The sequence below is a fragment of the Flavobacterium sp. NKUCC04_CG genome (genome assembly GCF_019345525.1).
Lineage (GTDB): Bacteria > Bacteroidota > Bacteroidia > Flavobacteriales > Flavobacteriaceae > Flavobacterium.
On sequence record NZ_JAHKRA010000003.1, the window covers coordinates 1 to 115,343 of the forward strand.

General features: G+C 36.2%; 101 protein-coding genes and 5 tRNA genes (1 of these 106 running past the window's edge). 55 read left to right on the top strand and 51 right to left on the bottom strand.

Features of this window, described 5'->3' with window-relative positions:
* Positions 1–935: 935 nt before the first annotated feature.
* A complete protein-coding gene (locus KO524_RS02860; RefSeq protein WP_219290543.1) occupies positions 936–2,171 on the bottom strand; it encodes an FtsX-like permease family protein in 1,236 nt (411 codons plus the stop codon).
* Between the two features lie 22 nt (positions 2,172–2,193).
* Here KO524_RS02860 and KO524_RS02865 point away from each other — a divergent pair, with 22 nt between their 5' ends.
* The 7 genes from KO524_RS02865 to KO524_RS02895 all read left to right on the top strand — a co-directional run bounded on the left by KO524_RS02865 (position 2,194) and on the right by KO524_RS02895 (position 13,542).
* The gene (locus tag KO524_RS02865; RefSeq protein ID WP_370629713.1) at positions 2,194–3,408 is read left to right on the top strand and encodes an exo-beta-N-acetylmuramidase NamZ domain-containing protein; all 1,215 of its coding nucleotides are present in this window, start codon (positions 2,194–2,196) and stop codon (positions 3,406–3,408) included.
* Between the two features lie 29 nt (positions 3,409–3,437).
* Positions 3,438–4,991 (top strand): histidine kinase, encoded by a 1,554-nt coding sequence (locus tag KO524_RS02870; protein ID WP_219289661.1) that lies wholly within the window; start codon positions 3,438–3,440, stop codon positions 4,989–4,991.
* 105 nt (positions 4,992–5,096) lie between these two features.
* Positions 5,097–7,679, top strand: a complete 2,583-nt coding sequence (locus KO524_RS02875; protein WP_219289664.1) for a zinc-dependent metalloprotease — start codon at positions 5,097–5,099, stop codon at positions 7,677–7,679.
* A gap of 11 nt (positions 7,680–7,690) precedes the next feature.
* Entirely contained in the window at positions 7,691–11,026 is a 3,336-nt protein-coding gene (locus tag KO524_RS02880) for a SusC/RagA family TonB-linked outer membrane protein (protein WP_219289703.1), read from the top strand.
* 18 nt (positions 11,027–11,044) lie between these two features.
* Positions 11,045–12,364, top strand: coding sequence for a RagB/SusD family nutrient uptake outer membrane protein (locus tag KO524_RS02885; RefSeq protein WP_219289706.1), 1,320 nt, complete (start codon positions 11,045–11,047; stop codon positions 12,362–12,364).
* A 65-nt stretch (positions 12,365–12,429) separates the two neighbouring features.
* Positions 12,430–13,194: a LytTR family DNA-binding domain-containing protein gene (locus KO524_RS02890; RefSeq protein WP_219289709.1), complete on the top strand. Its 765-nt coding sequence runs from the start codon at positions 12,430–12,432 to the stop codon at positions 13,192–13,194.
* A gap of 114 nt (positions 13,195–13,308) precedes the next feature.
* Entirely contained in the window at positions 13,309–13,542 is a 234-nt protein-coding gene (locus KO524_RS02895) for a hypothetical protein (RefSeq protein WP_219289712.1), read from the top strand.
* 22 nt (positions 13,543–13,564) lie between these two features.
* Here KO524_RS02895 and KO524_RS02900 read toward each other — a convergent pair whose 3' ends face one another.
* The gene (locus KO524_RS02900; protein WP_219289715.1) at positions 13,565–14,059 is read right to left on the bottom strand and encodes a YkgJ family cysteine cluster protein; all 495 of its coding nucleotides are present in this window, start codon (positions 14,057–14,059) and stop codon (positions 13,565–13,567) included.
* A gap of 66 nt (positions 14,060–14,125) precedes the next feature.
* Between KO524_RS02900 and KO524_RS02905 the strand changes: the two genes are divergently transcribed.
* Positions 14,126–14,830, top strand: a complete 705-nt coding sequence (locus KO524_RS02905) for a bifunctional 2-polyprenyl-6-hydroxyphenol methylase/3-demethylubiquinol 3-O-methyltransferase UbiG (protein WP_219289716.1) — start codon at positions 14,126–14,128, stop codon at positions 14,828–14,830.
* A 70-nt stretch (positions 14,831–14,900) separates the two neighbouring features.
* Here KO524_RS02905 and KO524_RS02910 read toward each other — a convergent pair whose 3' ends face one another.
* The 9 genes from KO524_RS02910 to KO524_RS02950 all read right to left on the bottom strand — a co-directional run bounded on the left by KO524_RS02910 (position 14,901) and on the right by KO524_RS02950 (position 23,397).
* Positions 14,901–15,305, bottom strand: a complete 405-nt coding sequence (locus KO524_RS02910) for a DUF2059 domain-containing protein (protein WP_219289719.1) — start codon at positions 15,303–15,305, stop codon at positions 14,901–14,903.
* A gap of 40 nt (positions 15,306–15,345) precedes the next feature.
* Positions 15,346–15,978 carry a 7-carboxy-7-deazaguanine synthase QueE gene (locus tag KO524_RS02915; protein WP_219289722.1) on the bottom strand — a complete coding sequence of 211 codons (633 nt, stop codon included), beginning with the start codon at positions 15,976–15,978 and terminating at the stop codon, positions 15,346–15,348.
* Positions 15,979–16,094: 116 nt separating this feature from the next.
* On the bottom strand, positions 16,095–17,762 hold the full coding sequence (locus KO524_RS02920; RefSeq protein ID WP_219289725.1) for a tetratricopeptide repeat protein: 1,668 nt from the start codon (positions 17,760–17,762) through the stop codon (positions 16,095–16,097).
* Between the two features lie 22 nt (positions 17,763–17,784).
* Positions 17,785–18,717, bottom strand: coding sequence for a PstS family phosphate ABC transporter substrate-binding protein (locus KO524_RS02925; RefSeq protein WP_219289728.1), 933 nt, complete (start codon positions 18,715–18,717; stop codon positions 17,785–17,787).
* A 200-nt stretch (positions 18,718–18,917) separates the two neighbouring features.
* Positions 18,918–19,772, bottom strand: a complete 855-nt coding sequence (locus KO524_RS02930; RefSeq protein ID WP_219289732.1) for an energy transducer TonB — start codon at positions 19,770–19,772, stop codon at positions 18,918–18,920.
* A 672-nt stretch (positions 19,773–20,444) separates the two neighbouring features.
* Entirely contained in the window at positions 20,445–21,287 is an 843-nt protein-coding gene (locus tag KO524_RS02935; protein ID WP_219289734.1) for an energy transducer TonB, read from the bottom strand.
* Positions 21,288–21,317: 30 nt separating this feature from the next.
* The gene (locus tag KO524_RS02940) at positions 21,318–21,860 is read right to left on the bottom strand and encodes a biopolymer transporter ExbD (protein WP_219289737.1); all 543 of its coding nucleotides are present in this window, start codon (positions 21,858–21,860) and stop codon (positions 21,318–21,320) included.
* Positions 21,861–21,882: 22 nt separating this feature from the next.
* Positions 21,883–22,494 (bottom strand): biopolymer transporter ExbD, encoded by a 612-nt coding sequence (locus KO524_RS02945; RefSeq protein WP_219289740.1) that lies wholly within the window; start codon positions 22,492–22,494, stop codon positions 21,883–21,885.
* Between the two features lie 63 nt (positions 22,495–22,557).
* On the bottom strand, positions 22,558–23,397 hold the full coding sequence (locus KO524_RS02950) for a MotA/TolQ/ExbB proton channel family protein (protein WP_219289742.1): 840 nt from the start codon (positions 23,395–23,397) through the stop codon (positions 22,558–22,560).
* A gap of 331 nt (positions 23,398–23,728) precedes the next feature.
* Here KO524_RS02950 and KO524_RS02955 point away from each other — a divergent pair, with 331 nt between their 5' ends.
* Positions 23,729–25,252: a helicase HerA-like domain-containing protein gene (locus tag KO524_RS02955; protein WP_219289745.1), complete on the top strand. Its 1,524-nt coding sequence runs from the start codon at positions 23,729–23,731 to the stop codon at positions 25,250–25,252.
* Between the two features lie 96 nt (positions 25,253–25,348).
* On the opposite strand, the gene KO524_RS02960 is transcribed toward KO524_RS02955, so the two are convergent.
* Complete coding sequence (locus KO524_RS02960; RefSeq protein WP_219289748.1) at positions 25,349–26,689, bottom strand: NAD(P)/FAD-dependent oxidoreductase; 1,341 nt, start codon at positions 26,687–26,689, stop codon at positions 25,349–25,351.
* A gap of 165 nt (positions 26,690–26,854) precedes the next feature.
* Here KO524_RS02960 and KO524_RS02965 point away from each other — a divergent pair, with 165 nt between their 5' ends.
* Positions 26,855–27,013, top strand: coding sequence for a lmo0937 family membrane protein (locus KO524_RS02965; protein WP_219289751.1), 159 nt, complete (start codon positions 26,855–26,857; stop codon positions 27,011–27,013).
* Between the two features lie 27 nt (positions 27,014–27,040).
* Here the strand turns inward: KO524_RS02965 and KO524_RS02970 are convergent, their stop codons facing one another.
* The 9 genes from KO524_RS02970 to KO524_RS03010 form a co-directional block, all read right to left on the bottom strand.
* Complete coding sequence (locus KO524_RS02970) at positions 27,041–28,126, bottom strand: agmatinase family protein (protein ID WP_219289754.1); 1,086 nt, start codon at positions 28,124–28,126, stop codon at positions 27,041–27,043.
* A 106-nt stretch (positions 28,127–28,232) separates the two neighbouring features.
* Complete coding sequence (gene kynU, locus KO524_RS02975) at positions 28,233–29,513, bottom strand: kynureninase (RefSeq protein WP_219289769.1); 1,281 nt, start codon at positions 29,511–29,513, stop codon at positions 28,233–28,235.
* A gap of 244 nt (positions 29,514–29,757) precedes the next feature.
* Positions 29,758–30,807: a tRNA preQ1(34) S-adenosylmethionine ribosyltransferase-isomerase QueA gene (queA, locus tag KO524_RS02980; RefSeq protein WP_219289773.1), complete on the bottom strand. Its 1,050-nt coding sequence runs from the start codon at positions 30,805–30,807 to the stop codon at positions 29,758–29,760.
* 98 nt (positions 30,808–30,905) lie between these two features.
* Positions 30,906–32,153: a 3-phosphoshikimate 1-carboxyvinyltransferase gene (locus KO524_RS02985; protein WP_219289776.1), complete on the bottom strand. Its 1,248-nt coding sequence runs from the start codon at positions 32,151–32,153 to the stop codon at positions 30,906–30,908.
* Between the two features lie 47 nt (positions 32,154–32,200).
* Positions 32,201–32,527 (bottom strand): nucleotide pyrophosphohydrolase, encoded by a 327-nt coding sequence (locus KO524_RS02990; protein WP_219289779.1) that lies wholly within the window; start codon positions 32,525–32,527, stop codon positions 32,201–32,203.
* A 9-nt stretch (positions 32,528–32,536) separates the two neighbouring features.
* A complete protein-coding gene (locus KO524_RS02995; protein WP_219289782.1) occupies positions 32,537–32,743 on the bottom strand; it encodes a hypothetical protein in 207 nt (68 codons plus the stop codon).
* Position 32,744: 1 nt separating this feature from the next.
* The gene (dtd, locus tag KO524_RS03000; protein WP_219289785.1) at positions 32,745–33,197 is read right to left on the bottom strand and encodes a D-aminoacyl-tRNA deacylase; all 453 of its coding nucleotides are present in this window, start codon (positions 33,195–33,197) and stop codon (positions 32,745–32,747) included.
* A 22-nt stretch (positions 33,198–33,219) separates the two neighbouring features.
* Positions 33,220–34,182, bottom strand: coding sequence for a ribosome small subunit-dependent GTPase A (gene rsgA / locus KO524_RS03005; protein ID WP_219289789.1), 963 nt, complete (start codon positions 34,180–34,182; stop codon positions 33,220–33,222).
* A 19-nt stretch (positions 34,183–34,201) separates the two neighbouring features.
* A complete protein-coding gene (locus tag KO524_RS03010) occupies positions 34,202–35,290 on the bottom strand; it encodes a chorismate mutase (RefSeq protein WP_219289792.1) in 1,089 nt (362 codons plus the stop codon).
* A gap of 186 nt (positions 35,291–35,476) precedes the next feature.
* Between KO524_RS03010 and KO524_RS03015 the strand changes: the two genes are divergently transcribed.
* From KO524_RS03015 to KO524_RS03030, 4 genes are all read left to right on the top strand, one after another.
* Positions 35,477–36,313 (top strand): sulfite exporter TauE/SafE family protein, encoded by an 837-nt coding sequence (locus KO524_RS03015; protein WP_219289811.1) that lies wholly within the window; start codon positions 35,477–35,479, stop codon positions 36,311–36,313.
* A 4-nt stretch (positions 36,314–36,317) separates the two neighbouring features.
* Positions 36,318–36,707, top strand: coding sequence for a DUF1634 domain-containing protein (locus KO524_RS03020; RefSeq protein WP_219289814.1), 390 nt, complete (start codon positions 36,318–36,320; stop codon positions 36,705–36,707).
* Between the two features lie 65 nt (positions 36,708–36,772).
* Positions 36,773–37,669: a gliding motility-associated ABC transporter ATP-binding subunit GldA gene (gene gldA / locus KO524_RS03025; RefSeq protein ID WP_219289817.1), complete on the top strand. Its 897-nt coding sequence runs from the start codon at positions 36,773–36,775 to the stop codon at positions 37,667–37,669.
* Positions 37,670–38,162: 493 nt separating this feature from the next.
* Positions 38,163–38,627, top strand: coding sequence for an Lrp/AsnC family transcriptional regulator (locus tag KO524_RS03030; protein WP_219289820.1), 465 nt, complete (start codon positions 38,163–38,165; stop codon positions 38,625–38,627).
* Positions 38,628–38,694: 67 nt separating this feature from the next.
* Here the strand turns inward: KO524_RS03030 and KO524_RS03035 are convergent, their stop codons facing one another.
* From KO524_RS03035 to KO524_RS03070, 8 genes are all read right to left on the bottom strand, one after another.
* On the bottom strand, positions 38,695–39,309 hold the full coding sequence (locus tag KO524_RS03035; protein WP_219289822.1) for a deoxynucleoside kinase: 615 nt from the start codon (positions 39,307–39,309) through the stop codon (positions 38,695–38,697).
* On the bottom strand, positions 39,310–40,098 hold the full coding sequence (locus tag KO524_RS03040; protein WP_219289825.1) for a hypothetical protein: 789 nt from the start codon (positions 40,096–40,098) through the stop codon (positions 39,310–39,312).
* 10 nt (positions 40,099–40,108) lie between these two features.
* Complete coding sequence (locus tag KO524_RS03045; protein WP_219289829.1) at positions 40,109–40,594, bottom strand: dihydrofolate reductase; 486 nt, start codon at positions 40,592–40,594, stop codon at positions 40,109–40,111.
* Positions 40,595–40,605: 11 nt separating this feature from the next.
* Entirely contained in the window at positions 40,606–40,971 is a 366-nt protein-coding gene (locus tag KO524_RS03050) for a 2TM domain-containing protein (protein ID WP_255555112.1), read from the bottom strand.
* Between the two features lie 25 nt (positions 40,972–40,996).
* The gene (locus tag KO524_RS03055) at positions 40,997–41,821 is read right to left on the bottom strand and encodes a thymidylate synthase (RefSeq protein WP_219289832.1); all 825 of its coding nucleotides are present in this window, start codon (positions 41,819–41,821) and stop codon (positions 40,997–40,999) included.
* Positions 41,822–41,905: 84 nt separating this feature from the next.
* Positions 41,906–42,529 carry a bifunctional nuclease family protein gene (locus tag KO524_RS03060; RefSeq protein ID WP_219289834.1) on the bottom strand — a complete coding sequence of 208 codons (624 nt, stop codon included), beginning with the start codon at positions 42,527–42,529 and terminating at the stop codon, positions 41,906–41,908.
* 91 nt (positions 42,530–42,620) lie between these two features.
* On the bottom strand, positions 42,621–43,589 hold the full coding sequence (locus tag KO524_RS03065; protein WP_219289837.1) for an electron transfer flavoprotein subunit alpha/FixB family protein: 969 nt from the start codon (positions 43,587–43,589) through the stop codon (positions 42,621–42,623).
* A 46-nt stretch (positions 43,590–43,635) separates the two neighbouring features.
* Entirely contained in the window at positions 43,636–44,382 is a 747-nt protein-coding gene (locus tag KO524_RS03070) for an electron transfer flavoprotein subunit beta/FixA family protein (RefSeq protein ID WP_219289841.1), read from the bottom strand.
* Between the two features lie 437 nt (positions 44,383–44,819).
* Here KO524_RS03070 and KO524_RS03075 point away from each other — a divergent pair, with 437 nt between their 5' ends.
* The 6 genes from KO524_RS03075 (at position 44,820) to KO524_RS03100 (ending at position 51,355) form a co-directional block, all read left to right on the top strand.
* Complete coding sequence (locus KO524_RS03075; protein ID WP_219289844.1) at positions 44,820–45,797, top strand: pyruvate dehydrogenase complex E1 component subunit beta; 978 nt, start codon at positions 44,820–44,822, stop codon at positions 45,795–45,797.
* Positions 45,798–45,856: 59 nt separating this feature from the next.
* Complete coding sequence (locus tag KO524_RS03080; protein WP_219289847.1) at positions 45,857–48,340, top strand: DUF5686 and carboxypeptidase-like regulatory domain-containing protein; 2,484 nt, start codon at positions 45,857–45,859, stop codon at positions 48,338–48,340.
* Between the two features lie 95 nt (positions 48,341–48,435).
* Entirely contained in the window at positions 48,436–48,966 is a 531-nt protein-coding gene (locus KO524_RS03085) for an inorganic diphosphatase (RefSeq protein WP_219289850.1), read from the top strand.
* A gap of 112 nt (positions 48,967–49,078) precedes the next feature.
* Positions 49,079–49,642, top strand: a complete 564-nt coding sequence (locus KO524_RS03090) for a GNAT family N-acetyltransferase (RefSeq protein ID WP_219289853.1) — start codon at positions 49,079–49,081, stop codon at positions 49,640–49,642.
* Between the two features lie 216 nt (positions 49,643–49,858).
* A complete protein-coding gene (ubiE, locus tag KO524_RS03095) occupies positions 49,859–50,590 on the top strand; it encodes a bifunctional demethylmenaquinone methyltransferase/2-methoxy-6-polyprenyl-1,4-benzoquinol methylase UbiE (RefSeq protein ID WP_219289856.1) in 732 nt (243 codons plus the stop codon).
* Positions 50,591–50,641: 51 nt separating this feature from the next.
* Positions 50,642–51,355: a porin family protein gene (locus KO524_RS03100; protein ID WP_219289859.1), complete on the top strand. Its 714-nt coding sequence runs from the start codon at positions 50,642–50,644 to the stop codon at positions 51,353–51,355.
* Positions 51,356–51,375: 20 nt separating this feature from the next.
* Here KO524_RS03100 and KO524_RS03105 read toward each other — a convergent pair whose 3' ends face one another.
* Positions 51,376–52,107, bottom strand: coding sequence for an RNA methyltransferase (locus KO524_RS03105; RefSeq protein ID WP_219289862.1), 732 nt, complete (start codon positions 52,105–52,107; stop codon positions 51,376–51,378).
* A 74-nt stretch (positions 52,108–52,181) separates the two neighbouring features.
* Between KO524_RS03105 and KO524_RS03110 the strand changes: the two genes are divergently transcribed.
* Genes KO524_RS03110 through accD form a run of 3 tightly spaced genes read left to right on the top strand, consistent with a single transcriptional unit; the run spans position 52,182 to position 56,713 of the window.
* Entirely contained in the window at positions 52,182–54,698 is a 2,517-nt protein-coding gene (locus KO524_RS03110; protein ID WP_219290549.1) for a BamA/TamA family outer membrane protein, read from the top strand.
* Positions 54,699–54,745: 47 nt separating this feature from the next.
* On the top strand, positions 54,746–55,813 hold the full coding sequence (fbaA, locus tag KO524_RS03115) for a class II fructose-bisphosphate aldolase (protein WP_219289865.1): 1,068 nt from the start codon (positions 54,746–54,748) through the stop codon (positions 55,811–55,813).
* Between the two features lie 42 nt (positions 55,814–55,855).
* Positions 55,856–56,713: an acetyl-CoA carboxylase, carboxyltransferase subunit beta gene (gene accD, locus KO524_RS03120; RefSeq protein ID WP_219289868.1), complete on the top strand. Its 858-nt coding sequence runs from the start codon at positions 55,856–55,858 to the stop codon at positions 56,711–56,713.
* An 83-nt stretch (positions 56,714–56,796) separates the two neighbouring features.
* Here the strand turns inward: accD and KO524_RS03125 are convergent, their stop codons facing one another.
* A complete protein-coding gene (locus KO524_RS03125) occupies positions 56,797–58,047 on the bottom strand; it encodes an ABC transporter permease (protein ID WP_219289871.1) in 1,251 nt (416 codons plus the stop codon).
* A gap of 232 nt (positions 58,048–58,279) precedes the next feature.
* Here KO524_RS03125 and purH point away from each other — a divergent pair, with 232 nt between their 5' ends.
* The 7 genes from purH to KO524_RS03160 all read left to right on the top strand — a co-directional run bounded on the left by purH (position 58,280) and on the right by KO524_RS03160 (position 66,029).
* A complete protein-coding gene (gene purH / locus KO524_RS03130; RefSeq protein WP_219289886.1) occupies positions 58,280–59,806 on the top strand; it encodes a bifunctional phosphoribosylaminoimidazolecarboxamide formyltransferase/IMP cyclohydrolase in 1,527 nt (508 codons plus the stop codon).
* 54 nt (positions 59,807–59,860) lie between these two features.
* Complete coding sequence (locus KO524_RS03135) at positions 59,861–60,889, top strand: rod shape-determining protein (RefSeq protein WP_219289889.1); 1,029 nt, start codon at positions 59,861–59,863, stop codon at positions 60,887–60,889.
* A 9-nt stretch (positions 60,890–60,898) separates the two neighbouring features.
* Positions 60,899–61,729 (top strand): rod shape-determining protein MreC, encoded by an 831-nt coding sequence (gene mreC, locus KO524_RS03140; RefSeq protein WP_219289892.1) that lies wholly within the window; start codon positions 60,899–60,901, stop codon positions 61,727–61,729.
* The gene (gene mreD, locus KO524_RS03145; RefSeq protein ID WP_219289895.1) at positions 61,722–62,228 is read left to right on the top strand and encodes a rod shape-determining protein MreD; all 507 of its coding nucleotides are present in this window, start codon (positions 61,722–61,724) and stop codon (positions 62,226–62,228) included. The genes mreC and mreD overlap by 8 nt, the downstream gene beginning before the upstream one ends.
* Positions 62,225–64,087, top strand: coding sequence for a penicillin-binding protein 2 (mrdA, locus tag KO524_RS03150; protein WP_219289898.1), 1,863 nt, complete (start codon positions 62,225–62,227; stop codon positions 64,085–64,087). Before mreD ends, mrdA begins: the two co-directional genes overlap by 4 nt.
* A 1-nt stretch (position 64,088) precedes the next feature.
* The gene (rodA, locus tag KO524_RS03155) at positions 64,089–65,342 is read left to right on the top strand and encodes a rod shape-determining protein RodA (protein WP_219289901.1); all 1,254 of its coding nucleotides are present in this window, start codon (positions 64,089–64,091) and stop codon (positions 65,340–65,342) included.
* A 66-nt stretch (positions 65,343–65,408) separates the two neighbouring features.
* Positions 65,409–66,029 (top strand): hypothetical protein, encoded by a 621-nt coding sequence (locus tag KO524_RS03160; protein ID WP_219289904.1) that lies wholly within the window; start codon positions 65,409–65,411, stop codon positions 66,027–66,029.
* Positions 66,030–66,188: 159 nt separating this feature from the next.
* Here the strand turns inward: KO524_RS03160 and KO524_RS03165 are convergent.
* Both KO524_RS03165 and KO524_RS03170 read right to left on the bottom strand, forming a co-directional pair.
* Positions 66,189–66,261, bottom strand: a tRNA-Phe gene (locus KO524_RS03165).
* A gap of 45 nt (positions 66,262–66,306) precedes the next feature.
* Positions 66,307–66,379, bottom strand: a tRNA-Phe gene (locus KO524_RS03170).
* A 128-nt stretch (positions 66,380–66,507) separates the two neighbouring features.
* Between KO524_RS03170 and KO524_RS03175 the strand changes: the two genes are divergently transcribed.
* The 6 genes from KO524_RS03175 (at position 66,508) to fabD (ending at position 72,848) form a co-directional block, all read left to right on the top strand.
* Positions 66,508–67,263 (top strand): type III pantothenate kinase, encoded by a 756-nt coding sequence (locus KO524_RS03175; protein ID WP_219289907.1) that lies wholly within the window; start codon positions 66,508–66,510, stop codon positions 67,261–67,263.
* The gene (locus KO524_RS03180; protein WP_219289910.1) at positions 67,235–68,503 is read left to right on the top strand and encodes an outer membrane protein transport protein; all 1,269 of its coding nucleotides are present in this window, start codon (positions 67,235–67,237) and stop codon (positions 68,501–68,503) included. The genes KO524_RS03175 and KO524_RS03180 overlap by 29 nt, the downstream gene beginning before the upstream one ends.
* A gap of 10 nt (positions 68,504–68,513) precedes the next feature.
* Positions 68,514–69,068: an LPS export ABC transporter periplasmic protein LptC gene (lptC, locus tag KO524_RS03185; RefSeq protein ID WP_219289913.1), complete on the top strand. Its 555-nt coding sequence runs from the start codon at positions 68,514–68,516 to the stop codon at positions 69,066–69,068.
* A 22-nt stretch (positions 69,069–69,090) separates the two neighbouring features.
* Positions 69,091–69,288 carry a hypothetical protein gene (locus KO524_RS03190; protein ID WP_219289916.1) on the top strand — a complete coding sequence of 66 codons (198 nt, stop codon included), beginning with the start codon at positions 69,091–69,093 and terminating at the stop codon, positions 69,286–69,288.
* 311 nt (positions 69,289–69,599) lie between these two features.
* Positions 69,600–71,705, top strand: coding sequence for a peptidylprolyl isomerase (locus KO524_RS03195; RefSeq protein ID WP_219289919.1), 2,106 nt, complete (start codon positions 69,600–69,602; stop codon positions 71,703–71,705).
* 270 nt (positions 71,706–71,975) lie between these two features.
* A complete protein-coding gene (fabD, locus tag KO524_RS03200) occupies positions 71,976–72,848 on the top strand; it encodes an ACP S-malonyltransferase (protein ID WP_219289922.1) in 873 nt (290 codons plus the stop codon).
* A 71-nt stretch (positions 72,849–72,919) separates the two neighbouring features.
* Here the strand turns inward: fabD and galE are convergent, their stop codons facing one another.
* Positions 72,920–73,936 carry a UDP-glucose 4-epimerase GalE gene (galE, locus tag KO524_RS03205; RefSeq protein ID WP_219289937.1) on the bottom strand — a complete coding sequence of 339 codons (1,017 nt, stop codon included), beginning with the start codon at positions 73,934–73,936 and terminating at the stop codon, positions 72,920–72,922.
* A 156-nt stretch (positions 73,937–74,092) separates the two neighbouring features.
* Complete coding sequence (locus KO524_RS03210) at positions 74,093–75,226, bottom strand: DegT/DnrJ/EryC1/StrS aminotransferase family protein (RefSeq protein WP_219289940.1); 1,134 nt, start codon at positions 75,224–75,226, stop codon at positions 74,093–74,095.
* 168 nt (positions 75,227–75,394) lie between these two features.
* Here KO524_RS03210 and KO524_RS03215 point away from each other — a divergent pair, with 168 nt between their 5' ends.
* Positions 75,395–76,627 (top strand): 3-deoxy-D-manno-octulosonic acid transferase, encoded by a 1,233-nt coding sequence (locus KO524_RS03215; RefSeq protein ID WP_219289943.1) that lies wholly within the window; start codon positions 75,395–75,397, stop codon positions 76,625–76,627.
* A 97-nt stretch (positions 76,628–76,724) separates the two neighbouring features.
* Here KO524_RS03215 and KO524_RS03220 read toward each other — a convergent pair whose 3' ends face one another.
* From KO524_RS03220 to KO524_RS03230, 3 genes are all read right to left on the bottom strand, one after another.
* Positions 76,725–77,126 carry a hypothetical protein gene (locus tag KO524_RS03220; RefSeq protein WP_219289946.1) on the bottom strand — a complete coding sequence of 134 codons (402 nt, stop codon included), beginning with the start codon at positions 77,124–77,126 and terminating at the stop codon, positions 76,725–76,727.
* 77 nt (positions 77,127–77,203) lie between these two features.
* Positions 77,204–79,051 carry a M1 family metallopeptidase gene (locus KO524_RS03225; RefSeq protein WP_219289949.1) on the bottom strand — a complete coding sequence of 616 codons (1,848 nt, stop codon included), beginning with the start codon at positions 79,049–79,051 and terminating at the stop codon, positions 77,204–77,206.
* A 155-nt stretch (positions 79,052–79,206) separates the two neighbouring features.
* Positions 79,207–80,169 carry a tyrosine-protein phosphatase gene (locus tag KO524_RS03230; protein WP_219289951.1) on the bottom strand — a complete coding sequence of 321 codons (963 nt, stop codon included), beginning with the start codon at positions 80,167–80,169 and terminating at the stop codon, positions 79,207–79,209.
* 277 nt (positions 80,170–80,446) lie between these two features.
* Between KO524_RS03230 and KO524_RS03235 the strand changes: the two genes are divergently transcribed.
* Complete coding sequence (locus tag KO524_RS03235) at positions 80,447–82,606, top strand: S46 family peptidase (RefSeq protein ID WP_219289954.1); 2,160 nt, start codon at positions 80,447–80,449, stop codon at positions 82,604–82,606.
* Positions 82,607–82,774: 168 nt separating this feature from the next.
* On the top strand, positions 82,775–82,960 hold the full coding sequence (locus KO524_RS03240) for a hypothetical protein (RefSeq protein ID WP_255555115.1): 186 nt from the start codon (positions 82,775–82,777) through the stop codon (positions 82,958–82,960).
* A 29-nt stretch (positions 82,961–82,989) separates the two neighbouring features.
* Here KO524_RS03240 and KO524_RS03245 read toward each other — a convergent pair whose 3' ends face one another.
* Positions 82,990–84,534: a GH3 auxin-responsive promoter family protein gene (locus KO524_RS03245; protein ID WP_219289960.1), complete on the bottom strand. Its 1,545-nt coding sequence runs from the start codon at positions 84,532–84,534 to the stop codon at positions 82,990–82,992.
* 110 nt (positions 84,535–84,644) lie between these two features.
* Here KO524_RS03245 and KO524_RS03250 point away from each other — a divergent pair, with 110 nt between their 5' ends.
* Positions 84,645–85,445 (top strand): DUF2797 domain-containing protein, encoded by an 801-nt coding sequence (locus KO524_RS03250; RefSeq protein ID WP_219289964.1) that lies wholly within the window; start codon positions 84,645–84,647, stop codon positions 85,443–85,445.
* A 148-nt stretch (positions 85,446–85,593) separates the two neighbouring features.
* Here KO524_RS03250 and KO524_RS03255 read toward each other — a convergent pair whose 3' ends face one another.
* On the bottom strand, positions 85,594–88,224 hold the full coding sequence (locus tag KO524_RS03255; RefSeq protein ID WP_219289967.1) for an AsmA-like C-terminal region-containing protein: 2,631 nt from the start codon (positions 88,222–88,224) through the stop codon (positions 85,594–85,596).
* A gap of 347 nt (positions 88,225–88,571) precedes the next feature.
* Positions 88,572–90,338: a signal peptide peptidase SppA gene (gene sppA / locus KO524_RS03260; RefSeq protein ID WP_219289972.1), complete on the bottom strand. Its 1,767-nt coding sequence runs from the start codon at positions 90,336–90,338 to the stop codon at positions 88,572–88,574.
* 123 nt (positions 90,339–90,461) lie between these two features.
* Between sppA and folK the strand changes: the two genes are divergently transcribed.
* Entirely contained in the window at positions 90,462–91,601 is a 1,140-nt protein-coding gene (folK, locus tag KO524_RS03265; protein WP_219289974.1) for a 2-amino-4-hydroxy-6-hydroxymethyldihydropteridine diphosphokinase, read from the top strand.
* Here folK and KO524_RS03270 read toward each other — a convergent pair.
* Positions 91,573–92,121, bottom strand: a complete 549-nt coding sequence (locus KO524_RS03270; protein WP_219290553.1) for an RNA methyltransferase — start codon at positions 92,119–92,121, stop codon at positions 91,573–91,575. The two genes, folK and KO524_RS03270, sit on opposite strands and share 29 nt — an antisense overlap.
* Before the next feature lie 350 nt (positions 92,122–92,471).
* Here KO524_RS03270 and KO524_RS03275 point away from each other — a divergent pair, with 350 nt between their 5' ends.
* The 6 genes from KO524_RS03275 to KO524_RS03300 all read left to right on the top strand — a co-directional run bounded on the left by KO524_RS03275 (position 92,472) and on the right by KO524_RS03300 (position 96,794).
* On the top strand, positions 92,472–92,981 hold the full coding sequence (locus KO524_RS03275) for an aromatic acid exporter family protein (protein ID WP_219289977.1): 510 nt from the start codon (positions 92,472–92,474) through the stop codon (positions 92,979–92,981).
* A 72-nt stretch (positions 92,982–93,053) separates the two neighbouring features.
* Positions 93,054–95,651 (top strand): DNA mismatch repair protein MutS, encoded by a 2,598-nt coding sequence (gene mutS / locus KO524_RS03280; RefSeq protein ID WP_219289980.1) that lies wholly within the window; start codon positions 93,054–93,056, stop codon positions 95,649–95,651.
* 270 nt (positions 95,652–95,921) lie between these two features.
* Positions 95,922–95,997 (top strand) — tRNA-Gly (locus KO524_RS03285).
* Positions 95,998–96,008: 11 nt separating this feature from the next.
* Positions 96,009–96,094, top strand: a tRNA-Leu gene (locus KO524_RS03290).
* A 161-nt stretch (positions 96,095–96,255) separates the two neighbouring features.
* The gene (locus KO524_RS03295) at positions 96,256–96,624 is read left to right on the top strand and encodes a hypothetical protein (protein WP_219289983.1); all 369 of its coding nucleotides are present in this window, start codon (positions 96,256–96,258) and stop codon (positions 96,622–96,624) included.
* An 84-nt stretch (positions 96,625–96,708) separates the two neighbouring features.
* Positions 96,709–96,794 (top strand) — tRNA-Leu (locus KO524_RS03300).
* A 77-nt stretch (positions 96,795–96,871) separates the two neighbouring features.
* Here the strand turns inward: KO524_RS03300 and KO524_RS03305 are convergent.
* Complete coding sequence (locus KO524_RS03305; RefSeq protein ID WP_219289986.1) at positions 96,872–97,708, bottom strand: hypothetical protein; 837 nt, start codon at positions 97,706–97,708, stop codon at positions 96,872–96,874.
* 360 nt (positions 97,709–98,068) lie between these two features.
* Here KO524_RS03305 and KO524_RS03310 point away from each other — a divergent pair, with 360 nt between their 5' ends.
* The 3 genes from KO524_RS03310 (at position 98,069) to KO524_RS03320 (ending at position 100,802) form a co-directional block, all read left to right on the top strand.
* A complete protein-coding gene (locus KO524_RS03310) occupies positions 98,069–98,233 on the top strand; it encodes a hypothetical protein (RefSeq protein WP_219289989.1) in 165 nt (54 codons plus the stop codon).
* Positions 98,234–98,409: 176 nt separating this feature from the next.
* Positions 98,410–100,131: a hypothetical protein gene (locus KO524_RS03315; protein WP_219289992.1), complete on the top strand. Its 1,722-nt coding sequence runs from the start codon at positions 98,410–98,412 to the stop codon at positions 100,129–100,131.
* Between the two features lie 2 nt (positions 100,132–100,133).
* Positions 100,134–100,802, top strand: a complete 669-nt coding sequence (locus tag KO524_RS03320) for a DNA-binding response regulator (protein ID WP_219290010.1) — start codon at positions 100,134–100,136, stop codon at positions 100,800–100,802.
* A 315-nt stretch (positions 100,803–101,117) separates the two neighbouring features.
* On the opposite strand, the gene clpX is transcribed toward KO524_RS03320, so the two are convergent.
* The 8 genes from clpX to KO524_RS03360 all read right to left on the bottom strand — a co-directional run bounded on the left by clpX (position 101,118) and on the right by KO524_RS03360 (position 109,554).
* Positions 101,118–102,350 (bottom strand): ATP-dependent Clp protease ATP-binding subunit ClpX, encoded by a 1,233-nt coding sequence (gene clpX / locus KO524_RS03325; protein WP_219290013.1) that lies wholly within the window; start codon positions 102,348–102,350, stop codon positions 101,118–101,120.
* 26 nt (positions 102,351–102,376) lie between these two features.
* Positions 102,377–103,042: an ATP-dependent Clp endopeptidase proteolytic subunit ClpP gene (gene clpP / locus KO524_RS03330; RefSeq protein WP_219290016.1), complete on the bottom strand. Its 666-nt coding sequence runs from the start codon at positions 103,040–103,042 to the stop codon at positions 102,377–102,379.
* A 308-nt stretch (positions 103,043–103,350) separates the two neighbouring features.
* Positions 103,351–104,676 carry a trigger factor gene (gene tig / locus KO524_RS03335; protein WP_219290019.1) on the bottom strand — a complete coding sequence of 442 codons (1,326 nt, stop codon included), beginning with the start codon at positions 104,674–104,676 and terminating at the stop codon, positions 103,351–103,353.
* Positions 104,677–104,780: 104 nt separating this feature from the next.
* Positions 104,781–105,131, bottom strand: a complete 351-nt coding sequence (locus KO524_RS03340) for a phage holin family protein (protein WP_219290022.1) — start codon at positions 105,129–105,131, stop codon at positions 104,781–104,783.
* Positions 105,132–105,157: 26 nt separating this feature from the next.
* Complete coding sequence (locus KO524_RS03345) at positions 105,158–106,642, bottom strand: G-D-S-L family lipolytic protein (protein ID WP_219290025.1); 1,485 nt, start codon at positions 106,640–106,642, stop codon at positions 105,158–105,160.
* Positions 106,643–106,659: 17 nt separating this feature from the next.
* Positions 106,660–107,904, bottom strand: a complete 1,245-nt coding sequence (locus KO524_RS03350) for an OmpP1/FadL family transporter (protein ID WP_219290028.1) — start codon at positions 107,902–107,904, stop codon at positions 106,660–106,662.
* A gap of 168 nt (positions 107,905–108,072) precedes the next feature.
* The gene (locus KO524_RS03355) at positions 108,073–108,831 is read right to left on the bottom strand and encodes an alpha/beta fold hydrolase (RefSeq protein WP_219290031.1); all 759 of its coding nucleotides are present in this window, start codon (positions 108,829–108,831) and stop codon (positions 108,073–108,075) included.
* A gap of 9 nt (positions 108,832–108,840) precedes the next feature.
* The gene (locus KO524_RS03360) at positions 108,841–109,554 is read right to left on the bottom strand and encodes a pyridoxine 5'-phosphate synthase (protein WP_219290034.1); all 714 of its coding nucleotides are present in this window, start codon (positions 109,552–109,554) and stop codon (positions 108,841–108,843) included.
* Positions 109,555–109,646: 92 nt separating this feature from the next.
* On the opposite strand from KO524_RS03360, the gene KO524_RS03365 reads away from it, so the two are divergent.
* The 5 genes from KO524_RS03365 to KO524_RS03385 form a co-directional block, all read left to right on the top strand.
* Positions 109,647–110,306, top strand: coding sequence for an acetoin utilization protein acuB (locus tag KO524_RS03365; protein ID WP_219290038.1), 660 nt, complete (start codon positions 109,647–109,649; stop codon positions 110,304–110,306).
* Positions 110,307–110,465: 159 nt separating this feature from the next.
* Positions 110,466–111,350, top strand: coding sequence for an NAD kinase (locus KO524_RS03370; RefSeq protein WP_219290041.1), 885 nt, complete (start codon positions 110,466–110,468; stop codon positions 111,348–111,350).
* A gap of 132 nt (positions 111,351–111,482) precedes the next feature.
* Complete coding sequence (locus KO524_RS03375) at positions 111,483–112,166, top strand: DUF6089 family protein (protein WP_219290045.1); 684 nt, start codon at positions 111,483–111,485, stop codon at positions 112,164–112,166.
* Positions 112,166–112,906, top strand: a complete 741-nt coding sequence (locus KO524_RS03380) for an isoprenyl transferase (RefSeq protein ID WP_219290048.1) — start codon at positions 112,166–112,168, stop codon at positions 112,904–112,906. Before KO524_RS03375 ends, KO524_RS03380 begins: the two co-directional genes overlap by 1 nt.
* Positions 112,907–112,913: 7 nt before the next feature.
* Positions 112,914–115,343, top strand: partial view of an outer membrane protein assembly factor gene (locus KO524_RS03385; RefSeq protein WP_219290050.1) — the 5' portion only. Its footprint extends 225 nt past the window's final position; the window shows 2,430 of its 2,655 coding nt (coding positions 1–2,430); its start codon is at positions 112,914–112,916; its stop codon lies beyond the right edge, outside the window.

Sequence of the window (115,343 nt, forward strand, 5' to 3'; positions counted from 1 at the left end):
AAGAGTAAAACTCCTTTTATATGTTTCTTTTTTTTAACTCCGTTTCTCAAAGAACTTCTGCGGTAATGCGGGTGCAAAAGTAGCCCTTTTTTCTAGCTTTCCTAATCTTTTGGAAGTTTATTTTTGGTATTTATCGCGCTCTTTTCTTAACAGACTAATACCCCTTACTTTAGCTTTAGTGCAGATACTTAAAAAAGCGGATACGCGGATGGGCGGATAGGCGAATTCGCCTTTAAAGTGCTGTGGGTTTAAAATTGCTGTGCTCTGTTAACTATTCTTGAAGGCGGATACGCGGATGGGCAGATAGGCAAATTCGCTTGGAAGCTTGTGAATGCGGATACGCGGATGGGCAGATGGGCGAATTCGCTTTAAAGTGCTGTAGGTTTAAAATTGAGGTATGTAAATTAAAGGCACTCGCGAATCAGCGAATGGACGAATCAGCGAATAGGCTCATAAAAACCATACCTATATAATGAATGCGGATACGCGAATGGGCAGATAGGCGAATTTGCCTTAAAATGCTGTGGGTTTAAAATTGCAGTGTTTGGTTAACTATTCTTGAATCCGGATACGCGAATGGACGAATGGGCAAATGGGCTCCTCAAAACCACACCTATATATAAGGAATGCGAATACGCGGATGGGCGGATAGGCGAATTCGCTTTAAAGAGCTGTGAGTTTAAAATTGCTGTGTTTGGTTAACGATTCTTGCGGATACGCTAATAGGCAGATGGGCGAATTCGCTTTAAAATGCTGTGAGTTTAAAAATGCTTTATTTGGTTATTTATTCATGAATGCAGATACGCGAATGGGCAGATGGGCGAATTCGCTTTAAAGAGCTGTAGGTGTAAAATGGCCCTACCTGATTTACTATTCACAAATAGGCAAATAGACAAAATTCAAGAACATACCTTCACAAGCAATCTTAAAACACCTTAATCAAAACGCATGGCTTTAACTGGTGAAATTTTGGTAATTAAATAAGAAGGAATCAATAAAACCAAAAGGCAAATTAATACAACACCAGCGTTAAGCCAAAGCACATCGGTTAGTCGAAGTAATACTGGTGCCTCTTTAACATAATACAAATTGGGATCTAATTTGATTAGCCCAAAGTATTGTTGCGTCAATAGAAGTCCTATACCCAGTAGGTTTCCCCAAAACAAACCTATAAAAATTAAATAAGCTGCATTGTATAAAAAGATCTTCCGAATCGACCAATTCGTCGCTCCAAGTGCCTTTAAAACACCAATCATCTGTGTACGCTCTAAAATCAACACCAACAAAGCTACAATCATATTGATAGCAGCCACAACTACCATAATCACAAGAATTACAGCAATATTGAAATCAAACATTGCAATCCAGTTAAATATATTTCCGTACTTTTCAACGATAGTCTGACTATTTAACGTTGGAGGAAGCTCTAAATAAATGGCATCCCCTTTTTCTACAATACTATCAAAATCATTCAAAACAACTTCAAATCCACCCACTTCATCAGCATTCCAACGATTTAATCGTTGCACTTGTCTTAAATCACCTATAACAACATTAGAATCAAACTCCTGAAGACCAGAACTATATATACCTACAATTTCAAATTTACGGACATTAGGCAACTTATTCCCGGTTTCCTTTAAAAAATGGGTGGTTATTTTATCACCTAATTTCAATTCTAATCGATCGGCAACCAATTGAGAAACCAAAACTTCTTGACTCATTTCATTTCCGAATTGGGGTAATTTTCCCGATACCAAAAACTCTTCAATAGCCTGCCAGTTATAATTAGAGTCCACGCCTTTAAGCAAAACCCCTTCAAAGGCATTTTCCGTTCGAATAATACCCGCTTTAATCGCAAAAGGTTCAACCTTTTTAATCCCTGAAATATTTTTAAATTCGGGATAAAAGTCCTGATTTAATGAAATGGGTTGTAAACTTAAATCCGTTTCATTGGCATCATAATTGGTAATCACTATATGACCTGCGAAAGCAGAGATTTTATCTCTAATTTTGTGCTTTAATCCCAAACCAGTTGCCACAGAAATGAGCATCATAATAAGCCCCAATGCAATTGCTGTAATCGCAATTTTAATTATTGGAGCAGATATACTACTTTTATAGTTTTTAGTGGTAATTAACCTTTTGGCAATAAAATATTCTAATTTCAAGATCTTTATGGTATCAAATTCAATGTTCAAAAATACAGTTTTATTCCTATTAGTACTATTTGTTTCTTGTGGAAATTCAACAAATCAAGCAAATGCTTCAACAAGAATAACAGCATTATTATCAGAGCCGACCTTACGTATTGAAGTAGGAGCCGAAAGGATTGCAGATTACGTGCATTTACTAAAAGGAAAAAAAGTTGGAATATTAACCAATCAGACCGGAACCGTATCAACGTCTGACAGCAAAAAATTAGAATCTACTGTCGATTTCCTATTAAAAAACAAGGTCAATATTATTAAAGTTTACGCGCCTGAACACGGCTTTAGAGGTACGGCAAATGCCGGTGAACTCGTAAAAGACAGCAAAGATCCAAAAACCAACCTACCTATTATATCTTTATATGGTTCGAGCAAAAAACCTACTAAAGAACAACTGAAAGACGTCGAGGTTATGTTATTTGACCTGCAAGATGTAGGCGCTCGATTCTATACCTATATTTCTTCCTTACACTATCTGATGGAAGCCTGTGCAGAAAATGACATACCCGTAATTATTTTAGACCGTCCAAATCCCAACGGCTCTACCATTGATGGTCCCATTTTGGAAATGAAAAACAAAAGCTTTATTGGTATGCACCCCATTCCGGTTTTGCACGGTATGACAATAGGAGAATACGGTAACATGATTAACGGTGAAAAATGGCTTGCAAACGGCATCAAATGTCAACTAACAGTTATCTCATGTAATAACTATAATAGAAATACTCCATACGAATTACCCATTGCCCCATCGCCAAATCTTCCCAATATGCAAGCGATTAAACTCTATGTGAGTTTATGCTTTTTTGAAGGAACAAATGTCAGCTCAGGCAGAGGTACCGATTTACAATTTCAAATTTACGGTTCGCCCTATTTAAAAAACATGCCTTACTCCTTTACACCACAACCCAACGCCGCTTCAAAAGACCCAATGAACAAGGGGAAATTGTGTTTTGGCGAAAACCTAAGCCAATATGCAGTGAAACGCCCCTTAGATTTGCAATGGTTGTTAAAGGCTTATAAAAACAGTGAAAAACAAGACTCTTTTTTTATACCCTTTTTTACAAAACTTGCAGGAACCACTGCTTTACAAAAGCAGATAGAAATGGGATGGAGCGAGAGTGAAATCCGAGAAAGTTGGACTAATGGAATTCAAATATTTGAAGGAATGCGAAAACCGTATTTAATCTATAATTAATAAGTGTAATTTTACTTTTATTATTAGATATGTTTAAGATTAAACCCCAAAAGCCATTACAACGCCGGACCTTATTATTAATCAGCATTCCTGTTCTATTAATAACCGTAGGCGCGTTGTTTGTATTAGGTCATCTGATTACAAAAAACAGCGAAGACTTTAATAAAGACATCGCCAAGAAAGCCTTTTATAAAAAACAGAAAGCATTACACAATGAATTTATCCGATTAGACCAACAATTAAACATCTTACATGATTTAGTACAAACAGGAACTTCAGACGAAATCAAACAGAAATTGGACGTATTAAACGATATAGATAAAAACGCTCAATTAGTTGAAAGTAACTGGTTTTTGGATTACGACACCGAAGCACAGCCCGCCTATTCTTACGGGCATCCCAAAGAAATGGAGCATGCCGATATTTTAGACCAGTTGAACAGGCAAATTCAGAGACCTAAAAAGCTCGAACGCATCATTAGCTTTAACGACAGTTTACTTTGGGTAGTTATGGGGCAAATCCAATTGGAATCAGGTAGAAAAAGACAATATGGTTTTACTGTAAATTTACAAAAGCTTCACCAGTATCTTGCAAATATAGACGAAAGTAATACGAATTATGCTTATATTTTCACTCCAGACGGAACCTGTATTTTTCATCCAGAAATTGAAAAAATCGGTAAAAATGTATTCGATTTTGCTGGAATAAAACCCACAGACACCTTAATGGATCGATCTTTCAACAATCCTCCAGTAATCTTGTCTCAATATTTAAAAATGGAAGTAATCCACTTTGTAAGCCCATTCAAAACACGAAACTTCGAAGGCTACATCTGTGTCAACTACCCAAAAATTAACAGCGACGAATTAAATAATGAGGTAAAAAAATACACCTCCTTAATCTTTATCACCTCGGTCTCCTTAATCCTGTTTGTTTTTTACCTCTTTAACCAAGCCAATAAAAAAGCATACCGAGAACGAGAACTACTCGCAGTAGAAAACGAAAAATTCAACAAGGAAAAAGCCTTAACTCAACTACAACAGCTCAAAAACCAAATCAACCCACATTTCTTATTCAATTCATTGAATTCGTTGTATATGTTGATTGATTTAAACAAAGAAGACGCGAAGAATTTCACCTTAAATCTATCAAAAATCTATAGGTATTTAATTACTCCACCAGAAACAAACATGGTTCCCCTGCAAGATGAGCTCAACTTTGTTCATGAATACATCAGTTTACAAAAAAGTCGTTTTTCAGAAGAACTAAGGTTTGAACTAATTAGTGAATTTCAAGATATTACACCGTTATGCATCCCCTATTTAGCCCTACAAATTACCATCGAAAATGCCTTAAAACACAATATTGCAACTTTGGAACAACCCTTACTCATACAACTGTTAGTTCAACAAGATAAGGTCATTGTGACCAACAACTTACAAAAAAAACAAACCTCTTCTGACAGTGAAAGTTTTGGACTTAAGTACCTACAAACGATTTATCAATTTTACGAATGTGAATCCTTTAAAATAGAAATTAAAAACAATCATTTTGTCTGTACTTTACCCTTGATTAAATGTTAAAAAAAACCAGTCACTCCCTTATAAATCCCATTCACTCCTAAATATTTTCAGGATTTAAAAAATGACAATAGTTTTAAGGCGTATTAACTTTAACTTAACATGGGAATGAGTAAAAACACGGTGAGACTAAAAATCAAAACATTACTACTTTTAATGTTGGTTATGAATGTTACTGTAACCTTTGCACAGAAAAAAGATAAAAAAGCAAAAGAGGATAAAACAGAAAAAGATTCTACGTCAACAAAAGCAAAAAACTACAACGACCTCATTAAAAAAGGTAGTTATAAAAAAGGTATGTTCAATACTATCCAAGTCAAGACAGAAGTGTATTTTGAAATTCCAGATAGCTTGTTTGACCGTCAATTTCTGATTGTAAACAAACTATCTCAAGTTCCTCTACAAGTCAATGAAGCAGGAATTAATAAGGGAATGAACTATGAAAACAAATTAATTACCTTTCACAAAGACACTTTAGCCAATAAAATTTGGGTAAAAACCTTAGTTCCAAGAGTGTCTTCACCTGCGGAAGATGCTATCACACAGTCGGTAAAGAACAACTTTGCCGAATCGATTATTGAGGTATTTGACATTGAAGCCAAAAACAACGATTCCACCTCAGTAGTGATTAAGGTTAATAAAGTTTTTGACGGTAACCAAAAAAGCTTTAACGATGTATTGAGCAATTTGGGTTTAGGAGGTTCAGTAAAATCGAACTTATCCTATATTGAAGCCGTAAAAACCTTTCCTGAAAACATGGTCATAAAATCTCAGCTAACCACTTCAGTAAATGAGGGCGGTTCTGATTTAGCCGTAACTTTGGGAATAACAACGAATATCGTTCTACTTTCAAAAACGCCAATGCAACCGCGATTTTCCGACAAACGCATTGGGTATTTCACTGAAAAGCATTGGTATTTTAACGACCAGCAGCATGCGATGGAAGAAAAGGAAATCATTACGCGATGGCGTTTAGAGCCCAAATCTGAGGATATAGAGAAATACCTTAAGGGTGACTTGGTGGAGCCCAAAAAACCAATAGTATATTATATCGATCCTGCAACACCAAAACAATGGCGTCAAAAAATCATCGATGGTGTTCACGATTGGCAGGCTGCTTTTGAGGAAGCCGGATTTAAAAATGCTATTATAGCCAAAGAACCTACCGAAGCCGATTTAGATTTTGACATAGACGATGTTCGCTATTCTGTTATAACTTACGCTGCATCACCGAAAGCAAATGCAATGGGGCCATCCGTTGTGGACCCTAGAAGTGGCGAAATCATCGAAGCCGATATTATCTGGTGGCATAATGTAATGACTTCATTACAAAGCTGGATGCGCATACAGACCGGTCCTATTGACCCTAAAGCAAGAGGAAATAAATTTAGCGACGAACATATGGGGGAAGCCATTCGTTTTGTATCCTCTCATGAAGTTGGTCATACTTTTGGATTAAAACACAATATGGGGGCTTCATTTGCCTTTACAGTAGCTTCTTTAAGATCCAAAGAATTTACAGAAAGAATGGGTGGCACTGCTCCTTCCATAATGGACTATGCTCGTTATAACTACGTTGCACAACCCGAAGACAACATTACGGCAATTACCCCGAAAATCGGAATTTATGACAAATACGCTATAGATTGGGGATACCGTTGGTACCCAACAATGGAACAAGAGAAAACCGCTTTACGACAATTGCTTGTTCAGCATCAAGACGATCCTTTGTACTTTTATGGCGAACAACAAGGTTTATCCAATACAATCGATCCCCGATCACAGTCGGAAGACTTGGGAAATGATGCTGTTTTAGCAAGTGAATACGGCGTAAAAAACTTACAACGCGTAATTGAAAATCTGACCAATTGGACTGCAGAAGATGGTGAATCGTATTACGAAACCGGTAAACTCTATATTGGAACTATCGGACAATGGCAAATGTATAACAAGCATGTTTTGGCCAATATTGGTGGAATTTATTTAAATAACACGGTATTTGGAGATGGTAAAAAAGCTTATGAAGCCGTGCCGGTTGCCATGCAAAAAAAAGCGACTCAATACTTAATTAATCAAGTAATTCACTTACCAAAATGGTTGTTTTTTAATGAAGTATTAGAAAAAACATATCCGCTTAAAGACTCCCCAGTAGGTCCATTTGAATACTCTCCTTATACCTTGGCTCGAGAATTACAATATTCCGTAATCTACGAAATGTTTATGGACGATCGTCTTTTGCGTATGACAGAAAATGAATTAATACAGACAGAACTAAGCAAGGAAGACTTTTATAGTGTATCTGATCTATTTAAAGCTATAAATGGTGCCATTTTTGGTACAACTAATAAAGGTAAGTCTTTAAGTATTCTAGAAAGGATGACACAAAAGAATTATGTAGATGCTTTAATTATATCTACAAACAAATTATTTGAAAAAACATCAAAAAGCACCGTTCAACTTGATCAAACCTTGAGAATACCCGCTCTATGTAATCATATTGACAGTGACAAAATGTTGAGAAACATCAATTATTCATCGATGAAGCGCGTTTCTGAAATCACTACTTATAAAAAAGCAGAGCTTGCGAAAATTCTCAAACTGGTAACTAAAAAGAAAAACTCTGGAGATACTGCTACACGTGCACACTACCGCGATTTAGTAAGCAGAATTGAAGAAGCATTAAACATATAATAAAAAACGACATGAAAAAAACACTTCTAATATTCACCCTTCTCTTATTCTCCATGAGTTATGCTCAAGAGAAAAGAACCATTACCGGCTTCGTGCAAGATGCTGCCGACAAACTTAGTTTGCCGGGTGCTTCTGTTGTCGTAGAAACACAATCGGTTTCCAATTCAACCGATCAAAAAGGAGTCATTCAAAGTACTAGTATTGGTACGGTTACCGATATTGACGGTAATTTTAGTTTGGAAATTCCCAAAAGCGTTAAAGCAATCCGTATCAGTTATATGGGATATGACTCTAGGCTAATTAACTTAACACCGAAATCCCACTATATTGTAGGACTTTCTACCGATAGCAACATGATGACAGAAGTAGTCGTAACGGGCTACCAAACCATTGAAAAAAGAAAACTTACCTCGGCCGTTGGTCAAGTTAGTATGGAAGACATCAAGCAAGTTGGTGTTGCCAGTGTCGATCAATTATTATCGGGTCAAATTGCCGGAGTTGCTGTATCTACCCCTACTGGAGCACCAGGAGCACCCGCAAAGATTAGAATTCGTGGAACGGCTTCTTTATCAGGTCCACAAGACCCTCTTTGGGTTGTTGATGGTATGCCTTTAGAAGGTAACGACATTCCCAATTTTAACGACAAAGAAAATCTCGATCAATTGCAAAACTTCTCTATCGCAGGATTAAATCCAGACGATATTTTAGATATTACCATCTTAAAAGATGCTGCCGCAACGGCTATTTACGGAGCTAGAGCCGCAAATGGGGTTATTTCGATTACAACTAAAAGAGGTAAAAAAGGTGATATGAAAGTCAATTTCACCGCAAACACCTTTATCACTCAGAAACCGGATTTCTCCAAATTAAATTTGATGAATGCCAATGAAAAAGTAGATTTTGAATTGATGTTAGCAGGTCGTTCCGACTTAAACTATAGAACTGATAAAGGAGAAATCTCTAGAATATTAAATGCTAGTGGCGAATTGGAACTATTTAGACAAAATGGTTTTGGATCATTAAGTCCTACAACACAACAAAACATCAATAACCTTAGAAGAAATCAAACCGATTGGGGAGATGCAATATATCAAACTGCCATTAATAAACAATACGGTTTGAGTTTATCTGGTGGTGGTGATCGTTCCGATTACTACTTTTCTTTAGGTTACTACGACGAAGAAGGAGCAACTATAGGAACGGGTTTTGAAAGGTATAACTTAACCTTAAAAAACAATTTTCAGGTTAGCGATAAATTAAAAGTAGGTGTTGGATTATTTGGGACACAGGTCAATAAAAAATCTTATGTATCCGATACTGATGCAGCAATAAACCCTTCTAATTACTCTAGAAATGTCAACCCCTATCTAACGCCTTACAACGCCGATGGTAGTTTTAATTACGACAAAGATATCGATGGATATAGCGATCGTTATATTCCTTTCAATCTATTTGAAGAAAGAGAAAACACTTCATACGATTTAAAAAACAACGCTTTGAAAGCTATCATCGACGTTAATTACGACATTACAGACGATTTAAAATTCACCTCGCAATTGGGGCTACAGCTCGACAATAACGATACGGAAAAATACACCGGAAAAGAGAGCTATTTCACTAGAAAAGAACGCGAAAAAACCCGTCGTTATAAAGACGGTGGTTACTATTATTTCTTACCTGAAGGAGGTATAATCCAGAACTGGAAACAAGATTTTTTTCAATATAATTGGAAAACGCAACTTACCTACAACACCATCATCAAAGATTTACATGAAATTGATGTTATGGCGGGTACCGAGATTAGAAAAACGGATAGCAAATTACTCATGACCAAAGGTTTTGGATACGACCCAAAGACCTTGACTACGAAGCCGATTATGTTTCCAAATGAAGAAATCTCTAGAGAAAAAGAATACGAAAGCTATAAAAAGACGCACTTAGAGAACTCATTTGCTTCATTTTTTGCCACAGCAGCCTATACGTATGACCGTAAATACACTTTCTTTGGTAGTGTACGTTACGACGGTTCCAACCTATTTGGCGTTGATCCTAAGTATAAATATTTACCGTTGTGGTCTGCATCGGCTTCTTGGTTGGTTTCCAACGAAAAGTTTATGGAAGACTTGACTTTTGTATCTAACTTACGCCTAAGAGCTTCTTACGGCTTACAAGGAAACATCGATAAAAACACCTCCCCTTTTGTAGTTGGAGAATACAAACAAGTTTCGATATTACCAGGACATTCTGAAACAAATATTCAAGTATTAAATCCGCCAAACAACAAATTAAGGTGGGAGAAAACGACCAACAGCAATTTTGGTTTTGATTTAGGAATGTTCCAAAACAGAGTAAGTGTTGCTGTGGATGTTTATGATAGAAACAGTACCGATTTGATTGGGCTACGCGAATTGCCATTGGAAAATGGTTTTGAATTTACCAATATGAACTGGGCACAAATATCTAATAAAGGATATGAAATTTCAATTTCAACTAGAAATATTGACCGCCCTAATTTCAAATGGAGTACCAACTTTAACTTTGCGCATAACAAAAGTAAAATTGATCGTGTAGAAACGAGAAATTCTAGCTTCCTTCCATCAGGCCAAGGAAATGCTATTAATGCCGTTTATGGGTTAAAAACCGCAGGATTAGATGAGCATGGAAATATCTTATTTTGGAAAGATGGTGAAAAAGTTGGTGCTAAAGACTTTTTTCAATTATACGATGCATTTGAAGAAATTATGCCTGGTGAATTCTCCAAATCGAATTTGACCAATGAAGAGTTTAGAAATCTATTTACGGTTATCGGTGATAAAGATCCCAAATTCACAGGAGGAATTATCAATAATTTTGTGATTAACAATTTCGATATTAATATTTCTGCTGCCTTTAATATTAAGCAAACAGTAGTTAGAAATCCACCTTACAACAGTGCTTTAATTGACCGTGGTCAAAACTATACTACAGACGTATTAAATGCTTGGTCACCTAGTAACCCACAAGGTAATTTGCCGGCTATAAGTAGTCCAACTTCTGGTAATGAAGACGATTGGATGGCTCATCAATGGTTTGCAATTTCCGATGTATCTAATAGCTACAAGTATTTAGACATTTGGGCAAAAGAAATGAGCTATATCAGAATTAGTAGTATTCGATTGGGCTATACTTTTCCAAAAGCCTTAACCGATGCTCTAAAAATTCAAAATGCAAGAATAAGCTTGGAAGGTAGAAACCTATTGGTTTTTGGAACGGATTATTCTGGATATTTTGATCCAGAAACTTACGGTAGCATTTATGCACAACCGATTTCTAAATCATTTACAATAGGCCTAAACTTCACATTTTAATCAACAAGAACCACTACCATGAAAAAAATATTCATATTCATTAGTTGTCTAACTCTCAGCCTTGGTGCTGCGAGTTGTGACCGTTTTTTAGACATAGAGCCAGAGGGAATGGTAATTCCTAAAACTCCAGAAGACTTTAGAGGGTTGATGACTTCCGCTTATTCTACGTATCCCAGACACAAAGCCTTGACAGCCTTGCGTACAGATGAGTTAAACCTCGATGTGGAAGCTTATGATTTTAAAACGTACAGAGAGATTTTTATGTGGCAAGATTTGTCTCTGGACAACAATACCACAGCTTTCCCTTGGCAACAATTTTACACTTCTATTTTTTATGTAAATCACGTAATTAATGAAGGTGCTAAGATACTTCCGAGCTCAACGGAAAAGGACCAAATGTTAGGCGAAGCATATGCCTTGAGAGCGTATGCCTTTTTTGATTTAGTCAACTTATACGCTAAACCTTATAATATTACAACCTCTCAAACAGACAAAGCCATTCCCTTAGCTCTAGAATTAGACCTGGAACTGGTATTACAACCCGAAACTACGCAAAAGGTTTATGATCAAATACACAACGACCTCGATAAGGCAAAAGGTTTATTACAACTAAACAGTCAAGAAAAAGGTTTAAACTACCGTTTTTCAAAAGCGGCTTTATATGCCTTTGAAGCACGAGTTTATTTATATGAAGAAAAATGGGATCAAGCCCTTCAAAGTACGGAACAAGCTTTGGTTTATAAAAGCGCCTTACAAGATTTGAATACTGTCAACACACTTCCCAATTTATTTACTTCTACCGAATCTATCTTAGCCTTAGAAGACACCTATTACAGCCAAGTAAAAAACGCCACTTTTGCTTCTGTAGAATTACTCGCTGCCTTTGACGTCGAAAACGACTTAAGGTACCCGCTGTACTTCGAGAAGTCCGATGATAAAATGATGGTAATTAAAGCGGGACAACAAGAGCTAAAAGTAAGTTTACGAACTGCTGAACTCTATTTTATCAAAGCCGAAGCTTCGGTAAAACTAAACCGTATGGAAGAAGCAAAAAACAGTATAAAACTGCTGATTAAAAACCGATATAAAACCATAGTTGTTGCAGAACTAGGTGATCAAATCGATGCGATGAGCCCAGAAGCACTTTTAGCATTTATAGAAAAGGAGCGCTTTAAAGAATTTGCTTTAGAAGGACAACGTTGGTTTGATTTAAGAAGAATGAATCAAAAACGAATAGTACATAAAGTAGAAGGCAAAGAATACATTTTATTGGATAAGGATCCTAGATATACCTTACCTTATCCGAGAAATGCTCGACTCAACAACCCCAATTTATAAGTAGCCCCCCGAACCGTTTAAGATTTATTCTTAGACGGTTCTTTTTTTTGTACTTTTACATAAAAATGAAAGTTGCTATTGTAGAAGATGAACTTTTGGCGGCTACTTATCTAAAATCACTTTTAGAAAAGCAGTCTTTTATTTCCATTAAGGAAATCGTCGTTTTACGATCCGTACAACAATCCTTGAATTTTTTTAAAGATCAAAGCGTCGATTTAATCTTTATGGATATTCATTTAGGAGATGGTAAGAGTTTTGAAATCTTTGAGCAATTGACCATTACTGCTCCCATAATTTTTATAACGGCCTACGACACCTATGCCTTAAAGGTATTCAAACAATTTACTATAGATTATATATTAAAACCGTTTGAGGAAGCCGCCTTGCACCAAGCCTTACGGAAATTCACTTCTTTAGCTCTAAAATTAGAAAACACCCATACCTTAGACTCTATAGTCGCCATAAATAACGCTAGTGAAACCGGCATTAAGAATCGGTTTCTGGTTACCCATGGATATAAATTAAAATCGATTATCAGCAGCGACATAGCCTATTTTGAAGGTTCGGGAAAACACCTCTTTCTATATACCCGCGATGGGAATAGCTATATTTACAACGACACTATTAAAGACATTATAGCAAAACTCGATGAAACCAAATTTTTTAAGGTTAATCGCAAGTTTATTGTGCACATTGACTCCATAGGAGAAATCATCAAACACAGCAGTCAGCGAATAGAACTTATATTAACGCCAACTCCGGTATCCAATTCACCTATTTTGGTAAGTAAAAGTCAAATTAACGAATTAAAAATCTGGTTAAATCAGTAAGTTGACAGTAGTTTAAAAGCTCTATTTTTAAAATGTTAGTTTTGTCTTAAATCAAATTATAAGTCATTATATTTATTATATTTGAAAAAAGAATATAACCAAAATTGCCAAATTATGAAATACGTGGATAGAATAGCCGCCTTTATTGAAAGAATGCTTGATCTTTTTGATCTGGTTAAAGGCTATATAGAAGATGCGCTAAGCTTTTTTGAAAAACTCAAAGAGTTGGTACTCGAATTGTTAGAATATATCAAAGTTCAATTTGACCAGCTGACCAACGATGAAAACGAAGAATTGCGTGACGAAGAAATAGAACAGCTTTTAGAACAGGAACACTTTTTTATCTAAACCTATATATAAAATGCCTTTACTACAAAGGCATTTTCTTTTTTAGTTCTTCGACCACCTTATAAGCTGCGGGACAAATCGCAACATTTTGCAAAGTGAGGTTTGCTATTTGCTGGAATTTCTTTCGATCGGTATGTGGAAATTCTCTACAAGCCTTCGGTCTCACTTCATAAATCATACAATAGTTTTCGTGATCTAAAAACGTACAAGGCACGGTTTGCAACACATAATCCTGATCCTCGTCTATGCGCAAATACTGATTGATAAAAACTTGAGGTTTGAGTTTTAAATGTTTTGAAATACGTTCAATATCTGCCGACGTAAATAGCGGTCCGGTTGTTTTACAACAATTTCCACAAGACAAACAATCCGTTTTTTTAAAAACAGCGGTATGAATCTCTTCCATTTGATAATCTAAATTCTTAGGAGTCTTCTTTTTTAGCTTATCAAAATACTTTTTATTCTCTATATGTTTATCTTTGGCAAGCTTAGGAAGCTCTTTTAAAAATTGTTCCATTTACTGTAATTAGGGTACAAATTTACACATTCTTAAAAGCAACAAACACTTTTATATTTAAAATAGATGAAAGATTTATTTGGACAAGCCATTTTGGATTATCAAGTTAACAATAGCCCGGAAAACCTCTTTACTGAAACCGATATCACCGAAACTGATGAAATGGAAGTGAGCTATCTGTTTAGAACTTATCAAGACATGCCTAAATTGGAACAGAAGGCCCTAGACATGAGTTCTGGTAAAGTTCTTGATATTGGTTGTGGCGCCGGAAGTCATAGCTTAGAGTTGCTTAAAAAAGGTTTAGACGTTACCGCTATCGACTGGTCGCCTGCAGCAATTGAAGCCTGTAAATTAAGGGGAATCACTAAAGCGGTCTGTATCGACCTATTGGATTATAAAGAAGGGCCCTTCGACACCTTATTACTACTTATGAATGGAACGGGTATTTTTGGAAAATTGAACCGTATAACTACCTATCTTTCCAAACTAAAATCACTTCTCGCCCCAGGAGGACAAATCCTTATAGACAGCAGCGATTTAATCTATATGTTTGACGAAGATGAAGATGGAGGTAAATGGATTCCTCAAAACAAAGATTATTACGGCGAACTGGAATTTACGGTGACCTACAAAGGACAGACAGAAGATGTATTTGACTGGCTCTACCTTGATTATAATACACTTCAAAATGCAGCACATGCCAACGGTTTACAATGCGAATTAATTCACGAAGGCAAGCATTATGATTATTTGGCCAAATTATATATATAGTAATCCATGCCTAAGAAATAAAAAAAGAGCTACCAATGGTAGCTCTTTTTTTATTTCACCTATGGGGTGCTTACTCCATATATTTCATCATAATTCCTTGAAGTCCCATACCCCACTCTTGACCAATAGCTTGTCCTTTTTCAAACAATACGTTGGTTTTTGAGCTTAACTTTTTTCCAGCTGGAGTTTCATAGAACTTTATAAATTCTTTTACATCTGCGTGAGTAAATTCAGTCATATACATGTCTGCCATTTTATCCATTAATCCATTTAAACTCGTTTTCAATTCCTTTTGAAAATCCGCTTTTTTAGCATCAGGGATATTGTCAACAATATCTTTAGTCAATAATTCAAATGTAGACATTTGACCACTTAACTCCATAAATTTTTTCATATCTCCTTTAAATGCAGCGTCTTGAGCAAAAGAAAATTGCGCTACACATATAAAGACCACAGAGAATAATAACTTTTTCATAAAAATCCTTTTATCGATTAAGCTGTAAATTTAACGCAATTTACGGAATATCCAAATATTTATGTGTTTGAAGTGATATTCTCCACTTCGGATTTTCTTTTACATATTCCACAATCAACGGCATCACTTCTTCGTGTTTACTCCATTCGGGTTGTAAAAACAAAATCGCACGATCATTCGTTAAAGCTGCTTGTTCTTCTGCAAATATAAAGTCGTGTTTATTATAAATAACAACCTTTAATTCGTGTGCATTTTGATAAACACTTTCTACGGGTAACTTTGTTTTTTTTGGAGACAAACAAATCCAATCCCAGGTTCCGGACAATGGATAAGCCCCTGAAGTTTCCATATTAACAATCATGCCTGCTTGTTTTAAAGCCAAAGTCAATGCATCCATATTCCAAGTCAAAGGTTCTCCACCAGTTACCACAGCTAATTTAGCCTGTTTAGAAGCACGTGCAACAATCTCTTCAATGGCTGTAGGCGGATGAAGTTCCGCGTCCCAACTCTCCTTTACATCACACCAATGACATCCTACATCACAACCGCCCACTCTTATAAAATAGGCTGCTGTTCCCGTATGAAACCCTTCCCCTTGAATGGTATAAAACTCTTCCATCAAAGGCAAAACAGTGCCATTTGCTACTTCTTTTTGTAAATCAACCTTTTGCATTCCTATAAAATTAATGTGCAAAGATAGTGCATTCGAATTTGATAGTTTCTTATAAAAAACAAAAAACTTGCTTCATATAAATGAAGCAAGTTTTTATGATTCTATGGTAAGATATTTTATTTTAAAGCCTTAATCGTTGATTTAGCAAAATCATTACTAGGATCTAACTGAAGAACCTTATTTAGATATTCAATCGCCTTATCATTTACATCCGTATTTGCATAATGAGCACCAATATGTGTATAAGCTTCGATTAAACCATCTTTATTTTCAGGTTTCGCCAATTCATTTTTATCTTGAATTGCTTTGATATAACCCAAATAATCTACCGTCATGATTTCACGTGACTCTGGAGTATCGATATATCTGTTTGAACGTGCTTTATAAAGGTAAGCTTCTTTTGTAATTGGTGATTTCGCAATCATTTTTGCAAAAGCATCATTAGCTTTATTTAATAGCGGTGCATCTGGAGCATCTTTACCCAAGATATAGTACGAATAACCTAAATAATAGTTGTCGTATATATAATTATCTTGACTTTCAACTTTAGCTGAAACACCAAAAATATCAGCTGCTTGAGCATATTGTTTTAACTCAAATAATTTAAAAGCCGGTTCTTTGAATTCAAAAGCGATGGCCGGTTCTACTACAACAGCTTTTTCCAAATCTGCTACTCCTTCACGATATAGATTTTCATCTTTTATACTGTGATCAGCATTTTTAGCCTTAGCCATCTTAGATAATCCTAAATAAAAATAATCACGACCAATGATATGCTTTGGGTTGGCCTTAGCTAAAAATGAATTTAAAGCTTCGATACTTTCGGCATAGTGACCGTTTTCATAAGAAGAGTACCCCAAATATCTCAAAATTCTAGGATTGATATTTTCCTTAGCTTTTAATTCTTTGGCTACTTTTTCAAGTTCTGTATAATTTTTGGTCAATACCAAGAAATCTGCATAACGCAACTGAGACTCCATAGAACCTTCCGAAAGTTCCATATACTTTTTATAGTTGGCTAAAGCAAGTCCTAAATATTCATCCGATTTAGAGCTGTTGTTTGCCCATAATTTGTAAGTCTCTGCCATTTCTCTATAAGCAGGTGCATATTTTGGGTCAATTTTGATTATTTCTTGAAACCCATCTATCGCATCTTTATAAGCACGAGCTCTTTTTGTAATTACAGCCAATTGTAATTTGGCTTTTAACATTGTTGGGTCATAACTATAAGCTTCTCTATATGCGCTAAACGCATCACTGAAATTCTTATTTAACATATAAGCATCTCCCAACACCAAATAAGCTTCCGCATTTTTTACATCATTTGCAATCGCTTTATTGGCATAAACGATAGCATCCGCAGCATTTGGATGTGAAGAATTTAAGTTGGCTTTCGCAATCAACAACAACTCATCATTGTCTTTCTTTTTAATTTCCTTTTCTGCTTTTTGAAAATTGGTTTTGGCTTCTTTAGCATTGTTATTATCCAATGCAATTTGCCCTAATCCAATAAAATTTAAGCTTCCTTTGTTTTTAGCCTCAGTACCTTTCGTAAAATAGTATTTTGAGGAATCCACTTGTTGTTCCATCAAGAATAAATCACCTAAGTAGTAAAAGTTTTTACCGTCGTTAGGTTTTGATTTAACCAATGTTTTCAAAATTGATTTGGCTTTATCAAATTGCTCATCATTGATGGCTTTTTTTGCCTGTTCTAAATCCTGAGCAGATACACCAGCAGCGGTTAACCCAGTTAATAACAGACTAAAAATAGTGTACTTATTCATTTTTTTTGGTTTTAGTTGTACTTTATTTCAATTCTTTGTCAGAAACAATAATTTCTCTTGGAGGGACTTTAAAAGGCACTAAGCCCGATTTCAAAATAATTCTTTGCCCTTTATAGCCTGCAATATACGAAGCAAATCCCGTTCCTAAACCAGATTTTCCTTGAAAATCCAAAACGTATAATTTTCTTATAATCGGATAGGTTCCCTCTGCGATATTGTTTTGGCTTGGTTTGTAGTATTTTCCATCCTTAGGGTTTTTAACCGAAAGCACTTTTACTTGATCTAAATGTTGTTTTAATTCCGGAGTTGGTTGTAATAACCAATCTAATCCAATTACTCCCACCGCATTATTATTTTTCTCTACATACTCAATAACTTCTTGAGTTGTCGGTAAAAAATAAACATTTTCCTTTGGAAAATCAGTAATCCCAGCTTCGGCCTTAAACTGACGAACTACACTAGAGTTGGCATTATCAAAAACCAACATCAACTTTTTGTCCGTTTTTTTATCTTGTAACGTCTTTAGGGCTTCTTGATAATCAATCAGGGAATCATTGTGACTTTTGTTTGTAACAAAAACAACGGCATCCGAAGCAAAATGAGTTATTCTAGGTTTAACTTTTCCGTCAAAACGAGCCAATTCTTCCGCATCTAAAGTCCGAGGTAAAACTGCTATTTGCGAAGTTCCATCAAAAATAGCATTCAAGATTTCGGCTTCCGATTTTTTCACTAAGCTTACTGTTGCTTTTTCGTATTCACTTTCAAAAACGCGATTAACATCTTCAACAATAGGAAAAACAGACTCTTCGACCAACATTGAAATACTTCCAGAAACTGGTGTTTCCGCAACGTCCACTACTGTATCTATTTGATTCTTTTTACATTGACTTAAAGACAATCCCAGAACCAACAGGAATACAGATTTTTTTGCTAAGGAATAAAAATTAGTCATCATGGCTTATTTTAAATTAATTAAACAATAGAAAAAACTCAAAAATGTTCCTTTTTTCACAGGTTTCATCTTGACTTAATTCTGTCCTTAAAGATATAGATTTCCACTGAAAAAACAGTATATCCCCATAAAAATATCCATATCTAAAAAACAAAAAAAAAGACAGAAACTACTTTGAGTAATTTCTGTCTTTATCAATGTACCTAATGAACTTGTATAGTGATCGGCAAGGTAAATTGAGAACGCACTTTGCGATTATTTTGTACGGCTGCTTTCCATTTCGGCATTGCACTAAGCACCCTTAAAGCTTCTTTACCTGCTCCATAACCCGGATCTCTTAATACAACAATGTCTGATAGAGAACCATCTTTTTCCACAATGAACTTGACTATTACTTGTATTTTTTTAATATCCGAACTCATATCCGGTGTTCTAAAACGAGAAATAAACAGTTTCGTAAAACTATCGAAACCTCCTACCGGCTCTGCCTTATACTGAACAGCAATAAAGACCTCACTAGTTGTGCCTTCATCAGACCCACCGATTCCCTTTTTGGCACCTTGACCATTCAAGCCATCAGTATCAATCACTCCTCCTGTTACTCCATCTATATTAGCGGAACCGGGATTAGCATCAATCAAATCAGCATTTTTAGTGACCTCTTCCGTAATTTTCGATGGATCATCGGTTACGGTAAACACCACATGACGCTTGGTCTTTACAGAAGACGCTGCACCTTCAGACTTTTTGGTTACGGGCTCATCTGCTATTGGCTGCACTTCTTCCAATTTCTTCAAGGCTGCAGCAGGCGGCAATGCATCCCAGACGACCACATCAGGTACCACCACGGGAACTATATTATCACCTAACGAACCGTCCAAACTTTTTAAAATTAACGGAGAGGAAATGCCTAAAGCTAACAAAGCAGTTCCTATAAACAAGGCAAAAGTTGTGGTTCTTGGGTTTTCAGAACGCAATTGGTAAGCCCCATATTTTTTATTACGGTTTTCAAATACCACATCCAACCATTCTTTTCTAAAGATATTTAATTTTGACATTGGCTACATTTTTAAAATCAACTGTTACTACTATTCGTTTATATGGAGTATTCGCAAAGGCTAATCATACTAAAATTTTACCTCTACGACAGCTAAACAAAATGCTAAAAAATTAATTCTCGAGCAATTACACATCCCAATCCTTTTCAGATTTCTACCTAGAAGCGATTTAAAACCATCTATAAGATTTAAAAAAACATCCTATATCTAAATATAAGCAAAGCAATTGATATAAAAAAATAAAAACTGGATATTGTCTAAAAAAAACACCCAAAAAACCATAATTATGAAACAAAAACAACTAATTGATGTGATTTTCAAATACAAACAACCATAAAGACAAACATAACTCAATTTAAAATCATTCTAACATAAGAAGATGTATTTAAATCGCTACTTAATAAAAATAAAAAAGGCATCCCTAATAAAGGACGCCTTTTATATAAGTACGCTACTGCATTTAACTTAACAATCTAATGAATCGAAATCCTGCATATACTATCAAAACGATTCCAAACAACAACCGGCTGGTATATTCGATATCCAATGGAATTGATTTCCATACAATAAACATCACACCCAAACACAGGTATAGAAAAAAGAAAAATAGTCCAAAAACAAACAGAAATCGCTGTAAAGGCGATTTCTGTTTAAACTTATCATACAAATTCATTATTGAACTTGAATTGTAATAGGTAAAGTAAATTGCGATCGAACGTTTTTCCCGTTTTGAACAGCTGGTTTCCACTTTGGCATATTTTGCAATACACGTACGGCTTCTTTTCCTGCTCCGTAACCTGGGTCACGTAAAACGGTAATATCTGTTAATGATCCGTCTTTCTCTACGATGAATTTTACAATTACTTGGATTTTCTTCACACTAGAATCGATATCTGGTGTTCTGAAACGACTGATAAAGGTTTTTGTAAAACCAGCCATCCCCCCTGGAGGTGAAGCTGTAACCTGAACAGCGATAAATACTTTGTTTCCATCTTCTTCACCATCGGTGGTAGTACCTTTATCGGCATTTCCTGTAGCACCTCCAGTTTTGATTTCTCCTTTTTCTTTATCTCCTTTAGCATCTTTAGTACCAGGATCTTTATCCTTGAACTCTTCCACTTTAGCAATCTCCTCAACTACTTTTTCTTTTTCAACCACTTTAGGTGGTGTGAATTTTTTGGTATCTACAACCGACTTCGTAGCCTCTGGCGGCGGTGGCGGAATATCTACCGGTGGTGGAGGTGGAAGCTCAATTGGTGGAGGTGGTGGCAAATCTACCAGAGTAATTTCGGTATCCAAAGGAGCATCTTTTTTATTATTTCCCAGACTACCTTCAATCGCTTTGATTATAAGAGGGGAAGCCAGTCCCACTCCAAACAAAGCAATACCTGCAAATAATGCAAAAGTAGTTACTTTAGGGTTCTCAGAACGCAATTGATAAGCTCCGTAAGACTTGTTACGTCCTTCAAAAACTATATCAAGCCATTCTTTCTTAAATATATTTAATTTTGACATGGTCTAAAATTTTAAGTTGATACTAGTTACCTAGTTTTCTCCAAGTATAGCGAGATCTTCTGGTGTCATATCAACAATAGCATAAGCTTTTACATTGGTAATTGCCATCTCGTCCAAAATATCCACCAAGTTTCTATAATTAGAATTTTTACTTGGTTTAATAATCACGATCAATCCTTTTTCAATATCTCCTGTAATTTGAGGTACCGATTTTACTTTTTTCAAAAGCTCTAATCGAATTCCTTCTTTACCGTAAGTTTGATCATTTGGTCCTTCTAATGGGGTATCTGTTTTCCCCATATACCATTTAATTTTATTATCCGCACCTATCAAGATCGTCATTGTACGATCTTCTGACACCAATAAATCCGTATCGGGCTCATTGGGTTTAGATTTATCTGGCATAGCCAAATTCATAGACTGCGGTTTATTCATCGAGGTCGTCAACATAAAGAAAGTAATCAATAAGAATGCCAAATCCACCATCGCGGTTAAATCTACTCCGGAGTTTTGTTTTTTACTTCTTACTTTTTTACCCTTACCGTCGCCGCCTCCTGTATTTAATTCTGCCATTTACAGTTTGAAATTTTAATGATTAAAAATCTTCATTTCTCAGTCCTGTAACCAAGAAGAAACGATTTACTTTTTGATCTTGGAGAATATCGATTACTCTTTTAATTGTAGGATATTCTTCTTTTGCGTCTCCTTTGATAGCAACATCAAGTACTTTATTATCTAAATCTCTAACCGCTACACGTGCTGACTGAACCCAATCTTTAAGTTGGTTGTCCAATGAGTCTGTTGGAATTCCTGTTTGAACAGCTTTATTTCTTACATCATGTGGTAAGTTCAAAAATTGTTTTAAAGCAGTAATTGGAGTACCGACACCTTCGATATTAGAAAATTCATCCTTTTCTTTTTCGGTGAAATCGATATTGTATTTTTGTCCCATTTGAGTCAGTGTCTCTTTACGATTCTCTTTCCCCAATACTCCGAAAAACACTCTTCCTCCTCCAACAGTTAATGTTGCTAGGTTAGTTTCAGGCAATTTTGTTTGTACTGTCGATGCAGGAGTATCAACTGGCAAAGCCTCTGGGAGTTTTGCAGTCGATGTCAACACGAAGAAAGTTAGAAGTAGGAACGACACATCGCACATCGCGGTCATGTCTACTCTCATACTTTTCTTTGACATTTTAACTTTAGCCATTTTATATTTTCTTTTATAATTCTATGATAAACATAGACTTATGATTGATTAAACTCCCTACTATTATTTATTGATTCCAGCTTTAAATCTTCTGTAAGATTGCGTAATTGCAAAACCAGCCTCATCAATAGAGTAAGTCAATTTATCAATTTTAGTAGTAAAAGCATTGTACATAACAATTGCTAAAGTAGATGTTCCAATACCTGTAGCTGTACAAACCAATGCTTCAGAAATACCTGTTGCAAGAGCTGATGAATCTGGAGTACCTGTAGTTGCCAAAGCAGAGAACGCTTTGATCATCCCTGTTACTGTACCCAATAAACCTACCAATGTACCAATAGATACTAAAGTAGCCAATACAATCATATTTTTCTCCAACATTGGCATTTCCAATGTAGTAGCTTCTTCGATTTCTTTTTGAATAGTTTCTGTCGCTTTTTCACTATCCAAACCTTCTCTCTTCACTTGTTGGTATTTAATCAAACCTGCTTTTACAACGTTTGCAACAGAACCTTGCTGTACATCACATTCCTCAATCGCTTGTTCAATTTTTCCTTGATTGATAGTCGCTTGTACATTTTGTACGAAAGCTCCAACATTTCCTTTTCCTGCTGCTTTTCCGATTACGATGAATCTTTCAATAGAGAAAACAATAGTCATTGTCAATAAACCAATTAAGGCAGCAACCACAATTCCTCCTTTGTATACCATACCAAGTATACTTCCTTCTAGGGGATGTCCATTTGGATCTCCATTTTCAAAGTTTGACGAATGTCCCAATACAAATTTCCAGACTACATATCCAAAAACAATACACAAAAACACTGCTGCACCTGCAAATAATTTAGATGCACCTGAACTAGATCCTACTTTCTCAACTGATTCGTTTGATACGTTTGTCATTTTTTTAAAATTTTAATTCTTTTTTTTATTCAATTATTATTCAACATTTTTCTCATTTCATTCATATGAGTGTCGCAAATTTATGTTTTTAGATCAAATAAAAAAATTAAAATGGTTTTTTTTCACCCCATCTTACTTTTGATTTAATCAAAAAGACATATTCGACTATTTATGAAGTCCATTTGTTAAGCAAATGTAAATATAAATATTCTAAATTATTACTAAATTGTTTGAGGGATTTTATTTTAAACTACAAAAACTAAATATAACTCAAAAAATGAGTGTAACCAACTATATTTGTAATAGTAAAACCGCAGAAAAAAAATCATATATGAAAACTGAAAATTTTATCGGTCAGATTAAATCGGGCTACGATTTTAAAGAAGATTTTATTACTATCGGAGGTGCGGTACTGGAAAACGAAGTTATTCCAGACCTTTTTGTACGAATTCCGCTCAAAACTTTAAACCGTCACGGTCTTATTTCTGGGGCTACCGGTACGGGGAAAACCAAAACGATTCAGGTGCTATCCGAGCAACTTTCTCTAAAGGGAATTCCCGTTTTGATGATGGATGTCAAAGGCGATTTTAGTGGTATAGCTGCAACAGGTTCCCTTTCTCCTTTTATCGAAGAACGTCATAAAAAGATGAATTTACCCTATAGTTCTCAAGCCTTTCCCGTTGAACTGTTATCCCTTTCCACTCAAAATGGCGTTCGACTGCGCGCTACGGTTTCCGAATTTGGACCGGTACTCTTTTCGCGTATATTGGAACTTAACGATACTCAAGGTGGTGTAGTGTCCTTGGTTTTCAAATACTGTGACGACAACAACTTGTTGTTACTCGACTTAAAAGACTTTAAAAAAACATTGCAATACCTAACCAATGAAGGTAAAAAGGATATCGAATCCGAATACGGAAAAATTTCAACAGCGTCGGCTGGTACCATATTGCGGAAAATGGTGGAACTCGAACAACAAGGCGCAGAACTTTTCTTTGGAGAAACTGCTTTCGACATACACGACTTAATGCGATTAGATGACAAAGGGCAAGGATACATCAATATACTTCGCATTAATGATATTCAAGATAAACCCAAGTTATTTTCAACGTTTATGTTGAGTTTACTGGCGCAAGTTTATTCTCAAATGCCGGAACAAGGCGATAGTAGTCAGCCCGAATTGGTTATTTTTATCGATGAAGCGCATTTGATTTTTGACAATGCTAGTAAAACCCTACTCAACCAAATCGAAACCATCGTTAAACTCATTCGTTCCAAAGGGGTTGGTATCTATTTTATCACTCAAAATCCAAACGATGTACCCCAAGGTGTGTTGGCTCAATTGGGTTTAAAAATCCAACACGCCTTACGAGCTTTTACCGAAAATGATCGCAAAGCACTTAAGGCTGCTTCCGAGAACTTTCCGATATCCGAATTTTATAAAACAGCCGAACTGCTCAATGAACTGCCAACTGGAGAAGCCTTGGTTACCGCACTGAACGAAAAAGGCGTACCCACTCCTCTTGTTCAATGTATGATGCGAGCACCTATGAGCCGTATGGATATCTTAAGCGATGCTGAAATAACAACTATCACCCAAAACTCGTCTCTTGTCAAAAAATACAATACCACTGTCGACCGCGAGAGTGCCTATGAATTGCTGACAGCAAAAGTGGCGCAAATAACAGAACAACAAACGCAAGAAAACAACGCTAAAAACACAAAACCGACAAGCCGTTCAACCCAAAATGATGGGGCTTTAAAACCTATAATCAAAGTGGTTACTAGTGCTACTTTTATCCGAGGTGCTTTTGGTATACTTTCAAAGATTTTTAGTGCTTCTAAAAAGAAATAACTCCTATATCAATAAGGAGTTGTTTTTTATAAAAAATATGGTTTTAATTCCGCCTTTTGACAAATATAAAAGAGCTTCTCTAGTGAGAAGCTCTTTTTACTTTAATTTACTCAATATAAAATTCTCAATTTCTGCGGTTTGCCAACGCTTCGTAATCCCTGGCAACAACATGACTTGATCCATAATTCTCTTTTGCTGATCACCTATTTCTAGCGCTTCGGCATAAGGCTTATGACTAAAGGTAACGCGATCGTAAAGCGGCAACCATTTTTCTGGGTGAATCTCCGTAAACCATGCCTCAATTTTCTTTCTTAACAGAAAGTCGGGATCGGCGGTTTTTGAACTCATTTCCACAAAGTTTCTATACGATAATTCCGCTATAGCATCTGCGTTAGGCTTTCTCAATTGCTCGTAGTCTTTAAAAATTTTCAACCAATTATCGCCGTGCAACTGCATGAGGTCGTATAGTTGTGTAATATCTTCAAATCCGGCATTCATTCCTTGCCCATAAAACGGTACAATTGCATGCGCAGCGTCTCCAATTAACGCCACTTTGTCTTCATAAGTCCATGGAAAACACTGGGTAGTAACTAAAGAACTTGTTGGATTGACAAAAAAGTCACGAACCAAATCGGGTATTAAGGCTGTGGCATCAGGGAAAAACTCCTTAAAAAAGGCAACTACATCTCGTTCTTCCTTTAAGCTTTCTATGGAGTATTTTCCCTCAAAAGGAATAAACAAAGTACAAGTAAAACTTCCCTCTAAATTGGGTAAAGCAATTAACATAAATTCACCGCGTGGCCAGATGTGAAAGGAGTTTTTATCAATTCTATGATTACCTAAGCTATTGGCTTCAATTTTAAGTTCCTTATATCCAATATTCAAAAAATGTTGCTGATAATCAAAGCGATTTTGTTTTTGCATGCGATTTCTAACTTTAGAAAAAGCGCCATCCGCACCGAAAATTTTGTCGTATTTCAACTCTTCCCAGTCTCCTCTTTCCGTTTCTCCAATACAGATAACCCCCTCAGCGAGTTTGACATCCCATATCTTTTTTTCGAAGAAAAACTCCACACCTTCTTTAGCAGTTAAATCAATCATCATTCTATTTAACTCACCTCTAGAAATCGAGTAAATACTCTCCCCTTCCATTCCGTATTTTTGGTAAGCAATTGTGCTATCAGTAGCGTGAATAGCGCGCTTATCCATTGGAATAGCTATTTTTCTAATAGCATCTCCTATACCAACACCATCTAAGGCCTTCCAACCTCTAGTGGACATGGCTAAGTTAATAGAACGTCCAGAAAAATCCATAGTTCGAATATCTTTACTACGATCAAAGACCTGTACATCGTGGCCGGCTCTTTTTAAATAAAGCGCCAATAGGCTTCCTACTAATCCCGATCCAACTATAGCGATTTTTAACGGCTGTTGCATTTTTTTTAATTAAATATTATTTATATATCTCCTCCTTATAAAATATTTTATCCATCAATATTACTCTAACCTACGAAGTTGTTTTATTTATTTATTGGTAAATATTCGTTTTTTTATATATTTTTTAATAAATTTATCAATATTACTAATCAAAAAAAATAAGTTATGAGAGATTTAGTTTGGTTAATTGCAGTAATCCTAATTATAGGATGGGCAGTAGGTTATTTTGGTTTTGGAGAAGCAGTGGGTAGTTTTATACACATTCTATTAGTATTAGCAGTTATCGCTATTTTATATCGTCTGATAACTGGACGAAAATCTTAAAAAAAATCCCCAAAAATGGGGATTTTTCTATTTATTAAATAAAAGTGCGCTTCCTGTTTGCATTCCTTGAGAATGAGCAAATGCTCCACATAGGTGAAATAAAAGTCTTGCTCCTACATTTCCATCCCAATCGTCTTCTCCTGGAACAACTTCTACTAAATCTACCCCTATAATGGTTTTATTTGACGCGGCCAATCGGCTTATTAAATAAGTAACTTCTTCATAAGAAAGTCCACCCGGTACTGGTGTTCCCGTGTTTGGACAATACCAACGATACAATCCATCTATATCAAAACTAATAGATACTTTTTCAGGTAATGAAGCAATGATTTCATCGCATTGGTCTTTCCATGTTTTTCCTTCAAAAGCAGCTGCCTTTAAATCGGAATCGGTATGAACCAATACCCTATTATTCGAATTCATGACTACCGCTACTTCTTGTTCACAAAAATCGCGGATTCCCACTTGCACAATTTTGGATACTTGCGGTAATTTCAAGGTATTGTACATAATAGAAGCATGCGAATAAGTAAATCCTTCGTAAGCCTCACGCAAATCCATATGAGCATCAAAATGCAATATTCCAAAAGAATCATTTTGAGTAGCCAAAGCTTCATAATATCCTAGAGGTGTACTGTGATCCCCACCTAAAAGCACTACTTTTTTACCTTTACTCATCCAATACAAAACGCGTTCTTTGACCTGACCTTTGAGTTCTTTACACGCTTTATTGATTTTGTCTAAGTCCGCCTGTAAAGCTGGAAATGTAGAAACATCTTCGCCATTTTCCAAAGCTTCAATAATAGGCTGAGCCAATCCCTTATACTTTATGCTATCTGAAGCCCAATCATTAGCCGTTTCATCATAATAGATTCCCAACTTCCAAAGTTCTGGGTATTGCTGATGAAACAAATCTACTTGATAAGAGGCTTCCAAAATGGCCTCTGGACCTTCTGAAGCTCCTGCTCCATAACTTACCGTCACCTCCCAAGGCACTGGAATAAGAATGATTTCACTTTCTTCAGCAGTAAAGGGCAATCCATAAATGGTGGCATCTGCTAATCCCGGTTGGGAAGGATCAAAATTGTCTATTTTGCGTTGCTTAGTTGACATTTTATATTTTTGTTTATGATACAAATTTAGGATTAAATATTGAATTTTACACGTGAAATTACCGAGCTTACATCTGCTGTATTTTGGGCCTAAATCACTGTAGCGCTTATACTTTTGCAGCCAATCCTTCTTTTAAAATTTTTCCAAAATTAAAAATATCGCTATACGAAGTGTACAAAGGTACTGGAGCTAGTCGAATGACATTGGGTTCTCTCCAATCTACAATTACTCCTGCTTTCATTAAATATTCAAAAAGCGCTCTACCTTCACCATGTAATAAAACCGATAATTGACTGGCTCGTTCTAGGGGATTTTCCGGGGTGATAATTTCAAAGTCACCTCCTATTTCTAGCGCTATTTCTTTTAAAACGAATTCCAAATAGGCCGTAATTTGATCTCTTTTCGCTATCAGTTTAGGCATCCCAATTTCGTCAAACAACTCAACCGAAGCTAAATAAGGTGCTAAAGTCAGAATAGGGAGGTTACTTATTTGCCACCCGTGAGCACTTCGAATGGGATCATAAGTCGGCTCCATCAAGAAACGACGGTCTTTGTTATGTCCCCACCAACCACCTAATCGAGTCAATTCCATATTATTGTGATGCTTTTCGTGAATAAAGCAACCCGATGCATTACCCGGTCCTGAATTCATATACTTATAACTACACCAAGCTGCGAAATCAACGTTCCATTCGTGTAATTTTAATTCGATATTACCCGCTGCATGCGCCAAATCCCAACCAACATAGGCCTGATATTTATGTCCTGCCGCTGTAATGGTTTTCATATCCAGTACTTGTCCAGTATAGTAATTAAGTCCTCCAATTAACACCAAAGCCAAGGCATCACCTACCTCATCTATTTTGGCTAAAATATCCTCTAATCTAAAATTATGCTCCCCTTCGCGGCGTTTTACCTCCACTATAGTGTCGGCAGGATCTAATCCATGGAACTTCACTTGGGTTTGAATCAAATACTGATCGCTCGGAAATGCTTTTTCTTCACAAATGATTTTATATTTTTTTGCCGTAGGTCGGTAAAACGAAGCCATCATCAAATGAAGGTTTACCGTCAAAGTATTCATTACGGTTACTTCTGAGGGTTTGGCTCCTACTATTTTACTCAAGGGTACACTAAATCTTTCGTGGTAGTCCCACCAAGGCTTTTGCGCATAGAAATGCCCTTCAACAGCTAACTCTGCCCAATCTGTCATAACCTCATTGACGTAATTCACGGCTCTTTTGGGCTGTAAACCCAAAGAATTACCCGTAAAATAAATTACTTCTTTACCGTTGACTTTAGGGAAGTTAAATTCGTCTCTATATTTCGATAAAACATCTTGTTGGTCTAAGCTTTGTGCAAACTCAAGTGTATTTTCAAATTTCATATTTAAGTGTTTTTTTTCAAATGAATAGCCGCATTAGTAACGCTGTCAATCGAAACATTACCAAGCTCGTTTTGCTATTTAAAGTTTTTTTGCCTCGTAAAAATAATAGACATTAAAGAATTTTCAAAGACAATTCGATTTTAGTTCCAACAATTAGTATTTATAAATAGCAATTCCCCTTTTTTAATAAAAAAAACCTCTAAACGAAATCGCTTAGAGGTTTTTATATGTGGTAAATATCCGATTAGATGATTAACATCGCATCGCCATAAGAATAGAATTTATATCCTTCTTGGATCGCTTCTTCGTAGGCTTTTTTCATTAAGTCATGTCCACAGAAAGCAGAAATCATCATTAATAAAGTTGATTTAGGCATATGGAAATTAGTTACCATACAGTCTGCAATACTAAAATCATAAGGAGGGAAAATAAATTTATTGGTCCATCCTTCAAAAGGGTTTAATGTTCGATTAGAAGACACAGAACTTTCAAGTGCACGCATAGATGTTGTTCCTACAGCACAAATTCTACTTTTTCTAATTTTTGCAGAATTGACAATATCACAAGCTTCTTGTGTTACTCTCATTTCTTCTGAATCCATCTTGTGTTTAGACAAGTCTTCTACCTCAACTGGGTTAAAGGTTCCCAATCCGATATGTAGGGTAACTTCTGCAAATTGAATTCCTTTTATTTCTAATTTTTTTAATAAGTGTTTAGAAAAGTGCAAACCAGCAGTTGGAGCTGCTACGGCACCTTCTTCAGAAGCATAAATCGTTTGGTAACGTTCGGCATCTTCTGGAACCACTTCTCGGTTGATATATTTTGGAATTGGAGTTTCTCCTAATTCCGCCAATTTTTCTCTAAATTCTTCATAAGAACCGTCGTATAGGAAACGCAATGTTCTTCCTCTAGAGGTGGTATTATCAATAACTTCAGCAACCAACGAGTCGTCTTCTCCAAAATATAATTTGTTTCCAATACGAATTTTACGAGCTGGATCAACCAATACATCCCAAAGTCTTTGTTCTGCATTTAATTCTCTCAGTAAGAAAACTTCAATTCTCGCTCCCGTCTTTTCTTTATTCCCATATAAACGAGCTGGAAAAACTTTGGTATTGTTTAATACCATCACATCCCCTTCGTCAAAATAATCTATTAAATCTTTAAAGAACTTATGTTCTATTGTTTGTTTTTTACGATCGATTACCATCAAACGAGCTTCATCTCTGTTTTCAGCAGGAAACTCGGCTAATAATTCTTCCGGTAAATTAAAATTAAAATGGGATAACTTCATTCTTATTGAAATTTAATTAAATAATAAAAGATTCCGCTCTTCTATTTCAGTTTGCAAATATACGACCCTGAGATAGGCGTTGTCAAGTGTTTTGATGTTTATTTTCTAGAACGGCTGTTTCCGTGGTCAATAGTCACTAGAAAGCCCAATGATTGCAGGTTTTCCCAAAAATGAATAAAAGATTTTGTTACCACCGTAGCATCATTAATAATCAAATTGGTTTTTAACGCTAAGGGAGCAAAAGCCATCGCCATTCGATGGTCTTGGTAGGTATCGATTGCGGTATTTGAATTTATTAAAACAGCGCTTTTTAAATTCAGACTGTTTTCGGTAATCAATAATTCCGCACCCAATTTCTGCAATTCTACTTGCAGAGCTCTTAGTCGATCGGTTTCTTTAATTTTCAAAGTATGTAGCCCAGTTAATTGACAACTTATTCCCAATCCAAAACAAGCGACTGCTATGGTTTGTGCCAAATCGGGCGTAGCTATAAAATTGGCCTCAAAATGAAGCACCGGCTCCCCTTGTTTGATTAAAGTTATACTCGTGTTTTCATAAAGTGTTTCCACCCCAAAACAACGAAAGTATTCGGCCACTTTGGAATCGCCTTGTAAACTATTTTTTTGAAAGTGCGACAAATGTAATTTTGTTCCTTTAGGAGAAAATGCCACCATCGTATAAAAATAAGAAGCCGAAGACCAATCGGATTCAATAACGATATTTTGTGATGATACTTTAGGTTGCGGCAATACCTGTACTCGATTTCCAATAAATGAATTGGGTATTCCCATTTGTGTCAATACAGCCAAAGTCATTTCGATATAGGGTTGGGAAGTAATCATGCCTTCGAAGATGATTTCTAGTCCGTTCTCCATTTGAGGCGCTATCAATAATAGCGCAGAAATATATTGACTACTTATATCTGCCGGTAGGCTGACGCTAAATTTATCCAGTTTTTTCCCAGTAATTCGCAACGGAGGAAACCCCGGTTTTTCTAAATATTCAATCGTAGCTCCTAAGTGGGTAAGCGCATCAACTAAAATGGAAATGGGTCGGTCTTTCATACGAGAACTACCGGTTAACTCCACTACACGACCGGATTGTACAGCAAAGTAGGCTGTTAAAAAACGCATAGCCGTACCCGCGTGGTGTATGTCAATTATGGTTTCAACACTATTTAATGCCGTTTGCATAACCCGACTATCATCCGCATCAGAAATATTCTGTAAATCGATATTGGAATACAATTTTTGTAAAAGCAGCAAACGATTGGTTTGAGACTTACTTCCTGATATCTTTAAACTTTGATTATTTATAAGCGAACTCTGTTCTAAGATTACTTTCATAAGGCAGTCAAAAGATTTAAAAATAGTTTCCTAAAATTTAAAGTGTATTATTTCAGTTTGTCGTTGTTGTGATGGCGGTCGTGATCGCGTTTGGTTTTGAAATCCAATTTTTTATCAAAGGCTTCCTGTAAATTAACACCGGTTTGATTGGCTAAACAAAGTACAACAAAAACCACATCAGCCAATTCCTCACCTAAATCTTTATTTTTATCGCTTTCTTTTTCCGATTGTTCACCATATCTTCTCGCAATAATTCGCGCTACTTCGCCCACTTCCTCGGTGAGTTGAGCCATATTGGTCAATTCGTTAAAATAGCGAACTCCGTGTTCTTTGATCCAACGATCCACATCTAACTGTGCGTTTTCTATATTCATTTTGAAATTTTATTTTATCGTTTTTTTACCAAATATTTTATTCTTAAAGAACCGATCATATATCCACATCAGTAGGATAAAAATCGCATATTTACCTAGAAAATTAGCTATACAATATCCATTTAATGCCCATAAACACGACAAATCATCAGACATAACAGCGGTTAAAATCAAATAAATCAACGTAAATAAACCATATTTTTTTAAGAAATTCATATTATTCTTTATTTTGGGAGTCTATCCATATGGTAACCGGTCCATCATTACATAAATTTACTTTCATATCTGCACCAAAGCGACCGGTCTGAACAGTTCGCCCCAGTTCTTTCTCCAGTTCCTTGACAAAGGCTTCATATAACGGTATTGCTACTTCTGGTTTAGCCGCTTTGATGTACGAAGGGCGATTGCCTTTTTTAGTTGCTGCGTGTAAAGTGAATTGGCTCACGACTAGTAGATTTCCATCTATATCTAAAACGGACTTATTCATTACGCCAACCTCATCGTTAAAAATTCGGAGGTTTAGAATTTTTGCAGCTAACCAGTTCACATCTACTAAAGAGTCGATTTCCTCTATACCTATCAAAATCAACAAACCTTGCTGAATTTGAGCCACAGATTGCTGATCAATAGTAACGCTTGCTTCTGTAACTCTCTGAATAAGTGCTCTCAATGGGTTTAAATTTTATTTAATATTATATCTCGCCCTTACCGTCCGCATAAATATCTGAGCGATAATGCTCATCATCGCCATCGAGTATTTGTGTATAACTGCGGTATCTTGACCAGGCTATTTGATCGTTGTCTAAGGCATCTTTCACAGCACAATGCGGTTCTTCACGATGCAGACAATTATTAAACTTACAATTGTTTTTTAATGCAAAAAATTCCGGAAAGTAATTCCCGACTTCTTGCTTTTCCATATCTACAATACCAAACCCACGAATTCCTGGAGTATCGATGATTTGTGCATCAAAAGAGAGGTCAAACATCTCCGCAAAAGTAGTCGTATGCTGCCCTTGTTGATGTTGTTCTGAAATGACTGCTGTTTTTAGATTTAACGTGGGTTCTATCGCATTGATTAAAGTGGATTTCCCTACTCCAGAATGCCCAGAGAACATGGACACCTTTCCAATCATCTTTTCCTTAATCGCATCCAATCCCTTTTTTTCAGAAGCCGATGCCCTTAAACATTCGTAACCGATCTGGGTATAAGTATGCTGTAAATACAACTGCTCATCTAAAGCTTCGTCGTCAAACGTATCTATTTTATTAAATACAATAACCGTTTTAATCCCATACGCCTCAGCGGTTACTAAAAATCGATCGATAAAACTGGTGGTTGTAACGGGATTATTAATGGTGACCATCAAAAATACCTGATCGATATTGGAAGCGATAATATGTATTTGTTTAGACAAATTTACCGACTTTCTAACGATATAGTTTTTTCGTTCGGCTATGGTATGGATCAATCCAGTATGAACATCGGCAGAAGTTTCCAAATCAAATTCCACCAAGTCACCTACCGATATCGGATTGGTGCTTTTGATTCCCTTGATTCTAAATTTTCCTTTGATTCTACATTCAATGAATGTTCCATCTTCAGTCTTTACATGATACCAACTCCCTGTCGATTTATATACAATTCCTTTCATAAGCTAGATTGCTCTATTGCTATTTAATTTTATTAATAATTTTATCTTGACGTTGAATGCTCTCCTGATGAACAGCTGCATAAAACGCTGTGATAAAATCTTTGGTCAATCCTTTTTGAACACCCTCTGACAGCATTTTTTCCAAGACCAAAATCCATCTTTGTTGTTGAAAAACCGCTACATTTTTCACTTTCTTTAAAGCGCCAATTTGATCGGCGATTTGCATCCTTTTCCCCAGTATATCCAATATCTTAGTATCCATCTCATCCAACTGCAAACGCAATATATTGATTTGCGACAGAAACTCTTCCGTTTCATCGGTTTGGTTCCTCACTTTTAACTCGGACAAGATTTCTCCAAGTTGCATTGGTGTTACTTGTTGTGCTGCATCGCTCCAAGCTTTATCGGGGTCGTTATGCGTTTCAATCATCAAGCCGTCGTAGTTCATATCAAGAGCCTGTTGAGAGACTTCTAAAATACGATTACGATCGCCTGTAATGTGGGAAGGATCACAAAAAATAGGCATGTTCGGCAATTGGGTTTTTAAATCAATCGCTATCTGCCACTCGGGTACATTTCTATATTTGGTTTTTTCATAAGTTGAAAAACCTCTATGAATAACACCTAATTTACTAATGCCTGCATTAATCAAACGTTCTACTCCACCCAACCACAGTCCCAAATCGGGGTTAACAGGATTTTTAACCAACACTATCTTATCGGTTCCTTCTAATCTATCGGCTATTTCTTGAACGGCAAATGGGTTTACTGTAGTTCTCGCTCCAATCCACAGCACATCTACATCATGTGCCAAAGCCAGCTCCACGTGCTGTGCAGTTGCAATCTCTACGGCAATCTTTAAGCCCGTTTCTCTTTTTACATCTTGCAACCATTTTAACCCAATAGCACCCACCCCTTCAAATCCTCCAGGTCTGGTTCTCGGTTTCCAAATACCTGCACGAAATACCTTCACTTGCTTTGGCAATTGTTTGGCTATAGTCATCACTTGCTCAGGTGTTTCGGCACTACAAGGCCCTGCTATGATAAGCGGCTGTCCTTGTTCCCGAAATTCATCCATCCAAGTTTTTGTATAAATCTCCCTTTCCATATCGCAAATTTACTATGTATTTCTTTAACAAACAGTATTTAAACACATACTTATCTCAAAAAATACAGGTTTGCGAATATTTATTAGTATTAACAATTAAAGGCTTCAACACAAAAACTACGGCTTTTTACGGTCTATATCTCAAGAATTAATTAATTTTATTGTTTTATATAAAATTACGCCTTTATGACCATACTGACTTTTACACTTATTCTTTTTTTAGGTGCCTTTTTAGCTGGTTTTATAGGCTCGCTATCAGGACTCGGAGGAGGAATTATCATTATCCCCTTATTGACGGTATTTTTAAATGTCGATATTCATTATGCTATAGGAACTGCTTTAGTAGCAGTAATCGCTACCTCGTCAGGTTCAGCCGCGGCCTATGTCAAAGAAGGTATAACCAATATGCGGTTGGGAATTTTTCTAGAAATAGCCACAACAGCCGGAGCTGTAATCGGAGCCCTGCTCTCTACTATAGCACCAACTTCCTTTTTAGCCGTAGTATTCGGGCTTACCCTGGTTTTTTCTTCCATTAATTCGCTTCGAAAAAAAGAGGAACACTTGGTTTTACAATCCAGTACCCTAGCCAACAAACTTCGTTTACCCAGTACCTATCCCACTGCAGATGGAACCAAAAATGCTTACGGAACCAAAAATGTAGTAGGCGGTTTCAGTATGATGGGCGTTGCCGGAATGATGTCTGGTCTATTGGGAATAGGCTCCGGTGCCTTTAAAGTAATCGCAATGGACAATATCATGAAAATTCCTTTCAAAGTTTCAACAACTACAAGTAATTTTATGATGGGAGTTACCGCAATGGCCAGTTCTGTGATTTATATACAAAAAGGCTATATTGAACCGGCAATCTGTATGCCCGTTGTAATTGGGGTACTATTTGGAGCCATGACAGGAGCCAAAGTTTTGGTTAAGGCAAATACGAAAAAACTTCGACTGTTTTTTGCTTTACTGATTTTATTCCTTGCAGCAAATATGATTTACAACGGTATTAATGGAAAAATTTAATTCTATGTCACAAGAAAAATTTAATGACCAAGATTTCCAAGCTATCATTGGAAACTTATTGCGATATGGAGTATGGATTGCCTTAGGTGTTGCGCTTTTCGGCGGCATAGTGTATTTATCAGGTCACCATCAAGAGACCGTAAACTACAGCAGCTTTAGCGAAAATAATCGCAATATTTTGATTGTACTTCAAGATATTTTCTCCGGTTTACAAAAAGGGCAAGGCGAATCGATTATATTCCTCGGAATTATACTGCTGTTCCTAACGCCCGTTTTACGAATCCTATTATCGCTGATTTCCTTTCTAATAGAAAAGGACTACCTCTATGTTGGTATAACACTTATAGTGATTGTAATCATCGGATTAAGTATTTCTTTCGGATTTTCACATTAATTGTTCACCCCCTATTTTTTTACGCTCTCAAAATAATTACATTTGTTTCCAAATTCCTCGATCATATGTCAATAGTAGTTAAGAATATCAGCAAGTTTTACGGCGAACAAAAAGCTTTGGATTCCATTTCTTTTTCGGTTTCTAAAGGGGAAATTGTCGGTTTTCTAGGGCCAAATGGTGCCGGGAAATCTACTTTAATGAAAATCCTAACCACTTACCTCAATAAGGATGAAGGAACCGCACAGATTAACGATTTTGATTTGGATACAGATACGCGTTCCATTCAGAAAACAGTTGGCTATTTGGCGGAACACAATCCGCTGTATCTCGATCTTTATGTACGTGAATATTTGGCGTACAATGCCGATTTATATAAAGTGGCTCCCCCGAGAATTGACGAGGTAATTCAGTTGACAGGATTAACGCCAGAATCGCATAAAAAGATTAGCGAATTGTCTAAGGGATATCGTCAGCGCGTTGGTCTGGCCACAGCACTATTACACGATCCGGAAGTACTGATTTTAGACGAACCCACAACAGGACTTGACCCCAACCAATTGGTAGAGATTCGCGAATTGATTAAAAACATAGGAAAAGACAAAACCGTTTTTCTATCTACTCACATTATGCAAGAAGTCGAAGCTTTATGTGAACGCGTTATTATTATCAAAAAAGGAAAAATTGTTGCCGATGAAAAACTCGACAATATACTGGAACAAAATAACGAACAAATTATTGCTGTGGAATTTGACTTTAAAATTGAAGAACAATTTATTCTGCGTATTCCTCAATTGCTTCACGCCAGAAACATACACGATACCCAATGGGAATTGACCTTTGCAGCTGGAGAGGACCAACGACCTCTAGTTTACGATTTCGCACAACAACAAGGCCTAAAAACACTCTCACTACACGTTAAAAACAAAAACCTGGAACACTTGTTCCGAGAAATAACTCTTTAATGCAGATACGCTGATACGTCTATACGCGAATGGGCGAATGGGCGAATGGGCGAATGGGCTAATAGGCATAAAAAAAGAAGACGAATGTGCCTTTAGCATTTCTTCGATTTTAAATTCACAACCGTAAAACCTTGTCGTACGCTTGCCCTTTCCTCTAAAATGTTATATCCTACATCTTGTTAAAGCATTCCGCTTTTCCCTGGGCAAAAGCAAAATTCCATTTAAAATCAATTTTTAATAAATAACACATCACTAAAGTTATTTAGATAAATAAAATTATTTTTTAACGTTTAAGAAATATCGCTACCGAAATTGCTTTTTAAAGATTATTATCCATAAAATTAGTTAACATATATTTACAAGAAACAAAAACTATGCAAAAAAAAACAATATTAAGTAGGTTCTAAAAAAAACCAGTTAGCGGTAGTAGATTCATTATCAAGGTATTTTATTGTATTTTTGAAACGAAAACCACCTATTAACACCCAAAAAAATGACCTTACTTGACCCTATTGACAAAAAACTGCTCTTTGAGTTGCAAATTGACAGCAAGCAATCTATAAAACAACTGGCCGAGAAAGTAAACCTTTCGGTAACTCCAGTACACGAACGCATAAAAAAACTGGAATCTAGCGGAATCATTAAAAATTATGCCGCAGTTATCGACCCTAAATTATTAGGGAAAAAATTATTGGTGTACTGCCAAGTCACTTTGGTTAAACATCAAGGAAAACTCTTTGAAGAATTCGAAGAATATGTAGCTAACTTAGAAGAGGTCCTAGAAGCCTCTTATATAGCAGGTAGCTATGATTTTTTGCTAAAACTCCTTTTAGACGACATGGATGCTTATCAAAATTTTGTAGTACACAAAATCTCCCAATTAGAAATTATTTCACAGATTAAAAGCTCATTTGTCATTCGTACGATTAAAAACACAGCGATTGTCAATTGTCTTTAAAAAAAATGGGCTGTCTCTATAAAGACAGCCCATTTTTTAATAGTGAAGCGTATTGTATTGGGCTATTCTAAAAAAGCCCATTAATCTCGGCATCAATTCTATTAATAATACTTCCTAAATCTTCCGGATCGTCTACAAAATTAATTTGATCGACATCTATGATTAACAATTTACCTTTATTATAAGTTTGAATCCACGCTTCATAACGTTCGTTTAATCGATTGAGGTATTCAATCGAAATAGAATTTTCATAATCCCTTCCACGTTTATGGATTTGAGCAACTAAATTAGGAATAGAACTTCTTAAATAGATCAACAAATCAGGAGCACCTACAAGCTCCTCCATCATTTCGAATAGCGAGGTGTAGTTCTCATAGTCCCTATTAGACATCAGTCCCATGGCATGTAAGTTGGGCGCAAAAATATGAGCATCTTCATAAATCGTTCTGTCCTGTATGGTTTTGCTTCCACTCTGTCTAATTTTTAATACCTGTCTAAAACGACTGTTCAAAAAATAGATTTGCAAATTAAAAGACCAACGATCCATTTTGTGATAAAAATCATCTAAATAAGGATTATCAACCACATCTTCAAAATGCGGTTCCCATCTGTAGTGTTTGGCTAATAATTTAGTTAGTGTCGTTTTTCCGGCTCCGATATTTCCAGCGATTGCTATATGCATTTAAGGTAGAGTTATAAGATAATTTTTAATTTCTAGATCTGTAAAAATACTCAAAATTTGGGTGTTAAAAAAGAATCCTGAAATGCTTTTTTCAACCAAAGGTATGGCTGTTTGAACACCACTTTGTAAATCTAAGTAATAGAGTTGATTATGGCGTAGATAAAGTATTTTGTCGCGATTGATTATTTGAATTCGGTCAAACACAGGCAAATCAGAAAGACGCGTTAGCTTTCCATAGATATCACTACAATACAATTGATTGGACTGGGTAATCCAATAAAAATAATTCACATCAGAATACCGGTATTGTATCGGCTCTAAAAAAGCAGTAGTTAAAGCCGTGTAAGTCAAAGTCTGTATTGACAGTTGCCCCAATTGATTGGTAGCCTCATCCCATATCCATAATCGATTCTGGGAGCTCATCCCAACAAAACCTGGAACCAACTGCGGATTAGTTTCTGTAAGTTTAATGGTTTTAATCAGCGACAACTCTTTATCCAAAAGTACAACCGTATTAAAATCCTTATAAAAAAGACAAATTTGTGCGGGATTAACGAAATCTACATGATGAATTGAACCTAAAGCAATATTTTGATATTCTCGTACTAGTTCTGTTCGTTTCTCTATAAAAACCTGGCCTTTTAAAAAATAACTGGTATTAAAGATGTTTTTACCTATAAAAAAAGCGCCGTTTAATGGCTCTGTATCTACATATTGAGTTGCTATCGGCTTTTGTGCCCAAGAAGAAAATACCAGCATACCCATTAAAAACATACAGAATTTTCTCATCTTGACGGTCTTATTTTCTTATCCAAGTCTGAAACGTAAAAGAATATTGGTGCTTTTCATCTGCAGGATGCATGACCTCTGACAATAATTCCCATACAGTCAAGTCCAATTCTGGAAAAAAAGCATCAGCTTCAAAGGCATGATGCACACGGGTAAGTTCAATTTTATCTGCAAAAGGCAATGCCTCACTATAAATTTCCCCTCCTCCGATAACAAAAACCTCCTCTTGTGCCTGAGATAATTTTAGAGCCGCCTCCAAACTGTTCACTACGATACAACCGTCAGGAGCTTCATAATTCACATTTCTAGTGATTATAAGATGCTTCCGATTTGGCAAAGGTTTCGGAAAAGTCTCAAAAGTTTTACGGCCCATAATGATATAATGCCCTGAAGTCAAACTTTTAAAATGCTTAAAATCATCTGGTAAATGCCACAATAAATTTCCATCCTTTCCCAAGGCATCATTCTCTGCAGCAGCAGCAACCAATATAATCATAACGGTATTTTTTAGTTTTGAGTATCGATAGATTGATTTTGCGAAACCGGAAAATCCTTTTCTACCTGACGTTCGAGTTGCTCCCTTCTCTTAAGTTGTTTTTCCATCAACTTATCAATTTGCGTACGTTCCCATTTCTTATTCATAAACCGATTGACAATCAAAACGTTTATAGCATGTAAAACAAACAATAATGCCCAAATTGAAGTAGCCCATAAATACCATTTTACCGTGGTATCTTGAACCAAGTATTCGTTGGCTATATACAGAAAAATACTTCCTAAAATGAAAACTACAAAATGAAAGAAAAGTCTTTTCTTTTGCTTTACTCTGATACGAGCATCTTCATACAATTCGTGTTGCATTGGATCCATCATGATTGAAAAAATTTAAAATGAATAATTATACGGAAACCGCTCCTTTAATAGCGGGATAAGGGTCGTAATTCTCTAAAATAAAATCTTCAAATTTAAAGGAGAAAATATCTTTTACCTCTGGATTTATTTTCATAAAAGGAAGGGCTTTGGGCTCACGTGACAACTGTAAATCAACTTGTTCTATATGATTATTATATATATGAACATCTCCAAAAGTATGTATGAAATCTCCGTACTCTAAGTCACAAACTTGAGCTACCATCATGGCAAACAAAGCATAGGATGCAATGTTAAACGGCACGCCTAAAAACACATCAGCACTACGCTGATACAACTGGCAAGATAATTTTCCATCAGCTACATAAAACTGAAAAAAGGAGTGGCAAGGAGGCAATGCCGCTTTTCCGTTTGCCACGTTTTCAGAAAAACTTACCGAAGTGTCTGGCATGACACTTGGATTCCAAGCAGTAACCATCATTCTTCTACTGTTTGGATTGGTTTTAATGGTATCAATAACCTCTTTAATTTGGTCAATTCCCTCACCGTTCCAATTTCTCCACTGAAAACCATATACCGGTCCTAAATCACCGTTTTCATCGGCCCATTCGTCCCAAATTTTAACACCGTTTTCTTTTAAATAAGCTATATTAGTATCTCCCTTCAAAAACCATAAAAGCTCATGAATAATTGATTTTAAATGCACTTTTTTGGTGGTTACTAACGGAAATCCCTCACTTAGATCAAACCGCATTTGATACCCAAAAATACTTTTAGTACCCGTTCCAGTTCGGTCGCCTTTTTGAGTACCGCGTTCAACCACTTCCTTAACTAAATCTAAATATTGTTTCATATGTAGATACTATTTGTTTTTTACGGTTTATCTGCCCGTTATATCCCTGTGATTGTTTCGCCAATACGAAACAGCATTCTATTGTTACAATTCTCTTTTCGAAACTTCGTCTCGCAACTTTGCCGCCTTTTCATAGTCTTCTTTCTGAACAGCATTTTCAAGAAGTTCATACAATTCAGACAAACTGTAATGAGCATAGTCACCAGCCTTAACTACGGTTTCGTTACGCGTCTCATTTTCAATAGCAGTATCTTCCTCCAAAGGCCCCTCTGATTGCATCTCATCTAAAGGTGATGACTTTAATATAATTCCCGCTTTATCCAATATATTCTTATAGGTAAAAATAGGTGCATAAAAACGAATAGCCAAAGCTATTGCATCCGAAGTTCTAGCATCAATAATCTCTTCTATACCGTCGCGTTCACAAATAATACTCGAAAAGAAAATACCGTCCACTAATTTATGAATGATGACCTGCTTAACAACTATATCGAATCGGTCGGCAAAATTTTTAAACAAATCATGGGTCAACGGACGCGGAGGTTTAATCTCTTTCTCGATTGCAATAGCAATCGATTGCGCCTCAAAGGCCCCTATAACAATCGGCAACTTCCTTTCACCTTCTACTTCATTCAAAATCAAAGCATAAGCTCCATTCTGAGTATGGCTATATGAAATACCTTTTATACTAAGCTTTACTAAACTCATAGTTATTATTTATAATCACAACAAGGGCTGTCTAACAAAGATAGCAATTTCTTCATTTAGACAGCCCTTTTATATAAGACTAAATCAAAATCTAAGCATTCTTAGCTTTGAATTCTTTTAGTTTTTCAATTAATTTCGGAACAATTTCAAAAGCATCTCCTACCACACCATAGTCCGCCACTTTAAAGAAAGGCGCTTCTGGATCTGAATTGATAACCACTTTTACTTTAGAAGCATTAATACCTGCAATATGTTGAATTGCTCCAGAAATTCCAACAGCAATATACAAATTAGCAGCCACAGGCTTCCCGGTTTGCCCAACGTGTTCTTCATGAGGTCTCCAATCCAAATCAGATACCGGTTTAGAACAAGCCGTAGCCGCACCTAAAACAGTCGCCAATTCTTCAATCATTCCCCAATTCTCAGGTCCTTTTAATCCACGTCCTGCAGAAACCACTATATCCGCATCTGCAATCGTTACTTTACCTGTTGTTTTTTCAACACTTTCTACCGTTAAGGTAAAATCAGCATTGTTTAAAGATGGTGAAAAATCTTCCGTTACAGCAGCGCCATTAGCCTCTACTAAACCGAATGAATTTTTCCCGATAGCAATCACCTTAACCTCTGAATTGATTTCCGTATGATTAAATGCCTTGTTGGAAAAAGCAGTTCTTTTAACCACAAAAGGATTTGTGCTTTCTGGCAAAGCCACAACATTAGATGCATATCCTGCATCCAAACCAACAGACAAAATCGGAGCCAAATATAAACTGTCTGTCGTTGAAGACAAAACCACTAATTTTGTTCCCTCTTTCTGAGCTGCCTGTTTAACAACGTCGGCATAAGCTTTGGCATTAAAAGATTTTAACTGCTCGTTAGTTACTTTTAAAACCTTATCTACACCGTAGCTAGCCAATTCGCTAACATCTGCTATATTTACAGTAACAGCCGTAACCGTAGTATTCATCGTTTCTGCTACTTTTTTAGCATAAGACGCCAGCTCTAAAGCTACTTTTTTAAATTTTCCTTCTGCTGATTCAGCATATATTAAAATAGACATATCTACAATTTTAATGATGGTATAATTATTTTTTACTAAATTTAGATTAGATTACTTTTGCCTCGTTATGCAACAAGTTTACCAATTCATCCAAATTGTCTGCGCTTACCAATTTTACAGCTGATTTAGGAGCCGGTTTTTCAAATCGGATTGCTTTTGTAGCAGCAACTGCTCCTACCGGTTCTACTATCGTTAAGGCTTTCGTTCTTGCCGTCATGATACCTCTCATATTCGGGATTCTCAAGTCTTTTTCTTCAACAATTCCCTTTTGTCCACCCACTACTAAAGGCAGGTTTACACGTATCGTTTCTTTACCTCCATCTATTTCTCTGATGGCTTTTGCTGAAGTACCCTCTACCTCTAAACCAATACAAGAACTTACAAAATCAAATCCTAAAAGAGAAGCTAACATTCCAGGAACCATTGCTCCATTATAATCTAAAGACTCTTTTCCAGCGATTACTAAATCAAAAGATCCGTTTTTAACTACTTCTGCCAATTGTTTAGCAACAAACAAACCGTCTGTAGGAACTGCATTTACACGAATCGCTTCGTCTGCTCCAATTGCCAATGCTTTTCTAAGTGTAGCCTCCGTTTCTGGTCCACCAACATTAACAACAGTTACCTGAGCTCCTTGTTGCTCTTTAAACCAAATTGCACGTGTCAAACCAAACTCATCATTGGGATTCACAACAAATTGAACACCATTAGTATCAAATTCTGAATCTCCATTCACAAAATTAATCTTGGAAGTAGTATCAGGCACATGGCTGATGCAAACTAATATTTTCATTATATATACGTTTATGTGTTTTACAATTTTCTAGGAACGAAAATAATAATTTATTTTTAAATATTTACTATGCAAGCATACAAAATGTTTTTAAAAGTCTTTTTTCTCCCTAGTCTAAGGCCAATTATTGCTCGTCTGAACTTTGTTAAATCATCCTTTTTACTCAATCCGATTTTAGCTAGCCCTGTCCTTGTTATTTTAATATACGACAAATAATCGAGATAAACTACAATAAACCAACATTTGTCTTGCTTTTCAATTATAAAAAACCTTAAAAAAACGTTGTTTCACCAATGCTTTTTCGTTCTTAATTCGAGAAAACGCGCTTTTGAACTCTTACTATTAAGAGCGAGTGATATGCCTACGTATATTTGTAGGAATAATTAATAAATTTATTTATTTTTGTCAACCTTATAAATTACGGAAACAGAAAAATTATGAGAACGATTCAATTTAGAGAAGCGATATGTGAAGCGATGAGCGAGGAAATGCGCCGCGACGAAACGATATATTTAATGGGAGAAGAAGTTGCAGAATACAACGGAGCATATAAAGCTTCTAAGGGTATGCTCGATGAATTCGGACCAAAAAGAGTTATTGATACTCCAATTGCAGAATTGGGATTTGCTGGAATAGCTGTAGGATCTGCCATGAATGGCAATCGTCCTATTGTTGAGTTTATGACGTTCAATTTCTCGTTAGTTGGAATCGATCAAATTATCAATAATGCCGCAAAAATGCGTCAGATGTCTGGAGGACAATTCCCGATGCCGATTGTATTTAGAGGCCCAACTGCTTCGGCAGGTCAATTAGGAGCTACGCATTCTCAAGCTTTTGAAAACTGGTTTGCAAACACACCGGGACTAAAAGTAGTCGTACCATCTAATCCATATGACGCTAAAGGACTTTTAAAAGCGGCAATTCGCGATAATGATCCTGTGATTTTCATGGAATCGGAACAAATGTATGGTGACAAGGGAGAAGTACCAGAAGGAGAATACATCATACCGCTTGGCGTAGCCGAAGTAAAAATGGAAGGAACCGATGTAACAATTGTTTCTTTTGGAAAAATCATCAAAGAAGCTTACATCGCTGCTGAAGCCTTGGCTAAAGAAGGGATTTCATGTGAGGTTATCGACTTGAGAACCGTTCGCCCAATGGATCATGCTACGATTTTAAAATCGGTAAAAAAGACCAACCGTTTGGTGGTTCTAGAGGAAGCCTGGCCATTTGGAAGTGTTGCTTCAGAAATCACTTATATAGTGCAAGAGCAAGCTTTTGATTATTTAGATGCTCCTATTCAAAGAATTACTACAGCAGACACACCTGCTCCTTATTCACCGGAACTTCTTAGAGAATGGTTACCCAATTCTCAAGACGTCATTAAAGCGGTGAAAAAAGTAGCTTACAAATAGCAAAATTAGATTATCTTTGAACTCCATCTTACAGATGGAGTTTTTTTATTGCTACAACTATGAAAAAGGTAATTATCGTACTCATCATTGCTTTTTGTTGTCCTCTTTTTTTACAGGCCCAAACAAAAGCCAGCGGACAAATTAAAGATAAAAACAATGAAGCCGTCCCCTACTCCAGCGTTTATTTTAAAAATTCCACTCAAGGTGTTATCGCCAATGAATCGGGAAAATTCTATCTTGAATCTCAAAAAGATTACGACACCTTAGTCGTTAGCTTTATCGGGTATAAAACCAAAGAAATTTTACTTCCAAAAAACACCAATCTGGATCTAAAGGTCACTTTAGAGGAAGATAATATGTTGTCAGAAGTAAAGATTTACACAGGAAAAACTTCAAAGAAAGACAATCCTGCCCTGGACATCTTACGTAAAATCTGGGCTCGTAAAAAGCAAAATGGCCTTCATATGTTTAAACAATATGAATACGATAAATACGAAAAGGTAGAATTTGACATGAACTCTATCGACAGTGCCTTTACCAAAAAGAGAATCTTTAAGGGCATGGAGTTTATCTTTGACCATATAGACACTTCGAGCATTACAGGAAAAACCTACTTACCAATTTTTATCAACGAAAGAATCAGTAAGGTTTACGGCGATAATGTACGTTCTAAAAACATTGAAAAAACCACCGCGAATAAAAACTCTGGTTTTAACACCAACCAACACATTATTGCATTTATCAAAGACTTGTATGCCGACTACGATATTTACAACAATTACCTTAAGTTTTTTGACAAGGATTTTGTAAGTCCTTTATCCCGAACAGGAATTAATGTTTACAATTATATATTGGCAGATAGTGCTTATATAGACAACAAATGGTGTTACAATATTGTTTACTATCCTCGTCGAAAAAACGAACTAACTTTTAAAGGAGATTTTTGGGTTAATGACAGCACCTTTGCCATTAAAAAAATCAATTTAGAAGCGAGTAAGGGAGCCAATATCAACTGGGTAAAAGACATTTATATCGAACAAGAGTTTGACGTATTGAACGACTCAGTCTTTTTATTGACTAAAGATTATATGATGTCTGATTTTAGTCTTTCGAAAAAGGAAAAATCCAAAGGAGTATATGGAAAGCGAACCACCATCTACCGAGACCATGTATTTGACCAACCCAAAGAAGAAAAATTTTATAAAGAGGAGGTCAACGATTACAACGAATCCATCTATACCAAATCGGATGAGTTTTGGCAAGAATACCGGTTTGAACCTTTGAGTAAGGATGAGTTAGGTATCTACAAGATGCTCGACACCTTGCAAACGGTTAAGCGTTTTAAACAACTCTTTTCAATTGGAACTGTACTCGCAAGCGAATATATACAAATAGGCAAATTTGACTATGGCCCTATTTTCTCTTCCTTTGGATATAATGACGTAGAAGGCATTCGACTACGTACAGGTGGGAGAACATACTTTGGACCTAACGACAAATGGCGTCTAGAAGGCTATACTGCTTATGGATTTAAAGATGGACAAATTAAATATGGTATTTCCGGTAAAATCTTATTAGATACACCAAATCGACTTATACTGTTTGCTGGAAATAGACGCGACATCGAACAGATTGGCGTTAGCCTTACAGAAACCAACGATATCTTAGGGCGAAGTTTTGCTTCGAGTTCTCTGTTTGCCAGTGGTGATAATTCCAAGTTAACCTCGATAAATTTATCTTCTATAGGGCTGGAAATTGAACCTGTTAAAAATTTAAAATTCACTTCTACTTTTACTTATAGAACTTTAAAATCTGCTTCAGAAACTTTTAGTTTAGATTATTATACAGACAAGGAAAACGACATTACCAAGAGTGATGTTACCCAATCTGAAGTGAGCATGGCTATCGATTATACTCCAAATAAACGAACGATTGGCGTTGGCGTTGACCGTACGGATGTCGATCAAAATTACGCCCATGTATTTCTAAAATACAGTCAGGGCTTACAAGGTGTTTTCGATAGTGATTTCGACTATCAACGACTCCAATTATATTATAGACAACCGTTACTTCTCGGTGGATTTGGTCGATTGACCTCTACTTTTGAAGCGGGAAAAACCTTTGGAGAAGTACCTTTGGGCTTGCTAAACGTGATACCGGGTAACCAGTCTTACTTTTTGATTGAGAACGCCTACAGTTTAATGAGTTATTACGAGTTTGTAACCGATGAATACTTATCGCTTCACTTTGAACACAATTTCAATGGTCGTTTATTCTCTAGAATACCTCTTTTAAGAGATTTAAACCTTAGGGAAATTATTGGAATAAGAGGTGTTTATGGTCGAATTTCCGATGAGAACAAAGCCCTTAATGCTTCCAACATAACTTATAGAGCACCTGAAGATGTATATTGGGAATACCATGCTGGTGTTGGAAATATATTTAAATTCTTTAGAATAGATTTTTCTTGGAGAGGCAGCTACCTCGACCTGCCCGATGCTAAACGCTTTGGCATCAAAGGATCTTTTGGCTTCTATTTCTAACAATTTGCTAATAATGGCTTTAAAGCTTGCTATAAAGTAGGATTTGACTTATTTTTGCACTCCAATTATCAGAAGAAGAAATAAAGACATTACTTATGAATAATAATTTTGAAAGTTTCGATGCATTTGTCGAAATCCCTACAGGAAGTAGAAATAAATACGAATACGATTTTGACCTTAAGAGATTGCGTTTTGACCGTCTTTTATATTCTGCTATGAGATATCCGGCTGACTATGGTTTTATTCCAGAAACCTTAGCTTTAGATGGAGATCCATTGGATGTTTTGGTTATGGTAACAGAACCTACTATTCCTGGATTGGTAGTTGAAGTTAAACCCGTAGGTATTTTCTATATGGAAGACGATAAAGGACCGGATGAAAAAATCCTTTGTGTACCGGTATCGGATCCCATTATGAATAAATTAAACGACATACAAGATGTAAATGAACACTTCAAAAAAGAAGTAGAACATTTCTTCCAAGTTTATAAAGATTTAGAAAATAAAAAAGTTATCACAAACGGTTTCGGAGACAAAGCCGCAGCCATTGCAATGATTAAGGAATGTACTGATCGTTTTGACAATCTGGAAAACAAACCAGAAGGTCTATTCAGTATCCGCTTCTAGTAAAAAAAAGCTGCCTCAAAAAAGGCGGCTTTTTTTATAAAGTGCTAACGCGAATTACTAAATTGCACATCTGAGTACCAGGCTAATTATTATTAATTAATTACTATCAAAAATGATCATAAGAGCTGCAAAAATGGACGATCACGACATTGTTCCCGAATTGATGTTGCAAGCAATGGAAGATATTGTTTTTACGTTTATTGGCAAAAACGACATCGAAGAAGCTATTCAATTTCTAACCCATTTTTTTCGTACTGAAAACAACCAATACAGCTACCAAAACACCTTTGTTGCCGTTGACGAGAATGAAGACATTTGGGGCTCTCTTACATGTTATGACGGAGGCAAACTAACCGAATTGAGAAAACCGGTATTGGAATATATGCAAAGCCGTTATGGTGTGGATTTGACCCCTGAAAATGAAACGGAAGCCGGCGAACTGTATTTAGACACCTTAGCAGTTGCTCCTAGCGCACAAGGTAAGGGTATCGGAAGCTCGTTAATTCAACACATCATCCAATACGCTAAGGACAATGCTTTTAAACAAGTGGGATTATTAGTCGATTTCGAAAATCCACAGGCACAAAAGCTTTATGAGAGACTGGGCTTTAAGGCCAAAGAGACTCTAACCTTTGTCGGCGGTGAATATTACCATATGGTTTACAGCATAAAATAAGCTTTACTATAAAAATCCGTTAATCTATACCTTAACGGATTTTTGCATTTACACCAATAATCCTTTGATAGGCCAATAATAAACCGCTAAGCCACCCGTTATCATCCTTAGTATTTACTCATATCTTTCAGAATAATTACGCTGTCTTAAGGGAATATACCCACGAGTCCGCAATCATATTTACAAAGAATACCTATATTTGTAAAAAATAGAAAAATGTCAAAGAATATCACCCCTTATAAAGAATCTGATTTAGGCAAAAAAGAACAGGTTGCACAAATGTTTGATACGATTTCCGGAAAATATGACCGATTAAACCGTATTATATCATTAGGTAACGATGTGAAGTGGCGTAAAAAAGTCCTTAAATTAGTGGCTGATACCAATCCGAATCGCGTCTTAGATATCGCAACGGGAACCGGTGATTTAGCTATTTTAATGGCTGAGACCAAGGCGACACAAATTATAGGCTTGGACATTTCTGCGGGAATGCTCGAAGTTGGAAAGGAAAAAATTAAAGAAAAAAATCTTAACGACCGAATTGAAATGGTTTTAGGTGATTCGGAAAATCTACCTTTTGAAGACAATTATTTCGATGCGATTACCGTAGCCTTTGGTGTTCGAAATTTTGAAACCCTAGAAAAGGGACTAGCAGAAATCTTACGGGTGTTAAAACCGGGTGGTATTTTTGTAATTCTTGAAACATCTGTACCCACAAAATTTCCTTTTAAGCAAGGATATGCTATATTTACCAACGGATTAATGCCATTAATAGGGAAAATCCTGTCAAAAGATAAAAAAGCCTACACTTATTTATCAGAATCTGCTTCAAATTTCCCTTACGGAGAAGTTTTAAACAATATTTTGAGAAAAGTTGGGTTTACACAAGTTAAGGATATGCCGCAGACACTTGGTGGAGTAGCTACCATTTACTCGGCATCTAAATAATATCAAATCGCTAATAACTGCTTGTTGTAGCTATAAACAATAAATACCTATATGAAAAAAATATTCTTTATTTTTATTGTACTGCTCAGCTTTCAAAGCTATTCACAGTCCCTTTTTGGCAGAAAGCCCTTGCTCAATATGCAAGATTGGGATAAACAAAGAGTTTATTGGGGATATTATTTAGGCTTTAACTCCTACGATTTTAAATTTGATTACGACCCTACTTACTACGAAAAAAACAAAAATATGGACGTAGAAGTTAGTACCAACATTGGTTTTAATGTGGGATTGGTCGGTAATTTACGCTTGATGGAATACTTGGATTTGCGATTTGAACCGGGTTTATCGTATACACAGCGTAATTTGCACTTTCCAAACATCGCTACTCAAGGTATGGCTAACAGAGAAGTAAGCTCTACCTACCTTCACTTTCCTTTGCTATTGAAGTTTTCTGCATTGCGAACTGGAAATGTACGTCCGTTTGTAGTTGGGGGCTATTCTCAATCGCTTAACTTAAGCAGTAATTACAAATCTAAAGACGATAATTACGAAGGCAGATTTAGAATGAAACAATGGACTGCTAATTATGAATTGGGGGTTGGTGTTGATTTTTACTTTGAATACTTTAAATTTTCACCCTCTATTAGAGGCGTATTTGGTATAGACGATGAATTAATTCGAGATAATAATCCTGACAGTCCGTGGACTGGCGGTATTGAATCCATGAAGACCAGAGGTCTATTTGTAAACTTTACTTTTCACTAGCCCACTTTCCTCTTTGTTCTTTATTTATGTCTAGAAAATTCGCTTAAAACAATAGCGGTTGCCATAGCGACATTAAGACTTTCGGTTTGCTGTAAATCGCCAAATCGCGGTATGGCGATACGGCTATTGACTAAGGCTGCTATATCCTCCGAGATGCCATTGGCTTCATTCCCCATAACGATGATTCCATTAGCTGGCAGTTCTTCTCTGTAAATAGAAACACCGTCCATAAAAGTTCCAAATATAGGCCAAGAGGCCTTTTCTTCTAAAAAGGGCACCAAGTCTTTATATACAACAGCAACTCGCGTTACCGACCCCATGGTTGCCTGAATAACCTTCGGATTGTAGACATCTACAGTTTGCGGGGAACATACCAGGCTTTTAATACCAAACCAGTCACAAAGTCTAATTATTGTACCCATATTTCCAGGATCGCGAACATCGTCCAAAACCACGATTAAACCTTCATCTTCCGTATTTACAACTTCGGGTATTTCAAAAATAGCCAAACAATTGTTTGCCGTATTTAGGGCTGTAATTTTACTCAATTCACTGTTTGAGATAAAGACCACCTTGCTCTGATCGACATTTACGTCAATGACTTCGGTACAAAACAATTGCTGTAATTTTAAATTGGAATTGACCAACTCTTGGATTACTTTTACTCCCTCAGCAAGAAACAATTGATGTTGTTTGCGGTATTTTTTTTGTTGCAAACTTTTTATTAGTTTGATTTGGTTTTTAGTAACCATAAAAAATGTATTTTTGACCTACTATTTATATTGATTTGAAAGATAAAACATCAAAAATAGCACTATTTATATTAATAAGTGTAAGTTTTTTTTCTTGTACTCTCACCAGGAGAGTTCCTGAGAAACGATCGTTGCTAATGCAAAACGAGATTTTGGAAAACGGCAAGAAAAACTCTAAGGAAGAAATACACAATCAATTATATCAACATCCGAACAGTTCCATATTGGGATATCGGTTGCGACTTCACTTATACAACTTAGCCAAACCCAATGCCGATTCGAGCTACCATGCTTGGCTAGAGCAACATCCGCGGACACATAGAAATTTAACGGGCTTACTTTCCGAAAAACAAGTCGGTCGATTAGGTAAGTCATTTGCTGTTTCAGGCTTTAGTCAATTTCTAAAAAACACCGGGGAACCTCCTGTGTTATTTGAAGAAAACAGAATGAATCGCTCCGTAATTCGATTGAAAAATTATTATTTTAACCAAGGTTTTTTTAACACTACAATTCAAACTACAGTCGATAGTTTGGCTGAACAGAAAACGAAAGTAACTTATAAAATCGAAACCGGACAAGCTTATAAAATAGACTCGGTATCTACCCATATTTCAACTCCTGCCCTAGATAGTTTATATAGAAAAAACGCATCTAAGTCATTGGTAATGCCCGAAAAAACATATAATGCAAAAGACTTCGAAGCCGAACGCAAGCGCATAACAAGTAATTTCAGAAATAACGGAGCTTATTATTTCCAAGAAAGCAACATACACTATGTTGTAGACACCATATACAACCAACACAAAGCTACTGTAGAACTTATTATAGACGATCGAACCGTAAAATCTGGCGATACACTTAAACAAATTCCCTTTAAAATTTACAAGATCAGCGACGTCAATATTTTCACCAACAACACATCAAAAAAGAATGAAAACATCGCAGATAGTATAAGTTTTAATAATTTTAACATCTATAGCGCCAATAAACTGGAATACAGACCTAAGGCATTAACGGATGCGATTTTTATAACCAAAGGAAGTACATTTAGTGATTTCCGCAGGGTCCTAACTTCTCGTTCTATCAGTAATTTACGAATTTTTAATTATCCTTCTATTGAATATTTAGAAGACAAACGCGACAGTACAGGTCAATCTTTAGTGGCTAATGTCTTCTTGACACCAAGGAAAAAAATGACTCTAAACCCTTCCCTAGACGTTACCCATTCCAATATTCAAGATTTTGGGATTGCTGGAAATATGGGTTTGGTAATTCGAAATGTATTTAGAGGTGCTGAAATCTTAGATATTGGCTTAAGAGGAAGTATCGGTTCATCAAGAGAAATGGCCAATCCAAACAACATATTTCTCAATGTATCCGAATATGGTGTTGACGTCAAATTATCATTTCCACGCTTGTTTTTTCCAATTAAAACCGAGGGAATAATCCCCAAAAGCATGCTTCCAAGAACCATGATGAGTTTTGGATTATCGCGTCAACAAAACATTGGATTAGACAAAGAAAATTTCACGGGTATTATCAATTACAATTGGACTCCAAAGCGAAACACCAGTTACAGTTTAGATTTACTCAATTTACAATATGTTCGCAACACCAATCCTGCTAACTATTTTAGTGTTTACAAATCCTCATTTAATACCTTAAACAATATTGCAATTCGCAACGAGGTCAACAACGACTATTTTGACGCCGACGGAAACTTAACTATTGCAGATGGAGGTGCCAACCAATTCATCACCGACGTATTGACTGGAAAAACACCTATCAATGCTGGTTCTGATGATTATCAAACCGTTCGTAGTATAGAAGAGCGCCGAGTACGTCTATCTGAAAACAACTTGATTATAGCCGCTAATATTTCGTTTACGAAATCGTCTAAAACAGATATAAAAGACAACAACTTTTACACCTTTAAGACGAAAGTGGAGTCAGCAGGGGGATTAACCAGTTTATTGACCAAAAGTGGCAATTCAAACATTAGCGAAAACGGCAACCGAACTTTGCTCAATGTCGAATTCTCACAATATGTAAAAACCGAAATTGACTTTGTCAAATATTGGGACCTAGGGCGCCAACAAGTCATTGCTTTTCACACCTTTGGAGGTTTAGCCGTGCCCTATGGCAACTCCAACAGCATACCTTTTTCAAGAAGTTATTTTGCCGGGGGGTCAAATGACAACCGCGCCTGGCAATCGTATCGACTCGGACCGGGTAGCAGCGGCGCCATTAACGATTTTAACGAGGCAAATATGAAATTATTCGCCAGTACGGAATACCGTTTTAACATTACCGGAAAATGGAATGGAGCCTTATTTTTGGATGCTGGAAATATATGGAATATCTTTGATCACATCGAAGACAAAGCATACACCTTTAATGGAGTCAAATCTCTTGGTGACATCGCCATAGGAAGTGGTTTTGGAATTCGATATGATTTTAGTTTCTTTGTATTCCGATTGGATTTGGGCTTTAAAACCTATAATCCGTCTAAGCCAACGGGTGAAAAATGGTTTAGAGAACTCAACTTTGGTAAGGCAGTAATAAATGTTGGAATTAATTATCCCTTCTAATCAAATAATAATTATTAATTTTGTCAACTCTTAAACACACAACTAATATGGCACATAATATAAAACCTGGAGTAGCTGTTGGCGACCAAGTACAGGAAATCTTTAGATATGCAAAAGAAAAAGGGTTTGCTTTGCCAGCAATCAATGTCACCAGTTCAAGTACGATTAACGGGGTTATGGAGACAGCTGCCAAGTTAAACGCACCAGTAATTATACAATTTTCAAATGGAGGTTGCTCTTTTATTGCAGGAAAAGGCCTATCAAATGAAAATCAAAAATCAGCCATTGCAGGTGGAATTGCCGGAGCAAAACACATACACGCCTTGGCCGAACTTTACGGAGCAACAGTAATTCTGCATACGGACCATTGCGCCAAAAATCTTTTACCTTGGATTGATGGATTGCTAGATGCTAGCGAAGAACACATGAAACAATATGGCAAACCACTTTTCAGCTCACATATGATTGATTTGTCGGAAGAGCCTATTGAGGAAAATATAGAAATTTCTAAAAGATACCTAGAGCGCATGAGCAAAATGGGAATGACCTTAGAAATTGAATTGGGAATCACTGGTGGAGAAGAAGACGGAGTTGACAACAGTCATGTAGATTCTTCTAAGCTTTATACGCAACCGGAAGAAGTAGCTTATGCTTACGAGGAACTTTTAAAAGTAAGTCCTCGTTTTACCATTGCCGCTGCTTTTGGAAATGTTCACGGTGTTTACAAACCAGGAAATGTCAAATTGACCCCTAAAATTTTAAAAAACTCACAAGAATTCGTTGCTAAAAAATTCCAAACAGCAGCTAATCCAGTTGATTTCGTATTCCACGGAGGATCGGGTTCTACTTTGGAAGAAATTAGAGAAGCTATTTCTTATGGCGTGATTAAGATGAATTTAGATACCGATTTACAATTCGCTTTTACAGAAGGAGTTCGCGATTATATCGTAGAAAACGTTGAATATTTAAAAACCCAAATAGGAAATCCAGAGGGATCAGAGTTACCAAACAAAAAGTACTACGATCCTAGAAAATGGGTAAGAGAAGGAGAATTGACTTTTAACGCCCGTTTAAAACAGGCTTTTGAAGATTTAAATAACGTAAACACGTTATAATTCTTCACTCTTTACTATATTATAAAATAAAACAAACAATTTATGGCTTGGTTTAAAAGAACAGAAAAAGGAATACAGACCCCAACAGAAAACAAAAAAGACGTCCCAAAAGGTTTATGGTACAAATCTCCAACGGGAAAAATTATTGATTCTGATGAGCTAGCGCACAATCTATGGGTAAGCCCAGAAGACGGATACCACGTTAGAATTGGAAGTAAAGAATATTTCGAGATTCTTTTTGACAACAACGACTATAAAGAAATCGCAAAAAATTTAACTTCAAAAGATCCTTTGAAGTTTGAGGACACTAAAAAATATGTAGATCGTTTAAAAGAAGCGATGGACAAAACCCAATTAAAAGATGCTGTACGCGTTGCTGTTGGAAAATCTAATGGATCAGACTTGGTGATAGCTGCGATGGATTTTGCCTTTATCGGGGGGTCTATGGGAGCTGTAGTTGGGGAAAAAATAGCTCGAGGAATCGACTATTCTATTAAACACAAAATCCCATTTATGATGATTTCCAAATCAGGTGGAGCCCGAATGATGGAAGCCGGATACTCGTTGATGCAAATGGCCAAAACTTCGGCAAAATTAGCGCAATTGGCAGAAGCGAAAATTCCATACATCTCCATGTGTACCGATCCTACAACAGGAGGTATTTCTGCTTCATTCGCGATGCTTGGAGATATCAATATCGCAGAACCCGGAGCTTTGATTGGTTTTGCTGGACCTCGTATTGTTAAAGATACAACAGGAAAAGATCTACCGGAAGGATTCCAAACTTCGGAATTCTTATTGGAACACGGATTTTTAGATTTTATTACTTTGAGAAAAGAACTGAAGAAAAATGTTAATCTGTATTTGGACTTGATTCTAAACAGACCCATTAGCAAATAATCAACTGTTAAAAAAATAGGCTACCTCAAAAGGGTAGCCTATTTTTTTTAACTATCTTATAGTTACAACTTAGAAAAGACTAGTTAATTACCTGTTCGAATGGCCTCTACAGGATCTAATTTTGAAGCCGATATAGCGGGTAATATTCCAGACAACAAACCTATAAAGACAGCTAAAGATGTTCCGATAACAATATTGGCAAAACTCAATACAAATTCAAAATCGAGCACTTTGGTAACCACCATCGCTATAATCCAAACCAATAACATCCCTATTAAACCTCCAAAAAGCGATAAAATAACGGCTTCAAATAAGAATTGAAACAAGATAAACCTGTTTTTGGCACCTAGCGATTTTTGAATACCGATTAAACTCGTGCGCTCCTTAACCGACACAAACATAATATTTGCAATACCAAAGCCGCCCACCAATAAGGAGAAACCACTAATAATCCACCCCACTACATTCATCTGCCCAATAATATTATCCACCATTTCTAACATACCGGCTATTATATTGACAAAAAAATTGTTTTCCTCTGATGGTTTAATTCCCCTAAAGGCTCTTAGCTTTTGAATTAATTCCCCTTTAAACTCTTCGATATCAATTCCTTTTTTAGGTTTTAGAACAATAACAGGGGTGGCACGTAAGGTATTGTCACCAAAAACTTGACGATAATAAGTAGAACTGATATAGGCCTTTACGTCTTTAGACATACCAAAACTTGTCATCCCCTCTTTTTCCAACACCCCTACTACCGTAAATCGTCTTCCATAAAGTCGAACATATTTTCCAATGGGTTCTTCTCCTCCAAACAAATTAACGGCCACTTCGTGTCCTAAAACGATTACAGCAGCACCGGAACTTGATTCCGATTCATTAAAAAATCGTCCTTGCCCAATTTTTAAATTATCCAGGGATTCTATTTGAGCTGTGGAAGGTTGTATAGCGATATCGTTTACGGTATTAGCTCCATATTTAATATTTTCAGAACTTGTAAATAAGTTAAATGATATCTTATCGATAGCGGCAACATTTTTACGCAAATAATCATACTCGCTATACGTAACCTTGGGAAACTGATTAATCTTCCACTGAGGAACATCAGAAGGACCAAACGGATAGTTAAACAAATAAATCATATTTCGATCTATACCACTTAAATCCGTTTTAATTTTACGATCCATAGAATCTACTGCAGAGAGCACCGCTATGATGGAGAAAATCCCTACCGTTACACCTAATAGCGACAAAAGTGTACGAAGCCTATTGTTTTTTAAAGCATTAATTGCAAAAAACAAACTTTCGTTAAGTAATCGAAAATATAAAAGCATATAGAACTTGATTTTTTTACTTCTCTACGAAGCTACGGTAATATATTAGTTCCCCAGAATCGTAATTTGTTACAAATTACGACAATTAAAATAAAAAGACCTCTTATTTAGCGCGAGGGAGGATCTAATAAAGTTGGAAAACAAAAACATTTATTTTTCGAAAATCATAGTCATATTACTTTATAAATACGTGAACAATAACTACTTTTGCAAATTAAACCAAACACACAACATGAGCACAACTAAAACAATTCAATCGGCTTTAATCTCTGTCTTTGACAAAGACGGATTAGAACCAATCGTAAAACAACTTCACGCAAACCAGGTAACGATTTATTCTACTGGGGGAACAGAAACTTTTATTAAAGATTTAGGTATTCCTGTAGTTGCTGTTGAAGAAGTAACTTCATATCCTTCCATTTTAGGTGGTCGTGTAAAAACGCTACATCCAAAGATTTTTGGGGGTATTTTAAACCGTCAAGACCACGAAGGAGATATAGCACAAATGAAGGAGTTTGAGATACCACAGATTGATTTGGTTATTGTGGACTTGTATCCATTTGAAAAAACAGTAGCTTCTGGAGCAAGTGAAGAAGACATTATCGAAAAAATTGATATAGGCGGAATTTCTTTGATTCGCGCTGCAGCAAAAAACTTTAAGGACACCATTATCGTCGCATCCGTTAAAGAATACAAGCCCTTTTTAGACATGATTATATCTAATGAAGGCGGTACTACTCTAGAACAGCGTCGTTGGTTGGCTACTCAGGCTTTCCATGTTTCGTCACATTACGACAGTGCTATTTTTAATTACTTCAACACAGAAGACAACATTCTAAAAACCAGTTTAGACAACGGTCAAGAATTGCGATATGGTGAAAACCCACATCAAAAAGGTTTCTTCTTTGGTGATTTTGATCAAATTTTCGAAAAGGCTCACGGTAAAGAATTGTCGTATAACAATCTTTTGGACGTCGATGCAGCAGTCAATTTAATGGGTGAATTTAAAGGAGAGCAACCTACATTTGCCATTTTAAAACACAATAATGCGTGTGGCGTAGCACAAATGTCTACGATGAAAGAAGCTTATTTGGCTGCTTTGGCGGGCGACCCTACTTCTGCTTTTGGTGGTGTTTTAATTGCCAATGGAAAAATTGACGTCGACACGGCAAAAGAAATTAATTCCCTATTTTGCGAGGTGGTTATTGCACCATCATACGACAATGCCGCTTTAGAAATTCTAAAAGAAAAGAAAAATAGAATTATATTAATACAAAAAGAACTGGAGCTTCCTAAAAAACAAGTACGAACTTGTCTCAATGGAATTTTAGTTCAAGAAAAAGATTTAATTACAGACAATAAAGAACACTTAACTAACGTTACCAATTCAACTCCTTCTACGGAAGAAATTGAAGACTTGTTGTTCGCTTCTAAAATCTGTAAACACACTAAATCCAATACGATAGTATTGACAAAAAACAGACAGCTTTGTGCTTCAGGCACAGGCCAAACATCAAGAGTTGATGCTCTTAAACAAGCCATTGAAAAAGCACAAGCTTTCCAATTTGACCTTAGAGGAGCTGTAATGGCTAGTGATGCTTTTTTTCCTTTTCCAGACTGTGTTGAAATCGCACATAATGCCGGAATCTCTGCTGTAATTCAGCCAGGGGGTTCTATCAAAGACGATTTGAGTATCGCATATTGTAATAAAAATAATGTTTCCATGGTATTTACCGGAATTCGTCATTTCAAACATTAATTTTATTATTTTTGTACTCTAAAATTTTATAACCTATAAAACCCTTTTAATTGTATGGGATTTTTTGATTTCATGACCGAGGATATCGCTATCGACCTTGGGACTGCTAATACACTGATTATCCACGACGGAAAAGTTGTTGTTGATAATCCTTCTATCGTAGCTCGCGATAGAACAACGGGCAAAATTATTGCTGTTGGTAAAGAAGCTAGTTTGATGCAGGGAAAAACTCATGGTAACATAAAAACAATCCGCCCTTTAAAAGACGGTGTAATTGCTGATTTTGACGCTTCGGAAAAGATGATCAGTATGTTCATCAAAAGTATTCCTGCATTGAGAAAAAAACTTTTCACTCCTGCCCTACGTATGGTAGTATGTATTCCCTCAGGAATTACTGAAGTAGAGATGCGAGCAGTAAAAGAATCATGTGAGCGTGTCAATGGAAAAGAAGTCTATTTGATTCACGAACCCATGTCAGCAGCTATAGGTATTGGAGTAGATATTATGCAACCTAAGGGAAATATGATTGTTGACATAGGTGGAGGAACTACCGAAATCGCAGTTATAGCCCTCGGCGGTATTGTTTGTGACAAATCTGTAAAAATTGCTGGTGATGTATTCACCAACGACATCATATATTATATGCGTACCCAACACAATTTATTTGTTGGAGAAAGTACAGCAGAAAAAATAAAAATTCAAATTGGTGCTGCAACTGAAGATTTAGAAGCACCACCAGACGATCTTTTGGTACAAGGTCGTGATTTGTTGACAGGAAAACCGAAGCAGGTTACGGTTTCTTATCGTGAAATTGCTAAAGCCTTAGATAAATCTATTCAACGTATAGAAGATGCCGTAATGGAGACCCTATCACAAACTCCTCCTGAACTGGCTGCAGACATCTATAACACGGGAATTTATTTAGCTGGAGGAGGTTCGATGTTAAGAGGTTTAGACAAGCGTATTTCTCAAAAAACCGATTTACCTGTTTATATTGCCGAAGATCCATTAAGAGCTGTAGTAAGAGGAACTGGATTGGTAATTAAAAACATCAACAAATTTAAAAGCATACTTATCAAATAATATTTCAACATGCAGCAAATAATAAATTTTTTTATAAAAAACAGTACTAAGTTACTGTTTTTGCTGCTTTTAGCAACTTCTTTACTACTTACTATCCAAACGCACTCCTTTCACAGGAGTCGCGTTTTAGGTTCTGCCAATGCCTTCACGGGTTATGTCTATGAAAAGATTAATAATACTAAAATCTATTTCAGTCTTAGACAACAGAATGACGAATTAGCCTTTGAAAATGCAGAGCTTAAAAAAATCCTTTACAATTCGATAAACCCAGCGGATTCTGTAGAAATTAGCGATAGTAAACCGATCGAAAATCCAGAATTTGAAGTCATTTTGGGTAAGGTTATTCGCAATTCCTTTAAATCAAAAGAAAACTACTTAACCATCAAAGGAGGAACCAAAAACGGAATTCATCCCGACATGGGTGTTGTCAATAGCAGAGGGGTTTTGGGTATAGTCGAAATAGCCGCCAACAACTATGCAACGGTGCAAAGCATCTTAAACGTTAAATCTCAAATCAATGCTAAAATAAAAGGTTCTAACCATTTTGGTACTTTAAATTGGGATGGAAAAAACACTGGCTATGTTCAATTGATTGACATCCCCCGTCTTGCTGATCTTCATAAAGGAGACACTATAGTAACCGGAGGAAAATCAATCATTTTCCCAGAAAATATTCCCATTGGAGCTATTGATAAAGTATTTGTAGATAAAAGTTCTAATTATTACACCATCAGTGTGCGTTTATTTAACGACATGACCAATTTGGGCTATGTCTATATTATCAAGAACAACGACATCGAAGAGATCAACCATTTAGAAGAAGCAACTAAAGATGAATAGTACTATAACTTTAAACATTATTCGATTTATACTTTTATTTGCCCTTCAAATATTGGTATTCAACAATATAGAGCTATTCAACTTTATCAACCCGCTTCCTTATATTTTATTTATATTGCTTTTTCCCATCCATGGAAATAAGGCTTTATTAATTTTCATCAGTTTTCTATTGGGATTGGGAATTGATATGTTTGAAAACTCTGGAGGTGTACACGCCGCTGCCTGCGTAGTACTCGCCTATTTTCGCGCAGATTTATTAAAATTCTCATACGGTATCAGTTACGAATACCACACTATTAAAATAGCTGACAAAATAGGTAAAGAGCTCTTTACGTATCTTTTTAGCGGTGTTTTATTACATCACACCATTTTATTTGGTTTAGAAATATTTAGATTTAATTTTATTTGGGAAATTCTTTTACGAACTTTACTCACAACATTATTTACCCTGATATTATGCGTCTTAATAATCTACTTGATCAAACCATCTAAAAAATGAGAAAATTCCTCTTACCCTTTTTAATTATATCCGTTGCTATTGCAATATTGGTAAGACTACTATATTTACAAGTAATTGATGATTCGTATATTAAAAAGTCGGAAAACAACGCTTTAAAAATCGTTTACGAATACCCCGAGCGCGGTTATATCTATGACCGAAATGGCAAATTACTAGTCGCCAACCAGCCCTCCTATGATATCATGATTATACCTCAAGAGGTAAAAGATATAGATACCTTAGCGCTGTGTCAAATGCTAGATGTGACCAAAGACGACTTTATAAAAAAATTAGACAAGGCACGTGTTTACAGTCCGCGTTTACCTTCTGTTTTTTTACCCCAATTAAACAAGGCAGAATATGCTGCTTTTCAAGAAAAAATCAGACATTTCAACGGTTTCTATATACAAAAAAGATCTCTACGAGATTATCAAGTGCATTCCGGTGCCAATATATTTGGCTATATCCGTCAGGTCAACGAGCAAAATGTAAAAGGGAGTTCTTATTACCGCAGCGGTGACTTAATCGGAATTCAAGGTGTTGAACAGGAATACGAAACTGTTTTAAGAGGAACCAAAGGGGTTAAATACATCCAAAGGGATCGATTTAACAGAGAAATAGGTTCTTTTAAAAACGGTCATTACGACACCCTAGCTGTAAAAGGTGAGGACATCACACTAACCTTGGATTTAGAACTTCAAGAATATGGTGAATTGCTGATGCAAAATAAACGCGGAGGTATAGTTGCCATCGAGCCTAAAAGCGGAGAAATTCTAGCTTTAGTAACCGCTCCGAGCTACGACCCCAGTTTGTTAGTCGGTAGAGAACGTTCTAAAAACTATACTGCTTTGTTTAATGATTCCATTTCTAAGCCCCTATTTAACCGTGTTTTATCTGGAGAGTATTCTCCTGGATCGACGTTTAAAATTTTAACCGGACTAATCGGCTTACAGGAAGAGGTTATCACTGAACAAACCGCCTTTGTATGTAATCACGGTTTCTTTTATGGGCGCGGAGCATTTATGAAATGTCACGACTCTGGTAGTATTTCACTCAACAGAGCGATAGCCAGTTCCTGCAACACCTATTTCGCCAATGTCTATAAACGCATTATCGAAAAATACTCTAAACCCCGTTATGGCATAGACGCATGGAGCAGTCATCTAAAAAGCTTTGGATTGGGCGAATTTCTTGGCTATGATCTTCCTGATGGTAGAAAAGGACATATACCTTCATCTAATTATTACGACCGTTGGTATCCCAACGGAGGCTGGAGAAGCACCACGACGATTTCGAATTCCATAGGACAAGGCGAGGTTGTCATGACCCCTATGCAATTGGCAAATATGATGGCAACGATTGCCAACAGAGGTTATTTCTATACCCCACATATCATCAAAAAAATAGAAAAACACCATATAGACCCAAAGTTTACAACTAAAAACATCACCACCATAGACCCTCAATACTTTACACCAGTTATCAATGGATTGTTTGACGTTTACAATTTTGGTTCTGGTCGAAGTGTACAAGTTAAAGATATTGAAATTTGCGGTAAAACCGGAACTGTAGAAAACTTTATTAAGGTGGGAACCAAAAGAATACAATTAGCCGATCACTCCGTATTTGTTGCATTTGCTCCAAAAGACGATCCTAAAATTGCTATAGCGGTTTTTATAGAAAATGGTGCCTGGGGTGCCCGTTGGGCTGCTCCAATAACCAGTTTAATGATTGAAAAATACCTACACAAAGAGATTAGCCGTACCGATTTAGAAAAAAGAATGTTAGAAGGCAGCTTACAAAGTGAGTATGCCAAAGTAATAAGCTTACAACAACAAGCCAAACTGATCCCGCAATAAAATGAAAAATCAAAGTGTAAAAAGCACCATCGATTGGATTTCAATCCTACTTTATTTTGTACTGGTTTTTGCTGGATGGCTAAACATCTACTCTGCCTCGCTACCGGTAGAAGCTACCTCATTTTTTGATTTAAATCAAATCTACGGTCGCCAACTATTATTCATCATGTTTTGTATTCCGTTAATTATACTGGTAGTATCGATCGACGCCAAATTTTATGAAAAATATCCCATGATATTTTACATTATTGGTATACTATCTATATTGGGACTCATGGTATTTGGTAAATCGGTAAAAGGACAAACCAACTGGTATCAAATAGGCGGTTTTGGAATTCAACCCTCTGAATTTGTAAAAACAACTACAGCCCTCTTATTGGCAAAGTTCATTTCAGACTCACAGGACGCCCTAAGTACTTTTAAAGACCAATTGATAGCCTTGGCTATTATTGGAGTACCCACGCTACTTATTTTACAACACGACACGGGTAGTGCCATGTTATTTGCTTCACTTATATTTGTTTTGTATCGCGAAGGACTACCGAGTTGGTACCTTTGGACCGCTTTTATCACGATCAGTCTTTTCGTGATGTCACTGATCATAAAACCCGGTTTTATTATCGGCGCTATCGCATTAGTCACCATCATCCACTTTGTGCTCAACAAAAAGATAAATCGAAACCCCTTTCTATATTTGGGACTATCGGCCCTAATGATTGCTTTTGTATTCTCGGTCGATTACGTTTATGACGAGGTGCTAGAACCCCATCAGAAAGACCGTATCAATGTATTAATCGGCGAAGACGTCAACCTTCAAAGAGAAGGTTATAACTTAAATCAGTCCAAAATAGCTATCGGATCGGGCGGCTGGTTTGGCAAAGGATTTTTAGAAGGAACACAAACCAAAGGTGGTTTTGTACCGGAACAACATACCGATTATATATTCACTACAGTTGGTGAAGAATGGGGATTTACCGGCGCAGCAGTAATCATCACTTTATTTGTCTGTCTATTCCTACGGCTTATATACCTATGCGAACAGCAAAAATCGCGCTTTACACGAGTTTACGGATATAGCGTAGTCTGCTTCCTATTTATCCACTTTGCTTTAAACATCACTATGTTAACGGGGCTATTTCCAACAATCGGAGTTCCCTTACCCTTTTTCTCTTATGGAGGATCAAGCTTACTCGCATTTACTATATTGTTGTTTATTTTCCTCAAGTTAGATGCTAATAAAGTCAATGAATGGTAAAATTGGCATCTAATTTGCCTTACAATTAAAGTCAACTAAACAAAAACACCAAACTCAATTTATACAATGAAAAAAACACTATGGTTTGTAGGTACTCTCTTAGTTTCAACTCAATTGATGTCTGCACAAGAGGTTTCCACTATTGAAACAGAAAAAAACAAAGCGATTGAAAAAATACAAGAAATCACGACTGAAAAAACAGAAGTAAACACAGCTTTAGAGAAGGTTAAGGAAAGTACACAAACAGTTGTTAGTGAACAAGAAAAACTACAAGCTAAAGAAGAAGAAATTATTCTAAAAAACCAACAAGATTTACTAAACGCGGAACAACTAAATCAAGAAAAACTAGTTAAGGACCTAGAAAAAAAGGAACTTCAAGCAATTAAGGATCAAAAGGCGTTAGAAAAAGCACAAAAAAAACTTGAAAAAGAGCAAAAACTCGAAATTAAAAAACAAGCTAAGCTAGCCAAATCAACGCGTAAACTCCAAAAAACAAAAAGCAAACTCTATAAACAAGAGGATCGCTTAAGAACCGAAACGGATAAATTTGAGAAAAACCTACGCAAAGGTTCTTTAACCCCGTTAAAAGAACTCAAAGGCAAAGCAAAGATACTGAAGTTAAAAACAAAAGTTCAAACCTTAAAACTCGATGTTGAACGTATGGAACTAGAATTAAGGTCTTTTTAAACTAAAATACTACTTATTAAAAAAACTGCATTTTGCAGTTTTTTTTTGTTTTTAATTGTAAAAACACGCTTTTACCCAGCAATTTAACCTCTTTGCTATGTACAAACATACTTATAACGCCAAAAAAAAATCCCAATCTATAAAGATTGGGATTTTTTGTGGTGCCTCCAGGAATCGAACCAGGGACACATGGATTTTCAGTCCATTGCTCTACCAACTGAGCTAAGGCACCTTAAAAGTAAACTTTTAAGCAACTTATAAATCAAAAGCAAATTTGTGGTGCCTCCAGGAATCGAACCAGGGACACATGGATTTTCAGTCCATTGCTCTACCAACTGAGCTAAGGCACCATTTGGCTTTTGATTTCAAAGACATACTGTCCTTGTAAGCGGTTGCAAATATAGAACAGTTTTTTATTTAAACAAACCCTTTTGAAAAAAAATCATTACATATCTTTGCTTACACAAACATTTCAGTCATGCTTTTAGTCGTAGATATTGGGAATACCAGAACCAAAGTAGCTTTATTTGAGAACGATAGGATTATTGAAATCTATATTTTAGAGCGTGAAAATTTTTTAAAAAATTTTAAAAAAATTTTAAAAAATTTCAACACCCTCCCCAAAATAGTACTTTCAAGCGTGGGTAAACTCGATACAGCCTCGTTAAACTGGTTACAAGCACATACCGATTTACTAGAAATTACTATAAAAACAACCTTACCCTTTCAAAACGACTATTCGACTCCCCAAACCTTGGGTATCGACCGTTTGGTTCTGGCTGCTGGTGCAACACTACAGTATCCCGCTCAAAATAGATTAGTCATTGATGCGGGTACTTGTGTTACTTATGACTTCATCACTAAGGAAAACCACTATCTAGGCGGTGCTATTTCGCCAGGAATCGCCTTAAGATACCAATCACTAAATACCTATACTGCAAAACTTCCGTTGCTACAATTGCAAGAACCCGCTGATTTAATAGGAAATTCAACCGCAGAATCTATACATTCCGGCGTTGTTAACGGACTAACGGCCGAAATCGACCAACTTATCGATCTGTACATAGCTCGTTTTCAAGATTTAACTATAATTTTAACAGGTGGTGATGGAGTTTTTTTGGCAAAAAGACTAAAAAACACCATATTTGCCCATTCAAACTTTTTGTTAGAAAGTTTGAATTCCTTACATCAATATACAATTGAAAATGATAAAAAAAATCTTTCTAGGCTTTAGTTTACTAATTGGTACTACAGCATTAGCACAACAAGGTACCGCATCACCATATTCTTTTTATGGAATTGGAAAAGTGAATTTCAGTGGAACCAACGAATACAAAGCCATGGGAGGGATTAGCACATACTCAGACAGTATTCACCTAAACCTAAAAAATCCAGCTTCTTTTTCAAAACTGACAAGGACTACTTTTGCCGTGGGAGGAACTACTAATTTCACTACATTCAAAAACAACGAATTTTCAGAAAAAGCTCAAAGTACTTTAGTAGATTATATAGCTGTTGGAATTCCCTTAGGTCGTTTTGGAGCATCATTTGGAATACTACCATTTACGTCAGTAGGATATAAAATCAACTCTGAAATTACTGTAGGCGATCAAAACCGATCAAAAGACTTTACAGGAGAGGGTGGAATAAACAGAGCTTTTGCAGGCATTTCCTATTCCATACTGCCTAATTTACAAATTGGAGCAGATTTCGCATACAATTTTGGAGACATTGACAACAATTCCACCGTGTTTATTACCAACGACGGTACCGGTGTCTTTCTTCCTAAAGGATCTAGAGAACGTATAAAAACAAACTACAGTGGATTTACATTTAACACCGGGCTTATTTACAACCGTAAAATAAAAAATTATGATTGGCACAGCAACTTTACGTTCTCGCCTGAAACTAAAATAAGCGCAGACACCTCTACTTTTCTAGAAACAGTTCAAAAAGCCTCTAACGGCTCCGTTGTTTCCATAGAAACAAGAGAACTAGAGATGATTAATAGCGACTTAACGATGCCTGCTTCATTTACCTTAGGAACAGGAATTGGAATAGAACAAAAATGGTTTATTGGAGCTGAATTTAAGCATACTCAAAACAGCAAACTCCAAAATAACTGGAAATCATCAGCAAAAGCGGCTTTTGAGGACTCCCAAAAATACACTATAGGAGGTTATTATATTCCAAAATACAATTCTTTCACCAGCTATTTTGACCGTATCGTTTATCGTGCTGGTTTCCGATATGAAAATACCGGCTTGGTATTAGAAAACCAATCAATCAATGATTATGCGTTTAGTATGGGGGCAGGATTTCCGGTTGGAAGAAACCAAACCAACATCAACCTAAGCATGGAATATGGTCAAAAAGGAAAAAGCAGTAACAATTTGATTAAGGAAAATTATTTTAATATATCTGTTGGAATTTCCTTAAACGACTTATGGTTTGTTAAACGTCGTTTCGAATAAAACCAAGCCCATGTCTTTTATAAAAAACATACTGTTAACCGGAAGTCTGCTGACACTAATAGTCACTATGGCTTCTTGCGACAGCAATTTTAAAAAAATACAAAAAATCAATACCGTTCCCTTTTTTGCAACAACTCAAGGAGAGAACATCAATTTAAAGTATATAGACTCGGGAAGTGTTAAGGCTATTTTAGTAAGTCCGCAGATGCTCGATTACTCACAGGTAAAGTACCCGTTTACAGAATTCCCAAAAGGGATTCACTTGACTTTAATTGACAGCGAAAAAAACCAGAATTTTGTTGTAGCAGACTACGCAATCAGCTACGGAAAAAAAGAATTAGTTGATTTAAGAGGCAATGTCGTAATTACAAGTCACGATGGCAAAAAACTAGAAACAGATCAACTGTATTACGATCAAAAAAACGATTGGTTTTACACCGAGAAATTTTATAAAATATCGGATATCGACAACAGCTTTACAGAAGGGGTTGGAATTGATTTTGACAGTAAATTTAAAACCGTAACAGCTCAAAACAGCTACGCCGAGAGAAACAAAACAGAATAACGACCTACAAACGTAATTAACCATGAAAGCATACGTATTATTCCCCTATTTTTATCTTTTTATAGCACTACTCTTTATCTATGATGGCGTTACAAAATTTCAAAACGATGAAGATTACTATTTACAAATAGCTGTAGCAGCCGTTGCCATTTTTATGTTCTTCTTTAGAAAGAGATATGCAAAAAAAATGCAGGAACACCATAAAAACAAACAACAATAAAGTCCAATATAAAAAACAGTAGTTATTAACTACTGTTTTTTTTTGCTTTCAAAATTAGTTTTCAACAACATTTTCGACAACAAACTTAGGAGCAATATTTAAAGATATTGTTTTTCAAATTTAAATTCCAGCTCCTTAAAATTCTCTAAACAGCAGCTTAAAAAAAACAAAATACGCTTACTTTAAAGAAATTTGACCAAATACTTCGAAAACAGCAACATTATTTAGAAAAATATAGAATTATAACTTTTATTATTAAATAGATAATTGTATTTTCGCTCACTGAAAAAAATTACACATACTAAATACACATGGCAGTTTTATCAAAAATTAGACAGAAATCCGTATTATTAATTGCGGTCGTTGGTGTTGCTTTACTAGCATTTGTTGTAGGAGACTTAGTTCGAGGCGGAGGCATCGGTAAGGATTCTAGAAATGTTGGAAGCGTAAATGGTGTTGAAGTCAACACTCAAGAATTTATGCAAAAAGTGACCCAAGCAGAACAAGGTGGTCGAGCCACGGGAGCGCAAGCGAACAATATGGTTTGGAACAATGAAGTAAATTCAATACTTCTTGGAACGGAGTTCGAAAAAATCGGATTGAAAATCGGAAAAGACCAATTGGTTAATGTGATTAAAGAAAATCCAAACTTTGCCAATAATCCTCAATTTCAAAATCAACTGGGCAAATTCGATATCAATAAATTCAATGAATTTATAGTAACGATGAAAAAAGGCGGAGCTGAACAATGGAATTCTTGGTTAGCTTATGAGAAGGAATTAGAGAAATATGCTGTAGAGCAAATGTATTTTTCTATGATTCGCGCAGGTATCAACACCACTACATCAGAAGCTAAAAACTCTTATCACGTAGAAAACAGCAAAGCGACATTTGATTATGTTACCGTTGCCTATTCATCTATAAACGACGATCAAGTTAAAGTAAGCGATGCTGAAATTGAAAGTTATATTAAAAAGAATGAGAAGAAATACAAATCAGAACCTACACGTAATATTGAGTATGTTTTTGTATCTAGTATTCCATCTGAAAAAGATCAAAACGAAGTTAAAGAAAACATCGTTGGACTATTAAAATCTTCTATCGTTTATAACGAAGAAACTAAGAAAAACGATACAGTTGCTGGATTCAGCAACACGACAAACTTAAAAGAATTTGTCAACCTTAATTCTGATATTAAATTTGATTCTTTGTTTTATTCAAAAAGCGACTTGCCACTAGAATATCAAGAAGAATTATATAAACTACAGCCTGGTGAAGTTTTTGGACCTTATTTATTTAATGACCATTATTGCTTAACTCGCTTGGTTGATAGAAAAGCGGGTGAAAAAGTTAAAGCAGCCCATATTTTAATTTCTTATGCTGGTTCAGCTTCTCCTATACCGGGAGTTACAAGAACAAAAGAAGAAGCTAAAGCTAAAGCTGACGACTTATTAAAACAAGCTTTGGCAAACCCTGCTCAATTTGGAGCATTGGCTACTGAAAACACAGAAGATCCGGGTTCAAAAAACACGGGTGGTGAATACGACAATATTGCTAAAGGACAAATGGTAAAACCATTTGATGATTATATTTTCAACAATGGAGTAGGTAAAATTGGTGTCGTTGAAACTGACTTTGGTTTTCACATTATTAAAGTTCTTGAGAAAAAAGAGGCTATTCGTTTAGCTACTATTGCTAGAAAAATTGAAGTTTCAGAAGCTACAGCTGACGAAATTTATACGAAAGCGACTAAGTTTGAACAAGAGGTTGCTTCTAAAGATTTTGAAGCGTTGGCAAAACAAATGAACTTGCCTATTCAACCTGCTACCACAGTTCGCCCATTTGATGAGCAGCTGCCATTAGTTGGAAAACAAAGACCTATAGTAACTTGGGCTTTTAACAAATCTACAAAAATTGGCGATATCAAAAAATTTGATAATGCTGACGGTCATATCATCGTTAAATTGAAATCGGCAAACGAAACGGGTTTATTAACTGTTGAAGAAGCTAGAGCAACGGTAGAACCTATTTTAATGAATGAGAAAAAAGCGGCTTTAATCCGTACAAAAATGGAAGGAAAAACCCTTGCTGATATCGCTGCAAAAACAGGAGCAACACTTACAACAGCAGCTGATGTTACGAGACAAAACCCATTAATCATCAATATTGGTCCAGAACCAAAAGTAGTTGGAAACGGTTTCGGCTTAAAGCCAGGAGCTCAATCAGCCTTAATTGATGGTGCAAAAGGAGTATATGTAATTCAAACTAAAGCTATAAACCAAGCTCCAGATTTACCAAATTACAATACTTACAAAAACAAAACCAATACAGTTGTTCGCGGTAGCGTACAAACAAAAGTATTAGACGCATTGAAAAACAATGCTAAAATTAAAGACCACAGAATTGACGTGATGTAAAAACGCAATACTGTTTTCCATACAAAACGGGCTATCTTTACGGATAGCCCGTTTTTTTAGTACCATACACTAATTACAGAATGAAGAAATAGCAGAGATACTTAAACCATTCACCCTATGAGAACGATTCGATGGAATTGTAGACTGGGATTGTTTTAACTCCAAAAAAATCTTATTTTTGCGATGCTAAACTTAAGAGTTGCTTTTACCTCTGTGTAAACGGCAAGCGATACAAAATTATCTAGCTCACTATACTAAAAACAATACGATATGAAAGCATACGTTTTTCCTGGTCAAGGTGCCCAATTCTCAGGAATGGGAAAAGATTTATATGAAACATCTGAAATAGCCAAAACGCTATTTGAAAAAGCCAACGACATCTTAGGTTTTCGCATTACGGACATTATGTTTGAAGGTACTGCAGAACAACTAAAAGAAACTAAAGTAACACAACCGGCTGTATTTTTGCATTCGGTTATTTTAGCAAAAACCTTAACGGATTTTAAACCGGAAATGGTAGCAGGACATTCTTTAGGCGAGTTTTCCGCTTTAGTAATCAACGGTACCCTTTCGTTTGAAGACGCTTTACTTTTGGTTTCGAAAAGAGCTTTAGCCATGCAAAAAGCTTGCGAAATTACACCTTCAACTATGGCAGCCGTATTAGGCCTAGCCGACGAGGTCGTAGAGAACGTATGTAAAACCATAGACGGCGTAGTTGTAGCAGCAAATTATAACTGCCCGGGACAATTGGTTATATCTGGAGAAACTACAGCTGTTGAAAGAGCCTGTGACGCATTAAAAGAAGCTGGAGCAAAAAGAGCTTTGATACTGCCAGTTGGTGGTGCTTTCCACTCACCGATGATGGAGCCCGCTAGAGAAGAATTAGCTGCCGCTATTAAAGCAACACATTTCTCACAACCAAGTTGTCCAGTTTATCAAAACGTGACGGCAAACGCCGTCTCTGACCCCGAACAAATCAAAGCGAATTTAATATCGCAATTAACAGCTCCAGTGCGTTGGACACAATCTGTTCAACAAATGATAGCCGATGGTGCTACGTCGTTTACGGAAGTTGGCCCTGGTAAAGTATTGGTTGGCTTAATTCAAAAAATTGACAAATCAGCAGAAACACATTCAGCCTAAAAATCACCTAAGTTTTTTTTAGTTCAAACATAAAAAAGCCCCAAGAATATCTAATTTCTTGGGGCTTTTTTTTATACACTCCTTATTTTCTGCTCCCAATTCCAAGCACTTAATAAGGCTTCATCTAGGGTTTTCAAAGCCTTCCACCCTAAAACGTCGTTGGCTTTATCCGTATTGGCATAAGCAGTAGTAATATCCCCTTCTCTTCTTCCAACAATTTGATAAGGTAATTGCTTACCAGATACGCGCTCAAAGGCCTGGATTACCTCTAATACCGAACTGCCTTTACCAGTCCCGACATTAAAGACCTCCACTTTTTCAGTCTGCTGTTTAGACAAAAGTCGCTTAAGGGCCAAAACATGCGCTTGTGCCAAATCGACTACGTGTATATAATCACGTACACAAGTACCGTCAATCGTATCATAATCGTCTCCAAAAACTGCTAGTTTTTGACGTAAACCCATAGCTGTTTGGGTAATAAAAGGAACTAAATTTTGTGGCACTCCAATCGGTAATTCTCCTAGAAAATTAGTCTCATGCGCGCCAATTGGATTAAAATAACGAAGTAAAACCGCATTAATACCTGAAACTTTAGCGACATCACTTATTATTTCCTCCCCTATTTGCTTGGTATTACCATAAGGTGAAAAGGCCTCCTGTATAGGTGCATCTTCCATAATTGGCATTTTTTCTGCCTGCCCGTAAACCGTGCATGAAGAACTGAATATAAAACTGACTTCCGTTTTCTTCTGCAATTCTTGCAATAGATAAATAAGTGCAGAAAGATTATTCTCATAATATAAAAGCGGATTTTCTACACTTTCACCTACTGCCTTAGATGCAGCAAAATGAATCACCCCTTCTATATCTGAATACTGACTAAAGAAACGCTGTACTTCCGACTTGTTTCTTAAATCTAAATTTTCAAAAAGAGGTGCTTTCCCAGAAATTTTTTCAATTCCATTTAAAACATCCAAAGTGGAGTTGGATAAATTATCGATAATAACCACCTCATAACCCTGAGCTTGAAGTTCGACCACTGTATGAGATCCAATAAACCCCAAACCTCCTGTTACCAATACTTTCATAATTCTAATACATTATTTATTTAGGATTATCGCGTCTCGTTAGTCTCTGTTTCGCTTTCTTATTTCTAGAAACCCTTTTTTGAGTCGCGATACCATGTTCCAAATTATATAAAAAACAATAGGCGAAAGATACATCCTTTCGCCTATTTACTTTTTTTATTTTGTTAAGAATGATAAAATTGAAGTCGTAATAAACTCAATCTGATCATCATCTAATTCCGAATGCATTGGAAGAGACAGTACTTCTTGAACCAATTGATTGGTTACTGGAAAATCTTCTTCTTTATATCTTGGATCTACATATGCCTTTTGATTGTGCAAAGGTATCGGATAATAAATAGCACAAGGAATATCTAAAGATTGCAAATGCTGCATCAAAGCATTTCTATCTGCATCTATAATTCTTAAAGTATATTGATGAAAAACATGGCTGTTTTCCGTTTCAGAAAAAACAGGCGTTATTATATTAGGATGATTCGCCAAAGCAGTGCTGTATTTCTTAGCTGCGCTTTTACGAGCTACATTATAAGCATCCAATTTCGGTAGTTTTACATTTAAAACCGCTGCTTGAATACTATCTAATCGCGAATTTACCCCCACTACATCATGATGATATCTTTCATACATTCCGTGGTTAACTATTCCTCTAATAGTATGAGCTAATTCCGCATCATTAGTAAAAATAGCACCACCATCACCATAACATCCTAAATTCTTAGAAGGAAAGAATGAGGTTGCCGCAACATGTCCGATACTACCCGCTTTTTTTACCGTACCATCCGTAAAGACGTAATCGGCACCAATTCCTTGAGCATCATCTTCAATCACGTATAAACCATGCTCTTCTGCCAATTTCATAATGGCCTCCATAGGAGCAACTTGTCCAAAGAGATGAACGGGAACTATGGCTTTAGTTTTTGGTGTAATCGCCTTCTTAATCGCTTCAACAGAGATATTAAACGTATTGGGGTCAACATCTACCAACACCGGTGTTAACTGCAACAAAGCAATCACCTCCACAGTAGCAGCAAAAGTAAAGTCGGCAGTAATCACTTCATCTCCGGGCTTAAGCCCCAAAGCCATCATCGCTATTTGTAAAGCATCGGTTCCATTAGCACAAGGAATCACGTGTTTTACACCTAAATACTGTTCCAAATTAGCTTGAAAACGGTGTACTTCAGGCCCGTTTATATACGTTGAATTTTCTAAGATTTCTTGAATCCCCTTATTTACAGCATCTTTGATTCCCTCATATTGACTCTTTAAGTCAACCATTTGAATTTTTCTCATGATTTATTGTATTTTAGACCGTCTTTTTAGCGCTCCTTTTCAGTGAAATTAGCCTTAAAAAAACGTTTTGTTTTACTCTTAATAAGCCTTACAAAAGTAATAATTTATTGCGGGTATCTCCTATTCTTAATCAAAAGAAACGTATTTTAGCCCTACAAAAATATCAGCATGTTTTTCTTATACAACCTCTTTACAATAGTCGTTAGCTTCGCTTTAAAGTTCGTTGCGCTCTTTAATAAAAAAATTAATTTTTTTGTAGAAGGACGAAAAAACTCTTTTGACCTTCTAATCCAACAAATTAAAACCAACGACCGCACTTTTTGGATTCATGCCGCTTCCTTAGGCGAATATGAACAAGGTCTACCGCTGATTGAACGCTTAAATCAACTATTTCCTGAACACAAAATCGTATTGACCTTCTTCTCTCCCTCGGGTTATGAAGTAAAAAAAAACAATAGTGCGGCTGATGTGACCTTATATTTGCCCATGGATACCAAACGAAATGCGAAGAAACTTTTACAACTCGTGCATCCCGAGAAGGTTTTTTTTATTAAATATGAGTATTGGCCTAATTACTTATACCAATTAAAAAAACAAAACATACCCACTTATTTAGTTTCTGGAATTCTCAGACCCGATCAAGTGTTCTTTAAATGGTATGGCGGTTTTTATAGAAAAGCCTTGGATTCCTTCACGGGTTTCTTTGTTCAAAATGAACAATCAAAAGCCTTACTCGCTACATTGGGTCATGAGGCTACTGTTACTGGGGATACGCGTTTCGACAGGGTGTCTCAAATAGTAGAAAACGATAATACCTTGGATTTTGTAGCGCAATTTAAAGGCCATAAAACCCTTTTAGTAGCCGGCAGTTCTTGGCCAAAAGACGAAGAACTACTCGTTGACTTTATCAATACTACAGCAGATAAAAATATGAAATTCATATTTGCTCCACACAATATCAAACCCGATTTAATAGAATCCTTAAAACAGAAGATTAAAAAAGGGGTTGTTTTATATTCTCAAATTCAACATCAAAATCTTAGGGACTTCGATGTATTGATCATCGACGGATATAGCTTACTGACCAAAACCTATAGTTATGCAGATATTGCCTATATAGGAGGTGGTTTTGGATCGGGTATTCACAACATTCTGGAAGCAGCAACCTTCGGTATTCCTGTAGTCATTGGACCAAATTATAAAAAATTCCAAGAAGCTAAAGACCTCGTTGAAAAAAAGGGATGTGTAGTCGTAAAAAACAAACAAGAACTCGATCAAACACTGTTGGATTTATTTACGGATCCTTTAGTTAGAAAAGAAATGGGCCACATCAATAGTTCTTATATACAAGCAAATAAAAATGCTACACAGAAAATCATACAGCTTGCATTCGGCATCTAAAATGATCGACTAACAACAAAAAAACCTTTTAAGATCCATATGGATCTTAAAAGGTTTTTACAATTATAACTAAAGGCTAGTTTTCAGATACCAGCATTTATTGTTTTTCATAGGTAACTTCGGTACCGTCTGCCGCAATAATACCGTTAAACAGCACCAATTTATTATCAGACAACATCACACTTACTTTTTCAGCATCATTTAAAGAAAGTGCATAATTAGACTTTGAATTATTGATAAGCTCACTCTCGGGCTGTAAACTAAAGACTCCGCTTTCCACTTTTGTACCATCGGTAAACTTCTCAAAATGATTTCCTGAAAACTTAAGCACATTCCCATTTCCCTTTTTAAAGTTTGGGTCAACACCAGCTACTTGAATTCCCGCAACATGAGTTATTTCCCATGTCCCTTCTATGGGTGACGTTGCCTTTTTATTTCCACAACTCACCAATACAGTCATTACACACACACTTAAGGTTAATTTAAAATAATTTTTCATCTGTTGATTTGTTTATGGTTTATGATTATTTATAGCCTCTGCATTGATTTAAAACAAACACAGAATTAACCGTTTATTTAAGCTGGATTTTCTAAAAGTAAATCTAGATTTTGGCGCGCTAAAAAATGATAATTTGGTCGGGCCTCCTGATATATCTCTTTCGCAAAATTAATCTGCCCCGTTTGTTTTAAAGCCAAATATAGGGGCTCAATAAATTTCCTTCTACCTACCTGTATCAAAAAATCTTTAGCATTGGAATTTACCTTATCGTATTGCAACCTAAATGATTTTTCGAACCAGGCACATTGGATCTCAGCATTCTTACTATCGGTAAAACGGTATCGTTGATCGATTAAAGCTATATCCTCTTTAGTAGTAGCAGTCACATCAATTAAACGGATATAGTGTAACCATTCATTGGTAGACCATTCCGGAAGTTCGTCGGAAATCGCTTTCCCTTTTTGAATCTGAACGATATCTGCCGCATATTTTTTTTCCACCAATTCAAACAATTTTGACGTTGGAACCACCAAGCCCTTTGGCCAACCGGTATCATAAACCCAGGTTTGTACAAAATCATCTTCTCCATGGGTAAGATTTTCTTTTAGATAGACTATAAAATCTTCTGTATTTGTAGTTTTAAATGCCTTTTCTTTAAAATATTTTTTAACGAATGCGTCGAATGGTACACGCCCATAACGGTCTTCTAACATTTTTAAAAATAGAAATCCTTTGTCGTAAGGCACATCAGAAAAAGCATCGTCCGGATTTATTCCTGTCAAATCAATATATAATGATGTTAGATTTTTAGGTAATAATTTCATGTCGGTTTGCAAATCTTGATATCCAATAACCGTAATCATATCTGCATAATCTTTTCCCTCGAGCGCCTCCATAATTCTACGTTCAAAATAAACGGTAAACCCTTCATTGAGCCAAAAGTCATTCCAAGTAGCATTGGTTACCAAATTGCCAGACCAAGAATGTGCGAGTTCGTGAGCGATTAAGTTAGTTAATGACCGATCACCCACTAAAATTGTAGGTGTAGCAAATGTAAGTCGAGGATTTTCCATACCTCCAAAAGGAAAACTAGGAGGCAGAATCAAGACATCAAATTGTCCCCACGGATATGCTCCATAAAGTTGCTCTGCTGCATCTACCATTTTTCCCATATCTGCCAGTTCCCATGCTGCGTCTTTTAACTGAGTCGGTTCGGCATATACACCGGTCCGTTCATCAATAGCTTGATACTGCAAATCACCCACAGCCAAGGCTATTAAATAAGGAGGTAAAGCCTGAGGCATTTTAAAATGATAAATACCGTCAGCTGATTTTTCCTTTGGATTAATAGCACTCATCAAGGCCAACAAATCTTTGGGTACACGAACAGTAGCATCATAAGTAATCCGTATGCTAGGTGTATCCTGAATGGGAATATAAGAACGGGTTAATATTGCCTGTCCTTGCGTTAATAAATACGGCTGTTTTTTATCGTGAGTCTGAACCGGATCTAACCATTGTAAGGCACTAGCTTGGGGAGAAGTTTTATAATAAATACTTACTTTTTTATCTTTAGGACTTATCTTCACTTTTAAGGCCTGCCCTTTGACTATATCAAGCTCACCCAATTCATAAGGTGTTTTTTTTCCATTACCCAACAAAACAGAATCAATAACCAGCTGACTGCTATCAAAGAAAATCTCCTTTGCTTGATGATTTTCGAAATCGTAAGTGGCGCTTCCAACAATAATCTTTTGCTCAAAATCCACCTCAACATCCCAACTGAGATGTGTTATTTTTGCTTTACTAAGATGTGCATACGTTTGCGTATCCACATTTTTATCATCTGCCAAAAGGGCTTGTTGCTTTCCACAAGCAGCTACTAAAAATCCCATTCCAAAAACGAGATAAAAAAACTTATGCATATTAGATTTATTTCTTTAATAACACTTTTATAATCGGCATGATTGCTATTACAAACAAAGCCTCCAAAATCGAATCATTTACCTTTACAAAGATAATAATTCAAGAACGACACCAATACGATCTATCGCTTTAATACGCCAATCAAAAAAATGGATTAATAAGTGAACTTTTCAATATATTTTTGTCGATCAGATTCCGTGATTTTTAAAACTTGAGAAATGTAATTATCCATAGAGCCATATCGAGACTCAATCGCTCCAAAGCTTGCCATTAGATAATCGGTATTGACCCAAGAAAAATTTTCAACAACCGTTTGATTTAGCTTTGGATATATCAAACGCCCTACTTTTAATAATTTCAATTGTTTTTCAATTCCCTTTTGTCGGTAATTGTTCGATAATAAATATTCTTGATAAATGGTTTCCCTATCCACCTTTAAAACAGATAAAACCAAGGCTGCAATAATTCCAGTTCTATCTTTTCCTGCCGAGCAATGAAATAGAACTGCGTGATTCTGATCCAATACCTTATGTATAATTTCCTTAATTATCTCAGGCTCTTCTATAGGGTAATAACTGTAAAATGCCTTGAGGAGTTCTACAGATTCTATAGGACTTATTTCCCCCTTAAAAACAGCTTGTCGCGTTTTTGCTAATTGCTCCTGTTCATCTTCAAAAGCATTGTAATGGAAATACGTTGTTGTTGTAGGATATTTATCGGGTTTTTTATGGAGTTCCACTTCAGTTCTCAAATCAACAAGAGTACCGATATCCATCTCCTCCATTTTTTTTACATCGTGTTTTCTCAATCCATTCAGCTGCCCACTTCTAAATAATTTACCCCAATAAATAGTTCTTCCTTCTGTTGTTTGAATACCTCCTAAATCTCTAAAATTGGGGACTTTTTTAAATAAAATCTTGCGATTACTCCATTGTATGGTATCGTTATTATCCGTTCGCAAAGCGACCAATAAGCGTCCTTCTTGTTTTGCGAATCGCACAACTGTATCATCTGAATGAACTGTTTTTTTTTGAATCAAATGGGTAGTAAATAAGATATCTCCCCTGTTTTGAGGTGACTTTAAATGCAATTCATAATTATGCTTAGTTTCTATCACTACAGGGCTTTGGTCCAATTTTGAAAACTGGGGAGGCTGCGTTGCTTTATATGCGCACGAAGCACTCAACAATAGCCAACTACCAATAAAAAAAAATCTCTTTAACATCATTTCGTATATATAATCTCAAAATTAAGGTTTTAAAAATAGAATCGAAATAATCTCAAACATATTGTTTAAGAGAAACAACAATCTAAAGAACTTTTTGAGCTGTAAAAGCGTTTTAATTAAAAATCGTATCTTGCCGCTTAGATAAAAACTGTAAAATTTTTACCCCATGATTTCAAAAAGTATAAAACTTTTAAAAGCACTAATCATCCTTTTATTGGCATGTCCTCTTTACGCCCAACAAGGAGGTATGTGGATTCCTTCCTTATTAAAAGGAATGAACGAAACAGAAATGAAGAGTCTCGGAATGAAAATGTCCGTATCAGACATATACGATGTCAATACTTCTAGTTTAAAAGATGCTGTACCTCATTTTAATGGAGGATGTACCTCTGAAGTGATTTCACCTCAAGGATTATTGTTAACTAATCATCACTGTGGATATGGCGAAATTCAATCGCATTCTTCTGTAGAAAACGACTATCTAGCCGATGGATTTTGGGCGAAATCGCTCAAAGAAGAACTTCCAAACAAAGATTTAGTAGTCACTTTTATCGTAAGAATAGAAGATGTAACGGCTCAAGTACTGCAAGGGGTATTAGATACTGATACAGAGGCTGCCAAAAAGCTAAAAATCGAAAAAAACGTTGCAACAACCACTCAAACTTTTCCCAAAGAAGCTTGGGAAGAAAACAAGATAAAATCATTTTATGAGGGCAACCAATATATTTTATTTGTAACCGAAACTTTTAAAGATGTTCGTTTGGTTGGTGCGCCACCTTCCTCAATTGGAAAATTTGGTTCGGATACGGATAACTGGGTTTGGCCAAGACATACGGGAGACTTTTCTTTGTTCCGTATTTATGCAGACAAAAACAATCGTCCCGCAGCTTATTCTGCCGAAAACGTACCTTATAAACCAAAACATTTCTTACCGATATCTCTAGACGGCATACAAGAAGACGACTTTACTTTGGTCTTTGGTTATCCTGGATCAACTCAAGAATACCTACCGTCATTTGCCATTGAGCAAATATTAAAAGAATTAAACCCAGCTAAGATTGAAATTCGCGATGCTTCTCTTAAAGTTACCAACGAGTTCATGAGAAAAGACCCGGCTATAAAGATTCAATATGCTTCTAAATATGCAGGAATAGCCAACTATTGGAAAAAATGGATTGGAGAAAGTCAAGGTTTAGAAAAGTCCAATGCCGTAGCTATTAAAAAAGCGTACGAAAAAGAATTTGAGCAACGTGTTGTCAAAAGCAAAAAACAAGCTACTTACGGAGCCCTTTTACCCGAATTTGAAAAGCGCTATAAAGAAATAGCTCCATATGCTGTAAGTCGCGATTATTTTATGGAGGTGGTTTTAAGAAATACCGAGTTGTTGACTGCAGGATTTAAACTATATCAATTGGAACAAGCTTATTTATCGAAAGGAGCACAATCTTTTAACGATAGACGCGCTCCCTTTATAGCTGCACAAGAAAATTTTTACAAGAATTTCAACAAAGAAGTTGATCAAAAAGTTTTTGAAGCTGTAGTAGCCCTTTATAGCGAAAAGGCGCCACAAGCCTATTTACCAAAAGAGTTAAAACAAATCGACATTCAGAAATTGTCTAAGTCTATATATGGCGAAAGCAAATTGAGTACTTACGACGGTTTAAAAGAATTATTAAAAGGAGATGCTGACGCAGTGTTTAAAAAACTTAATAAAGATAAAGGGTATCTTTTTACCAAAGCATTAGCTCAAAATTATTTTGACAACATTGCCCCTAAATATGATGCATTAAACACAGAGATTGCAGCACTACAAAGAAGCTATATGAAGGCACAACTGGAATTGTATCCGGATGCGCGTATTTTCCCAGATGCCAACAGTACCCTAAGAGTGACTTATGGCAAAGTAAATGGCTATGCTCCTAAAGATGCAATCTATTATGATGCCGTTACTTATTTGGATGGTGTAATGGAAAAATACGTTCCAAACGATTACGAATTTGACGTACCTCAGAAACTGATTGATTTATACAAAGCAAAAGATTATGGACCTTATGCCGAAAACGGTAAACTACCGGTAAACTTTATCGGTACTAACCATACTACAGGAGGTAATTCTGGTAGTCCTGCCATAGATGCAAATGGTAACTTAATAGGCTTAAATTTTGACCGTGTATGGGAAGGAACTATGAGTGACATCTACTATGACCCGGCTATTTGTCGTAATATTATGGTCGATGTTAGATACATTTTATTTGTCATTGACAAATACGCAGGAGCTAAACATTTGATCGAAGAGATGACTTTAGTGCACCCAAAGAAAAAATAATTTTCAATCTTTTGGCTTTCAATTACTTAAGCACGTTATTTTTTTTTAAAAAAAAATCACTAAATAATTTAGGATATCAAAAAATTCATATCTTTGTCAAGAATTAATAATTAACTTTTATAATTTAGTAAGATGAAAAAAATTGTTTTAAGTGTAGCTTTAGTAGCTATGATGGGTGTATCTTTTGTTTCATGTAAAGATACTGCTAAAGAACCTGCTGCTGAAGTAGAAGTTGTAGCTGAAGAAGTTGCTCCAGAAGTTGCTCCAGAAGTTGTAACTGAAGAAGTTGTTGCTCCAGAAGCTACAGCTACTGAAGTTCCTGCAACTACAGAAGAAGTAAAAGAAGTTAAGTAATTAAACCTTTCTTTTATAAAAAAACCTCGCTATGCGAGGTTTTTGCTTTTTATATCGGTCTCAACTTGCATACTTTGTAGTTCTTCAAAGAATTTGCGTTCGTTGGAAAGTCTAGGTATTTTATGTTGACCACCTAGTTTATCTTGCTTTTTCAGCCAATCATAAAATAAATTGGCACGCGCCACTCTAATCACCAACGGGTTTAAAGTCATGTTATTGGTACGTTTGGCTTCATAATCCGAATTTAAGTCTTGTAAATTCCTATCTAACAAAAGGGCAAACTGTTCTAGATCTTGCGGTTGGCGCCTAAATTCTACCATCCACTCGTGAGCCCCTTTCTCTTTCTCTTGCATAAATATCGGTGCTACCGTATATTCGGAAACTTCCGCTGCTGTTTGTTCGCAAGTTTTAGCTAAGGCTCTATCTGTATTTTCCACCATTAACTCTTCTCCAAATACATTGATATGATGTTTTGTTCTACCCGTAATTCGGATGCGATAGGGCGATAGTGAAGTAAAGCGAACGGTGTCACCAATAATATAGCGCCACAAGCCCGCATTAGTCGTTATAACCAACGCATAATTCTTATCGAGCTCTACTTGCGCCAAAGGAATCACCCGCTGTTCTAAGGTCCCAAAAGTGGCCATCGGGATAAATTCATAAAAAATTCCATAATCCAACATCAATAACAAGTCGCTGGAATTATTTAAATCCTGAATCGCGAAAAAACCTTCCGATGCATTGTAGATTTCATAGTATTTAAAATTTGAATTGGGTAAAAGTTTATTGTATTGTTCGCGATAGGGCTCAAAACTAACTCCTCCGTGAAAATACACTTCCGCATTAGGCCATAGTTCCAATAAATTGCCACGTCCTGTATCTTCAATAATCCGATTGAGCAATACCAGCATCCAAGAAGGTACTCCGGCAAAACTCGTTACGTTTTCACCTTTGGTTTCCCTGACAATGGCACTCATCTTGGTTTCCCATTCACTCATTAAAGAAGTTTTATTGCTCGGCGTACTACTAAACTCCGCCCAAAAGGGCATATTGTCAATTAGAATTGCCGACAAATCTCCAAAGAAAGTATTGTTGTCCTCATACAATTGTTTACTACCGCCCAGTCTTAAACTCTTACCCGTAAACAATTGAGAGTTTTCGTTGTTGTTTAAATACAAACACAACAAATCCTTAGCGGCTTTATAATGACAATTTTCTAAGGCATCATTACTAACAGGAATAAATTTACTTTTGGCATTGGTGGTTCCACTCGATTTTGCAAACCACTTAACCGGCTCAAACCACAGTATATTCTGCTCACCACGTCGGGTTCTTTCAATATAGGGTTCCATTTCTTCATAGGTAAAAAGCGGTACTCTTTTAGAAAAACTGTCGTAATTCTTCACGGAAGAAAAATCATATTTTTTTCCAAAAACGGTTTGCTCGTTACTTTTAATTAAATCTAAAAGCAATTCATTTTGTACTTCATTCGGGAATTTAAGAAACAACTCGATTTGATGAATTCGCTGCTTTAAAATCCATGATGCAATAGAATTAATAATTGTGAAAGCCATATTGTTTTATTTAATTAAAATACCATCATTGAAATTGCGAAATAGACCGAGGACTATCCAAAAAAACTTTTCGTATTTTTACCACTTTCCCAAAAGTAACAATTTTCTCTATGAAATACGAAGGAGTTTTAAATAAAATGCGCACCGAATGGGGACATCCCATCCAATATTTCTTAACCTTAAATAAAAATTTCATAAATGTTAATCAATTAATAGGCCTAAATCTTCAAGTATCTTTCCAAGGCTATCAATGCTTAAACTGCGGTAAAGCGAAAAAGATATTTCGCCAAGGTTTTTGTTATGATTGTTTTACTTCAAGTCCAGCTGTAGGAGATTGGATTATGAGACCCGAACTGAGTACAGCCCATTTGGGTATAGAAGATCGTGATTTGGAATACGAATCAAAAGTACAACTTCAGCCTCATGTCGTATATTTAGCTGTGGCTAGTGATGTTAAGGTGGGTGTAACCAGAAAAACTCAAGTGCCAACCCGGTGGATTGACCAAGGAGCATCTAGAGCCATTGAGATTGTAGAAGTTCCCAACCGCTATTTAGCCGGTATTACCGAAATCGCTTTAAAAGACAAATTCACCGACAAAACCAATTGGCGCAAAATGCTGCAAAATGAAATTGCTCAAGTGGATTTGGCGGAAATCAGAAATTCTCTGGAGTTGTTGCTGCCCGAAGAAGTTAAGCCTTATTATTATACCACTACTCACGATATTTTAGAATTGGAATATCCAGTAATTCAATTTCCCACTAAATTAAAAAGTTTAAACCTTGAAAAAACGCCTTATTTCGAAGGAGTCCTTAAAGGGATTAAAGGACAATACCTACTCTTTGATGACGGAACCGTTTTTAATGTACGAACCTATGAAGGTTTTGTGGTTTCTTTAGGAATTGGCAAGTAGAGCGTATTGTGAAGCGTTTTGAAAATCAAACCATTGATATCCTAAACAAAAAAAACCGCAATTTACACTCCAGTAAAATTGCGGTTTTTATTAATTATCCAAAGTCCATACGGTCATTAAATTTCAATCTTTCGATATATGACAACCGTTATTCCTTTTTCTTTTTTCCAAACAAATCTTTTAATCCCTCACCAATCTTGTTAATCGTTTCTTCTTTTTTAGCCTCTTTTTGAGTTTCTTCTGGTGTTTTGGTGTCGGTATTGGAATCTTTTTTACCACCTCCCAATAAATTACTCAACGCATTACTACCCTGATTTATTAATTTATCTTTCTGTGTAGCGATGATTTGATTACTCAAATTAGTCACTGCCTGATTTAAATCTGTAGTGACCTTAGGTTTACTAAAATCACCCGTTAGCCCTACCTGGATTGGAATGTTTTTTAAAGCTGCCATATCCGTAGCCGATAATTTGGATAGCACACCAGAAATATCATCACCTAAGTATTTTGCCGGTACATCGAAATTCAATTTATAATTAATTGTTTGATCCAAACCGTGTTCTCCTCCTACAACCACTTTTATATCTTGGTATTTTAAATCAAATGGGTTGACTTTAACCTTACCGTCTTTTAATTCTAAATGCATTTTTAGATTGTCTAAATTCAATTTGTTCAAGTCAACAAATTTTAGATTGCTATCCAAAGCCGTTAGCAGTTTTGAGTTGTTGGCATCTATTTTAGTCGATAATAATTGCCCCAATAAATCACCGGTCAAACTACTCATAATTGGTGTTAGCTCCAAACCGTCGAGCTTTCCGTTTAACTTGATGTTTGAATTAATCTTGCCATTTATAACCCCAGCAATAGGTGCGATACGCTTTAACATATCAATTTGGCTAAATGATTTAGCAATATCCAGGGCTTGCAACCCCAAATTCATATCAAAGGTTGGAACGGCAGTTTTGGTCGACACATTACCGTTAAAAGCTATTTGACCGTCAAAAACATCGGTTTTCATATTCTGAAAATGAACAGCCTCATCCTTAATAATTAATTTCCCAACCACATTTTTCAAGGTTAAATCATCGTAGACTACTGTTTTGGCATTTGCTGTAATCGTACAATCTAAAAAAGAAGGAATCTTAAGTGGTTCTTTTTTAGCGGTTGCCATTTTTTTAGCTTCAGTCTCCGTTTTATCCGTCGGAGTATCTGATGCTTTTAGAATGTCCGAAACAACAAAATTATTGGAATTTAGAGCGAAATTTCCCTTTAAATTTTGCTTACTAAACAAGAATCCATAAAAATTATCCAAAGTTCCTGTTGCTAACAAATCGGTAGTTCCCGTTTTCAGTTCCAAACGATTTAAGCGAACTTGATTTGGATTAAAGACCAGCGCCGCTTCTTTGATTTGCAGCGGTTTTGCCATTTCTTCGGATTCGTAATTGAAATTCGTCAACGAAATACTCCCCGTATTTTTAATGTTCTGGTATTGATTGGTTTCCACAGATTTCATATCAAACTGGGTTACCACATCGGCTTTTAAAATTCCCGTTAACGGTTTTTCCAGTTTAATAGGATATGCCTTACTCAAATTAGCCAGATTAACAATTCCGTTTAACTTGGCATTGACCAAAGCGTTGTCCATAATATTTTTAATACTGGCTTCGGCTTTAAAAACGTCTTGATCGATTTGGAAATTTAATTTATTCAGCAACACATACGTATCATTAATCAATCCGGTATCGTTGATTATTTTTGCATCCAATGCTATATTCCGAATAGCTTTAGGCAAATCGGGATACTGAAAAGATGCCTTGTCCGATGCCATAACGATTTCCATTTTAGGAAATGCCGTTTCGGTTAATTTTCCATTGACTTTTCCAGAAACTCTAAATTCCCCTTCGGTCTTTACTTTTTGGATATCTCCAGCATAAGCCTCGGGTATCAGTGCCAAAAAGTTCTTAAACGACGAATCAGGAGTGGCAAAATCCAAATGGTACTCCTGTCCTTCCGCTAACAATTGAATTGTCCCATTAAATTTAAGGGGCAATTGATTAATCGTGGCTTCATTTTCTTTAAACGTATATAGATTCTTTTCCAAATCCATACCGATAACCGCTTTCAATCCTAAGTTGACATTGTTTAGCAAGGCAGTGCCATCCTTTTCAAAAGAGACCTTAGCCTGAGATTGGGTATCCAAATCCAGTATATTTTGCGCTAAATTTCCACTGCCTGAATGATTCAATTCCGAAACAACCATTTTCATTTTAGAACTCAAATCATGGTATACCAATTTTATATTGTTCAATGCATATTGGTTTAAATTCAAAGAGAAAGGACTATCATTCGAAGGATCTTGCTCGTCTTCTTCATCTTTAATTGCAATATCGTAATTCGCAACACCTGCTTCATTAATCAAAACGTTAATCGCTGCATTTTGAACATCGACTCCCTCTATATTCATCGGTTTATCAGCTCCATTAAACAATTCCATCATGGACATTTTTAAGTGAATATGCTCGGCAAACAATAAGGTATCTCCAGCAAAAGGAGCTTGATTCACTATACTCAGCTTCGAGATAGAAATACTCGCTTTGGGAAAATTGGTAAAAAGACTTAAATCCACTTTATCATAGGCAACCTCAGCTGTCAATTTTTTATTGATTGTTTCCAGTACCATGCTTTCTATTTTCCCTCTAAAAATAAATGGTGCTGTGAATAAAAACAATAATAAAAATCCAACAACAGCTGCACTAATTATAAATACTTTCTTTTTCATTTATAGATATTATTTTAAAAATTATATGTTATCGCCTATCCTCATACAAAGTTTGTTGCCATAAAAACGCTGCCGATTGTGACGACATATACCCAACAATTAACCCAATTCCTGATTACCGCTGAGCAAAACACTTTCTAATCAACAGCAAACTTGCTCTCTTATTGGCAAAATATAAAAAATTACCCCCAATTTACTTAATAAAACCTTAAATAAACCGACTTCGTACTGAATATTAACTATTTTGAACGGTTTTTTAGTTTCTCCCAAGAAATTTAATAAACTTGTAAAAAAAAAGAGGCTGTCCTTTTAAAACAGCCTCTCTTTTTTGGGATACGGACTAATGCTTATTTAATCAAAAGCTCGTATGGCAATAAAGCTTGAATACCTTGAGCTTTATTAAAATAATTCAAGCGTTCAATCATTTCAAAACTTTCTGCTCCAATTTTTTCTTTGATCAATTCATCTTGAGTTTTCATCATAGACACTCCTATAAATCCGCGAATCATATCTTCAAATTTAACTTCATATTCTGGGTAATTCACCGTTTTATATTCCTTAATTTCTACCTTCTTGGCAGCATAAGCAATAGCATCATGCAAACCACCTAGAGCATCAACTAAACCGTTATCCAAAGCATTTTTTCCTGTCCATACACGTCCCTGAGCAATTTGATCGACTTGATCAAAAGTCATTTTTCTACCTGTAGCTACTCTTGTCACAAAAGTTTTATAAACATTTTCCACACCTTCTGTTACCACGGCTTTGTAAGCTGGGTCAATATCGGAGAAAGGACTGTATCCACGCGAATTTTTATTTGTAGAAACGTGTTCGGCGTTAACGCCAAACTTGTCTGCTACCTTTTTAAAGTTAGGCAGCATTCCAAAAACACCTATAGAACCTGTAATCGTACCCGGTTCGGCAAAAATATAATCACCATTACAAGCGATATAGTATCCGCCTGAAGCCGCTACGTCACCCATAGACACTATAACCGGTTTAACCTTTTTAGTCAGTTCAACTTCTCTCCAAATCAAATCAGACGTCAAGGCACTTCCTCCTGGGCTATTCACTCTCAAGACAATAGCTTTTACGTTGTCGTTTTCACGCGCTTTTTTCAAAGCACGATTAACTGAAATTTCTCCAATATAGTTTACATTTCCTTCGCCATTTAAAATTTGTCCTTGTGCGTAAATTATTGCGATTTCATCTTTAGAAGTGTTTGCTGATCGTCTTGTGGCCACTTCTCTAGCATAGGTTAGAATATCAATCGTATTATAATCCTTATTCTTTTCTACCTGTAATGCCTTTCTAATAGCATTATGGTATTCGTCTTCATATACCACTTTATCTACCAAATGAACCGCTTTTGCCAACTCTGGCGTTCGCGCACCTAAACGATCGGCTATACGGTTTAACGAATCTGTAGGAATATTTCTACTCTTAGAAACATCTTCTAAAACCGTTGACCAAATGGATTCTAACAATACCGTCATTTGCTCTCTATTGGCTTCACTCATATTTTGTTCCAAATACGGTTCTACAGCGCTTTTATACTTTCCATGACGAATGACTTCCATTTTAACACCCGATTTCTCTTGCAAATCTTTCATATAAAGCACCTCAGCTGCCAATCCTTTAAAGTCCAATTCCCCCACTGGATTTAGATAAACCGTATCCGCTACAGAGTTCATATAATATTCGGATTGCGAATACGCATTAGCATAGGCCAATACAAATTTTCCGCTTTTTTTAAATTCTTCTAATTTTTCACGTATTGAACGGCGTTGTGCCATACCTAACTCCGAATAATTATTTAATATGGAGATCCCCTTAATTTTGTCGTCCGTTTTTGCAGCTTCTATTGCATTTAAAATATCAGAAACCCCATCAGCATCGCTATCAACATAATTAAAATCCTTATAATTAAATCGACCCGCATAGTCGTATTTGACCTTAGAAAGGTCTAAGTTGATTACCGAATTGTTTTTAACCAGTACTTTGTCACTACTGCTTCCAAAGATGGCTCCCAAAAGGATTATCCCAAAAAAAAGGATACCAAAAAAAACAAACAACCCTACAATCGTTGCCAATACATTTCTTAAAAATCTCATATTTCCACTTTTTCTCTATTAGTAGTTAAACCTACCCTATTGTTACAATTTTATTCAAATATCGTACAAAACTACTTAGTTTTATAGTGTTGTAAATTAAATTACTTTTAGTTAATTTGCCAAATGTTTATTCAGAATCAAATCATCCTATCCCTAGGCAGTAATCAAGGCAATCGCATCGCCCAACTTCAAGAATCCATAGACCTGATTCACAAATCAATAGGCACCGTCGTTCGTGTTTCTGCTGTTTATGAAACTCCTTCTTGGGGTTTTGATAGCGATGCTTTTTACAATTGTGCTTTATTAATACATTCGTCCTTAGATGCAAAAACGGTATTAGAACGCTCTTTAAAAATAGAGACGCAATTGGGCAGGGTTCGTTCGACTTCTAAAAACTATAGTGCCCGTATTATAGATATCGATTTAATAAGCTTTAATGATGAATGTATCTCCACAGCTACATTAAGCATACCTCATCCTTTATTTCCCGAGCGTCGATTTGTTTTACAACCGATAGCGGACTTACATTTTGAGTGGACCCATCCCGTTTTAAAGAAATCTTTTGCCGAACTTTTACAGCAATGCACCGACACGGCTATTTGCACGAAGATTGGCAACTTAAATCACCCCCTTGGCCAATACCGCTTTCAAGACCTCAATTTTATAGCTATTGAAGGAAATATTGGTGCTGGAAAAACCACCTTGGTTCACAAAATTTCAGAAGATTTTAATGCGAAACTAATCTTGGAAGGTTTTGCAGACAATCCCTTTCTACCTAAATTTTATGAAGACGCTTCTCGTTACGCTTTTCCATTAGAAATGTCGTTCCTTGCTGATCGATATTCCCAATTATCCGATGACTTAGCACAATTTGACCTGTTTAAAGAATTTATTATTGCCGATTATCATATTTTCAAATCGCTGATTTTCGCTCAAATCACCTTGGAAAGTGATGAATTCCGACTGTATAAACAGGTATTTGAAATCATGTATAAAGAAACCCCCAAACCGGGCTTGTATGTGTATTTATATCAAAACACTACGCGTTTACTGGAAAACATTAAAAAGCGTGGTCGTTCTTATGAAAGTGATATTCCCGCCACATATCTAGAACAGGTTAATCAAGGATACTTTAATTATATTAAAACCCTGCCACAAGACAAGGTTTTGATTATAGATATTTCTGAAATGGATTTTGTAAATCGTCAAGAAGACTATATTGCCATTTTAGCGCTTATTCAGCAGAAGATAAACGCGCGTTGATTTTTTGAAACAAATCCCAAACCACGATTCCTGCACTTACAGAAATGTTCAAGGAATGTTTGGTGCCCAATTGTGGAATTTCTATGACCCCATCACAGCGGTCTATCGCTTTTTGAGAAACCCCTTTTACTTCATTACCAAATACCAAGGCATATTTCTGGTCAGGGATAACTTTAAAGTCGTTTAGCATGACGCTATGCACAACCTGCTCTACTGCTTGTAAAGAAACTCCTTCGCTTTTTAATTTTTCCAATACCTCCACTACGTCAGCAGCATATTCCCATACAACTGTTTCCGTTGCCCCTAACGCCGTTTTATGTATTTCCTTATTTGGTGGCGTTGCCGTAATTCCACACAAATAAATTTTCTCTATTAAAAAAGCATCGCTAGTTCTAAATACCGAACCGATATTGTGTAAACTGCGTATATCATCCAATACCAATATCAACGGGGTTTTGGTTGCGTCTTTAAACTCGTCTGTATTGATTCTGTTTAATTCGCTGTTGGCTAATTTTCTCATCGTATCTGTCATAACTGCAAAATTAATCAATAATTTTTTATTAGCCTATACTTCTATATGCCTATACTTCTATATGCCTATATGCCCATTCGCAAATGCGCGTATCAGCGTATCAGCGTATCAGCGTATCAGCGTATCAGCGTATCAGCGTATCAGCGTATCAGCGTATCAGCGTATCAGCGTATCAGCGTATCAGCGTATCAGCGTATCTGCCTATCTGCCTATCTGCCTATCTGCCTATCTGCCTATCTGCCTATCTGCCTATCTGCCTATCAGCAAAAACAGCACTATTTCTTAGCTTTGTAAGTTTAACTGTAATATTTTTGTAGGTTCACAAAAGCGCATTGATTATGTTGACCGCCATGCTGAGAGCGTATGTTACTTCGCCACTACTTATTTATATTACTCGTTGTATTCTAGGCTTCTCTGTCGGCTACAAGTTGTATATGAGTTTGCCGGAACACGAATTGATGTGGACAATGATTTCGATTATACTGGTAATTTCTCCGGAAGGAAAAGATTCTCGTCGTTTGTCTATAGAGCGTTTTAAATCCAATATGGTCGGTTCGGCAGTGGCTTTGGCTTGTATCCTAATGCATGAACCAAATTTTTATGTTATTTTAGTCGGAATTATTTTGACCATTATCACTTGTTATCTTTTTAACATTATGAATATGGCGCGAGTGGCTTTGGTTACTTTACTTATTGTTTTGGTTCAACCACATACCACTCAGGCAGAATTGGCACCGATTTTTCGTTTTGCCTCGGTTACGATTGGCTGTCTTATCGGTTTATTGATTACCATATTCACTTCGATGATTTTGAGATACGCCAAAAGGAAATTGCAAATCGTGCAATAATCAGGGAGCAATCCATAAAATTCGACAAAATAAAATTCTTAACTTATATTTGTATTTATTAAAACAACAAGCATGTCTGCAAAAGAAAAAAGTACCAAGGAAACTCCGTTAATGAAACAATACAACGATATTAAGAAGAAATATCCCGATGCTTGTTTGCTTTTTCGAGTGGGAGATTTTTATGAAACTTTCGGGCAAGATGCTGTTCGTGCCTCCAATATTTTGGGTATTACTTTGACCAAACGCGGCGCCGGTTCAGCCAGTGAAACGGAATTAGCGGGTTTTCCCCATCACTCCATTAATGTGTATTTACCCAAATTAGTTAAGGCGGGTTTGCGCGTTGCTATCTGCGATCAATTAGAAGACCCTAAAACGACCAAAACCATTGTAAAAAGAGGGGTAACCGAATTGGTTACGCCTGGGGTTGCTTTAAATGATGAAGTTTTACACTCCAAGACAAATAACTTTTTATCGGCCTTACACTTTGGCAAAAAAAATATTGGAATCTCCTTTTTAGATGTTTCTACAGGAGAGTTTTTAACTGCCGAAGGCGATACGGAATATATAGACAAGCTTCTTCAGAACTTTTCACCAAGTGAAGTATTGGTTCAAAAAAACAATAAAAACCAATTTCTACAACATTTTGGCTCAAATTTTAATCTGTTTTATTTAGAAGATTGGGTTTTTAAAGAAGATTTTGCCTTTGACTCCCTAACACAACATTTTGACACCAAATCCCTAAAAGGATTTGGTGTAGAAGATTTGCACGAAGGAATCATTGCCAGTGGTGCCATCTTGTATTATTTATCAGAAACGCAGCACAATAAAATCCAACACATATCTAATCTACAACGGATAGCCGAAGATGCCTATGTCTGGATGGATCGCTTTACCATTCGGAATTTAGAATTGTACCACAGTACCAATTTAAATGCCATCACGCTTTTAGACGTTATCGACAAAACACTATCCCCGATGGGAAGTCGTTTGTTAAAACGTTGGTTAGCCTTGCCGCTCAAAGATTTGGCTAAAATTAACGAACGACATGAAATCGTCTCCTTCTTAAAAAACAATGCCTCGGTATTAGAGCACTTCCAATATCAAATCAAACAGATATCGGATTTAGAACGATTAATTTCCAAAATTGCCACAGGCAAAGTATCGCCCCGTGAATTGGTGTATCTAAAGGAATCCTTAAATGCCATTATTCCGATTAAGAAGATGGCCTTGGAAAGCAAGAACGATTCATTACGTGCCATGGGTGATAGACTACACGCCTGTGAGTTGCTACGTGAGCGTATTGACACGACCATACATCCCGAGGCTCCTGTTGCCTTGTCAAAGGGAAATGCTATAGCTAGAGGCATACACGAAGAACTCGATGCTTTGCGAGATATATCGAATACGGGAAAAGCGTATTTGGACGATATGGAAAAACGCGAAAGTGAGAAAACAGGGATTCAATCGTTAAAAATTTCGTTCAATAACGTTTTTGGTTATTATATCGAAGTGAGAAACACACATAAAGACAAGGTTCCAACCGAATGGATTCGCAAGCAAACTTTGGTTAATGCAGAACGCTATATCACAGAAGAGCTCAAAGAATATGAAAATAAAATTCTAGGCGCAGAAGAAAAAATAAGCAAACTGGAAAGTGAAATTTACGAGCAGTTTATCATCTGGTGTGCCCAATATATCAAACCCGTTCAACTGAATGCCAATCTCATTGCTCAAATCGATTGTTTGTGTTCTTTTACACAGTTGGCCAACGAACATCATTATGTGCGTCCAGAAATTGATGATAGTTTTGATTTGGAAATCAAAGATGGAAGGCACCCGGTTATTGAAAAACAATTACCTCCCGATGTTCCCTATATTGCTAACGATGTTTTTCTCAACAATACGCACCAACAAATCATCATGATTACCGGTCCCAATATGTCGGGTAAATCGGCTATACTGAGACAAACCGCGTTAATCGTACTCTTAGCACAAATGGGTAGTTTTGTTCCAGCAAGCAGTGTTAGAATGGGTCTAGTAGATAAAATTTTCACCCGCGTAGGAGCTTCTGACAACATTTCGATGGGAGAATCAACTTTTATGGTAGAAATGAACGAAACAGCTTCTATTCTAAACAATATTTCCAATCGCAGCTTGGTATTGCTCGATGAAATTGGTCGAGGTACCAGTACTTACGATGGTATATCAATTGCGTGGGCTATTGCAGAATACTTGCATCAACACCCTGCTAAACCAAAAACCCTATTTGCTACTCATTATCACGAACTCAACGATATGCAAGAGCACTTCGAAGGAATTAAAAACTTCAATGTGGCTGTAAAAGAACTTAAAGACCATGTTTTGTTTATTCGAAAACTAGTTCCAGGGGGCAGTGCTCATAGTTTTGGTATCCATGTAGCCAAAATGGCAGGCATGCCGCAAGTTGTAATACTTAGGGCTCAAAAAATGCTTAAACAGCTCGAAAAAGGACATTCCAAGGAAGCCAATTTAGGCGAACTTGAAGAGGAAATGCAGTTGAGCTTTTTTAATTTAGACGATCCCTTATTGGAAAACATCAAAAACGAAATCGCAGCTTTAGACATCAACACACTAACTCCTGTGGAAGCATTGATGAAATTAAATGAAATCAAAAAAATGTTGAGCAAATAATATTATACACAATATAAACCCTATCTTAAAAAAACGAGTAAACCCATTAAGTTTACTCGTTTTTACATTTTTAAACATCCATAATGAACCGGTGAAACAGCTCCTCTAAAAAGTTTAAAAAAACTTTGTTTTTTTGATTTCTGAGAATCAAGGAATTAAAAAAAACTTTGGTTTTTTTTTGCTCTATCCCTTGTGAATATGAAAAAACGTTCTATATTTGCACTCGCAATACGGAACAAGTATGGCGATGTTCTTAACAAAAAACGATATGCGAAAATAGCTCAGTTGGTAGAGCGCAACCTTGCCAAGGTTGAGGTCGCGGGTTCGAATCCCGTTTTTCGCTCCATTAATTCTAATGCTCGAGTGGTGGAAGTGGTAGACACGCTGGACTTAAAATCCAGTGAACAGTAATGTTCGTGCGGGTTCAAGTCCCGCCTCGAGTACAAAAATCCTAAACAAATCGTTTAGGATTTTTTTTTGCTTTAAACTAAAGTAAATCCTGGATTTCAATTCAGGACAACCCTATATGCGGAAGACTTCAAAATCATCCAAACTCAATAGTTTTTTTTCGTAATCAATTCAATAGTACTTTTCTCTATAATACATGAGTGCATTTGTTATCAGCCTAAAAGAAAACGGACAATTAAAATACACCTATAATTCCAGGCGCGGTAAAACCATTTTAACCAGTATGGAATACTCCAGTAAGGAAGCCATACACGGTACAATAAATTTTCTTAAAAATAATTTTGAACTTGTGTCCCTTTATAAATTTAGAACACCCAGTGGAAAATACTTTTTTAAAATAGCTATCGATCAAAACATCTATGCAACCAGTCGAAAATTCACCACAGAATTACGTCTGATTAAAGGCATGGATGAAGTACGTAGGAATTTTGTAGTCTCGGAAATATTGGATTTCTCTGTCGATATTTTTGCCAGTGCAGAAGATGTATTTGGCAAAGAAGAATAAAAAATAAAATCTCGTTTTGATGTATTGATTTTACATAAAAACATCCTATATTTGCACTCCGCAATACAACATATGTATAACGATGCTCGAGTGGTGGAAGTGGTAGACACGCTGGACTTAAAATCCAGTGAACAGTAATGTTCGTGCGGGTTCAAGTCCCGCCTCGAGTACAAAATCCTAAACAAATAGTTTGGGATTTTTTTTTGCTTTTTTTTGACTGACAGACTAGTAATCAAGTCTTTGAAATTCAGTTACCTAGATGAATATTAGTAACCGGCTTGAGCTGTTTACCAATTTCAGAATGCTCTCCCGTATTCGTAAAATACTCGTAACTGCCGCCGGTATTTTTACCGTACCAAATAATCGTTTTACCATTTTGAAAAAAGACGGTTGGCGGACTCCCCTCTATCTCTTTAAAATACCTCCATATATATTGCTCTACAGGCAGTATGTTATGAAACGTTGTAACTCCTACAACGCGACTCTCACAATCAATCAATTCATAATAGTCATAACTCCAATATACACAGTCGGGTTTGTCTGACTGAAATCCATTTACACACAATCCCCCTAAGAAAACCACAAAAAGCAACGCAGCAATTACCAACCCCTCCTTTTTGTTTTTTGTCGAAACAAACAACGGACTATTAATCCGTAACTCCTCTTTAACAATTGTATGTTCCTTTACGTCTTCCACTTTATTTTCAACCACACCTGTGTTGCTCCCCAAAAACTTACCCAATGGCCTTTTTTCAAAATCTGCAAGTACCGCCAACAACTCCACTATCATAAAACTGGGTCTTCCGGAATCACCAATTATAAAATTCCGAACAGGTCTTAATTTATCCACATTAAAATTTAAAAATTGACTTGTTAGATCTGCACGCAGGTCTAATTTAAAGAAGTGTTCGAAAATTTTCTTATCCGAACTCGATGGGCTATCGCTATAAATAGCCATACAAATATCACGAAGTTTTGCAGGGGATGGATTTAATAAAATATAATCGTATTCGCTGTTTTTTTTTGCCTCTTCAATCGCTTCTTTAACCGCTTTAATATAATCAGCAGAAGTAAACTTATTCATAAATCTCAATGCTTTAGTAAGATTAAATTGGAGTAACTGGAATTCACACGGAACAATCGGAATTGTATCGGAAACATCGGAATTATCGGAAACACACTGATATACTGCGCTTTAACTTCTATTTCTTTGCCTCAACAATTTTAGTTCTTGTTGTGGTTCGCTACCTCAACAAATGTACAAAACTAAATGAAGTAGGATTTGTGGGTACCCTCATTTTGCAAAAGGGAAGTTACAATTTGAACCCCACCTATACCGCTTCGCCCTTCCCTATTTATCGAGCTCGATTTTTTTTAAACGCCCTTTTAAGGTCCAGAAGACCTTATGGCAAAAAAAAACTCAACCTATTAAATAGTCGAAAAAATGAAGAAATTATATATCTTAATGTTCGTATTGGTCTCTGGATTATTCGTAGCCTGTGAGACCCCAGACTCTAACGAAGAAGCGTCAATTAAAAAAGAAATGGGTGATGGAACAGGCGCCATAGTAGTAAAACCTAGCCCTCCAATTAAACCCCCAACCAAGTAAAAAGCCCAATTAACTAGAGGATGTTGCGAAGTAAAATTTTGAACATCCTCTTTTTACCATAACACGCTAAAAGCCTATGCAAAATACTTTTCATTCTCCACACTTTTAGATTTGACAAACTAAAAGCAATACGTCTTACTGTTTCTTTTCTCGTCAAAAACGACTACTTTCGACGTATGGGAAAAGACTACTTCATTTTTATATTATTACTCCTCATTTGCAGTATTTTGCTTGTTGGTTGCAACAGCAACAATGAGCATACAATAAACTCAACACCCCCCTCTTTCTCGAAAGCCTACTCTTACCAAAACAAAGCCGATTCCTTTGCACAACAAAACCTTAACGACAGCGCATATTACTATTACTTACAATCGAATAGCGAACTTTTATTAATTAAAGATTTCGCAAATCTGACCTATAACTCTATTAAAATTTCAGAAATTCAATTTCTATCTGGTGATGTTATTGGTTCAGAAGAAACTTGTACTGAAGCCCTAAAATACGCTCCAAAAGATAATGTATCGTACATCATTGCTCTTTACAACAACTTTGGTCGCAATTATCTTAAGCTACATGATCACGACAAAGCAATTGAATATTACAATAAAGCACTTCATCTCAATATTGATGAACTCAGCCGTATTACATTAAAAAACAATATAGCCTATACGTATATTCAAAAACAGCATTTTGAATTAGCTCGGCAAATACTAGACAGTTTAATTGATGCACCTATATTAAAACAGCATCCCCTTCATTACGCACGAACTTTAGACAACCTAGGCCTTAGTTTATTTAGGGCGAATCCCAATACGGGTTTAAATGAACTAAAACGGAGTTTAAACATCAGAGACTCACTTCAATTCGAACACGGCTTAATAGAGAGTTATGCCAACCTGTCTGATTATTATTTACAAAAAGACCCCAATTTAGCCAAGGATTACGCTTTAAAAATGTATCGGCTTGGACAAAAACTAAAGAATCCTGACGACGAGCTTAGAGCCTTGGGATTATTAATACAAACAAGCAACACGGATGAACTGCGTAGGTGGTCACAAAATTATATTGATCGCTCCAAAAGCACCAATCAAACCAATCAAACCGCAAAAAATCAGTTTGCCAAAATCAAATACGACCACCAAAAGGAAACAGCTGAAAACCTAGAACTAAAAACCATAACCGCCAAACAAGAAATCGATATCGAACGAGAGAAAAACAAGCGGCAAATACTGATTTTTACTCTAATTACCATAATTGTAGGAGTTCTTTGGTTTATTAAAAACAGTCAGAGACGACATCAAGCAGAAAAAGCCAAACAGGTCTATATTACTGAAACCAAAATATCTAAAAAAATTCACGATGAACTCGCTAACGACATCTATAATATTATTGCCTATACCGAAAATTTCGATCTAACATCCGATACTCACAAAAATCGTTTGTTAAACGATCTTGAAGGTGCCTACAATAAAACACGAAACATCTCTTCAGAATATGGTTCCATTAGTTTTGGCGACGATTTTTTAAATTATCTAAAAAGCCTCTTACAAGAGTATAACGGTAAAAACCTCAAACTGGTTTCAGTAGGCATTGATACAATCGATTGGAATTCATTAACTGAAATCAAAAAAATAGCTATTTATCGAGTTATACAAGAACTGTTGGTCAATATGAAGAAACACAGCAAAGCCAACTTGGTTAGTTTAAAATTTGAACAAGTAAAAGGCTTACTCAAAATCAACTATTCCGATAATGGGACCGGCATCGTTAACGAAAAGTTAATTGCCAAAAACGGTTTAACCAATGCGGAAAACCGCATTAAAGACATTCGCGGAAGCTTTACATTTGAAATTGAAATCAACAAAGGACTGAAGATTTTTATAACGATTCCCGTATAGATATGTTTAAAAAAATATTAGTAGTCGAAGATATAGACAGCATTAATTTAGGTGTTGTTGCAATGCTACAAGAGGAAACTGATGCTGAAGTATTCCATTGTAAATACTGTGACGAAGCTTGGCTAAAAATCAAAAGTGCCGTTTTAAACAACGCACCTTTTGATTTGTTAATTTCAGATTTATCTTTTGCAGCAGACCACAGAGAAACACAAATAAGCAATGGCGAAGACTTAGTAAAAACAGTAAAAGAGAAATACCCCGAAATCAAACTCATGGTATATTCAATTGAAAATCGATTTGTTACGGTAAAAAAATTAATTGACGACTACAAAATTAATGCTTTTATCAGCAAAGGCAGAAACAGTATTAACGAGCTAAAAGCTGCATTAGTCACATTGGCTACCAGCGAGAACGTTTTTCTATCTACCAATATACAAGAGGTCTACAACAACCCCGAATTAGTAGAACTACAAGAAGAAGACATCACTATATTAAAATACCTATCAGAGGGTTTAAGTCAGACTGAGATCAGTACTAATCTTAAAAAACAAGGCAGCAGTACGTCCAGTTTAAGCAGTGTTGAAAAAAAAGTAAATAAGCTAAAAATGTATTTCGACGCTAAAAACACCGTACACCTTATCAGTATATCCAAAGATTTAGGCCTAATATAATAGCTATCAGATTAAGGTTTATAATAGAAGCTATCACAACTAGAGAGCAGTATCTTCATTTTGTAAGCTTTATTTATTAAGCCTTACCTTATTTTGACCTTAGAATTCAATAAGACAATCGAACTTTAAACCTCTCAAAAGTTAAAATATCGTATTATAGCCCGAAATCAATAACAAAGCGCGCAGTAAGCACTATTAAAAAGTAAAACACCAGAGTAAAATTTTAGTTAAAAAAAACGGAACACCTAAGAAAGGAGTTCCGTTTTTCAGTTTAGCACAAATCCAAAAAATTCGTTTCGGCTTGTATTTTTTAATTTATGAGGCCGACTGCAATCGTTGCAATAGGTTTTTATTCAAAGCTTGTTCTGCATAGGCAGCATCTACGTGTAGCACGCGGATATCACTACTTGGCAACTCATACATAGCATCGGTTAATATCGCCTCGCATAACGAACGCAATCCCCTTGCTCCTAATTTGTATTCCAAAGCTTTTTCCACTATAAAATCCAAAGCTTCATCGGCTATAGTAAAATCTATCTCATCCATTTTAAACAATTTTTCATACTGTTTAATAAGCGCATTTTTAGGCTGGGTCAAAATAGCTCTTAGCGTTTCTCTATCCAAGGGATCCATATGTGTAAGCACCGGTAAACGACCGATGATTTCAGGAATCAATCCAAAATCTTTGATATCTTTTGGTGTAATGTATTGCAACAAATTTTCTTTGTCTACCAAGTCACCATCTTTAGAAGTACCATAACCTACAGCTTGAAAATTCAAACGTTTGGAAATAATCCTATCGATACCATCGAAAGCCCCACCAGCGATAAACAAGATATCCTGAGTATTGACTTCAATAAACTTTTGGTCTGGGTGTTTTCTACCTCCTTTAGGCGGTACGTTAACCACAGTTCCTTCCAATAGTTTTAATAGGGCTTGTTGCACTCCTTCACCAGAAACATCTCTCGTAATGGATGGGTTATCACTTTTACGGGCTATTTTATCTATTTCATCAATAAAAACGATCCCGCGTTCTGCTTTTTCGACATCATAATCTGCTGCCTGCAGCAACTTAGTCAATATGCCCTCTACATCTTCTCCTACATATCCTGCTTCAGTCAACACCGTAGCATCAACAATAGCCAAAGGTACATTAAGCATTCTTGCTATGGTTTTAGCTACTAAGGTTTTTCCAGTTCCCGTTTGTCCAACCATAATGATGTTGCTTTTTTCAATTTCCACATCATCATCATTATTTGCTTGTAATAGTCTTTTATAATGATTGTAAACAGCCACCGACATAACTTTTTTAGTCTGATCTTGTCCAATGACATACTCATCCAAAAAGGCGCGGATTTCTCTCGGTTTTTTTAGCAACACTTCTTGAGATAATCCATCTTGATCCGCAGTACTGTTTTCTTCTAATACAATACCATATCCCTGTTCAATACAACGATCACAAATATGCGCATCAATACCCGCTATCAGTATATTTGTTTCTGATTTTGGTCGACCACAAAATGAACATCTCATTTCCACTTTCGCCATATTATAAAATTCCTAATTTAAATTAATTATTTTTTTGAGCGCATTAAAACCTCATCAATCATTCCATATTCTTTGGCTTCTTGAGCAATCATCCAATAATCTCTTTCGCTATCTGCATGAACTTTTTCAAAAGTTTGTCCAGAGTGTTCTGAGATAATTTGATACAATTCATCTTTTAATTTTAGCATTTCGCGCAAATTGATTTCCATATCTGTAGCCACCCCTTGTGCACCTCCAGATGGTTGATGTATCATTACTCTTGAATGAGGCAAAGCCGAACGTTTTCCCTCTGCTCCTGCACACAATAGAACAGCTCCCATAGAAGCAGCCATACCGGTACAAATCGTAGCCACATCAGGCTTAATAAATTGCATCGTATCATAGATTCCCAATCCCGCATAAACACTTCCCCCTGGAGAGTTAATGTAAATACTGATATCCTTAGCATTGTCAACACTTTCTAAGAACAATAATTGTGCTTGAATAATGTTGGCAACATAATCATCAACTCCTGTACCTAGAAATATAATTCTGTCCATCATCAATCTCGAGAACACATCCATAGAAGCCACATTCATATGACGTTCTTCAATGATATATGGTGTCATGCTACCGACGATTTTATCGTAATACATACTGTTAATTCCACGATGTTTTGTGGCGAATTTCTCAAATTCTTTACCGTAGTCCATAGTAATATCTTTTTTAATTTTAAACTTTAAATACAACTGAAAAAAAAGTCTTCCTAACTATAGAAAGCCCATCAAATATAGTTATTTTTTTTCGGAAAACAGTTTCCAGCGATTTGCTTTATAATATGTTTATTAGAAAATTTTGTGTGTTTCACAAAAAATTGACAAACCTTTTTAAAGAAATCAACAGCATTCAAATTCTTGTTTAAGCAACGGCTTTTCACTTCTCTTTTCCACTTCATCTATGCTAAAAAAACGCCATATCTAAAATAGACAGGCGTTTTTTAAAACTTATGACATTTTGGAAATTATTCTCCGTACATCTCTTTAATAAAATCTTTATAAGACACCTCTTTAGTTTTAAAAGGCACTTTTTCGTTGAACAAGGCCAACATTTTATCGTTCATCACTTGCTCAGATATACGTCTAACCTCTTCTTGGTTTGACATTACTCTAGCAACAATGCTTTCAACATCAGCTTCAGAAGGCTCTAATTGTCCGAACTGTGCCATTTGTTTTTTAATCAAATCTGTTGTAAAAGCTTTAACTTCTTCAAAATTGATTTGAAGATCGTTTTCCGCAATAATTTTTCCTTCGATTAATTGGTAACGCAAACCTTTTTCAGATTTAGTATATTCTTCTTCTGCTTGCTCAGCAGTCAAAGGAGTTTCACCTGCTGTTTGCATCCATTTTTTCAAAAATGTTGCCGGCAATTCAAAACGAGTAGTTTCGATTATATGCTCAATAACATCGTTCATGAATTTTTGATCAGCTTGAGAAACAAATTGTTTTTCAGCATCTTCCTTAATTTTCACTTTCAATTCCTCCAAAGAAGTAACCGTTCCCTCTCCAAACAATTTGTCGAAAAGTTCTTGATTTAATTCTGCTTTTTCTGTAGTATTGATTTCGTTTATAGTAAAAACCACATCCACTTCTAACCCATGTACAGCATCGTGATCTACTTTTAAGAAGTCCATCAATTTGTGGTCATCATCAAAAAGTCCTTTAGTGTTTACAACAACGGTATCACCAACTTTCTTTCCAATAAATTTCTTTTGGTTTGTTTTGGTTCTAAAGGCATCCACATTAATAGTTACTTCACTATTAATACCTGCTTCTTCATTAACAAAAACCCCCGCCATATCATCACCTTCAGCAACTACTTCTTTAGAAATTAGCTTACCATATTGTTTTTGAATGTATTCCACTTGTTCGTCAAGCATGGCTTCATCCGCAACAACAGTATATTTAGTAATTTTATTTTTACTAGTTAAGTCAACTGTAAAATCAGGAGCTAATCCCAATTCGAAATCAAATTTCAATGTATCAGCTTCCCAATCGAAATTGTCTGTTACCTTTGGAAGTGGGTTCCCTAGTAAGTCCAATTTTTCTTCTGCTAAATAAGCATTTAGCTTTTCCTGCAAAACTTTATTCACTTCTTCAAACAATACTGCTTTTCCGTATTGCTTCATGATTAAGCTCATCGGTACAGCACCTTTTCTGAATCCAGGAACATTAGCATTTTTTCTATAGTTTGCCAATACCTGATCCACATTACCTTGGTAATCTTCTTTTGCAAGCTCCACAGTAACGATGGCGTTAAGAGCGTCTACATTATTTCTTGTAATATTCATTTTTGTGTTTTTTTACATACTAAAATTGGGTTGCAAAAATAATTATTTTATGCAACCCAACCAAGTTTTTAACTAATTGTATTTCAATTAATAAAAAAATTATTTTAATCTGACTGTTTTTTTTCTAAAAAACCATTGAGTATTGACTGAACAAAAGTTAAAACAATACTGAATAACAGTGCTGCCCAAAATCCATTCACATGAAATCCTCCAACAAAATAGGAGCACAACAAAATGATTACCGCGTTAATCACAAATAGAAACAATCCTAAAGTAATTAAAGTCGCGGGTAAAGTTAAAAAGACCAAAAGCGGCTTTAAAAACATATTTAACAATCCCAATACTAAGGCTGCCCATAATCCAGAGGTGAATCCGTCAACGGCAACACCCGGCAATATATTTGCTAAAAGTACCACAATTAAAGTAGTAACTAATAATCGTATTATAAATTTCATAGGCTTTGATTCTTTTAGAATTTCGTTTAATTATTGCTTGGCAACAAGGTTGGTCCAGGATAAGTTGCCGGGTTTACCAACGGAATATTTGCTTTATAATACGAATTAACCGTACGCAAAATCTCATTAGCTACAAAAGCATACCCACGAGCATTTAAATGCACCCCATCTAAGGAAAACATTACCGTACTTAAATTACTCAATCCTTTGAAATAATCAGCGGTATAAATTTGTCCATCTTCTGCTCTTAATCCAGAAACTGCCTTATTTAAAACCTCATTCATATCAACTACAGCCAAACCTTTTGAAGCTGCTGCTGCTTTGATAATATTATTAAATTCAACTGTTGCTTGTCTAGCATTAGTAATTTCATCTTTACTTAAAACCCACTCATCACTTAAAGGAACAGAAAGTCCATGGATTTTTGTTGCATCACCTCCTATAGGTTTCCCAATAATGGCTTGAGATGTAAACACTAATAAATCCTCTTTTGTCGCTTGTCTGTATGAAGGCATTCCCAAGCCAGATAAATTGGTTAAAAACTTATCTTCAATAACTACTGCATTCTTACCTGCAGTAAATTTAACTGTTCTCGCATCCACTTCTTTCTGGGTGATCATGCCCCCTCCAAGCGCAAGTAATAAACCTCCATTGTACTGTGCGTAACCGGCATTAAGCATGGCAGCAGTGCTTGCATCTAAAGGTACCGGATTATAGGGTACTGTTGTAAAATATGGAATCGCAGTCACGTCTGGAATGGTAGCTACCGCACCTTTAGCTCCTTTTGAAGTCAATTTCTCAATTATTTCCTCATAAGCGCGTTTAAAAACGGGAACGGGTGTAATATCATTTTCGCCTGTTCCTCCAACAATTCCTACTCCGCCGCTAGTAGAGTAACCCAATACGTCGTTATTCCCAATCCAATTGGTGAAAAACGTAGGATTTAAACTCATAGCATCATCCAGTACCGTTACAGCGGCTGAAGTCGCTTGACGCACAAAATACGGGTTAGCGGTTCCGGTTTGAATTCCAGCTATATTACCGTAATTCGGCAAGGTTAAATGAAATGATTTAGCCCCTGGAATCCCCATATTATTATAGGCTTTTGCCTGCAACTTGGTAACTTCAATAGTCGATACTCCTTTTAAATTTTCTGGAAGTCCGGTTGCCATATTAATGATCAATCGAGTTCCTTTTACAGCTGTACCGTTAATCAATAAACCTCCTAAATTATTAGTATCATCAGCATAACTAGGCTGGGTAAATACACCACCACCTACAACTGCAAATTGTTTAGCTAAAATGTTAGGAAAAGAATTTTCTTGTCCGCTTTTAAAAACCGTTCCGTCCATAAAACCAGCAGTTAAGGAATTCCCCAATGCCACATAGGTCGTAAAATCAGCTTCTCCTTTGCTGTAAATAGCATCATCTACTTCATTTTCGAAAGACGGCTCACAACCAGCTATGGCCATTGCCAGCACCGGAAGTATATATATATATTTATTTTTCATGATTTTTGTGGTATAAATTAAAAACTATAAGACAATCCTAAACCAGCTGAAAACACACTTGTTAAATAAGTCCCTCCAAACGATACAGCTGTACCATCTTCTATAAAATGATCGTATGAACTGTTGGTTTCGCTAAAATGAAGGTATGCTAGAGATACATCAACCCCAAGTTTTTTAGTGATTTTATAAGTAAATCCTCCGGTATAAGCTCTAGAATCATTTCTTGGCGTTTCCGGCGCAAAATAACCTTGTTGTACTGGACTTTCGTCATAATACCACCCCGCTCTTAAGGATAGTTTGTCGCAAGCGGTGTATTGCAATCCCAGACGGTAAGTACTTGAATCTTTATAGTTTCTTGCATTAACAGAACTTGGCGTACCGTTATTAAAATCAATAACTAAAGCGTCATAGGCTCTCCAATACGTTCTATTATAATCAAAGGCAAACAACCATTTATCCATTTTATAAGAGAATCCCGCAGTTAACTCTGCTGGCAAGGGCATATCTGCATTAAAAGTGGTATTGGTATAAGTCGATTGTGCAAAAGCGGGTAAATTATAGAAAGTGGCATCACCGTCTTCGGCCTCCATAACAATTTTAGAGCGGTAGTTTAAACCCATTCTAAAATCCTCCGTAAGACTTACTAAGAATCCAGCCGTATATCCCCAAGCATGTACATTTTTGGCATTTATGGTTACATTCGCTCGTTGACCGTCTTCATTAGTCATACTTCGAGTCAAGTTTCTATTAAACTCTACCGAACCATTAACGTAGATTGGTCCCCCTCCAAAACTAAAATGATCGCTTAACTTTACAGCAATTGTAGGCTGAAAATAAAAGGCTTTTAAATCTATATTATTAACTAAATGAGAACCTTGCCAATCTCTATCCCAATCAACAGCACTACCATACGGGGTATAAACAGCTAAACCGGCAGACAGCCAATCGGTAATTTTTGCAGTTCCGTAGAAATACATAGGCGTACCGACATTTCGGGTGCTATTTGTCCAATTATAAGTCTCATTCTGAAATTTCGTATCGGCTATTAAAGCAGTTGCTCCTGCAGAAAAATTGTATTTGTCTTCTAAATACACCATACCAGCTGGGTTAAAAAACATTGTTTCTGCATTCCCAATCACGGCGACTCCGGTGTGTCCCATAGCCAATTGCCTTTGTCCTTGCATACTTATACGATACCCGCCTGCAAAAGCAGATGAAGCCATAAGAGACAACAAGCTTACTGATAAAAGTTTTCTAATCATGATTTTCTAGTGTTTGCATTATTGTTACTCTCAAATTTAGTCTTTTTTACGAATTTTCCAAATTTTTTACACTATTTTTTTAAGGTGCTGTTTATTATACTGCAATTAATGCAAAAAGAGCGAAATTTTCGCTCTTTTTTTAACATTATTTGTATTAAAAATTTCTTATTATAAGAATTGTTCCACCACTTCTTGAAATTTTAAAGGATTCTCGGCATGCACCCAGTGTCCCGCATCGGGAACTTGAACTGTTATTGCCTTTGGAAAATGCTGCTTAATTAAAGACTGATCTTGTTCTAAAATATAACTGGAACGCGCTCCCTTGATAAACAAAACATCGCCTTCAAATACAGCAGCTGCAGCCAAGGCTTCACCTACAGCTTCTGGCTGTTTATTAAAAGCTTTTAGATTAAAGCGGAAGTCCAACTGCCCGGGTTCTCTCCAATAGAGGTTTTTCATCAAAAACATCCGTGTGGATGCATCGGGAATCAATGGAGTTAAAACGGATTCAACCTCTGAACGAGAAGGTTTAAGTGAAAAATCTACCGCATTGAGCGCCTCTAAAATATCTTGGTGATGTGGCGGATAGTATTTAGGTCCAATATCAACCACCAGTAGCTTAGAGACGAGTTGCGGATTTTTTACCGCAAAACTCATAGCGACTTTCCCTCCCATGGAATGCCCTAATACTATAGATTGAGAAAGTTTATTAGCCACAAAATAATCCTCTACATCAGCCACCATTAGCGCATAGGAAAATTCCTCAGAATGAAAACTCCTTCCGTGGTTTCGCATATCTAATAAATGAACCTCATAGCCCTTTTCTGCCAAATGAGTCCCAAAGCTCTTCCAATTATCCGACATACCGAGATAGCCGTGAATAATTATAAAAGGAATCCCTGTTCCTTCAATTTTAGAAAAAATCATACTTGTTATTTATTTCAATTTGTTAATATACATATTTACAACATTCTCCAAACCGAGATAGAGTGATTCCGCGATTAAAGCATGCCCAATAGAAACTTCTAAAAGTCCGGGGATTTCGCTTTTAAAAAACGCTATATTTTCCAAACTTAAGTCGTGCCCAGCATTGATTCCCAATCCCAGTTCCTGAGCTAAGTGCGCTGCTTCTACATAAGGTAAGATCCCCTTTTCGTTACCCAAGCCGTATTGATGAGCAAATTCTTCGGTATATAATTCGATTCTATCGGCACCGGTTTCCCGAGCACCTTCTATCATTTTCAAAACGGGATCGACAAAAATCGAAGTTCGAATACCTTTTAATTTACATTCAGCAATGATTTCCTTTAAGAAATCTTGATTCTTTATGGTATCCCAACCGGCGTTTGAAGTCAATGCATTAACAGCATCCGGAACCAAAGTTACTTGAGTGGGTTTTGTTTCAAAAACCAAGCCCATAAAATGATCCATTGGATTGCCCTCTATATTGTATTCTGTATAAACTACTTTTACCAAATCGCGCGCATCTTGATATTTGATATGTCGCTCATCTGGCCGAGGATGAATGGTGACACCTTGTGCACCAAATCGCTGTACATCAGCAGCCACCTTCAATAAATCCGGGACATTTCCTCCCCGAGAGTTTCTAAGTGTTGCTATTTTATTGATGTTTACAGATAATTTTGTCATGACAAATCGGTTTTAAAAACAAAAATACAAAGTATAATGAAGCAGTATTGGTTTATTTTTGATTATTTTGCACGGTATTAAAGCGCATAACCATGAACGATGTTATCAAACCAACCCTATGCCAACAACCCCCTTTTGAGTTTCAAACTTCAATTGAAGCTGCAACACTATTTATGAAGCTTCATTCCTTGTCACATTATGCGATTGTTGAACAGGGTATTTACAAGGGCAATGTACTACTAGAAGATCTTTTGGAAATGGATTCTTCGGAAAAACTGGAGGTACTCCGACACGATTTGGATTTGTTTTTCACTACGGAAAACGCCAATTCCTTCGACATTTTGGAAATCTGTTCCAAAAACGACAGCAATATGGTTCCCATCATTGATAATCAAAAGGCCTATTTGGGTTATTTTCACTTTAGCGATTTAATCGATTTTTTCTCTACAGCCCCGTTTTTCTCAGAAAAAGGAGTAAGCTTAACCATTGAAAAAAACAGTCAAAAGTATAGTTTTTCAGAAATAACGCAAATAGTCGAGAGTAACTATTCTCGTCTATTAGGTGTTTTTATCTCTAAAATTGATAATGAAATGACAGAAATCATTTTAAAAATTAATTCCGAAAACATCAACGAAGTCATTCAAGCCTTTCGCAGGCACGATTACGAAGTGCTTTCTAAGCACTTAGAAGACGAATATACCACTGAATTGCAAGAACGGTCGAACTATTTAAACAAATACCTCAATCTATAAAAAACAAATTGCCCTTCAACAAGTATTGCATTCAATTAAGAACCAAAGCGCAGTAAACGAAAACATTAACATTAAATTTGTCTGCGTTTTCGACTCTATAAAAAACCGTTAACATCGAAGTGACGACATTGAGGTTTTAAACAAAAATATAAGCTATTTATGAAATTTGCCATCTACGGACAAAGTTGCCAAACCATTACTAAGGATATTATCCATCGCATGATGGGTGTTTTAGAAGAACATCATTCTACGGTAGTTTTTGAAGACCGATATTACCAACTGCTTTTAGAAAACAAGATTCTAGAAGACCACTATGAAACCTTTAGCGAAAAAAGAGACTTGGATCAATCCTATCATTTTTTTATCGGTATTGGAGGTGATGGAACTTTGCTACGTGCAGCCAACTTTGTAAAGAGCAATAACATTCCCATTCTCGGTATTAACGCCGGACGATTAGGATTTTTGGCCAATGTGCAACAAGATGCAATTGAAGACCTACTCCCCTTGTTGTTTAGCAATCAATTTAAATTGTCTCGCAGATCGTTACTCAGTCTCGATTGCGAACCCGACCAATGCGATATCTTTGAAATGAATTTTGCATTAAATGAGATTACAGTATCTCGAAAAGACACTACTTCGATGATTACGATTGAGACGTATCTCAACGACGATTATTTGGCTTCCTATTGGGCAGACGGTTTAATCATATCTACACCTACGGGATCTACGGGCTACTCACTGAGCTGCGGAGGCCCAATTATAACTCCAGAAACAGCTTGTCTTATTATTACGCCCATTGCACCCCATAATTTAAATGTGCGTCCTTTAGTAATCAGTGACGATACCCGAATAAAACTAAAAGTATCCAGTAGAGAACCACAGTTTTTGGTTTCCTTAGATTCGGGAACCAAAGCCGTTGCCAATGAAACGGAAATCACCATCTCCAAAGCGCCTTTTACTATAAATATGGTAGAATTTCCGGAACAATTATTCTTAAAAACACTGAGAAATAAATTACTTTGGGGAGAGGATAAAAGAAATTGATTATTTTTTTATACTTTTCAACATTAAAAATCGTTTTAGAAAAACATCGTAAATAAAAAAAACACACATTAAAAATGGTTATCACGATTTTTAAAACTCTATATTAGTATATTTGCAACCTATTTTAACAAAATGACCCGAACTCTAACAACTTTTTTAATGCTTTTTTGCATTAGCACCATAAGCGCTCAAATACATGAAGTTGGTATCAGCTTTGGCGGCGCCAATTACGTAGGTGATGTAGGGTCTACTCAATATATAGCTCCAAAAGAATTGGGCTATGGTATTGTTTACCGCTGGAATAGGAGTCCCAGACATTCCTTTAGATTTAGTTATACTCAATTAAAGATAGCTGCGGATGACGCAAAATCGGATATGGGTAGCAGGAAAGAGCGAGGATATGCCTTTAAAAACAACATAAAGGAGATTTCTTTAGGAATGGAATTTAATTTTTTTGAATTTGACCTTCACGAACCGGGCTTTGCCGCAACCCCTTATTTATACAGTGGGCTGGCAGGCTTTCAATACGACGAGTTTCATTTTAAAAAAGGGAAATTATATGAAGATGGCACCAATAAATCCTTAGCTATTCCAATAGTTGCAGGATTTAAGGCTCGACTAGGCCAACGATTAATTATCAGTGCCGAAGTGGGTGCTCGATATACCTTTACGGATAATTTGGACGGTAGCGCCGCAAGTGACACTGAATTTGAATCCTATAATTTCGGAAAAAAGAACAACAAAGATTGGTACTTTTACAGCGGCCTAACTTTGACCTATACATTCGGAAAAAACCCTTGTTATTGCACACCTTAATGAATTTGATTGAACAAATAAATCCCGCATTACTTCCCAATCACCTTGCTATCATAATGGACGGCAACGGTCGATGGGCTAAGCAAAAAGGACTACTCAGAGTTATCGGCCACGAAAATGGCGCAAAAAGTGTTCGCACCACAGTAGAAACCTGCGCTAAGTTGGGGATTCAAAACCTAACCCTATATGCGTTTTCTACCGAAAACTGGAATAGACCTAGGCTTGAAGTAGACTCACTAATGAAACTATTGGTAAAATCTCTAAAAAAAGAGCTGAAGACTTTCACAAAAAACGAAATTTCTCTAAATGCTATTGGCAATCTTTCCAGTTTACCTATGTCCGTTCAAAACGAACTTTTCGAGGTAATTGAAAAAACGAAAGACAATGGAAAAATGACCCTAACTCTAGCTTTGAGCTATGGTTCAAGAGAAGAAATAATCAATGCCACCAAACAAATATGTGATAAAGTTAAAAATAATATAATTTCAATAGCCAATATTGATGAATCAATTATTAATGAGCATCTTTACACGCATAATTTACCCGACGTAGACCTTGTAATCAGGACTAGCGGCGAACAGCGTATCAGCAATTTCTTACTTTGGCAAATTGCATACGCTGAATTTTATTTTACAGAAGTGCTTTGGCCAGACTTTACAGAAGTACATCTTTGCCAAGCCCTGTTAAGTTATCAAAATAGAGAACGAAGATTTGGAAAAACAAGTGAACAAATTAAATAATACTATAATGTTTCAAAAAGGTATCAAGACTCTTTTTGCACTTTTTGTTGTTAGTTTCAGTGCTACCTCAAACGCTCAAGATAGCATTTCTATAACAAATGCACCAAAGCACTATATCCTAGGTGATATAGAAGTGTCGGGAAAAGTGAATTACAATTCGCATACAGTGGTTACTTTCGCTGGACTCAGCAAAGGACAATCCATAACAATCCCTGGAGAAGAAATCTCTGATGCTGTAAAAAAACTATGGAAATTAGGTTTCTTTAGCGATATAAATATTTATGAAACTTCTATCGTAGGAGATACCATAAATTTAGAACTAAATTTAAATGAATTACCTCGTTTAAATGAAGTAAAAGTAAAAGGTTTACGCAAAGCCAAAGCAGCAGCAGTACTTAAGGAAAGTAGCTTAATCAAAGGTAAAATTGTCAACGAAAACTTGATTACCACTACGCGTAACTATGTTTTAAATAAATATAAAAAAGACGGTTTTTACAACACCAAAGTTAACATCAACACCATTCCAGATTCTACCGGAAACAAGGTAGACATGGTACTAAATGTTGACCGCGGAAGTAAGGTTAAGGTTTCTAAAATCAAATTTCATGGCAACGAAAAATTAACCGATGCCAACCTTAAAAAGGCGATGAAAGAAACCAAAGAACGAAGCCCATTTAATCCGATGAGAATCTTTAAATCTTCTAAATTTATCAAAGATAAATACAAAGAAGATTTGGGTAAAATTGTCGATAAATACAAAGAAAATGGTTATCGTGACGCTCGTATCACTATGGATACTACCGTCTACAATCCAAAGACCAATCGTATTGCTATTGACATGAATATTGAAGAAGGAAGAAAATACTACTTTGGAAATATTCGATATCTAGGAAATACAGCCTATACCAATTCTCAATTAAATAGAATTTTAGGAATTGAAAAAGGCGAGGTTTACAACGGTACTTTATTGCAAAAGCGAATTGAAGACAAATCAAGTCCAGATGCTTTTGACATCACCAATCAATATCAAAACAACGGTTATTTATTTTCAAGAATCAATCCTGTTGAAGTTAGAACAGCTAACGACACCATCGATTTTGAAATTAGAATTATCGAAGGACCTATAGCGAAGTTCAGTAATATCACAGTAAGTGGTAATGAAAAGACACACGATCACGTTATCTATAGAGAATTAAGAACTCGTCCGGGACAGACTTGGAGCAAGGCAACTGTTATGGAAACCATGAGACGTCTGGGCGCGTTACAAATTTTTGATGCTCAAGCAATCAATCCAGATATCAAAAATGCCGATCCAAATGCAGGAACAGTAGATGTTGACTGGCAAGTAGTTGAAAAAGGAGCGAGTCAGATTGAATTACAGGGAGGTTATGGCGGTGGAGGATTTATCGGAACCTTAGGTCTATCGTTCAATAATTTTTCTGTCAGAAATATTTTCAACAAAGAAGCCTATAAACCATTCCCAATGGGTGATGGTCAAAAGATGGCCCTTCGTTTACAGGGAAGTTCTTATTACCAAACTTATAGTTTGAGTTTTTCAGAACCTTGGTTAGGAGGTAAAAAACCGATCAGTTTCTATGGTTCTATTGCATACAGTAAGCAATTTTTATACAATTACAATACTAGAGATGTAAACCGTAGTCAAAGTTTTAATATCACAACCGTATCGGTAGGTCTTGGAAAACAATTGGCTGCACCGGATGACTATTTTACCTTGTACAATACGTTGAGTTTTCAGTATTACGACTTAAACAACTACCGTACTGGTTTATTTACTTTTGGAGATGGATCGTCGAGAAACTTTACCTACACCGTAGAGTTAAAAAGAGATAATAGAGGTATGGACCCTATTTTCCCTACTTTCGGTTCAGAATTTAGTGTTAGTGGTAAGTTTACACCACCTTACTCTTTATTCAACAAAATCGATTATGCCAAATTAAAAGACCAAGAGGAATACAAAGTAAAAACTACTGAAGCTATGAAAGCACCAAACGGTGCGGATATACCAATAGGATCGTATTTAAATGAAAAAGGAGAGCCTGTAGCTAATTATCAAGATGCAGCTCCAAATCAAGAAAAGATTGACCAAAAGAAATTCAATTGGTTAGAGTATTACAAAATCAAATTCAAAGGAGATTGGTATACTACACTTTACGGAAAATTAGTTTTGCGTACTGTTGGAGAATTTGGATTTCTTGGAGCCTATAATCAAAACAGAGGTTTGGTTCCCTTTGAGCGTTTTTACTTAGGAGGAGATGGGATGGCCAACTTTTCAATGGATGGTAGAGAAATTGTGCAATTGAGAGGGTATGAGAATCAAACACTTACTCCTGTAAATCAATATGGTGAAGCAATTGGGGGGACAGTATACAATAAATTCGCCCTAGAATTACGTTATCCTATTACGCTAAAGCCAAGT

Bases quoted from the DNA above. Each gene is read 5' to 3' on its own strand.
- KO524_RS02865 (WP_370629713.1), top strand. From the start codon at position 2,194: ATGTTCAAAAATACAGTTTTATTCCTATTAGTACTATTTGTTTCTTGT.
- KO524_RS02870 (WP_219289661.1), top strand. From the start codon at position 3,438: ATGTTTAAGATTAAACCCCAAAAGCCATTACAACGCCGGACCTTATTA.
- KO524_RS02875 (WP_219289664.1), top strand. From the start codon at position 5,097: ATGAGTAAAAACACGGTGAGACTAAAAATCAAAACATTACTACTTTTA.
- KO524_RS02880 (WP_219289703.1), top strand. From the start codon at position 7,691: ATGAAAAAAACACTTCTAATATTCACCCTTCTCTTATTCTCCATGAGT.
- KO524_RS02885 (WP_219289706.1), top strand. From the start codon at position 11,045: ATGAAAAAAATATTCATATTCATTAGTTGTCTAACTCTCAGCCTTGGT.
- KO524_RS02890 (WP_219289709.1), top strand. From the start codon at position 12,430: ATGAAAGTTGCTATTGTAGAAGATGAACTTTTGGCGGCTACTTATCTA.
- KO524_RS02895 (WP_219289712.1), top strand. From the start codon at position 13,309: ATGAAATACGTGGATAGAATAGCCGCCTTTATTGAAAGAATGCTTGAT.
- KO524_RS02900 (WP_219289715.1), bottom strand. From the start codon at position 14,059: ATGGAACAATTTTTAAAAGAGCTTCCTAAGCTTGCCAAAGATAAACAT.
- KO524_RS02905 (WP_219289716.1), top strand. From the start codon at position 14,126: ATGAAAGATTTATTTGGACAAGCCATTTTGGATTATCAAGTTAACAAT.
- KO524_RS02910 (WP_219289719.1), bottom strand. From the start codon at position 15,305: ATGAAAAAGTTATTATTCTCTGTGGTCTTTATATGTGTAGCGCAATTT.
- KO524_RS02915 (WP_219289722.1), bottom strand. From the start codon at position 15,978: ATGCAAAAGGTTGATTTACAAAAAGAAGTAGCAAATGGCACTGTTTTG.
- KO524_RS02920 (WP_219289725.1), bottom strand. From the start codon at position 17,762: ATGAATAAGTACACTATTTTTAGTCTGTTATTAACTGGGTTAACCGCT.
- KO524_RS02925 (WP_219289728.1), bottom strand. From the start codon at position 18,717: ATGATGACTAATTTTTATTCCTTAGCAAAAAAATCTGTATTCCTGTTG.
- KO524_RS02930 (WP_219289732.1), bottom strand. From the start codon at position 19,772: ATGTCAAAATTAAATATCTTTAGAAAAGAATGGTTGGATGTGGTATTT.
- KO524_RS02935 (WP_219289734.1), bottom strand. From the start codon at position 21,287: ATGTCAAAATTAAATATATTTAAGAAAGAATGGCTTGATATAGTTTTT.
- KO524_RS02940 (WP_219289737.1), bottom strand. From the start codon at position 21,860: ATGGCAGAATTAAATACAGGAGGCGGCGACGGTAAGGGTAAAAAAGTA.
- KO524_RS02945 (WP_219289740.1), bottom strand. From the start codon at position 22,494: ATGGCTAAAGTTAAAATGTCAAAGAAAAGTATGAGAGTAGACATGACC.
- KO524_RS02950 (WP_219289742.1), bottom strand. From the start codon at position 23,397: ATGACAAACGTATCAAACGAATCAGTTGAGAAAGTAGGATCTAGTTCA.
- KO524_RS02955 (WP_219289745.1), top strand. From the start codon at position 23,729: ATGAAAACTGAAAATTTTATCGGTCAGATTAAATCGGGCTACGATTTT.
- KO524_RS02960 (WP_219289748.1), bottom strand. From the start codon at position 26,689: ATGCAACAGCCGTTAAAAATCGCTATAGTTGGATCGGGATTAGTAGGA.
- KO524_RS02965 (WP_219289751.1), top strand. From the start codon at position 26,855: ATGAGAGATTTAGTTTGGTTAATTGCAGTAATCCTAATTATAGGATGG.
- KO524_RS02970 (WP_219289754.1), bottom strand. From the start codon at position 28,126: ATGTCAACTAAGCAACGCAAAATAGACAATTTTGATCCTTCCCAACCG.
- kynU (WP_219289769.1), bottom strand. From the start codon at position 29,513: ATGAAATTTGAAAATACACTTGAGTTTGCACAAAGCTTAGACCAACAA.
- queA (WP_219289773.1), bottom strand. From the start codon at position 30,807: ATGAAGTTATCCCATTTTAATTTTAATTTACCGGAAGAATTATTAGCC.
- KO524_RS02985 (WP_219289776.1), bottom strand. From the start codon at position 32,153: ATGAAAGTAATCTTAGAACAGAGTTCGCTTATAAATAATCAAAGTTTA.
- KO524_RS02990 (WP_219289779.1), bottom strand. From the start codon at position 32,527: ATGAATATAGAAAACGCACAGTTAGATGTGGATCGTTGGATCAAAGAA.
- KO524_RS02995 (WP_219289782.1), bottom strand. From the start codon at position 32,743: ATGAATTTCTTAAAAAAATATGGTTTATTTACGTTGATTTATTTGATT.
- rsgA (WP_219289789.1), bottom strand. From the start codon at position 34,182: ATGAAAGGAATTGTATATAAATCGACAGGGAGTTGGTATCATGTAAAG.
- KO524_RS03010 (WP_219289792.1), bottom strand. From the start codon at position 35,290: ATGGAAAGGGAGATTTATACAAAAACTTGGATGGATGAATTTCGGGAA.
- KO524_RS03015 (WP_219289811.1), top strand. From the start codon at position 35,477: ATGACCATACTGACTTTTACACTTATTCTTTTTTTAGGTGCCTTTTTA.
- KO524_RS03020 (WP_219289814.1), top strand. From the start codon at position 36,318: ATGTCACAAGAAAAATTTAATGACCAAGATTTCCAAGCTATCATTGGA.
- gldA (WP_219289817.1), top strand. From the start codon at position 36,773: ATGTCAATAGTAGTTAAGAATATCAGCAAGTTTTACGGCGAACAAAAA.
- KO524_RS03030 (WP_219289820.1), top strand. From the start codon at position 38,163: ATGACCTTACTTGACCCTATTGACAAAAAACTGCTCTTTGAGTTGCAA.
- KO524_RS03035 (WP_219289822.1), bottom strand. From the start codon at position 39,309: ATGCATATAGCAATCGCTGGAAATATCGGAGCCGGAAAAACGACACTA.
- KO524_RS03040 (WP_219289825.1), bottom strand. From the start codon at position 40,098: ATGAGAAAATTCTGTATGTTTTTAATGGGTATGCTGGTATTTTCTTCT.
- KO524_RS03045 (WP_219289829.1), bottom strand. From the start codon at position 40,594: ATGATTATATTGGTTGCTGCTGCTGCAGAGAATGATGCCTTGGGAAAG.
- KO524_RS03050 (WP_255555112.1), bottom strand. From the start codon at position 40,971: ATGATGGATCCAATGCAACACGAATTGTATGAAGATGCTCGTATCAGA.
- KO524_RS03055 (WP_219289832.1), bottom strand. From the start codon at position 41,821: ATGAAACAATATTTAGATTTAGTTAAGGAAGTGGTTGAACGCGGTACT.
- KO524_RS03060 (WP_219289834.1), bottom strand. From the start codon at position 42,529: ATGAGTTTAGTAAAGCTTAGTATAAAAGGTATTTCATATAGCCATACT.
- KO524_RS03065 (WP_219289837.1), bottom strand. From the start codon at position 43,589: ATGTCTATTTTAATATATGCTGAATCAGCAGAAGGAAAATTTAAAAAA.
- KO524_RS03070 (WP_219289841.1), bottom strand. From the start codon at position 44,382: ATGAAAATATTAGTTTGCATCAGCCATGTGCCTGATACTACTTCCAAG.
- KO524_RS03075 (WP_219289844.1), top strand. From the start codon at position 44,820: ATGAGAACGATTCAATTTAGAGAAGCGATATGTGAAGCGATGAGCGAG.
- KO524_RS03080 (WP_219289847.1), top strand. From the start codon at position 45,857: ATGAAAAAGGTAATTATCGTACTCATCATTGCTTTTTGTTGTCCTCTT.
- KO524_RS03085 (WP_219289850.1), top strand. From the start codon at position 48,436: ATGAATAATAATTTTGAAAGTTTCGATGCATTTGTCGAAATCCCTACA.
- KO524_RS03090 (WP_219289853.1), top strand. From the start codon at position 49,079: ATGATCATAAGAGCTGCAAAAATGGACGATCACGACATTGTTCCCGAA.
- ubiE (WP_219289856.1), top strand. From the start codon at position 49,859: ATGTCAAAGAATATCACCCCTTATAAAGAATCTGATTTAGGCAAAAAA.
- KO524_RS03100 (WP_219289859.1), top strand. From the start codon at position 50,642: ATGAAAAAAATATTCTTTATTTTTATTGTACTGCTCAGCTTTCAAAGC.
- KO524_RS03105 (WP_219289862.1), bottom strand. From the start codon at position 52,107: ATGGTTACTAAAAACCAAATCAAACTAATAAAAAGTTTGCAACAAAAA.
- fbaA (WP_219289865.1), top strand. From the start codon at position 54,746: ATGGCACATAATATAAAACCTGGAGTAGCTGTTGGCGACCAAGTACAG.
- accD (WP_219289868.1), top strand. From the start codon at position 55,856: ATGGCTTGGTTTAAAAGAACAGAAAAAGGAATACAGACCCCAACAGAA.
- KO524_RS03125 (WP_219289871.1), bottom strand. From the start codon at position 58,047: ATGCTTTTATATTTTCGATTACTTAACGAAAGTTTGTTTTTTGCAATT.
- purH (WP_219289886.1), top strand. From the start codon at position 58,280: ATGAGCACAACTAAAACAATTCAATCGGCTTTAATCTCTGTCTTTGAC.
- KO524_RS03135 (WP_219289889.1), top strand. From the start codon at position 59,861: ATGGGATTTTTTGATTTCATGACCGAGGATATCGCTATCGACCTTGGG.
- mreC (WP_219289892.1), top strand. From the start codon at position 60,899: ATGCAGCAAATAATAAATTTTTTTATAAAAAACAGTACTAAGTTACTG.
- mreD (WP_219289895.1), top strand. From the start codon at position 61,722: ATGAATAGTACTATAACTTTAAACATTATTCGATTTATACTTTTATTT.
- mrdA (WP_219289898.1), top strand. From the start codon at position 62,225: ATGAGAAAATTCCTCTTACCCTTTTTAATTATATCCGTTGCTATTGCA.
- rodA (WP_219289901.1), top strand. From the start codon at position 64,089: ATGAAAAATCAAAGTGTAAAAAGCACCATCGATTGGATTTCAATCCTA.
- KO524_RS03160 (WP_219289904.1), top strand. From the start codon at position 65,409: ATGAAAAAAACACTATGGTTTGTAGGTACTCTCTTAGTTTCAACTCAA.
- KO524_RS03175 (WP_219289907.1), top strand. From the start codon at position 66,508: ATGCTTTTAGTCGTAGATATTGGGAATACCAGAACCAAAGTAGCTTTA.
- KO524_RS03180 (WP_219289910.1), top strand. From the start codon at position 67,235: ATGATAAAAAAAATCTTTCTAGGCTTTAGTTTACTAATTGGTACTACA.
- lptC (WP_219289913.1), top strand. From the start codon at position 68,514: ATGTCTTTTATAAAAAACATACTGTTAACCGGAAGTCTGCTGACACTA.
- KO524_RS03190 (WP_219289916.1), top strand. From the start codon at position 69,091: ATGAAAGCATACGTATTATTCCCCTATTTTTATCTTTTTATAGCACTA.
- KO524_RS03195 (WP_219289919.1), top strand. From the start codon at position 69,600: ATGGCAGTTTTATCAAAAATTAGACAGAAATCCGTATTATTAATTGCG.
- fabD (WP_219289922.1), top strand. From the start codon at position 71,976: ATGAAAGCATACGTTTTTCCTGGTCAAGGTGCCCAATTCTCAGGAATG.
- galE (WP_219289937.1), bottom strand. From the start codon at position 73,936: ATGAAAGTATTGGTAACAGGAGGTTTGGGGTTTATTGGATCTCATACA.
- KO524_RS03210 (WP_219289940.1), bottom strand. From the start codon at position 75,226: ATGAGAAAAATTCAAATGGTTGACTTAAAGAGTCAATATGAGGGAATC.
- KO524_RS03215 (WP_219289943.1), top strand. From the start codon at position 75,395: ATGTTTTTCTTATACAACCTCTTTACAATAGTCGTTAGCTTCGCTTTA.
- KO524_RS03220 (WP_219289946.1), bottom strand. From the start codon at position 77,126: ATGAAAAATTATTTTAAATTAACCTTAAGTGTGTGTGTAATGACTGTA.
- KO524_RS03225 (WP_219289949.1), bottom strand. From the start codon at position 79,051: ATGCATAAGTTTTTTTATCTCGTTTTTGGAATGGGATTTTTAGTAGCT.
- KO524_RS03235 (WP_219289954.1), top strand. From the start codon at position 80,447: ATGATTTCAAAAAGTATAAAACTTTTAAAAGCACTAATCATCCTTTTA.
- KO524_RS03240 (WP_255555115.1), top strand. From the start codon at position 82,775: ATGATGGGTGTATCTTTTGTTTCATGTAAAGATACTGCTAAAGAACCT.
- KO524_RS03245 (WP_219289960.1), bottom strand. From the start codon at position 84,534: ATGGCTTTCACAATTATTAATTCTATTGCATCATGGATTTTAAAGCAG.
- KO524_RS03250 (WP_219289964.1), top strand. From the start codon at position 84,645: ATGAAATACGAAGGAGTTTTAAATAAAATGCGCACCGAATGGGGACAT.
- KO524_RS03255 (WP_219289967.1), bottom strand. From the start codon at position 88,224: ATGAAAAAGAAAGTATTTATAATTAGTGCAGCTGTTGTTGGATTTTTA.
- sppA (WP_219289972.1), bottom strand. From the start codon at position 90,338: ATGAGATTTTTAAGAAATGTATTGGCAACGATTGTAGGGTTGTTTGTT.
- folK (WP_219289974.1), top strand. From the start codon at position 90,462: ATGTTTATTCAGAATCAAATCATCCTATCCCTAGGCAGTAATCAAGGC.
- KO524_RS03270 (WP_219290553.1), bottom strand. From the start codon at position 92,121: ATGAGAAAATTAGCCAACAGCGAATTAAACAGAATCAATACAGACGAG.
- KO524_RS03275 (WP_219289977.1), top strand. From the start codon at position 92,472: ATGTTGACCGCCATGCTGAGAGCGTATGTTACTTCGCCACTACTTATT.
- mutS (WP_219289980.1), top strand. From the start codon at position 93,054: ATGTCTGCAAAAGAAAAAAGTACCAAGGAAACTCCGTTAATGAAACAA.
- KO524_RS03295 (WP_219289983.1), top strand. From the start codon at position 96,256: ATGAGTGCATTTGTTATCAGCCTAAAAGAAAACGGACAATTAAAATAC.
- KO524_RS03305 (WP_219289986.1), bottom strand. From the start codon at position 97,708: ATGAATAAGTTTACTTCTGCTGATTATATTAAAGCGGTTAAAGAAGCG.
- KO524_RS03310 (WP_219289989.1), top strand. From the start codon at position 98,069: ATGAAGAAATTATATATCTTAATGTTCGTATTGGTCTCTGGATTATTC.
- KO524_RS03315 (WP_219289992.1), top strand. From the start codon at position 98,410: ATGGGAAAAGACTACTTCATTTTTATATTATTACTCCTCATTTGCAGT.
- KO524_RS03320 (WP_219290010.1), top strand. From the start codon at position 100,134: ATGTTTAAAAAAATATTAGTAGTCGAAGATATAGACAGCATTAATTTA.
- clpX (WP_219290013.1), bottom strand. From the start codon at position 102,350: ATGGCGAAAGTGGAAATGAGATGTTCATTTTGTGGTCGACCAAAATCA.
- clpP (WP_219290016.1), bottom strand. From the start codon at position 103,042: ATGGACTACGGTAAAGAATTTGAGAAATTCGCCACAAAACATCGTGGA.
- tig (WP_219290019.1), bottom strand. From the start codon at position 104,676: ATGAATATTACAAGAAATAATGTAGACGCTCTTAACGCCATCGTTACT.
- KO524_RS03340 (WP_219290022.1), bottom strand. From the start codon at position 105,131: ATGAAATTTATAATACGATTATTAGTTACTACTTTAATTGTGGTACTT.
- KO524_RS03345 (WP_219290025.1), bottom strand. From the start codon at position 106,642: ATGAAAAATAAATATATATATATACTTCCGGTGCTGGCAATGGCCATA.
- KO524_RS03350 (WP_219290028.1), bottom strand. From the start codon at position 107,904: ATGATTAGAAAACTTTTATCAGTAAGCTTGTTGTCTCTTATGGCTTCA.
- KO524_RS03355 (WP_219290031.1), bottom strand. From the start codon at position 108,831: ATGATTTTTTCTAAAATTGAAGGAACAGGGATTCCTTTTATAATTATT.
- KO524_RS03360 (WP_219290034.1), bottom strand. From the start codon at position 109,554: ATGACAAAATTATCTGTAAACATCAATAAAATAGCAACACTTAGAAAC.
- KO524_RS03365 (WP_219290038.1), top strand. From the start codon at position 109,647: ATGAACGATGTTATCAAACCAACCCTATGCCAACAACCCCCTTTTGAG.
- KO524_RS03370 (WP_219290041.1), top strand. From the start codon at position 110,466: ATGAAATTTGCCATCTACGGACAAAGTTGCCAAACCATTACTAAGGAT.
- KO524_RS03375 (WP_219290045.1), top strand. From the start codon at position 111,483: ATGACCCGAACTCTAACAACTTTTTTAATGCTTTTTTGCATTAGCACC.
- KO524_RS03380 (WP_219290048.1), top strand. From the start codon at position 112,166: ATGAATTTGATTGAACAAATAAATCCCGCATTACTTCCCAATCACCTT.